Origin of the sequence: Phytopseudomonas seleniipraecipitans (assembly GCF_900102335.1) — a bacterium.
In the GTDB taxonomy this organism is placed as follows: domain Bacteria; phylum Pseudomonadota; class Gammaproteobacteria; order Pseudomonadales; family Pseudomonadaceae; genus Aquipseudomonas; species Aquipseudomonas seleniipraecipitans.
Genome location: NZ_FNBM01000008.1, coordinates 1 through 113,413 on the forward strand (window position 1 = coordinate 1; position 113,413 = coordinate 113,413).

Consider the following 113,413-nt stretch of genomic DNA (forward strand, 5'->3'; position numbering starts at 1 on the left):
GCCCGTAAACTGGCGCGCATCGCCTTTGCACTCATGCAGAAACAAGTCGATTACAACCCCAGGCAAGGAGGGTCGTTGACATAGAATCTCCTACACGTCTGCGGGGTGATGCGTTTATGTAGGAGCCGCGACCCCGCGGCGAATGGGGTGAGCACTATCGATGTGGCGGGCAGGGCTGCAGTTGTCTCGCGCGCAACGAATAGCTCCAATATTGCGGTGAACCTTTTATCGCTTCGCGCCGGGGGCGACGCTCCTACAAGTTAACTCTCATCTCCTGCCTATCGGGCTGCCGCACGCAGACCTGATTCGCCACATGCCGGGTCCTCCTTTACAATCCGCCCCTGATTTTTCCTAAGGGGCATACGCGCCGATGAAACCCTGGACGCTTGGCCTGACCGGCGGTATTGGCAGTGGCAAGAGTGCGGTTGCCGAGCAGTTCGTCTCGCTGGGCGTGGACCTGGTCGATTCTGACCAGGCCGCGCGCTGGGTCGTGGAGCCTGGTCGCCCTGCTCTTGCGGCCATCGCCCAGCACTTTGGCGAGCAGGTGTTAAACCCCGACGGCCACTTAAACCGCAGCGCCCTGCGCGAGCAGATTTTTACCAACCCTGCCGAGCGGCGCTGGCTGGAAAACCTGCTGCATCCGCTGATTGCTGCAGAGGTCGCGCAGTTTCTAGCCAACGCCAAATCGCCCTACGCCATCATGGTTTCGCCCCTGCTGATCGAATCCGGTCAGTACAAACTGGCGCAACGCGTGCTGGTGATCGACGTGCCGGAGCACGTGCAGATCGAGCGCACCATGCGTCGCGATCAATTGTCAGCTGAACAGGTGCAAGCGATTCTGGCCGCTCAGGCGACGCGCGAGGAGCGCTTGCGGCATGCCGATGACGTACTGACCAACGACCGTGACCTGACCTGGATGAAAAACGAAGTCGAGCGCCTGCACGCCTTTTACCTGACCTTGAATGGAGGCCAACCATGAGCACCCCTACCCTCGTCGCCTGCCCGACCTGCGCCGCACCCGTGGAGTGGGGCCCGCAAAGCCCGAGTCGCCCGTTCTGCTCCGAGCGCTGCAAGCTCATCGATCTCGGTGCCTGGGCCTCGGAGGAGCACGCCATCCCAGGCAATGAGCTTGAAGACGATCTGTTCTCCGAAGACATGCCGCCACGGCAGCATTGATTGGATCGCAGCCGTTGATGAGCGATGGGCTATTCCATCCACTGCAACGGCAACCCTGACGGAACCACCATGAGCCCTTTGCAAGCCCTTATTGCCGCGGTGCCGCAGCGCGGCCAGGTACGCTGGATCGGCGTACGCCCACAATCGCGCGGCGAGATGCTTGCACTCGATGCGGTCGAGGCACGTCGCGAAGCCGGGTTGACCGGGGATCACGCCCGACCCGGGCCACGCAACGCCCGGCAGGTCACGCTGATTCAATGGGAACACCTGGCGGTGATCAGCGCCCTGCTGGGCAGGGATGCCGAGCGAGCCATCCAGCCCGAAGACCTCAGGCGCAACATCGCCATCAGTGGCATCAACCTGTTCAGCCTCAAAGGCCGGCGCTTTCGGATCGGCAAGGCCATTCTCGAAACCACCGGCTGGTGCCAACCGTGCGCACGCCTCGAGGACCGTCTCGGCGCAGGAACCTTTCAGGCGGTGCGTGGGCATGGCGGCATTACCGCACGGGTGCTGCACGGGGGCATCATTCGCCTGAGCGACTCACTTGAGGTGGAGCCTCTAGAGCACTCTGAGTGATAAGCGCCGGCCAAATCCCGATCCCTCCGCCATCGGCAGCCTGATAGACTCAGTCGCATTCTGTAAGGCTGCACAGCCAGCCATTGAACCTTGACGAGCCCCGTCGAGTCGATGAATACCCTGGTGCGCTCATCAGCAAAACGATGCCAGCGACCGCGGTAAGCCAGCAGCAGCTTGAGCGCGCCAAGAAACACCGAGTCGCCCGGCGCTATGAGCCTTGCTCGCCCGGACTCATGCAGATTTTTTAGCCTTGTGAGATGTATCCATGACCCATCGAATCGTAATCGTCGGCGGTGGCGCCGGCGGCCTGGAACTAGCCACGCGCCTGGGCAGAACCCTGGGCAAGCGTGGTAAAGCCCATATCACGCTCGCTGATGCCAACTTGACGCATATCTGGAAGCCATTGCTGCACGAAGTTGCCGCCGGCTCACTGAACTCCACCGAGAACGAGCTGAATTACGTCGCCCAGGCGAAATGGAACCACTTCGAGTTTCAGCTGGGCCGCATGAGCGGTCTGGATCGGGCACGCAAAACCATTCAGCTGGCCGCCACGCTCGATGAAGACAACCGTGAGCTGGTGCCAGCCCGCGAGCTCGCCTACGACAGCCTGGTAATCGCGGTGGGCAGCACCACCAACGACTTCGGCACCGAAGGCGCAGCCAACCATTGCATCTTTCTCGACACGCGCGAGCAGGCCGAACGCTTCCACCGCAAGATGCTCAGCCATTACCTGCGCGCCCACGCCGGCAACGGCGATAACGACCAGATCAGCGTCGCCATCGTCGGTGCAGGCGCTACAGGTGTAGAGCTGGCGGCCGAACTCCACCATGCCGCTCGCGAACTGGCGGCCTATGGGCTGGATCGCATTCGACCCGAGAACATGCGCATCACGCTGATCGAAGCAGGCCCGCGTGTATTACCTGCCCTGCCCGAACGCATCAGCGCACCCGTGCATCGCACGCTGCAGAAACTCGGCGTGACCGTGATGACCAACGCAGCAGTCAAGGAAGTCACCGCTGACGGCCTACTGACCGCCAGCGGTGAGGAGATTCCGGCGAGCCTCAAGGTATGGGCAGCCGGCATCCGCGCGCCGGGTTTTCTGAAGGATCTGGATGGCCTGGAAAGCAACCGCATCAATCAGCTGGTCGTTACCTCAACCCTGCAGACGACGCGCGATGAAAACATCTTCGCCTTCGGTGACTGCGCCGCCTGCCCGATGGGCGATGGCAGTGAGCGCAATGTACCGCCGCGCGCACAAGCGGCTCACCAGCAAGCCTCGCTGCTGGTCAAGTCGCTGACATTGCGCCTGCAGAACCAGCCGCTACCGACCTATACCTACAAGGATTACGGCTCGCTGATCTCGCTCTCGAGCTTCAGCGCTGTTGGCAATCTGATGGGTAACCTGATGGGCAGCGTTAAGCTGGAGGGTTGGCTTGCGCGGATGTTCTACGTATCGCTGTATCGCATGCACCAGATGGCGCTGTACGGAGCCTTCCGTACCTTGCTGCTGATGCTCAGCGATCGCATCGGCCGCAGTACTGATCCACGCCTGAAACTGCACTGATCCCATGGGCAGCCTGCCGTAGGGTGGACGACGCTTCACCCGTCCACCGCCCTGCAAGCGCAATGGTGGATGACAAAAGCGTCATCCACCCTACGGGAGCACACCCTGTCTTCAGAAAGCAAAAAACCCGCTCTAGGCGGGTTTTCTACTCAAGCAGAGCTTGAAATGGTGGGTCGTGTAGGATTCGAACCTACGACCAATTGGTTAAAAGCCAACTGCTCTACCAACTGAGCTAACGACCCAAAAATGGTCGGGGTGAGGGGATTCGAACTCCTGACATCCTGCTCCCAAAGCAGGCGCGCTACCGGACTGCGCTACACCCCGAAGAAAGATTGGCTCCGCGACCTGGACTCGAACCAGGGACCCAATGATTAACAGTCATTTGCTCTACCAACTGAGCTATCGCGGAACTATGCTTCTTTCAGTCTCTGCTATTAGCGTTTGGCTTTCGCCAGTCGCCGTAGCTGAGGCGCGCCATTTTACGGTTCCGCGAGCAGCTGTCAACCCCCTAAATTGCTTTTATGACAATGCTTTGCGAAAGAATGGCTAATTGCTATACCTTCGCTGCATGCCTGCACTGTTTGTAGTAACGCAGCGAGGCTTTACTCAGGATCGCCGATGACCACTCAGGGCACGCCACCGACTCCCGCTAACGGTTCGCGAAACTTGGCTAGCCGAGGTATCCAGCCGCGCTTCAGTGAGCTGGGGCAGAGCTGCCGCAAACTGGTGCTCAATCATCTGGCTGATAACCTGCAGCGCACCTTCGCGCAGGTGGACGACACGCTGTTCCAGTGCGCGGAGAATGCCGAGAACAATCAAGTGCAGGCGCTGTTCTTCGACAACATGCGCAGCATCCGCAAGATGCGCCCGCAGATCGAACGTCATTACCACCTGAGCATTTCCCAGAGCATCGGCAATTTCCTCGACGGCAAACTCACTGCGCCCGCGTCGCCAAGAGCGGTGGATGCCGATGAACTGGCTCTGGTGCAAAACGACGACTACGAAGAGAGCCTGCAGATCACCAACATGGCCAGCCGCGTTCAGGCGCGCTGCGCACAGGCACTGTTCGCGCTGGAGCAGCGCCTCGCCCTGCTCAATAATGGGCAGCCGCTGCCGGAAGGCAGCAACCCGGTTGCGCCGAAGACTATCGCCCAGGCATTCCTGGCTGCACTCGCCCCCTGCGGGCTGCCGCTACGTATAAAGCTGGTGCTTTATAGCCTCTTCGACAAACACCTCATGCACGAGTTGGACAAGCTCTATGACTCACTCAACCAGCGCCTGGTCGATGCCGGCGTGCTGCCCAACCTCAAATACACCGCAACACGTACTCCTGCAGCAGTGCAGTCGCCCTCTTCTATCGAGATAACCGCCCAGCCGGCGCGCACTGCGCCACGGGATACCCGCGACGAGCGCCCGCTGCTCGATCTGGATGCCGCGCCGCCCTCGGATCTCAACCAACTGGTCGACGGCCTCAGCACCCTGCTCGCCGAGTACCGCAAGCACCAATCGGCAATTGGTATGCCCGGGGGGACACCGAGCATGGCCAGTTTCGCACCGGAAAACGCCAGGCGTAGTTATGATGCTGCCGACCTGCTGGCGGCCTTGGACCGCATGCAGCAAGCCTCTGCCGAAGAGCTGGCCCAGCGCCTGGAGCGGCCGCAGCAGGTTGCCGGGCTCAAAGCCGATCTGCAGCGCCAACTGGCCAGCCACAGCGTTGAGCCTCTGCAGCATCGCCTGGGTAATCGCGAGACCGATGTCATTGACTTGGTGGGCATGCTGTTCGACTTCATTCTCGATGACGACAACCTGCCGCAACCTTACAAAGTGGCTCTATCCCACCTGCATACGCCCTACCTGAAAGTGGCGCTGCTGGACAAAGCGCTGTTCACCCGACAACACCACCCTGCACGCCAACTGATCAATGCCATGGCCAAGGCTGGCGTGCTTTATGGCGCACAGGATGAAGTACACGGCCTGCTCGCCAAGGTGCACTGGGTCGTCAAGCAAGTCATCGAGCATTTCTCGGGCGACCTGCAGCTGTTTGACGAGTTGCTCAAGGAATTCAACGAATTCACCGGCACACTTAAACAGCGGGTCGATCTTCAAGAGCGGCGTGCCGTCGAAACCGCCAAAGGGCGCGACAAGCTGCTGGCTGCTCGGCATCAGTCGGCGCAGGTGATCGCTCAAAGCCTGGCCAAGCGATCGCCGCCGCCGCTTATTCGCCACTTCCTTGAGCGCACGTGGATCGACGTACTGGTGTTTATACAGCTGCGCCATGGCTCTTCCAGCGAGCAATGGCAGCGCGCTAGCGAGGTCGCTGAACAGCTTGCCTGGAGCGGAACGCAACTCGACGCCGCGCATCGCGACCGCCTGCAGCAGCTGCGCATCGAGATGCTCGAAGAGCTGCGCAAAGGTCTGATGCTGCTGGGTGGCTACCACCAGGACGATATCCGCCGCCTGTTGCAGGATCTGGTTGCCTGCCAGCATGCAGTTCAAGCGGGGCAACCCGGCCTTGCCTCGGGCCTGACGCTGCCACCGAATCCAAGCCAGCTCGGCGCTATGCTTGGCGATGATGCGGCGCTGCTCAATGTTGTAAAGGCCAGCACGACACTTTCGCAAAAAGGCCAGCGTCTGGTGAGCGAGTTAGAGAAGATCGAGTTCGGCACCTGGTTTGAATTCATCAACGGCGACAAACGCCAGACCCTTAAGCTGTCGTGGTACAGCCCAACAACTCATAACTACATGTTCGTGGATCCGAACGGCCAGCGAGCGGCGGTCAAATCAGTCAGTCAGCTGGCCGAGGAGATGGAGCAAGGTATCGCTCGGCTGAGCAAGCCGGATCGCGCCGCGCCAGTAGTCGATCGCGCACTGACTGCGGTTTATCGTGTTCTGCAACAGCTCACCGGCCGCACCCACTGAGGTTCACGCATGAATGACCGTCGCCAGCACAGCCGCTATCAGGCAACGTCGCTACTTGAAGTATTCGAGCAGCACAGCGGTCGTTACCTCGGTCGTGTGGCTGACATTTCCAGCGATGGGCTCATGCTGTGCGGCCCAGTGCCCCAGCCTGCCGATACCTTGGTGGAGTGTCGGCTGGTGTGCTCCACGCCACTCGATGGGGTGAGCGAGCTGCACTTTATCAGCGACTGCCTGTGGAGCCGCGGGGGTGAACAGGGGCAGCAGTGCTGGTCGGGCTACCACATCATTGATATCGATCAGCGCAACACAGAAGCGCTAAGCGCACTCCTGCGGCACTTTCAGGCTTCTAGCTGACCTACTTCGATAGCCTGCAAACCCTCATTGCAGAGCCGGAACAGCCCAACCGATAGACGCCCTCGATCAAGGCATCAGCAACAGCGATTAGACGCCACAAGGCCAAGCGCCTAGGCTTCTCTGTGTCAATCCGCCGCAGGGGAGCTTGCCGTGCCCCGGTCAGCCGAAATAGTCACCAGTCCCGAAACCAGCGAGCCTGCTGCCACGCAGCCGGAAGGCTACGCCTATGCGCAGCTCGGTAACCCAGACGTCACCGACAGCGCCATCCTGGCTCAGGAGAGCGCGCTGGCCATCAGCTACAACGGCATCAGCCACGCAGTGATGATGGTGTCGCCAAGCGCCGTCGAGGACTTTATTACCGGCTTCAGCCTTACCAGCGCGGTAGTCGACTCCATCGACGATATCTACGACATCCGCTTGCGCCATGTCGGTGCTGCGATCAATGCCGACGTTGAGATCAGCAGCCGTGCCTTTTGGGCCATGAAGCAGCAGCGCCGCCAATTGGCTGGCACCAGCGGCTGCGGGCTATGTGGCGTGGAAGCGCTGGAACAGGCGTTGCCGCAGCTGAACGTCCTGGCCAAGGCCGAGCTGCCTGCAGCCGCGCACTTGGACGGTCTGCGTGAGCGGATCAACGCCGTGCAGGATCTGGCCCGCCGTAGTGGTGCCCTTCATGCCGCTTTATATGTCGATGGCAGCGGCGAGATACGCACCTGCCGTGAAGACATTGGCCGGCACAACGCGCTAGACAAGCTGATCGGCGCCCTGGTCCGCGAGAGTCACGATGTTCGCCAGGGCTTTGCGGTGGTCACCAGCCGCTGCAGCCTGGAACTGATTCACAAGGCGGTCAGAGCCGGTATCGGCAATCTGGTCAGTCTGTCGGCCCCGACCGCCCTGACCGTGCAATGGGCGCGCCGGCACAACCTCAACCTGATTCATTTGCCCCACCACAGCGCGCCCCGGGTCTACAGCCCCGCGCCGTCTGCCAGAGAAGAATAACCATGAGCCTGCAACCCGTTAACCCGCGTTACAAACCCTACAAAGGCGCTGCCGCCGGTTGGGGCGCGCTGATCAGCGTTACGCAGTTCTGGCTGGACAGCAAACAGCCGTTCAAGAATCTGCGCGCATTGCTCAAGACCAACCAGAACGGCGGCTTCGACTGCCCCGGCTGCGCCTGGGGCGACTCCCCGGAAGATGGTCGCATCAAGTTCTGCGAGAACGGCGCCAAAGCAGTCAACTGGGAAGCCACCAAGCGCCGGGTCGACGCCAAGTTCTTCGCCAAGTACACCGTCAGTCAGCTGCGCGAGCAAAGCGACTACTGGCTCGAGTACCAAGGCCGTCTGACCGAGCCGATGCGTTACGACGCCGCCACTGACCGCTACGTACCGACCTCCTGGGACGACGCCTTCAGCCTGATCGCCAAGCACCTGCGAAATCTCGAAAGCCCCAACCAGGCCGAGTTCTACACCTCGGGCCGGGCCAGCAACGAAGCCGCGTATCTGTATCAGCTGTTCGTGCGCGCGTTCGGCACCAACAATTTCCCTGACTGCTCGAACATGTGCCACGAGGCCAGCGGTGTTGCGCTGACCCAGAGCGTGGGGATCGGTAAGGGCAGCGTGACGTTCGATGACTTCGAGCACGCCGATGCCATTTTCGTGCTGGGTCAGAACCCCGGCACCAACCACCCGCGCATGCTCGAGCCGCTGCGCGAGGCGGTGAAGCGTGGTGCCCAGGTGGTCGCGTTCAACCCGCTGAAAGAACGTGGCCTGGAGCGCTTCCAGCATCCGCAACATGCGCTGGAAATGCTCACCAACGGTTCCGAACCGCTGAACACCGCTTTCTTCCGCCCGGCATTGGGCGGCGACATGGCAGCCCTGCGCGGTATCGCCAAGTTCCTGCTGCAATGGGAACGCGAGGCAGTCGCCAAAGGTGACAAGCCGGTATTCGATCACGCGTTCATCGCCGAACACACCGATGGCGTCGACGCCTACCTGGCCGTGCTCGATGCCACCTCGTGGGAATCGCTGGTCGAGCAATCCGGCCTGACACTGGAAGAGATCGAACAGTCGGCACTGATGTACCGCCGCGCCGAGAAGGTGATCATGTGCTGGGCAATGGGTATCACCCAGCATCTGCACTCCGTGGCAACCATTCAGGAAATCGTCAACCTGCAACTGCTGCGCGGCAACCTCGGTCGCCCAGGCGCCGGCCTGTGCCCGGTACGCGGCCACAGCAACGTGCAGGGCGACCGCACCATGGGCATCAATGATCGCCCGCCGGTCTTACTGCTCGACAACCTCGAGAAGCGCTTCCAGTTCCAGGTGCCGCGTGACAACGGCCACAACACGGTGGAAGCGATCAACGCCATGGTCGACGGCCAGGCAAAGGTATTCATCGCCCTCGGTGGCAACTTCGCCCAGGCCACGCCGGATAGTCCGCGCACCCACCAGGCGCTGCAGAACTGCGACCTGACCGTGCAGATCAGTACCAAGCTCAACCGCAGTCACCTGACCACCGGCACCGATGCATTGATCCTGCCGTGCCTGGGCCGTACCGACATTGATCGTCAGGCCAACGGCCCGCAGGCGATCACCGTGGAAGACTCGTTCAGCATGATCCACGCCTCCAACGGCCAGCTGGAGCCGCTTTCCAAGGAAATGCGCTCCGAGCCCGCAATCGTTGCGGGTATCGCCAAGGCGACCTTGGGCAATCACCCTGTTGACTGGGATGCAATGATCGCCGACTACAGCCGTATCCGTGATCTGATCGCCGACACCATTCCTGGCTTCCAGGACTTCAACCAGCGCGTGCAGCATCCAGGTGGTTTCTACCTGGGCAACTCAGCGGGCGCCCGCCAGTGGAAAACCACCACCAACAAGGCCAACTTCAAGGCCAACGCGCTGCTCGCCGACCTGCTGCCACCGCAGGTGCGCAACAGCGGCCAGAAGCCCGATCTGATCCTGCAGACCATGCGTTCGCATGACCAGTACAACACCACGATTTACGGCCTGGATGACCGCTACCGCGGCGTTCGCGGTCAGCGTGACGTACTGTTCGTCAACGAAGCCGACCTGACCCGCCTGGGCTACAAGCATGGCCAGAAGGTCGACATCACCTCGCTGTGGGACGACGGTATCGAGCGCAAGGTCGTTGGTTTCACACTGCTGGCCTTCGACATTCCTGCCGGCCAGGCAGCGGCCTATTACCCCGAAGCCAACCCGCTGGTGCCGCTGGAAAGCGTTGGCCTGGGCAGCCATACACCGACCTCGAAGTTCGTCGCCATTCGCCTGCACGCTGCCGGGCAAACCGCTCGCATCCTGTAATCGATAGCGCTTCCCTGCTAGACCCAGGCACCTTTGCCCGGGTCTAGAGAGTGGAGTGACGCTAACCTGCCCCGCTTCGCGAGATAACCGTCAGCACTGCGCGACCATGTTGCAGTTCGTCGGAATCTGCCGCGTATATCTGCTAATTCGCTGTCTGATGTCCCTTTGCCGTCATGCACGTCCGTTAACGTGCCCCGCTAAGCGCTCACCTGAAGCGCGCTGCGTTTCTTGCCCAAGCCATGATGTGGCCCTTCGGGCTTCTGCCAGACGAGCGACACCGTAAGGATGATCTGTCGAGCTGCGCCTTGAGCGCGACTCTGCACTGCGGTCATTCGCCTGTATCGGGAGGAATGCCATGCGTTTCCCATCTGCTGCCCTTCTAGGGGTGGCTCTGCTGAGTATCCACGCCCAGGCGGCTATCCTGGAGCGGGAATTGGGCGACTACGCCCTTAACCTCGGCACCACACCTACTCGCAGCATGGCGCAAGGGCTGGTCAAGCCACAGAGTGGTGGCGCGTTTCACGGTGGGCTGGATCTGAGCCACCCGAGCGGCTGGTACATTGGCCAATGGTCGCCGAGCCTAGGCATTACCCCAGGCAGCAACATGGAGCTGAACAGCTACGTCGGCTTCCGCCAGCATTTCGCAGACACCTTGGGCTATGAGCTGGGCACCATTCGTTATAGCCACCCGGGCTTCACCCACCTCGACAGCCAGGACGTGTATGCGGGGCTGACCTATGACGCGCGCCGCTTCGGCCTTTCCCTCAGCAATGACCCGAGCCGTATCAACAGCACACTGCTAGCCGACTTCGGGCGGATCGACACCCTGGGTATGGCGGTCAGCGTACGTTATGGCAACCACCTGCTCGACACTCCAACGATGGCAGGCGGCCGGCAGATCAGCTCGTTCAATGACTGGTCGCTGAGCCTGTCGCGCCCGTGGAAAGGCATCGACTTCGATTTTTCCTACTCGGACTCCAGCCTCAGCGGCGATTCGTGCTCGGCTTATTCGGGGCACAACACCGAATGCGAAGGCTGGTTCTCTATCAAAGCGTCCCGCTCGCTGTTCTAAGCCAGCCACTCGGCTCACCGACTACACGCGCATATCTCGCACACATTCAGATACATACAACGATGTATCTTTAATCACCCGTTCGGGAATTTCCTTGCAGATCAGGCTCTAAGCTTGTGTCGTCAGCTGCACGGCGACCGCATAAACCCGTGGCAACGCCATGGCTTGGCCCGCAAGGGTAATTTTTCGAGGGTTGCACAATGCGTACATTCCTTACCGCATTGGCTTTCAGTGCACTGGTTTCTCCCCTGGCCTACGCCGACACGACCAAATCCGCCATCGGCAGCGGTGTCGGTGGTGCCCTGGGCAATGTCGTCGGTCAGCACCTGGGCGGCAGCACCGGCGCGGCAATTGGCGCTGGCCTGGGTGGTGCGGCGGGCGGTGCCATCAGTTCTCGCAACAAGACCGAAGCTGCGCTGGGCGGTGGCTTGGGCGCCTCTGCTGGCTCGGTTCTGGGTAACCAGTTCGGCGGCGGTACGGCATCGACCATCGGCGCGGGCCTGGGCGGCGCCGCCGGTGGTGCATTGGCCAACGAAATGGCCGACAGTAATCGCAATGACTCCCGCTATCGCGATAGTGGTCATCGTCATGGCAAGAAACACCACAAGCGCCATAAAAAGCATCGCAATCGCTGATTGATCAGCAAACAGGGGCGCTTTAAGCGCCCCTGTTTTTTCAAGGTAATTGCAACGTCTGCAATGCCGCACGTAGCGCCTGCGGAATCGCAGTCGGTCGGTTGCTGGCCCTGTCGACAAACACATGCACGAAGCGCCCGGCTGCGCAGGCCTGCCCCTCACCTTCCTTGAACACTGCAAGCTCGTACTGCACCGAACTGTTTCCCAGGTTGCCAACACGCAGGCCAACCTCGATGCGCTCGGGGAAGGCAATCGACGCGAAATAGTCACAGCTCGAACTCACCACGAAGCCAACGATCTCGCCGTGATGGATATTCAGGCCACCCGTTTCGATCAGGTAGCTGTTCACGGCTGTGTCGAAATAGCTGTAATAGGTGACGTTATTGACGTGGCCATACAGGTCGTTGTCATGCCAGCGCGTGGTAATCGATTGAAAGTGACGATAGTGCTCGCGCAGGTGCTGTGGCTGTTGCATGGGACAAAGCCTTGCAAGGGGAAAGCCGGCATGGTGCCGACCTCCCTCGACGCTGACAACCTACCACCACTTATCCTGATATCGGTCGATCAGTAGGCCACCTGGTAGATAGCCAGCGCGTGGGCTTGCGTCATCTCCCTCGGGTTATTGGCAAGCAGGCGTTCGTGCAGCATCGCGTCGCTGGCCAGGCGCGGCAAAAATGCCTCGTCTACGCCAACATCGCGCAGTCGCGTCGGCAGGCCGCTGCGCTCACTGAGGTCGGCCAATTCGATGATGAACTGTTCGGTGTGATCCGTCGCATCACCGCCGCGCAGGCGTTCGCCGAGCAGCAGCGGTGCCAGCTCCTGATAGAGCGGCGCGGCTATCGAGGCATTGAAACCCAGCACGTGCGGTAACAGCACCGCAGTACTGACTCCGTGGGGCACCTGAAAATGCCCGCCGAGGGGATAAGCCAGCGCATGCACAGCGGCCAACGGCGCGTTGGCATACGCCTGACCGGCCAGGCAAGCGCCCAGCAGCACGGCCTGGCGCGCTTCGCGATTACCGCCGTTGTGCACCGCCTCGTCGAGATTGGCCCCGAGCAAGCGCAGCGCTTCACGAGCGAGCATGTCGGAGAGCGGATTCTTGCGTCGCGCGCCGGTGTACGCCTCTACCGCGTGCCCCATGGCGAGGATGCCGCAGGCAGCGGTGATGGGCGCAGGCAAATGCAGCGTTAGCTCAACGTCGAGCAATGCCAGATCGGGCAGCAGACGAGCCGATAGGACGGCGACACGCGTCGCATGCTCGGTAGTGATTACCGCAATGGGTGTGACCTCCGAGCCGCTGCCGGCAGTGGTCGGCACTTGTATCAGCGGTAGGCGCTGCCCCGCCGCCTTGTCGACCCCATACACGTCCCCGAGCGACTGCTTGCAGTCAGGGTGTGCCAGCAGCGCGACCAGCTTGGCCACGTCCAGCGAACTGCCGCCACCGAAGCCGATGATGAGGTTTGCCTGTACATTACTGGCGAACTGCGCAGCGCGGGTGATCACGCTCTCCGGCGCTCCCGCGGTTACGTCAGCGAATACGTGCAACTTCACGTCGCTTTCGGCGAAGGCAGCACGCACCTCCTCGAAGAAATCGAGCCGGGCAACACCGGCGTCGGTAATCAGTACAACGGACCGTGCGTTCCAGGCCTTGCACAGCGGCACCAGCCGCTGAACGGCGCCTGGTTCGCAGATGAGATGGGCGGCTGTAGCGAAACTGAATGGCTGCATGACGCTTTCCTCTTGTCGTGATGGAGCGCAGTCCGGCGCGTGAGATATGTAGCAAGCGTCATCGCGCCGCTTCCAGCTCCCCTTTTATTCATAGTAGGACGGGAACTGTTATCTGCCGCAAAACCGCCTCAATCAGCGCCCGCTCGTCGGCTCGAACTCCCGTGCAGAATCATTCGGCGAATTGCCTGAACAGCCAGGCGCTTCGCAACAGCGGCAGGCGTTAATTCGATAGGCCCAGTACCCATGCGGCTTTCACGGTTTCAGGCCGCTAGCCAAGCTGCCGCTCGACATTTGTCGGCTGGAAAAGTGCTAGTCCATCCAGTTCTTGCCGTTATGACACATCCGCCTAAGGCTCTGATGCCAACCGCAATAAAATGAAGATATCGAAGCGAGCAATGAGGTGACTCATGCCCCTTTCCATCGACGGCATGAATATCGGCACGTATAGCAACCGCCCGGTTAACTTCGGCAGCGGCTATCAGACCAGCCAACTGCAACGGACGACGCCGGTCGCCCAGCGCCTCAATGAGGCACAGGAACGCCTGCAAGAGCGCCAGCGACTGGAGCAGGGGCGCCAAGAACGACTGCGCGAGGCACGCGAAGAACGGATCGAGCAGCAGGAGCTACGCGAAGAACAGGCGCTACAAACGCGCTTGGAGCGCGAAGAAGCTGCCCAGGCGCGTGATGAACAGCTACGCGAACAGCGCCTGGAAACGCTGCAGGAGCAACGCGACGCGTACTTCAACCCGCTGTCGACAGAGAACATGGCGCGCCAGCGCACCCAATTGGAGGTCGGCAATTCGGCAGCGACCAACAGTGCCCCGATAAGTCCCCGATTAGCAGCGCAGGCTATCGCCACCTATCGCCAGACCGAGTCGCCGGACTTTATCAGCCGCAGCCTGGTTGCCTGATAGAACGCATTGAGCCCTGCATGAGGTGACTATCAAAAAGATACTCACCTCATACAGGGCTCAGCGGTTTACCTTGATCAAGTGCCTGCCCAGAGGCAGGCGTTATTCGATCATTCCTTTTCCAGAGCTTCCTGACGCTCGAGGAATTCCTCTTGCAACAACGCGTCGGGGTTCTCCGGCTCGCTGGTGTCGAGTTCCTGCTCTAGATGGCCTGTGCCGACGGCTTTGCTTTCCAGCTTGCCGACCAGATGCTCCAGAGCGTGGCGCATCTTCTCTGCCGCGCCTTCAACCGCCAGGTCCAGCGACTCCGCCTTGTGGGTTACCGACAGCGGCTGATGCCCTTTAGGACGCGCTTCGATCTGGCAGCGCTTGTCATCCGCCCCACTCTTGCTACCGTTTTCATCGCTGATATGTACTTCTACCCGCGACAGAAATTCATCGTAACGCTCCAGACGATCCGCCACCGATGCGCTGACCCATTCCTGGAGACGCGCACTGCCTTCGATATGGTTGCTGTTCACTTGAACTTGCATGGTGTTCCTCGCTTTTGACGGGTCTGTTCATAGGAGGCAGCGAAGCGGTACTAGGTTCCTGCTGTTTGCCCTCGCCAGGCAACAAATAGCGTGGCCAAACATTGCTGGCCCCGCTTAGAAACGGTCGCGGATCACTACCTCATCGAACGGCAGCTTGCCAATGCGCGGTTTGGCGTCGACGGCTTTCCTGCCGACCGCAACCATCAAACCGATCAGGTGGTTGTCCGGCAGATTGATCAGCTTGCCCACAGCGTCGAAGTCGAACCCATCCATGGGGCACGAGTCCAGGCCCTTGCCGCGCGCGGCCAACATCAGGGTCTGCGCCATCAGGCCACAACTGCGCATGGTTTCGTCACGCTGTACCTGGGGTTTGTCACGGTAGTAGGTGTCGATCGCACCGGCCATGTACTGCTGCACTTCCACCGGCGCACCTTCCCACACGCGAGCGACATTCTTTTCCCAGCTATCGATCTGCGCGCAGACCACCACCAGCATTGAAGCATCGGTCATCTGCGCCTGGCCCCAGCCCGCCTCACGGATCTGCTGGCGCAACGCGGGGTCGCTGACTTCGACCAAGCGGACATGCTGCAGGTTGAAGGCCGATGGCGCGAGCAAGGCCAACTGCAACAGCTCGTCCTTCTCTTCGCGGCTAAGCGTGAACCCGGCGTCGTAGACTTTAATGGCGCGGCGACTGCGGATGGCTTCGTCGATATGCATGAGGTAACTCCGGAAACGGTGGCAGAGAGATTTCTGCAATCCTAGGCAAGCAACTCAGGTAAAACCACCTGGCTTTTGCGATGCGATTCATCGCCTGCAACGATTTATTCGAACCACGCTCAGCTTAGCCAGTCGATTACCGCATAACTGGCGGCAGCGCCCTTTCAAAGACGCTGCGCTCCAAAGAGCGATGCCGCGCAGATGCCAGATAATCCCTGCGGCTCTATTACGGCTATTCCACACGATCGTTCGAGCGTTAAGCTGTCGACCATGACCAATCCGCCCTACATTACCCTGCCCACTGCCGACACAGCCGCGCTCAAGGTGGGTGGAGACTGGACGCTCGCCCACTACGGCGCATTGCTCGGCCAGGTCGACGCCACCAGACGCAGCCTGGCGGATAGCCTGGCCGCCGACATCAGTGAACTCGGCAACCTGGATACCGCCGGCGCCAGCCTGCTGGTCGAGCTGCTCGGTGCGGATCGCCTGAACCGCTTGCTGCCTGATGCTGCCCTCAGCGAGGAGCGTCGTGCGCTGCTGCAGACCGTCGCCAGCGCCATGCAGCAAACCCAGCAAGCACCGGAGCAACCCACTCGCTCGACCTACCGCGAGTTCTTCGGGCATATCGGTGAAGTGGTCGAGGGCGTGTGGCACAAGGCCGTGGGGCTGCTGGGCTTCGTTGGCATGACGCTAAGCGCGATGCTGCTGATCCTGCTCAGCCCGCGCCGCTGGCGGCTGACATCGCTTGCCTCGCACCTGGAACAAATCGGCCTGAATGCCGTGCCCATCGTCGCCCTGCTGACCTTTCTGGTTGGCGCCGTGGTGGCGTTCCTTGGCGCAACGATCCTGACTGATTTCGGCGCGACCATTTACACAGTCGATCTGGTGGCGTTCTCGTTCCTGCGCGAGTTCGGTGTGCTGCTGACCGCCATTCTCATGGCCGGCCGCACTGCCAGTGCCTTCACCGCACAGATTGGCTCGATGAAAGCCAACGAGGAAATCGACGCGATCCGCACACTTGGCCTCAATCCGATGGAGCTGCTGGTGCTGCCGCGGGTGTTCGCCATGCTCATCGCCCTGCCCCTGCTGACGTTCGTCGCCATGGTCTGCGGCATGGTCGGTGGCGCCGTGGTGTGCATGCTCACACTGGATATCTCGCCCGCCATGTTCCTCTACCTGCTGCAGGAGAACATCCCGCTCAACCATTTTCTGGTCGGCATGCTCAAGGCACCCATCTTCGCCTTCCTGATCGCGGTGATCGGCTGCCTGGAAGGCTTCAAGGTTACCGGCAGCGCACAGTCGGTTGGGGAGCGCACCACGTCCAGCGTGGTGCAGTCGATCTTCGTGGTGATCGTGGTCGACGCACTGGCTGCGCTGTTCCTGATGGAGATGGGCTGGTGAACGACGAAGTGATCATCCAGGTACGCGACCTGACCAACCAGTTCGGCCCGCAGGTGGTGCATCAGCACCTCGATCTGGACCTGTACCGCGGCGAGGTGCTGGGCGTGGTCGGCGGCTCGGGCACGGGCAAGTCCGTGCTGTTGCGTACCATCGTCGGCCTGCGCGAACCCAACGCCGGTACGGTACGGGTGTTCGGCGAGGATCTGCTGACGCTGTCGACGCAGCGGCGCTCCGAGCTGGAGCGGCGCTTCGGCGTGCTCTATCAGCGCGGTGCGCTGTTCTCGTCGCTCACCGTGGCGGAGAACATCGCCCTGCCGCTGATCGAACACGCCGGGCTTAACCGCGCCAGCGCCGAGCGCCTGGCCAAGTCCAAAGTGGCCCTGGTCGGTCTGCCCAGCCTTGCTGGCGACAAATACCCGACCGAGCTGTCTGGCGGCATGGTCAAGCGTGCCGCCCTGGCCCGGGCTCTGGCCTTGGAGCCAGACATCCTGTTTCTCGATGAGCCCACCGCCGGTCTCGACCCGATTGGCGCGGCGGCTTTCGATCAGTTGATTCGCACCCTGCGCGACGCCCTGGGCCTTAGCGTATTTCTGGTCACCCATGACCTGGACACGCTTTACACATTATGTGACCGCGTCGCGGTGCTGTCGCAGAAGCGCGTACTGGTGGCCGACCGCCTCGAGGTTGTCGCGGCGACCGACGATGCGTGGATTCGCGATTATTTTCATGGACCGCGTGGCCGCGCGGCCGAACAGGCTTCAGCGAGGATTAGTTGAATGGAACCACGTGCTCATCACGTATTGATCGGCGTGTTCACGGTGGCGATCGTCAGCGCCATTTTGATATTCGCCCTGTGGCTGGGCAAATCCAGCGCGGACAAGCAGTTCAATTACTACGAGGTGATCTTCACTGAGGCGGTCAACGGCCTGTCCCAAGGCAGCGCGGTGCAGTACAGCGGTATCCGGGTCGGTGATGTCACCAGCCTGACCCTCGACCCGCAGGACCCACGCAAGGTACACGCGAACATCCGCATCACCAGCAGCACACCGATCAAGCAGGATACCCGCGCGCGCCTGACCATCACCAACATCACCGGCGGCGCGGTGATCCAGCTGCACGGTGGCTCGCCGGAAAGCGCGCCGCTGACGGCCAGCAACGGCGGCATACCGGTGATCATCGCCGACCGCTCGCCTTTGTCGCGGCTGATGGCCAACGGCGAAGACCTGCTGGTCAGCGTTACCCGGCTGCTCGATCGCGCCAATGCCATGTTCTCCCGAGAGAACACGCAGAACATCGCCAAGACCCTGCGCAACCTGGAACAGATCACCGCCAGCGTGTCCGAGCAACGCGACGAATTACGCGAAGCCCTGGCGCAAATGAGCGCTGCCGGGCGCGAGGCGACGGCGCTGATGAACAACGCCAACGAGCTGTTCACCGGCCCCGCCCACAACACGCTGGATAGTGCCGAGCGGCTGATGACCTCCCTGGAACGCACCAGCGGCAATATCGAGCAACTGCTGCAAGACAACCGCGCCGCGCTCGATGGCGGCATGCAGGGCATTGGCGAGCTGGGCCCGACAATCAATGAGTTGCGTGACACCCTCGGCTCGCTACGCTCGTTCTCGCGGCGCCTGGAAGAAGACCCTGCCGGCTACCTGCTGCGCAGTGACAGCATCAAGGAGTTCCAACCATGAAAGCACTCGCCGCCGCAGGCGCTCTGCTACTGACCGGGCTGCTCAGCGCCTGCTCGATACTGCCCGCCGGAGAGGCGCTGAACGTGTACCTGTTGCCGAGCAACTTGCCCGTACGTGCAGCCGATGTGCAATCTGTGGACTGGTCGCTGCGGGTCAACCGCCCGCAAAGCAGCCAGCTGCTGGACAGCCCGCGAATTGCTGTACTGCCCGAAGGCGACCTGATCAGCGCCTATCAGGGCGCGCGCTGGAGTGATCGAGCCCCGGCGCTGGTACGTGATCGGTTGATCGGCGCGCTTCTCGATGACCGCCGTATCAGCGCGGTGAGTAGTGACGACAGCCGCTTGCAGGCCGATCTGGAACTAAGCAGTGACCTGCGCGCCTTCCAGAGCGAATACCGCAACGGCCGGCCGGAAGTGCATATCCTCCTCGATGCCCGCCTGGTGCAGGCTGGCAACCAGCGCATTCTGGCCAGCCGCCGCTTCGAGGTTCGCCAGATCGCCGGTGATCCCGCCGTGGAGTCCGTGGTGAAAGCCTTCGGCGAGGCCAATGATCAGCTATCGCGGCAATTGATGGATTGGGTGGTCGACGAGGGCCAGCGCAACGCGCCGGATACCGACAAACCCTGAGCGCAGGCGATGCCAGCAAAACATCCGGTAGCCTGGCGTTGAGCGCAGCGATACCCAGGGATCGACGGCAGCAGCGCTTACCGTTTGGCCGGCAAAGATGTTCCCGGGTATCGCTTCGCTTAACCACGGGCTACGGATCGTAATAAACAAACGGCCGGTGTGATCGCTCACACCGGCCGTTTGTTTTGTTGCCCGCCAGGCATCAGCTGAAGACGATTTCCTCGCCTTCGACCTTGCCCACCACGGTGCTACCTGGATTGAACTTGCCGGCCAGAATCATCTGCGCCAGCGGGTTCTCGATCCAGCGCTGGATCGCCCGTTTCAATGGCCGCGCACCGTATACCGGGTCGTAGCCTACGGCGATCAGCTTGTCCATCGCCTCGTCGGACAGTTCCAGGCTCAGCTCGCGTTCGGCCAAGCGCTGCAGCAGACGTGACAGCTGAATGCGGGCAATGCCGGCGATCTGCTCACGGGCCAGCGGCTCGAACACCACCACCTCGTCGATACGGTTGACGAATTCCGGACGGAAGTGGTTGCCCACCGCGTCCATCACCGCCGCGCGCTGGGCTTCACGGTCGCCCACCAACTCCTGGATCTGCGCCGACCCGAGGTTCGAGGTCATCACGATCACGGTGTTCTTGAAATCCACGGTGCGACCATGGCTATCGGTCAGGCGACCGTCTTCGAGCACCTGCAACAGCACGTTGAAGACGTCCGGGTGAGCCTTCTCGACCTCGTCCATCAGCACCACCGAATACGGCTTACGGCGCACTGCCTCAGTCAGGTAACCGCCCTCCTCGTAGCCGACATAGCCCGGCGGCGCGCCGATCAGACGCGCCACGGAGTGTTTCTCCATGAACTCGGACATATCGATGCGCACCAGCGCATCCTCGGTATCGAACAGGAACTCGGCCAGCGCCTTGCACAACTCGGTCTTGCCGACACCGGTCGGGCCGAGGAACAGGAACGAGCCACTCGGCCGGTTCGGGTCGGCAAGGCCGGCACGCGAGCGGCGCACGGCGTTGGACACGGCGACCACCGCCTCGTCCTGGCCAATCACGCGCTGGTGCAGCAACCCTTCCATTTTCAGCAATTTGTCGCGCTCGCCCTCGAGCATCTTCGACACCGGGATACCGGTCCACTTGGACACGACTTCGGCAATTTCTTCCTCGGTCACCTTGCTGCGCAGCAACTGGTTTTCGGTCTTGCCGTGCTGGTCGACCATCTGCAGGCTGCGTTCCAGGTCCGGAATGATCCCGTACTGCAGCTCGGCCATGCGATTCAGGTCGCCCTTGCGGCGTGCGGCTTCCAGCTCGGTGCGCGACTGTTCGATCTTCTGCTGGATCTGCGCCGAACCCTGCACCTCGGCTTTTTCCGACTTCCAGATTTCATCGAGGTCGGAATATTCCTTCTCCAGTTTGGCGATGTCGTCCTGCAGTTTGGCAAAGCGTTTCTTGGCCGCCTCGTCCTCCTCCTTCTTAAGGGCCTGGGCTTCCACCTTGAGCTGGATCAGGCGGCGGTCCAGCCGGTCGAGCACCTCCGGCTTGGAGTCGATTTCCATGCGGATGCGACTGGCCGCTTCGTCGATCAGATCAATGGCCTTGTCCGGCAGCTGGCGGTCGGTGATGTAGCGGTGGCTTAGCTTGGCCGCGGCGATGATCGCGCCGTCGGTGATCGCCACCTTGTGGTGTACCTCGTAGCGTTCCTTGAGGCCGCGCAGGATGGCGATGGTGTCTTCTTCGCTCGGCTCGTCGACCAGGACTTTCTGGAAGCGACGTTCCAACGCCGCATCCTTCTCGATGTACTGGCGGTATTCGTTCAGGGTGGTCGCGCCCACGCAGTGCAGCTCGCCACGTGCTAGTGACGGCTTGAGCATGTTGCCGGCGTCCATCGCGCCCTCGGCCTTGCCTGCGCCGACCATAGTGTGCAGCTCGTCGATGAACAGAATGACGCGGCCTTCCTGCTTGGACAGTTCGTTGAGCACGGCCTTGAGCCGCTCTTCGAACTCGCCGCGGAACTTGGCACCTGCAATCAGCGAGCCCATGTCGAGGGACAGCAAGCGCTTGTCCTTGAGGCCGTCGGGCACTTCGCCGTTGACGATGCGCTGGGCCAGGCCCTCGGCGATAGCGGTCTTGCCCACACCGGGTTCACCGATCAATACCGGATTGTTCTTGGTGCGGCGCTGCAGTACCTGGATGGTGCGGCGGATTTCATCGTCACGACCGATCACCGGATCGAGCTTGCCCTCTTCGGCGCGCTTGGTCAGGTCGACGGTATATTTATCCAGCGCCTGGCGCGATTCTTCGATATTCGGGTCATTCACCGCGTCGCCGCCACGTAGGTTGTTCACTGCGTTTTCCAGCGCCTTGCGACTGACGCCCTGGCCGAGCAGCAGCTTGCCGAGCTTGGTGTTCTCGTCCATAGCGGCGAGCAGCACCAACTCACTGGAGATGAACTGATCACCCTTCTGCTGGGACAAGCGATCGGCCTGGTTGAGCAGGCGTGCCAGGTCCTGAGACAGGCTCACATCGCCGGTGGGGTTCTGGATCTTGGCCAGGTGGTCGAGCTCTTTGCTCAACTCCTGACGCAGGCTGTTCACATCGAAGCCGACCTGCATCAGCAGCGGACGAATGGAGCCGCCCTGCTGGTCGAGCAGCGCCTGCATCAGGTGCAGCGGCTCGATGGCGGAATGGTCGTGGCCAACGGCCAGAGACTGGGCGTCGGAAAGGGCAAGTTGCAACTTGCTGGTTAAACGGTCGATTCGCATGGCGTCATCCTTCCTCTATAGGGCAGGCCGGCGCGGTGCATGCGCCTAACTTAAAACCTGCCGAGATGAAGCATAGATGAGGCCGATTGTGTCGGTTTCAAGCGAGGGAGACTTGATAGGCGTCAGTGGAGAGCCGATTGGTCGAGCAGAATGTCCTGGGTATCGCTGCGCTCAACGCCAGGCTACGAGACAAGCCGCCAGAACGACCCTTCGCAGGAGCGTCGCCCTCGGCGCGAAGCGATTGAGGCCTTTTCGCTGATTGAGCGTCGCTCACGCTATTCGCTGCGGAGCAGCGGCCAAGCGGGGAGTTCGGTCAGCGGTCCGCCAGCCAGATCAGCGAGGCGAAACGGCCGGTCTGGGCGGCGCGGCGGTAGGAGTAGAAACGCTCGTCGTTGACGGTGCAGAAGCCACCGCCATACACGGCGTTGACACCGCGGGCTGCCAGCCTGATGCGCGCCAGCTGATAGATGTCGGCCATGAATCGTCCGGCATTCTGGCTCGGCATAAAGGCGCCTGCCGCCTGCGCGTGCAGACTGACGAATGCCTCACGTACTTCGGGACCGACTTCGAAGGCCTGCGGGCCGATAGCCGGGCCGAGCCAGACCAGAGTGTCTTCAGGCTCGATGGCCAGTGCATCCAGGGTGGCCTCCAGCACGCCGCCTGCCAAGCCACGCCAGCCGGCGTGCGCCGCCGCAACCCGGGTGCCGGCACTGTCGCAGAACAGTACAGGCAGGCAATCGGCAGTCATCACCGCACAGGCAACACCGGGTGTCGCCGTCCAGCTGGCGTCAGCCTGTTCGACCCCTTCCGGGTCAGCCTGCGCCACGTCAATGCCATGCACTTGCTGCAACCAGGCAGGGCGGCAACCGAGTTGGCTCAGCAGCCGTTGACGATTCTTGGCGACGGCAACCGGGTCGTCCTCGACATGCGCAGCGAGGTTGAAGCTGTCGTACGGCGCCGAGCTCACGCCACCGGCACGCGTGGTCACGCAGGCACGCACCCAGGCGGGTGCCGGCCAGTGGGGCGTCAACCAGTCATGGGCCTGGCCACTCATCCGATAAACGCCTCGCGGTCCTGACGCAGCAATGTCAGCAGCCAGACGAAATCGTCAGGCAACGGCGACTGCCACTTCATCCGCTCACCGGTAATCGGGTGGTCCAGCTCGAGGAACCGCGCGTGCAGCGCCTGGCGCGGAAACTCCTTGAGGCTTTGCACCATGGTCTGGCTGGCAGCCGGCGGAATGCGGAAGCGCCCGGCGTACACCGGATCACCGACCAGCGGATAGCCGATGTGGCTCATGTGCACGCGGATCTGGTGGGTGCGCCCGGTTTCCAACTTGACCCGCGAATGGGTGTGCGAGCGGAAGCGCTCGAGCACGCGGTAATGGCTGACCGCGGGCTTGCCGCCATCGGTCACCGCCATGCGCTGGCGCTGCGAGGAACTGCGGCCGATAGGCGCGCTGATCTTGCCACCGGAGGTAATCACCCCGATCACGATGCATTCGTAGATACGGCTGACCGTGCGCTTCTGCAGTTGATCGACCAGGCGGGTCTGCGCTTCGATGGTCTTGGCCACCACCATCAAACCGGTAGTGTCCTTGTCCAGGCGATGCACGATGCCGGCGCGCGGCACATTGATGATGTCCGGCACGTGATGCAGCAATGCATTGAGCAGGGTGCCGTCAGCGTGCCCGGCAGCCGGATGAACGACCAGACCGGCTGGTTTGTCGATCACCAGAATCTGCTCGTCCTCGTAGACGATATTGAGCTCGATATCCTGGGCGATCCATTCGCCCTGGGCTTCCTGCTCGGCGGAGAGGGCCAGCACCGCACCGCCGTGAACGATGTCACGGGGGCGCAGCACCTGACCATCGACGGTCAGATTGCCCTCTTTGATCCAGCCGGATAGGCGCGAACGCGAGTGCTCGCCGAACAGCTGGGCGGCGACTTGATCGAGGCGTTGACCGCCCAAATCGTAGGGCACCTCGGCGGTTAACTGAATGGCCTGCTTATTAATAGATGACATGCTCTGCAACGGCGGGGGCATAGCCTTTGGTTTCAGCTACACGCTTGTGGTTAAATACGGCGTCTTTGCCCCAGGGGTACCGGGGGCGCTCATCATAACAGGACGGCCCTGCCCAAGACAGCCGCCGTCCCAGGGACGCAAGCCGCCATGCAAGTGAAACACCTGCTGCTGATCGCCATCCTCGTACTTACCGCCGCCTGCTCATCCAAGGAAGTCCTGGATGAGAATCTCAGCGAGACGGAACTCTATCAGCAGGCTCAGGAAGATCTGGACAACGGCAGCTACACCAGCGCCGTGACCAAGCTCAAGGCCCTGGAGTCCCGCTACCCGTTCGGTCGCTATGCCGAGCAATCGCAGCTCGAGCTGATCTACGCCAACTACAAGAACGCCGAGCCGGAAGCTGCACGCGCCGCCGCCGAGCGTTTCATCCGCCTGCACCCGCAGCACCCGAACGTCGATTACGCCTACTACCTGAAGGGTCTGGCGTCGTTCGATCAAGATCGCGGTATCGTCGCGCGCTTCCTGCCGCTGGATATGACCAAGCGTGACCCGGGCGCCGCACGCGACTCTTACAACGAGTTCGCTCAGCTCACCAGCCGCTACCCGAACAGCCGCTACGCTCCGGATGCCAAGCAGCGCATGATCTACCTGCGCAACCTGCTGGCCGCCTACGAGATTCACGTCGCCCACTATTACCTGAGCCGTGATGCTTACGTGGCTGCGGCCAACCGCGGTCGCTACGTGGTAGAAAACTTCCAGGAAACGCCGTCTGTCGGTGATGGCCTGGCTGTGATGGTCGAGGCCTACCAGCGTCTGACCCTGGACGACCTGGCAGCTACTAGCCTGGAAACCCTGAAGCTCAACTACCCGGATCACCCGAGCCTCGCCAACGGTGAGTTCGAGCCCCGCGAAGAAGCTGCCGACAACCGTTCGTGGCTGGCCAAAGCCACCCTGGGCCTGATCGAAAGCGATGTACCGCCACCGCCGAGCCAGACCCAGGCAAGCCAGGACGTGATTCGCCAGTACGAAGAAGCCGCTGACCAGCTGCCCCGAGAACTGAAGACCGAGCCAAGCGAAGAGCCGCAAGGCAGCAAGCGCTCCTGGTTCAGCTACATGACGTTCGGCCTGTTCGACTGATTCGGGAACAACTCCCACTTCAGTCAGACCGTACCGGTCACCTACGATGCCAGTCACCCGACTGGCATCGTGCGTTTCAGGCCTGCAAAAACGCTGACCAGGCAACTGTCCGCCCACCCCTTCCTTAGCTAAACTGCCACATCACTCACATGAAGAGAGCGTCATGGGCCTGTTCCGCCTGCTGTTCTGGATTGCCATCATCTTTGCCGCCATCTGGGTCTGGCGCCGCTTCTTCGGTGTAGCTCGCAAGCGCGCGGCACCACCGCCCGCGCAGGCCTCGACGCCCATGGTGCGCTGCGCTCACTGCGGCGTACACACGCCGCAACAGCACGCCCTGCAGCTGGCCGGGAGCTGGTACTGCAGCCAGGCCCACCTCGAACAAGGCCGTAAGCCCGGTGCCGACTGAAGCGCTCGCGTTAAGCGGCCTGCAAGGGCGGCGCGTTTTCCGGCTGTACCATTTCTACAGATTGCTTATCGGCGTTCTGCTGGTCCTGCTGATCTCGGCAGAACTGGATGCGGAACTGCTACAGCTGGCCCACGCGCCGTTGTTTCGAGGCGCCAGCTGGCTGTACCTGATCCTCAATATTTTCATCGCCCTGATCATCCACAACCCACGCAGCCTGATACAGGTGTTCGGCGTGGCGCTGGTCGATGTGATTCTTCTCTCGGCTTTGTTCTACGCGGGCGGCGGCACTCCTAGCGGTATCGGTAACCTGCTGATCGTAGCGGTGGCGATTGCCAACATCCTGCTGCGCGGTCGCATCGGCGTACTGATCGCCGCCAGTGCGGCCATTGGCCTGATCTATCTGACCTTCTACCTCAGCCTCAACAATCCTCAAGCCAGCAGCCAGTATGTTCAAGCCGGCGCTCTGGGTGCGCTGTGCTTCGCCGCCGCGCTGTTTGTACAGGGCGTAACACGGCGCCTGCAAGCCAGTGAAATTCTCGCCGAACAGCGCGCTGCCGACGTAGCCGACCTTGAAGCGCTGAACAACCTGATTCTGCAGCGCATGCGCACCGGTATCCTAGTCGTCGACGAACAGCATCGCGTGCTGCTCGCCAACCAGGCGGCCCTAAGCCTGCTTGGCCGCGAACACCTGGCCGGCAAAATTCTCGACCCGCATTGCACCGAACTGGTAGAGCGGCTGCAGCACTGGCAGGAAAACTCCAGCCTGCGCCCGGCGAGCCTCCAGGCGCGGGTAGATGGCCCGACCCTGCAACCCAGCTTTATCGCCTTGCAGCGAGGCGGCCAGCGCCACACGCTGATCCTGCTCGACGACATTTCGCAGATCGCCCAGCAAGCCCAGCAACTCAAGCTGGTCGCCCTCGGCCGCCTGACTGCAGGCATAGCCCATGAGATTCGCAACCCGCTGGGCGCCATCAGTCATGCTGCCCAGTTGCTGCAGGAGTCCGAAGACCTGCAGGGGCCGGACCTGCGTCTGACTCAGATCATCCAGGATCAATCCAGGCGCATGAACCTGATCATCGAGAACGTCCTGCAGCTGTCACGCCGTCGCCAGGCGGAGCCGCAATTGCTCGATCTCAAATACTGGCTGCATCGCTTCGCGGCAGAATTTCGCACCACTGCGCCGGCCTCGCGAATGCTCCACCTGGCTATCGAAGGCAGCAGCATCCAAACCCGCATGGACCCCAACCAGCTGACCCAGGTAATCACCAACTTGGTACAGAACGGCCTGCGTTACAGCGCCCAACTCAACCCTCAGGGCCAGGTGTGGCTGAAACTGTTCCGTGATCCGCGCAGCGATCTGCCGGTACTCGAGGTGCTCGATGACGGCCCGGGCGTGCCGGCAGACCAACTGCATCACATCTTCGAGCCTTTCTACACCACGGAAAACAAAGGCACCGGCCTGGGCCTGTATATTTCCCGCGAGCTTTGCGAAAGCAATCAGGCTCATCTTCACTACCTACCACGCGAAGGCGGCGGTGCCTGCTTCCGTATCACCTTCGCGCATCCGCGAAAAATGAGCTGAACCGATGAATCGCCAGAGAGCCCTGATCGTCGACGACGAACCCGATATCCGCGAACTGCTGGAGATCACCCTCGGGCGCATGAAGCTCGACACACGCAGCGCGCGCAACGTCAAGGAAGCACGCGAATGGCTGGCCAAGGAGCCGTTCGACCTGTGCCTTACCGACATGCGCCTGCCGGACGGCACCGGCCTGGAGATCGTGCAGCATATCCAGCAGCGCTACCCGCAGACGCCGGTAGCAATGATCACCGCTTTCGGCAGCGTTGACACGGCGATCAACGCGCTCAAGGCCGGCGCCTTCGACTTTCTCACCAAACCAGTCGATCTCGGCCGCCTGCGCGAGCTGGTGGCTACCGCTCTGCGCCTGGGCGTGAGCGACGAGGAAAGCTCGCCAGGCGCCAGTCGCCTGCTGGGTGAGTCACCACCGATGCGCGCCCTGCGTGGGCAGATTCAGAAGTTGGCGCGCAGTCAGGCGCCGGTCTATATCAGCGGCGAATCCGGCAGCGGCAAGGAGCTGGTCGCCCGGCTGATCCACGAGCAGGGTCCGCGCCGCGAGCGCGCCTTCGTGCCGGTCAACTGCGGCGCCATTCCATCGGAACTGATGGAAAGCGAGTTCTTCGGCCACAAGAAAGGCAGCTTCACTGGTGCCATCGAAGACAAGCAGGGCTTGTTCCAGGCAGCCAACGGCGGCAGCCTGTTCCTCGACGAAGTGGCCGACCTGCCGCTGACCATGCAGGTCAAACTGCTACGCGCGATTCAGGAAAAAGCCATCCGCACCGTCGGGGGCCAACAGGAAGTGGTAGTCGATACGCGCATTCTCTGCGCCACCCACAAGGATCTCGCCGCCGAGGTAGCCGCCGGGCGCTTCCGTCAGGATCTGTATTACCGCCTCAACGTCATCGAACTGCGCGTGCCACCGCTGCGCGAACGCCGCGAGGATATCCCGCTACTCGCCGACGTGATGCTCAAGCGCCTCAACGAAGGCATCGGCCTGCCGCCGGTCAAGCTCGACGGCCCGGCCATGGATAAGCTCAAGAGCTACCGTTTTCCCGGCAACGTGCGTGAATTGGAGAATATGCTGGAGCGCGCCTACACCCTGTGCGAGGGGGATGTTATTTGCGCTCACGATCTGCGCTTGGCCGATGCCGCGCCCGCTGGCGAAAATGGCGATGCCAGCCTGGCGCAGATCGACAACATCGAGGACTACCTCGAAGACGTCGAGCGCAAACTGATCATGCAGGCCCTCGAAGAAACCCGCTGGAACCGCACCGCCGCGGCGCAGCGCCTGGGCCTGAGCTTCCGCTCGATGCGCTATCGACTGAAGAAGTTGGGAATCGACTAAGGACCAAACGTAGCCTGTGGTTGAGCGAAGCGATACCCAGGGAAGTTTTATCTATCCGGGGCCAAGCGCAGCGCTTACTGGCGCCCCGCTACCCCAACCGTCCCAATGGCGCATAAGGCGCAGGATCGATGATTGGCTCGCGACCCAGCATCAGGTCCGCCAACAACTGACAGGACGCTGGTGCCAGCACCAGCCCGTTGCGGTAATGCCCACAATTCAGCCAGAGCCCGTCATGACCGTGCACCTCGCCAATGAACGGAATGCCCTCTGGTGACCCCGGCCGCAATCCCGCCCAATGCCCTACCACCTCGGCACTCTTCAACCCCGGCAATAACGTTTCGGCCGAGGCACGCAGGCTGGCCAGAGCGTCTTCGGTAGGCGTCTTGTCGAACCCCGCATGCTCCAGGGTGCTGCCCACCAGAATATGGCCGTCCCGACGAGGAATCGCATAGCGCCCGCCGGCCAGCACCATGCTTGGCAAAAAGTCTTCGGCGCACTTGAAGAGAATCATCTGCCCTTTCACCGGCGCCACCGGTAGGGACAACCTTAAACTTTGCAGCAGCTCGCCACTCCAGGCGCCGGCCGTCACCACCACGTGATCAGCCAACAGCTCGCCATCACCGGTGCGCACACCACAGATTCGCGCCCCGTCTTGCACGAACCCTGCGACCGAGGTGTGCTCGCGCAGCGTGACCAGTGGCATACCCTGCAGCGCCGCTCGCAGCGCCTTGACCAGCCGCGGGTTGCGCACATTGGCAACACCCGACATATAGATCGCCCGCAGAAAGCCAGCGCCTAGCGAAGGCACGGCGGCATAAGCCGATTCCACGGGCACCTCATGCAGCGGGCGCCCTTCACGCTGCGCCCACGCCAACGCGTCGGCCTGATCGTCCAGATCCAGCCAATACAGCCCAGTGACATGCACCTCTGGATCCACCCCGGTCAGCGCCAGCAATTGTTGGCCAAGTCCGGGGTAATAGTCCTGAGACCAGTGCGCCAGCGCCGTGACCGCCTGGCTGTAGCGCCACGGATACAACGGCGAAACAATCCCACCACCTGCCCAGGATGCCTCGCTGCCCGCGGCGCTGCGATCCAGCAGCGTCACTCGCTTACCGGCATTTGCCAGCAAATACGCCGACAACAAACCCATGACCCCACCGCCGATAACGATCACATCCGCACGCACAACTCACCCCATCGCATGAATGGCAAACCTTGACAGCGACACCTCAGAGTCTAAACAGAAAAGGCAGGCCAGGAAGGCCAACAATCATACGCGCATAGGGATTTGCATCATGAATAGAGATCAACAGAAAGCCCTCGGGCTAGTGGAACTGCTTGTCACCCTCACGGTATTGGCCGTTCTGATGATGATCGCGGTGCCCAGCTTCAGCTACCACATCGACCGTACGCAAAAAATTACCCACGTACACGAGATGCTCGCCGCGTTGCATTATTCCCGTGGCGAGGCGGTGGCGCGGCGCACCACGATAAGCCTGTGTGACGGCATGGAAGAGTGCGGCACGAGACGCTGGAAAAACCAGCTGGTGGTATTTCTCGACGGTAACGAAAGCGGCCAAATAGACGAAGGCGCCAACATTCTCCGCACCCTGCAAATTGCGCCCAGCTATAGCTGGCACTGGTCCAATTTTCGCCGTCGGAACCACATCAGTTTTAAATCCAACGGGATGACGCACAGCCTAAACGGGACGTTTACGCTATGTCGAAAAAGCACCGCAGTAGGCAGCATCGTCGTAAATGTCGCGGGCCGAGCACGGCTTGATACGCCCTCCGACAACAGCAGATGTGAGTGATCGACCGCTCGGAGGCAGGAAGCAACCGAACATCCCTCTTCCCTGTCTAGCCAAACGGTAAATTGCGAGTATTCGCTGGCCAATACCAGCGAGACATGCCATGCGCTTTACCCGAGGCTTCACCCTTATTGAATTGATGGTAACGATTGCCGTGCTGGCCATTGTTATCAGCATCGCAGTGCCCTCCTTCAGCGGCATGCTTAGAGAAAACCGCTCCCTGGCACTGACAAGTGAGCTGCAGGGAGCGATTCAGCTTGCGCGCTCCGAAGCAGTGAAGCGGCGAGGCAACGTCGTTCTTTGTCGGCGGAATGCAGCCGGCGATGCATGCCAAAACGGAACTGACTGGGCAAATGGTTGGCTGATTCTCGCGGGCACCACGGTGATAAAGGTCTGGGACAGCGCTGGAAGCCTTGTAGTGACTGGGCCGAATACCGGGCTGACCTTCAAATCTAACGGCGCAGTCGTGGCAACGGCAAACTTTGCAGTAAATGCGTCAGGCTGCAGTGGCCTGCAAAAACGAACGCTAACTGTATCGACGATTGGTTCGACCACACTAACTAAGGTCGATTGCTCATGAAGAATTCAGGTAACAACTCACAAAAAGGCGCCACGCTGATTGAAGTGCTGGTAGCCATGGTTATCCTCTCGGTCGGCCTGCTTGGCTTGGCGGGCCTGCAGGCAACTAGTATCCAGAGTAACTACGGTGCCTTCTATCGCTCCCAAGCGACCATTCTCGCAGCTGACATCACCGACCGTATGCGCGCCAACCGCAAAGCGGCTCAGGCCGGCGGCTACAACCTGAGCGCTCTTTCTAATACACACGCAGCGACAACATCGCGTACAGATAAAGATCTGAACGAGTGGCTCTCGCAGGTCGCGAAGCTTCCAGCCGGAAAAGCACGCATAGAACGAGACAACGCTACGGCTCTGGTAACCATCACCATCAACTGGGATGACAGCCGAGGCAGCATCAAGAAGGCTGATGGATCATCCATCACTGCCGACGGCACCGCCAACTTCGTTTACCGAACTGAGATATGACTATGAGACCTGTTCGTTTTCAGGCAGGCCTTTCGCTCATCGAATTGATGATCGCCATGGCACTGAGTCTGCTGCTGATGCTGGGCGTTCTGCAGATATTTTTATCCAGCAAACAAACTTATACCGCCAACAGTGCCTTGACACACGTGCAGGAAAGCGGCCGCTTCGCAATGGACTTCATAACTTACGACTTGCGTAATGCGGGGTATAAAGGGGAGTGCTTCTCAGACGTCAACCCTCTCATCGCCAATGCTACCGATGATCGGTTTAACCTCAACATTGGGATGAGCGGCTGGGATGCAGAAAATGACCTGCCTACATGGCCGACCGGTCTTAGTACGGTTAAAACACAACATACCGATAGCATCATAATCAAACATGCTGCAACCAGTGCTGGCACCCTCAACGCCGACGTGACCCCTGCCTCGAGCAGTATTACCATGACCAGCCCAAACAGCGAGGCATTAGGAACCAACGTAGTTATAAGCAGTGCCTTGGGCTGCGATATTTTCAAGAGTAACGATCCCCTTCCTCCTTCTTCTCCTCCTTCTCCTAACATTGCTAAAGCTGGCTCAGATAGTTTCAGTCGCTCCTACACCCCTGAAATTACTAAAATACTGCTTTTTCAAAGCAACCAGTATTATATTAAAAACGGCACCAATGGTTCTCCGTCGCTTTGGAGGGCGAGCTGGCGAAACGGTTCTACAACACCCCTACAGAACTTAGAACTGGTGGAAGGCATCCGCGACCTTCAATTTGAGTACGGTATTGGCAGTGGTACCGGTGAAAATCGCGCTGTGAGCGATACAGCTTTTATCAAAGCCAATGCAGTCACCAACTGGAACGACGTCGTAGCCGTGAAGGTTCGCCTATTGGCCTTGGGTAATGAGGTAAACGTGGCTTCGGAAGACCAGATATACGACCGCGAAAAAGGGCTTATCTGCAAGAAAGGCGATAGTGCTTGTGATGCTGTGAATATCATCGAGATTCCAAATCGGCGACTCGCGCAAGTATTTACCTCGACTGTCAGCGTACGTAATCAGTTGCCGTGAACATGAGAACCAACTTGATGAACAGAAAATCCCAACAGGGCGCGATCCTGATCGTTGCGCTGATCATGCTGCTACTAGTGACCGTTATCGGCTTAGCCAGCATACGCGGCACCTCGATGCAGGAGCGTATGGCAGGCAACCTACGTGATCAGGAACTGGCGCTACAAGCTGCCGAGGCCGCACTGCGTAAAGGCGAAACCAAGGTTGCTGCCTTATTTGAGGCCAACACATTAGGTACCTTGTCTCAGGTCACGGCAGGCAACGAGGAGGTGGTTGCTTATGGCTCATTCCCAGGTACCGCCAAAGATCCTACCTATACACTGCGATATCTCGCAACACTGAAGATGGGCGGCGAAGTAGGTGTTCCAACCGACGATGAAGGATCCATCGTGCGCATCCAGGCAACGGGTTATGGCTTAGCTCAAGACGCAGCTAATACACCGAGTTCCACCAGCGAGCTGTCTTCTGTCTTTCTGGTAGAGCAATGAATCGCTCTCCTTTCTTCCGAACTTTACGTGGAGCGCCTGCGATGAATCGCCTTGCGATCACTCTAAAAGCAGCCAAAACAGCTGCTGCCTTCTTTTTCACATGCGGGATGGTCGTCTCGACGCCTGCTTATTCAGCAGAAGTGTCGCAAGTACCTTTATTGCTTGGAGGCGGCGGTGTGCCGGGCAACCTTGCACTAGTTCCTTCAGTTGAGTGGCCCACGCTGGTCAGCGTGGCCAATTTGGGAAACTATAGTTCGGCAACTACATACGTGGGTTATTTTGACTCGTTCAAATGCTACACCTACGACAAAGCGGGAGAATGGTTTGAGCCCCAAAGCATCAACACGACGAGAATATGTGGCGGCTCTATGCAATGGAGTGGCAACTTCCTGAACTGGGCTGCAACTCCAACTATTGACCCATTCCGTAGCGCCCTCACGGGGGGCTATCGGGTTCGTGACGAAAAGAATCTTACTGTTCTAAGCAAAGCCAGAAACCCTGGATACGACGCAGGAAACCGTCTTAGCAGCGGACAAGGAATGATACCCAAAGCAGAGATCCCAGGCGCTACTCCTGCAGGCACCGACTGGGATAATTTTTACGTCTATCAACAGGGGCTGGGAACCTACATTAATATTTCGAACTGGGCCGACAAACTGGGCACCGCCGCCAACCAGGTTGCCGAGCAAGTAGACTACGACCCAAACAATACCCGCCAATGGAACAACGGCAAACTCAGAAGAGAATATCAACAACCCGTCCTTCTAAACGTGCTATTCAATCAATTAAAAACCGTTTACCGAGTAAATATGCGTGTCCGGGTATGTGTTCCCGAGATGCTAGAAAGTAACTGCAAGCAATACCCCAACGGAAATCACAAGCCCGAGGGCTTGATTCAACAATACTCGAACACACTACGCTATAGTGCTTTCGGCTATTTAAACGACTCATCCGCCACTCGAGATGGTGGAGCATTGCGAGCCAATCAGAAATTTGTAGGTGATAGAAAAATCACTCCAAACGTCGGAGAGCAAACGAATGGTAACCGAGAGTGGGACCCACAGACCGGCGTACAATTTTCGAACCCGGACAACATTACTAGCGCCATGGGCATTAATATTACGGACAGCGGCGTAATAAATTACATTAACAAATTTGGACAACTTAACAACAACATGTACAAAAGCAACGACCCTGCCAGTGAACTGTATTACGCAGCAATGCGTTATTTCAGAAACCTGGGAAATGTTGCAGCGTACACAAGCAACAACAATGGTAGCGTCAGTGCACGCACACAGTGGGCTGATAACTTCCCTGTCATCACCGACTGGCAAGACCCAATACAATACGCATGTCAGAAAAACGTTATTCTTGGAATTGGTGACGTGAACACCTGGAATGATAAAAATCTACCAGGCAACACAAACAGCAGTAACGAACCCAGCAAGCCTGCAGAAGTTATTGCTGACACTGACATCAACGCAGTGCGCGCCACACAAACTATATTTAACCTAGAGGGAATCGGCACAAGCGCTGCTGCCGAAAATTTTACTGGCCGTAGCAACTCCGCCTATATAGCGGGTCTCGCGTACTTGGCAAACACGCAGGATATGCGTCCCAATATTGCTGGCAAGCAGACTATCTCCACATTCTGGGTTGATGTTCGAGAAAATCAGGCACTTGAGGGTAAAAACAGAAACCAGTATTGGCTTGCTGCCAAATACGGCGGTTTCAAGGTTCCCAACGATTTTGACGCTGACCCCTACGCTCGCACTCAAGCTCTCCCCGAGGCTTGGTGGCGTACCACGCCCGATATGCTGGGCACCAATTACCCTCGCCCGGATAACTTCTTCGTTGCCAGCGATGCTACCCGCATGGTGGAAAGCCTAAAAATTGCCTTTGCCAAGATTGCTCAGGAAGTGAACAGCACGACAACGGCACTGGCGACCAACTCGACACGCTTGGCAACAGACACGGCGGTGTTTCAATCCTCGCTAGACAGCAAATATTGGAGCGGGGATTTGCTAGCGAAGAAGGTCAATACCAACGGCACTATCGATGAAGCGGCAACGTGGAGTGCCGCTACCAAACTCGACGCGATGACGGTCAGCACACGCAAGATTTTCACGCCAACTCCATTGGCCGCAGCTAACCCCACAACCAATGGATCCATAAGCAACAGCGCCACAGCGTTCACGTGGAGCAGCGGTATAGGCTCGAACCTGAAAGACTTGCTCTGGACGGCAAACGAGAAAGCCGCCAACAACACAACCATCGCGCAAAACAGGCTGAACTACCTTCGGGGAGATCGTAGCCTGGAAAGGACTAACACCAATATTAGCCAACCTTTCCGTCAGCGCTCCGGAAGACTGGGCGACATCATCAACTCTGATCCCCAGTTCGTTGCCAATCAGGATTACGGTTATACACGACTGACCGGTAGCGGCTGGTCTGCCGCGCGCGGAGCATATGCCCAATTCCGGAGCACCACCGCCAGCCGTACGCCAATGGTGGTAGTGGGCGCTAACGATGGCATGTTGCATGGATTCAATGCGAGCATGGCGGAAAATGGCAATGGTGGGCAGGAGCTCTTCGCTTTTGTACCCAATGGTATTTTTGCCAACCTTATCAACCTGACTGATCCTAGCTACTCGCACCGATACTACGTCGATGGCACGCCTCGCGTATCGGACGCGTGGCTCGGTAGCGGGTGGAAAACTATCGTTGCCGGTACCACAGGAGCGGGTGGAAAAAGTGTTTTCGTTTTGGATATCACTGATCCCGCCAATATGTCGGCGAGCAAGTTTCTTTGGGAATTCAGTCATCCCGATATGGGGGCTCCGATAGGCCAACCGGCAATCGTTGCGCTGCCCAACGGAAAATTCTCGGTTGTCGTAACTAGTGGATATCGGAACGCCGAACAAAACTCTGCCAAGATATGGTTTCTCGATGCCGCCAACGGTAGCGTGCTGCGGACCATTAGCCTCCCTACAACAGGCGATCTAGGATCACCGCTTATGGTGGATCTGGACGGCGATCAGGTTGCTGAGCGTCTCTACGTAGGCGACACCAAAGGCAACTTGTGGCGCGTGAACCTGAGTGGTGCTACTGCAAGTAATTGGGCCGCGCCCACCGCGCCTTTTTTCGTTGCAAAGGATGCAGGCAATAACCTGCAACCGATCACTGCACCTCTCTCATCGGCTTTCAATGAGAAAGGCCAGCATATGGTGCTGTTCGGCACCGGCTCGTTCATGAATGTAGGCGATAACGAAATACCGACGTCGCCTCCTATGCAAAGCTTCTACGCCATCGTTGACGATGGCACTACCTTGACTAGAAGTAACTTGCTTGCTCAAGAGATTCTGTCTGAAGTCCGGACGAACAGCTTCCAGGGAAGAACGGTTACGAACAACGAGCTGACCGACCAAAAAGGCTGGTATCTCGACCTTGCATGGAAAAGCAACCGCGGCGGCACCGGCGCACAAGGGGAGCGTGTTATTTCCAAAGCCGTATTGCGTACGGATCGCGTTACCTTCACTACCATGACTCCGTCTAAAGATCCGTGCGCGTCAGGTGGCACCAGTTGGATAATGGCGCTGAGTCTGTCTAGCGGATCACGGCTCAACTACACCTATTTTGACAGCAATAAAGACGGCAAATTGGACAGTAGTGACGACACAACTGTTGATGATGACAACATACCGATATCAGGTATATCTGACCCTGATATCGGTGTGGTCAAGGGCGCCACGCCTCTTTACCGCTGGTTATGCTACTCCGGCTCTGCAGGTGCAGCGCCACAGTGCATCAAAGTTGCTGGCTCGCAGCGTTACGGCCGTAACGCATGGCAAGAGGCACGATAAATCCGGAAAGCCGCGCAATTCGCTGAGAGACAGATATGAAAAAACAACGAGGCTTCACCCTGATAGAGATGATGATCGTGGTGGCGATCATCGGCATCCTCGCCGCCATTGCGTACCCTTCCTATCAGGAACATGTGCGCAAGAGTAAAAGGGCTGATGCCCAGGCGGCGCTGATGGAGCTGTCCCACTTCATGGAGCGCTACTACACGGCCAACGGTAAATACGCTGGTGCTACGCTTCCTTTCAACAAGGCACCCAAGGATGGTGGCTCGGAAAACTATAGTCTGGCATTTGAAACAGGTACTAATGCCGCTCCGGTTCCAGCTGCAGTTGCAGTTGGTGATTTCAGCTATACCTTGAAAGCCACAGCCACAAATTCGATGGCTGGTGACAAATGTGGCGACTTGACTCTTACTGATAAAGGCGTGAAAGGTTCATCCGCCGGAACTGCCGCGGAGTGCTGGAGGCGATAAACGGTTAGGGTGAACAGCGCGTGAGCTTATTCAGAGCGCCTGTTCACCCTTACTCCGCTATCGTGTTGTTTTAATTCGCGCAAGAATGCCTGCAGGCTTCGCAGGCCTCATGATTAAACGTCTCGACTGCCTGTAAAAACACACTACTGCAATCGCAACAGTACCCACCACACCTCCCCCGCTACTGCTACTATCTCCCTCTATCATTCGATGCGACCAAATTGCCAGCATTGCGGTCGTATGCCGATAACGAGACAACAACGGATCGATGATGCAGGACAACCCGATTTGGACGCTTCCACCGCGCAAGCAGCGTAGCCGTCTGGCTGAAGACCTGGTGGCAAAGATCTCCCAGCATATGCGTGACGGTACGCTCAAGCGTGGCGAGAAGCTGCCGGCCGAGCTGGATATCATGCGGGCCGAGGGGGTGAGCCGTACGGTGGTGCGTGACGCGCTGTCACGCCTGCAGGTGGCAGGCCTGGTTGAAACGCGGCGGGGAGTCGGTACCTTTGTGTGCGACATGCCGGCAGCGCCGGAACTGCAGCTTGGGCCGGCGACCATCAGCACGGCGCAGGATGTCTTGGAGCTGCTGGAGCTGCGCATGAGCCTGGAAGTAGCGGCCGTAGGCCTGGCCGCGCTGCGACGAACGCCCGAGTCGCTACTGGAGATCCGGGTCGCGCTGGATGCCCTGCAGCAGGGCACTGTGCAGCTGCCGGCCGGCTTGCCGATCAGTGCGGACTTTCAGTTTCATATCAAGATCGCCAAGGCGGCTGACAACCCTCACCTGCTCGACATCATGAAGCACCTGGGCTCCAAGCAGATTCCGCGCAACAAGTTCAACTCGGCCTACAAGGCTCACGAGGGCGGCGAAGCGTATAAGGATAACTTGAGCATCGAGCACGAAATGATTTACGAGTCCATTGCCCGTGGCGATGTCGACTGCGCCCGTGCCGCCATGCAACTCCACCTGATCAACAGCCGTGAGCGCCTGCTCAAGGCCCAACGTCGCGACTGATACGCCATGGGTGCAGGTAATCGCCGGCTGCAGATACGACGATTAGCCTCAAGCCACTAGGCGCCGCGCACCCGCAGCGGATAGATCAGGCAACGCCATGTCGCGACACGGCCGCCATCGCATCGCGCCGGGAACGCTCCTCAGGTGGCGGCTACAGCTACTTTCCTCTCGCCTGAACTTCGCGCACGTCTCGCAACACGCAAAGCACAACGGACGCCGGCGACCTGCGCACCTTGCGATGCCAAGCCCTCGGGCGTCCGTTGTTCCAGCTAGGCGTTTTGCCGGTTACATGAAGTTGTATTGCACCCCAACTCGGAAACGCAGCTGGCGGTCATCATCGGTGGCACTCACCTTGATATCACCAATTTCGACAAAGGGCGCCCAGGACTTGTCCAGCTTGTACTTAACATTCAAGTTCTGCTCGTAATCGCTCTTCTTGTTGTCGTAGCGGATGTAGTCGGTATTGAAGTGGATGTACTGGTATTCGTAGGACAATTTGCCGGCCGGGGTATAGCCGATCCAGCCCTCGTAACGCTGGGTGTTGCGGTTGTCGGAGCCACGATCCGGCACATCTTCGTCGATGCGGTCGCGGTTCAGCTTCAAGGCATCGAAGCGGTAGCGGGCGGCGACATAGAACTGATCGCTCAGTTTACGGGTGTACTTGAGACCGAACTTGTAGGTTGTGCCGTTCTCGTTACTGTCCAGCTGGATCGCAGGCTGCCAGGTCGACACCGCACTGTATTTGTACTGATAGCTGGTGGTCAGCTCGTGGCCGCTCGACACCGTGTTATCGAAGGCAACGTCCTTGCGATCACCGGCAGTGCGGTACTTCAGTTCACCCTCGAAGCCCAGGCCGTTGTCCATGCGATAGGCCAACTTGACCCGATCAGAGTGCATGCGGTCCTCGTCGAGAAACTGGTGGCGATAGTTGATCGAGGCACTGTCGGCCAATGCACTGCCAGCAGCGGCAGTGGAAAGCAGGCAAGCGAGCAGACGCAGTGTGAGTGTTTTCTTATTCATGATGGCCTTCTTATTGTTTTCGATTGATTAAGGTGTTGTTGCCCGGTTTTCAGGCAAAGCGCCGCCCTGCAGCGCTTTGTCCGCATGTTCGAATTTCAGGTTTGCCACCGCGCAGGCGAGTCCGTGCCACGAGCCTGGAAGCCCGTTTCAGAAGATCGGCAGGGAGCTGCTGCTAACGCGCGGTTGCGAGCGTCAGGTTTTCACCTGAACGCTCGGGCGCTACGGCATCAGGGTGGTGCGACGGCGCCGATGTCGCGGCTGGCATCGACCAGCAGTTGGGTGTAGGCGTGCTCGGCACGGTTCTGCGCCAGCAGGCCGGTGTCGAGGGTCTCCACGATGCGCCCGTGCTGCATCACCGCCACACGGTCGCAAAGGTGGGCGACGACCCCGAGATCATGCGTCACCAGCAAGTAGGTCAGCCCTTCCTGCTCGCGCAGGTCGGAAAGCAGGTTGAGAATTTCCGCCTGCACCGACACATCCAACGCCGAGGTCGGTTCGTCGAGCAGCAGCACGCGCGGTTCGAGGATCAGCGCCCGGGCGATGGCTACGCGCTGACGCTGGCCACCAGACAACTGGTGGGGATAGCGGTAGCGGAAGCTGTCGTTGAGGCCGACCTTGTTGAGGATCGAGGTGACCCGATCCCCGCGATCGCCAATGCCGTGCACACTGAGCGGTTCGCTCAGCGCCGAGTCGATGGTGTGACGTGGGTGCAGCGAGCCGTAGGGGTCCTGGAAGACCATCTGTACCTGGCGAAAATGTGCCAGATCCAGCTTGTGCCGCAGGCCCCGGCCCGCAACGCTCAGGTGCCCTTCCCAATGCCGGTACTGACCGGCCAGGCAGCGCAGCACGGTGGTCTTGCCCGAGCCTGACTCGCCGACCAGGCCGAACGATTCGCCCTCTTCGACGCGCAAGGCGACGTCGTAGAGCACCTGATTGCGCGCCGCACTGACGCCGAAACTGAGATTAAGTGAATCCACTTCGATCATGGCCATGGGTGCGTACTCAATGGGTCAGCCAGAGGGGATCGCGCTGCAGGTTGGGCAGGCGCGGACGGGGTTTGTCGATGTTCGGCAAAGCAGCCAGCAGGCCTTGCGTGTAGGGGTGCTTGGCGTTATCCAGGTCGGAGGCGTCGAGCGCCTCGACCACGCGGCCGGCGTACATCACCAGCACCCGGTCGCAGAAACTACGCACCATGTTGAGGTCGTGACTGATCAGGATCAGCCCCAGATCACGCTGGCCGACCAGTTCGTCGAGCACGCTGAGCACCTGGCGACGCACCGAGACGTCGAGGGCCGAGGTGGGCTCGTCGGCGACGATGATTTCCGGATCAGTGATCACCATCATGGCGATCATGATGCGCTGCGCCATGCCGCCCGACACCTCGTGCGGGTAGAGCCCGTAGACCCGTTTCGGGTCGCGGATATGCACCTTGTCGAGCATGTCCAGCACCCGCTCGCGGGCATCGCTGCGGCTGGCGCGGTGGTGAGCCAGGTAGGCCTCGGCGATCTGCTCGCCGACGCGCACCACCGGGTTCAGCGAATACTTGGGGTCCTGCATGATCATCGAGATGCGCTTGCCGCGGATCGCTTGAATCTGCTTTTCGCTGGCGTTCAGCAGATCAACGTCGCCGAGCGTCATGGTCTTCGCGGTTATCTGCGCGCTGGCCGGATGCAGGCGCAGCAAACTGCGCCCCACGGTGGACTTGCCGGAGCCGGATTCGCCGACGATCGCCAGCTTTTCACGGGCGAGGCTGAAGGACACGTTGCGTACCGCGTCGACTTCCTTGCGGCCGCTGGTGAAGCGCACGCAGAGGTCGTTTACTTCGAGTTTGATAGCGGACATGAGGCCTCCTTATTCGCTACGCGGATCGAGAACGTCGCGCAGACCGTCACCCAACAGGTTGAATGCCAGGCTGACCAGCATGATGGTCGCCCCCGGAACGGCTACCAGCCACCAGCACTCAAGCATGTAGCGGCGCCCGGTGGAAATCATCGCGCCCCACTCCGGCAGCGGTGCCTGGGCACCCAGACCGAGGAAGCCCAGCGCGGCGGCGGTAAGGATGATGCTGGCCATGTTCATGGTCAGGCGGATGATCACCGACGACATGCACATGGGCATGATGTGGCGAAAGATGATGCGCGACGACGAGGCGCCCTGCAGCTGTACCGCGACCACGAAATCGGCGTTGCGCAGCGACAGGGTTTCCGCCCGTGCCAAGCGCGCAATGGGTGGCCAGGAGGTCAGCGCGATGGCGATGACCGCATGCTCCAGGCCAGGGCCGAGCGCAGCGATGAAGGCCAGTGCCAGAACCAGGCTGGGGAACGAGATGAAGATGTCGGTGATGCGCATGAACAGCGCGTCGACGAAACCGCCGAAATAGCCGGAAATGGTGCCCACCAAGAGACCGATGGGGCCGACGATGATGGTCACCAGACCGATGATGTACAAGGTGATGCGCGAGCCGTAGACCAGCCGGCTGAACACGTCACGGCCATACTCGTCGGTACCGAACCAGTGCGCCGCACTCGGTGCCTGCAGGGCGTTGCTGAGGTTCTGCACGATGGGGTCGTGGGTAGCGATCCAGGGCGCGAAGGCCGCGACCAGAATCAGTAGCATGACCACAGTGGAACCCATCAACGTCATCGGGTTGCGCAGCAGGTGTTGCATCACGCGCACACTGCTGTGGCAAAACGCCTGGAACGCGGAGACCGGCATTTGCTCGCCCGTCCGCTTGATGGATGAAGATGAAGAGATGTTGGCAATCATCGTATGCCTCCGTGACTCGGTTCGGTCGGTGCAGGGCGCGTTGCCGCGCCCACTCACTCAACGCTGCTTGTACACACCCAGGTAACGCGTCGCCTCGGCGTCGGCACCTTGGAATCCTTTGACGTCGGCGGCGCTGACCACCGGATCGGTCATCTGCGAAATCATCATGATCGGCCCGACCAGTTCGTCGTAACGCTGCTGCGCGCGGTGATACATGCTCAGCTTGGCGGCTTCGTCACGCTCCACGCCGAGCTTGTCGATCAGCGAGTTGAGTTCGTCGTCCTGGAAGGCTGCACGCCAGCCCTGGAAGTTGGCGATACCGGCGTCATCACGGTTGTCCGGGTTGTAGACGAAGGTACGCAGGCTGAAGTACGGGTGCGGATAGCGCTCGGCTCCGCGCGCCACGATGATCTCGAAGTTGCGCGCACGCATGGCGCCGTACACCTGGTTGCCCGTGCCGGTGACGATATTCGCCTGGATGCCGGCCTGGGCGAGTGTCGATTGCAGGCTCGAAGCGATATTCACGAATGGCGGCTCAGCCAGGGTGCGAATGGTGGTCTTGAAGCCCTGCGGATGACCGGCCTCGGCTAGCAGCGCCTTGGCAGCTTCGACGTCCAGCTTGTAGCCCGGATCTGGCAGGCGCGCCTCCAGCCCCAGTTGCATGGGCTGCTGGTTGAGCTTGCCGTAATACGGCATCACCACCTTGTCCAGGCCCTGGTAGTCGATCAGCGAACGCACCGCCTTGCGCACACGAATGTCCTCGAACGGCGCCGACTTCATGCTCATCGCCACGTAATACATGGTGCCGCGCGGCAGGGTCTGAATCTGCATCTCGCCTTTGGCCGCCAGTGCCTGCACGTCCGACGCCGCCATGCCATAGCCCATGTCCAGATCACCCCGCTCCAGCATCAGGCGTAGCGACTGCGACTCGGTGATGTGACGGATCAACACGCGCTTGAGCTTGGTGGCGCCGCCCCAGTAATCGGCGAATGCGGTCATCACGAGGGTGTCGTTGGCGCGCCAGGTGCTGAGGGTGAACGGGCCGCTGCCGGCTTCGTTGGTCACCAGCCAGGCGGCGCCAAGGTCACCGTTCTTGTCGTGCTCGAGCACGGTCTTGCGGTCCAGCACCACGGCGCTGGGCGAGGTGGCCAGGGTGTCGATAACCAGCAATGGATCGGTTGGCTGCGGCAGCTCGACGATCAATGTGGAGTCGTCTTCGGCGCGGATCAGCTGCTGAATGTTGTCCAGCGTGTAGCCGTAGGCTTTCCAGGTGGTGGCCAGGCCGAAGTTGAGTTTCATCACGCGATACAGCGACCAGGCGACGTCTTCGGCGGTCAGCGTGTTGCCAGAGTGGAAGCGCACGCCATCGCGCAGGTGAAAGGTCAGCTGGCGGCCGTCTTCGCTGACCTCCCAACGCTCGGCCAGTTGCGGCACGTGCTCGTCGGGGCTGCCGTCCTTGCGCAGCACCAGGGTGTCGTAGAGGTTGGCGTTGATGCCCGAGGCATCGAGCCCCGGCGCGTTGGCCGGGTCGATGGAGAACAGGTTGGCCATGCTCATGCCGACGATCAGTTGATCGTCCGGGGTCTTGGCCTGGGCAGTCAGCAGCGGAGCGGTGCACAGCAGCGCACCGAGGACTGTACTGAGCAGCGTGGAGCGAAACGATTTCATGCGGATATCCCTATTTTGTAATTATTGAAGGGCTGCAATCGGTAAATCCGGGTCAGCGGGTGCGCGGGTCGAACACCTTGTACAGCGCATCGCTGAGCAGATTGAGGCCGACGAATATGAAGCCGATCACCAGCACGCAGCCCATCACCGCATTCATGTCACCGAGCAACAGGCTGCTGGTCAGGTACTGGCCGAAGCCGGGCCAGGCGAACACCGTCTCGATCAGCACCGCGCCTTCGAGCAGCGAGCCATAGGCCAGCGCCACCACGGTGAGCAACTGCACGAGGATGTTGCGGAAGGCATGCCCCCAGATCACCCTGCGCCGCGACAGGCCCTTGACCCGGGCGGTGAGGATGTACTCCTGAGAAAGCTGCTCGAGCATGAAACTGCGGGTCATGCGGCTGATGTAGGCCACCGAGTTGAGCCCCAGGATCAGCGCCGGCAGGAGGATGTGCTTGAGCGCGCTGGAGAAGGCATCCCAGTCGCCAGCGATGGCGCTGTCGATCAGCAACATGCCGGTCACCGAGGGCACCATGCCGTCGTAAGCCAGGTCGATACGCCCTGCCCCGCCGGCCCAGCCGAGCCAGGCGTAGAACACCAGCAGGCCCATCATGCCCAGCCAGAAGATCGGCGTGGAGTAACCAAACAGGGTCACCACACGGGCCAGGTGATCTCCGACGCGGCCCTGGTTGGCGGCCGCAAAGACGCCCAGCGGCAGGCCGAGCACCACACCGAAGATGATCGCCAGGGTGGCCAGCTCGATGGTCGCCGGGAAGACCCGGGCGATGTCTTCGATGACCGGATGGCCGGTGAGCAGCGCATTGCCGAAATCGCCCTGCGCCAGGTCGCGCAGGTAGTAGCCGAACTGCACCAGCAGCGGCCGATCCAGGCCCATGGCCTGATAGACCTGGTCGTAGGTGGAACTGTCGGCATCCGGGCCGACTACCGCCAGCACCGGGTCGAGGGGCATCACCCGACCGATGAAGAAGGTCATGGCCAAGAGGCCCAGCAGAGTCATCAGCACCGCACCGAAGCGGCGTGAGGTACCGCCCATCCGCGTGCCGAAGAAAGACGCAGTCGAAGCAAACATAACAGGCTCCCAGTTGATCGCAGCTCGTTCATCTCACCGTGGGCGGACTAGACCGCCCGGCGGCTCAACGATCCTTGTGCACATCCTTGTAGCGCGTGGTCGCAGCGCTGTGACCGACGTAGCCAACCACGTCGTGGTAGATCACCACCGTGTCGGTCATTTGCGAGATGGGCATGATGGCGCCGACCTGCTCGTCGTAGAGGTTCTGGAACTGGTGGTACAGCTCCAGCTGGGTCTGCTTGTCCGGCTCCACCTCGGCCTTCTCGATCAACGCGTTCAGCTCGGGGCTGTAGAACGAGGTGCGCCAGCCTTGGAAGTTGCTCAGCTTGGCTTCATCCCGGTTGTCCGGGTTGTACACCAAGGTACGCAGACTGGAATGCGGATGGCGCTCAGCGCCGCCACCACCACGACCGACGATGATATCGAAGGTGCGCTCGCGCATGGAGCCGTACACCTGAGTGCCGGTGCCGGTAACGATGCGCGCCTTGATGCCGGCCTGAGCCAGGGTCGACTGCACGCTGGAGGCGATGTTGATGAACGGCGGCTCAGCGAGCACGCGGATGGTGGTCTGGAAGCCGTCCGGGTAGCCGGCTTCGGCCAGCAGCTTCTTGGCTTCCTCGACGTTCAGGCGATAGCCCGGATCGTCCAGACGCGCCGGCAGGCCGAGCGGCATCGGGCGCTGGTTGAGGGTGCCGTAGTGCGGCATCACCACATCGTTGATGCCCTGGTAGTCGATCAGCGAACGAACCGCCTTGCGCACACGGGCGTCGGCGAACATCGGCTGCTTGGTGCTCAGCGCCACGTAATAGAGGGTGCCGCGCTGCACGGTCTGGGTCTTGACCTTGTCCGAGCTGCTCAGGGCAGTGATATCCGGTGCGGACATGCCGCGGGCGATATCCAGGTCACCGCGCTCGACCATCAGGCGCAGCGACTGCGACTCGGTCATGTTGCGCATCACCACGCGCTTGAGTTTGGCCGGGCCGCCCCAGTAATCCTCGAAGCGGGTCATCAGGATCACGTCGTTGGCGCGCCAGGCATTGAGCACGAACGGCCCGCTGCCGGCGGCGTTGGTGGTCAGCCAGGCGCCACCCATGTCGCCATTCTTGTCGTGCTTGAGCACCTCTTTCCTGTCGAGGATGAACGCACTCGGCGAGGTCGCCAGGGTATTGAGCACCAGCATCGGATCGGTCGGGCGAGCCAGCTCGACTATCACGGTGTGGTCGTCAGGGGCGCGGATCTGCTGCTCGACGTTATCGGCGGTGAAGCCGTACGCCTTCCAGGTCGATGCCAGTGCCAGGTTGAGCTTGAGCACACGCTGCAGCGACCAGATCACGTCCTGGGCGGTCAGCTCATTACCGGAGTGGAACTTGACGCCGCTGCGCAGGTGGAAGGTCAGCGTCTTGTGGTCATCGCTGATTTCCCAGCGCTCGGCCAACGCCGGCACGAGGTTGTCCGGAGCAGAGGCATCCTGCACCAGCAGCATGTCGTACAGGTTGGCGTTCACCTCGGACACGTCCAGGCCGGTCGCGGCTGCAGGGTCGAGGGACAGCAGGTTGATCATGCTCATGCCAACGATGAGCTGATCGGCAGGGGTCTTGGCCTGCACCGTGGAAACGGTGCCCAGTGCCAGAGTGGCGGCCAGCAGGCCCGCCACCAGATGCGGAATGGGTTTGATCATGAGATAGCCTTCTTATAGTTATTCGACTCTCAGAAACTGCGCAGCCGCATGCGGCTGCGCGCCGGTGCATCAGTACCGGTTGACGGTGTTCGTCTCGATGTAGGCGAAGTTGATGTCTTCGCCCAGACCCGGGCGATCCGGCAGGTGCACGTAACCGTCACTGTCCATCGGATCGACGATGCTGTTCAGGTAGGCAGGCACATCGTCGTAGTTGAGGAACGGGTGCAGCAGGCCGCGCTCGTACCAGTCGCAGTTCTTGATGGCGCCGACCACCGCCAGGTTGGCCGCGCCGTTACCATGGATCTCGCAGTGCATGCCGTAGGACTCGGCGAGGTGCGCGACCTTGAGGCACGGTGCGATACCACCGACCCCGGCCACACCGGCGCGCAGGATGTCACAGGCGCCCTGCCCGACCCAGCTGGCGCGGCTCATGTATTTACCGCCAAGCGATTCCGGGCCTAACACCGGGATGTCGAGGTTGGCTGCCAGCCAGGCATAGGATTCGGCAGACTCCTCCATCATCGGCTCTTCGAACCAGGCGAAGTTGAGCTTCTCCAGTTCACGGCCGATGTACAGCGCGTCGGTGCGGCTGTACCAGTGGTAGCCATCGAGCATCAGGGCGATGTCCGGGCCGACCGCTTCACGCACTGCGGCGCAGGCACGCACGTCCATCTTCGGATCCGGCGCGAAGGAGATCGGCGGCATCCAGGTGTGCAGCTTGATCGCCTTGTAGCCGCGGGCGACCAGTTGCTCGGCGAAACGGCCATATTCTTCCGGCGTCGACAGGCCGCCTGGCAGGTCATCACCACACATGGTCGACCCGTAGGCCAGCACCTTGTCGCGGTAGCCACCGATCAGCTTGTGCACCGGCTGCTTGAATTTGCGCCCGGCCCAATCCCACAACGCCTGCTCGACGAGCGCCAGTGCGCGGTCGGTCAACTGACTGGCGCTGCCGCGCTGCCAATGGGCGAGGTCTTGCCAGATCTTCTCGCGGTCCATGACGTTCTGCCCAATCAGCACCTTGCGTACAAAGCTGTCGATGATGTGCGGACGAATCAGTTCGGGAGCGCCGAAGGCATAGCCTTCCACGCCATCTTCAGTGGCGATGCGCAGCATAGCCATCTTGGCCAGGGATTCTTCACCTGGGTGGGCATGGCCAGCAGCATCGACGCTGCGGCGGGTGGGATAGGTGAAAACCTCGACATTGACCTGAGTGATCTTCATGAGCGCGCCTTGGATCTTGTGATTATTTGAGTGGCCCGATGTATGTTGTCATACAGCGAATGAGTGAATAGTTGCGCCGATCCGAAGCGCTGTCAAGAAGCTGTAAAGAAGTAAATCGAACCTGCTCAGCCTGCGCCAATGCAGCATTTCGAGCGCCATCCTTTTGCCACATAAAGACATAAAATCTTTTATATCAATAAGTTAATAACATTAATCTTGCTTCGACCAGCGGACTGCATCGAAACGAACTACACGATTTAAGATAAGAAGACCTATTGATAAGCGTTTTTTGGTATAAAAAATACCTACCCTACGTAAGCCTTAAAAAGTACCTCCTGCCTATGTTGTCATACAGCAGGAAGGTCACCACTAAGAATTGCGGGCAAAAAAAACCGCGCCAGAGCGCGGTCGATTGAGCAGCTGATTTCAGCGCTTGGCGATGATATACACCGCGTGAATGATGCCTGGAATGTAGCCCAGCAACGTGAGCAGGATGTTCAACCAGAAGGCGCCAGCGAAGCCCACCTGCAAAAAGACACCGAGCGGTGGGAGGAGAATGGCGATCAGAATACGGATCAGATCCATGAGGCAGGTCCTATCGAAGTGAGCCCGGTTGGGCGATACCTGACAATCGACTGGCGCCACTGGCCAGCGGTTCAGGGAAAATCGCGCCGCAGCCTGCCTCTATCGGGCACAGCAGGGCTCACCACCGCACTCTTTAGCCGGCTATAGTGTCTGTCGCCTCGACCCCATCCGTTCGTTCTAAGGGAGAACCTTCATGAGCAAAACTTACAACGTCGCCGTCCTGGTCGGCAGCCTCCGCAAGGCGTCGATCAACCGCAAGCTCGCGTTGGCTTTGGCCGATCTGGCACCAGCGAACCTGAAGCTGAGCATCGTCGAAATCGGTGACCTGCCGTTGTACAACGAAGACATCGATGTCGAGCCCGCACCGGCGACCTATAGTCGCTTCCGCGCCGAGGTGAAGGCAGCAGATGCCGTGCTGTTCGTTACCCCGGAATACAACCGCTCGATTCCCGCACCACTGAAGAACGCCGTGGACGTGGGCTCGCGCCCTTATGGGCAGAGCGCCTTTAGCGGCAAACCTGCCGGCGTGGTCACGGCTTCGCCGGGTGCTGTTGGCGGTTTCGGCGCCAATCACCAGCTGCGCCAGGCGTTGGTCTTCCTTGATATGCCGCTGCTGCAGCAGCCCGAAGCCTATCTTGGCGGCGCCGGTAACTTCTTCGATGAAAGCGGCACGCTGAGCGACAGCATCAAGCCGTTCCTGCAGAAGTTCATCGACGCCTATGCAGCCTGGGTCGAGAAAACGGCAAAAAGCTGATAACGCAACAGGGAGCCCGCCCAGCAGGCTCCCTGGGTCGACGACGCCGTTCGGCGCCAGCGCTGCTGACTTAATCGACCACAAAAAGAAAACCCCGCCGAAGCGGGGTTTACAGACTCTATTCTGACATCCTTGATCATCGCGCCATCCTGGCTGCGTCCCACCTATCCCTGTCTGTTCAGTGCGCTTCCTGCGCTAAGTCCTTGAAGTGAAGATTACGCTTCGCCTCTCTCTGGCCATAGTGGCTAAAGGCAGAACCGCGCGTAAGCCATAACCTACACGCGCTGCGCCAACAGCTGCAGCCTGCGGCCGATCAGAACTGCTCGGCATCAAGCAGATACAGGCTGTCACTGCCGGCACTGACCGAGGCGCTCAGGGAATGGATACGCGGCAGCAGGCGGGCGAAATAGAAACGCGCCGTACCAAGCTTGCTGGTGTAGAAATCTTCCTGAGCGTCCTTGCCTAACGCCGCTTTAGCCATCAGCGCCCACATGTAGGCATAGGCGGTGTAACCGAACAGGTGCAGGTATTCCACCGACGCTGCACCGATCTCGCGGGGGTTGTCACGAGCACGCTCGAGCAATGCAGTGGTCTGTGTTTCAAGGATGGCGACCGCTGCCAGCAACGGCTCGCTAAACTCCGCTGGCGCATCTGCGGCGCTGGCGAAGGCACGAATCTCGTCAGTGAAATGCCGGGAGAACGCACCGCCGCTACCCACCACCTTGCGACCGACCAGGTCCAGCGCCTGGATACCGTTCGTCCCTTCGTAGATCTGCGTGATGCGGCAGTCACGCACCAGTTGCTCCTGACCCCACTCACGCACATAACCGTGGCCACCGAAAACCTGCTGCCCGTGGATGGTGGTTTCCAGCCCCAGGTCAGTCAGAAACGCTTTGGCAACCGGCGTCAGCAGCGCCACCAACTCTTCGGCGCGCTTGCGGGTGGTCGGATCTTCGCTGTACTTCGCAGTGTCGAGCTGCACGGCGACGTAACTGGAAAATGCGCGACCTCCTTCGTTGAAGGCTTTCATGGTCAGCAACATGCGGCGCACGTCCGGGTGCACGATGATCGGGTCGGCCACTTTGTCCTTGGCCACGGCGCCACCCGGGGCGCGGCTCTGGATGCGCTCGCGGGCGTAGTCGATGGCGCTCTGATAGGAACGCTCGCCGGTCGCCAGCCCCTGGATGCCAACACCCAGACGCTCGTAATTCATCATGGTGAACATGGCAGCCAGGCCGCGGTTTGGCGCATCGATGATGTAACCGGTGGCGCCGTCGAAGTTCATCACGCAGGTGCTCGACGCCTTGATGCCCATCTTGTGCTCGATCGAACCGCAAGACAGCGCGTTGCGCTCACCCAGCGAGCCATCGGCATTGACCATGACCTTGGGCACCAGAAACAGCGAAATCCCCTTCGGCCCAGCGGGCGCATCCGGCAGTTTGGCCAGCACCAGGTGGATGATGTTCTCGGTCAGGTCATGCTCACCGCCAGTGATGAATATCTTGGTGCCGGTGAGCTTGTAACTGCCATCGGCCTGAGGCTCGGCCTTGGTGCGGATGATGCCCAGGTCGGTGCCGGCGTGCGGTTCCGTCAGGCACATTGAGCCCGACCAGACACCGGCATACATGTTCGGCAGATAAGCCTGCTTCAGCTCTTCGCTGGCGTGCGCGTTGATCGACAGACAGGCGCCGGCCGTGAGCATCGGATACAGGCCGAACGACAGGCTGGACGAGTTGACCATTTCCTCGACCTGGGCGGAGATCACCTTGGGCATGCCCATGCCGCCGAACTGCGCATTACCACCCACGCCGACCCAACCACCGTCGGCGAACGCCTGGTAGGCCTCGACAAAGCCCGCCGGCGTAGTCACCACGCCGTCAGCCCAGACGCAACCTTCTTCATCGCTCGCCCGATTCAGGGGCGCGATGACACCTGCAGTAATCTTGCCGGCTTCCTCGAGGATCGCATTGGCGGTTTCCTCATCCACGACTTCGGCCAGGGCAGGCAGCTGCGCCCACAGCTTGGAGACCTGTAAAACTTCGTGGAGCACGAAGCGCATGTCACGCAGGGGAGCTTGATAATCGGCCATGGGAATTCCTCGGGAGCACGTTCAGAACCCGAGTCTAGCGCAACAACTTTTCAGAGACATAGGGTCGTGTCGTGACCGCCCAGCCATGCAGCGGTCACTGCGTATATCAGCTCTCGCTGGACTTCAGCTTGACGGCGCCGCGACGCTTCACCTGGCTGCTCACACAGTTGCGTCCGGCGCTCTTGGCGCCGTACAGCGCCTTATCGGCGGCCTTGAGCACTTCATCCACGCTGCGCTGTGCATCACCCCGTTGCGCCACGCCAATGCTGACCGTTACCGAAACCCGGCCGCTGCCGGCACCGCCGCGACGCTGGCGGCCAAGCTGATCATCACCAGGCCGCTGCTGGCGATCACGCAACTGAATAGGATATTGCTCGACGGCCTGGCGTATCGCCTCCAGATGCGGCAGACACTCCTCGACGGTTTTGCCCGCAAACACCAGGGTGAATTCTTCACCGCCGTAGCGATATACCTTGCCGCCACCGCCGACTTTGCGCAGCTGGCCGGCAACCAGGCGCAACACCTGATCACCGACATCGTGGCCGTGGGTGTCATTGAATTTCTTGAAATGATCGACATCGGCCATGGCCAGCACGTAGTTGCGCCCCAGCCTTTGCAGCCGCTCATTCAAGGCGCGCCGACCCGGCAGCCCGGTGAGCTCGTCACGGAACGCCATCTGATAGGCCTCATGGGCCACGCCAACCACGATCATCAGCATCACCACGCTGGTCATCACCTGCAACGCATGGGGCTGGATGAAGGTATTGGGCAGCATCCACAACAGCGCGATTACGCCGACACATTGCACGGCATGTACCGGCCGTGGCGTACGCAGGTACTGCACCACCAGCGCCACGCCGATCAGCAAGAATAACGGGTACGCCAGCTGTGCCAGGCTCATCCACTCGGCGTGCAGCGCAGGCCAGCGGATCGCTGACAACCACTGCTCCAGCGCCAGCGGATAACGCCGCGCCAGCGCTGTGGCAACTCCGCAGACGGCCAGCAGCACGGCAAAACGCGCGATGAGGTCCTGAATCAGGTGGGTGCGTTCGCGCCACAGCGCGAACAAGCCATAGAGCATCGGCAGCAACAGGCTGCAGACCAGCGCGGCATCGTCGCGCACCCGGCCGACATCGCGAAAGTGATCGACCTGATCGTCGAGCACGAAATAGCCCATATAGAGCACCAGCAATATGAACAGCTCACGCTGCCGGCCGTAAACCATGCAAAACGTGCCGCCCAGCAACAGTAACAAGGTAGGCAACACATTGAAGAGGGAAGTGAAGAAATCCGTGAGGCTCGGCAAGGTAGCGGCCAGCAGCCCGCTACCCAGCAGCAACAATGCAGGCAGAAAGTGTCCCAAGCGCAGAGCGGCTAGGCGCGACAAGAGGGACTCCGCTATCGACCGTGAAGGTCTGGCATTTTGCCTTTATTCAACGGCCAGCGCACGGGATCTGCTCACATCATTCATTAACGTCTACTCAAAGCTGGCTACGGCCATCCAAGGCAGAAGGAAAACGTCTGCCATAAAAAAACCGCGCCCCTTAGGGCGCGGTTTTGTGTACGCCGAGAGCTATCAGTAGCCCAGAGCGAAGTCTTCCTCGTTCATGTCCATCAGGCTGCTTGCGCCGGACAGCATGGTTGCTACGTGCGTACGGGTACGCGGTAGGATGCGTGCGTAATAGAACTGCGCGGTCTGCAGCTTGGCCTTGTAGAACGCCTGATCACCGTCACCGGCGGCAAGCTTCTCGGCCGCGACGCGCGCCATATCGGCCCAGAAGTAGGCCAGGCAGGCATAACCCGAATACATCAGGTAATCCACCGAGGCGGCACCGACTTCCTCGCGGTCCTTCATGGCGGCCATGCCGATTTTCAGGGTCAGCTCGCCCCACTCCTTGTTCAGCTTGGCCAGCGGCTCGACGAACGCCTTGATCGACTCGTTGCCTTCGTTGGCCTGGCAGAACTTGTGGACGATCTTGGTGAAGCCCTTGAGCGCTTCGCCCTGGGTCATCAACACCTTGCGACCCAACAGGTCGAGGGCCTGAACGCCGGTGGTGCCCTCGTACATCATCGAGATGCGGCAATCACGGAGGTTCTGCTCCATGCCCCACTCGCTGATGAAGCCGTGGCCACCGTAGATCTGCATACCATGGGAAGCCGACTCGAAACCGACCTCGGTCATGAACGCCTTGGCAATCGGAGTAAGGAAGGCCATCAGGCCATCGGCGGCCTTCTTCTCTTCCTCGTCCTGGCTGTGCGTGAGGATGTCCACCTGCTTGGCGGTGAAGTACACCATCGCGCGGTTGCCCTCGGCGAAGGCCTTCATGGTCAGTAGCATGCGGCGAACATCAGGGTGCACGATGATCGGGTCGGCGGCTTTTTCCGGTGCTTTAGGGCCGGTCAGCGAGCGCATCTGCAGGCGATCGCGGGCGTACTTGATGCCGCCCTGGAAGCCCAACTCGGCATGCGCCAAGCCTTGCAGCGCAGTGCCCAGACGCGCGGTGTTCATGAAGGTGAACATGCAGTTCAGGCCCTTGTTCGGCGGGCCGATCAGGAAGCCGGTCGCAGCATCGAAGTTCATCACGCAGGTGGCGTTACCGTGGATGCCCATCTTGTGCTCGAGCGAACCGCAGTTCACCCCGTTACGCTCGCCGACGCCGCCCTCGGCGTTGGGCAGGAACTTGGGCACGATGAACAGCGAAATACCCTTGGTGCCAGCCGGCGCATCCGGCAGGCGCGCCAGCACGATGTGCACGATGTTATCGGCCATGTCGTGTTCGCCGGCCGAGATGAATATCTTGGTGCCAGAGATTTTGTACGAACCGTCGGCCTGAGGCTCGGCACGGGTGCGCAGCATGCCCAGGTCGGTGCCGCAATGGGCTTCGGTCAGGCACATGGTGCCGGTCCACTCACCGGACACCAGCTTGGTCAGGTAGATGTGCTGTTGTTCCGGCGTGCCGTGGGCAGAGATGGTGTTCATCGCGCCATGGGACAGGCCCGGGTACATGCCCCACGACCAGTTGGCGGTGCCAACCATTTCGCTGACTGCCAGGCCCAGCGACTCGGGCAAGCCCTGACCACCATGCTCGACGTCATGGGCCAGGCTCGGCCAGCCGCCTTCGACGAACTGCTTGTAGGCTTCCTTGAAGCCGGTCGGCGTCTTCACGCCGGACTCGCTCCAGGTGCAGCCTTCGGTATCACCCACGCGGTTGAGCGGAGAGAGCACCTGCTCGCAGAACTTGGCACCTTCCTCGAGGATGGCATCGACCATGTCTGGCGTAGCGTCCTGGCAGCCGGGCAGGCTCTGGTAGTGCGCTTCATAGCCGAGCAGTTCGTCACGAACGAAACGGATATCGCGCAAGGGGGCCTTGTAATCAGGCATAGCGGGTACCTCTGCGGGTGGTCTCTTGTATAGGGAATGACCGAAGGAAGCGGTCGTCTGCAGGCTGGTGATACAGGGAGCCGGCTGCCAGGCAGCGACTCAAACACATGTTTGAAACATACGTTTACGCCCATCCACTGTCAAGGGCTGCCCAAGGGGCTCAGGCGCGCAGATCGAGCAGTGCGGAGGGGGGCTGATCGACCGCAGAGGCAGCGTAGAGACTGATGCCAGGGGAAGGTAGCTGACTCTTCGCGTCGGTGGGCGTGACTGACGGGTCGTCGCTTTCCTTGGCGTCTTCGTCGGCGGGCGCCTTCGAAGCTTCCACTTCACTGCGCTGCATCGTGGCAAGCTCGGCGCGGGCCACCGCCATCTGCGCCTGCGCCTGGCTGGCCACGCTGCGATCCTGGGCCGACGGCTCTGCCGGCGCCAACGCCGCGCGGATCACGACCTGCATCTTGCTCAGCGTTGCCTGCGGGTCGTTGGCGACGGCGCCGACATCGATGCTCACCTCGCCACCCGAGGCATAGCGCTTGCCATCCGGTCCGCGGGTATAGGTGTAGGTAGGTGCCCCGGCATGCACGCCACCCACCGCGGCGTGGGCCTGTTCGTGGGTGCGCACTTCACGATCGCGGTTGGCCAGTTCGGAGATAACCAGCTGCAGCTCCTGCTCTTCCTCAGGCGTGCGCGGCTCGCCTGGCTTGGCGGTAGTCGAAGATTCTTCTGGTTTGTCCTGTTCTTCCTGCGCCGTTGCGGCTTTGGAGGAATCAGACGCGGAGCCCGGTGCCACCGGCGCGAAAGCGGCGCGGGCAAGATCGGGGGAGCTGGCGGATTCGACAGATCGAGGGGCAGGAGCCGATAACGGCGAGGCGGGATAGTAAGAGGAAGAAAAACCAGCAACTTGCATGTCGCTCTCCCCCTGGAGCCGAGCGCCTGAAAAAGGCGCTGCGATTTAGGCGGTGACGTCGATCAGGGTGCCCAGCACCTTGTCCGCGGTCTGCACGACACGAGCACCAGCCTGAGCTTCATATTGGCCAACGCGCATCTCGACCATGTTGTCGGCGATGTCGGAGCGCGCAGCGGAAGGCTCATTGGCCTGGGCACGCTCGGCGGTCACGGGAGCACTGGCGATCTCGCCGGCAGCTTGCTCGACGCGACGTTGACCGGACTGGATAGTGTTGATGCCAGCGGTAAAGGCGCTGGTGGATGAAATCTGCATGGGACGTCTCCTGCTGCAGTAACTGCATGGCGTGTATTTAAGCAGAAGCCGCTTAAAAAACGTACAACCAAAATATGCGGACGCTTCGCTTCTATAGTATTAATCGCGATAAATCGAGGTAGGCCGCCACCCGATCGGGCGAGGCCGAGGGCAAATACGGCACCTGACCAATGCAGGGGGCCGCCAGGCGTTCATTCAAGGTGCCTAGATTGTCCTGCAAGCGTGCCGTGCGTGGATCGACTACATTGGCGACCCAGCCCGCCAGTGGCAGGCCGTCAGCGACGATCGCATCGGCCGTCAGCACAGCATGGTTGATACAACCGAGGCGCACGCCTACTACCAGAATCACCGGCAGCTGCAGCGCGCACGCCAGATCGGACAGGGTGGCGTTACCGGTCAGCGGCACACGCCAGCCGCCCGCGCCTTCGACCAGGGTAAAGTCCGCCCCCTTATCGACAATCGCCCGCACTGCGGCACCCAGCTCTGCCACGTCCAGCCGAACGCCCTCGTCACGGGCCGCCAGGTGCGGCGCGATGGCCGGCGCGAAGGCCTTCGGATTTACCTCCTCGTAACGCAGCGGCACGCTGCACTGGGCGAGCAGCGCCAGGGCGTCGTCATTGCGCAGTCCCTCGGCGGTCAGTTGGCATCCGGAAGCAACCGGCTTGGCGGCTGCGGTCGACAAGCCGGCGAGCCGCGCGGCGTACAGCAGGCCGGCGGCGATGGTGGTTTTGCCGACTTCGGTGTCGGTGCCCGTGACGAAATAGGCTGCGCTCATACGCATTACTCCTTCTGCAGCACGCCGTAGATGACCTGATAAGTGCAGGGCAGCCCCTCGGGATGGCGGTGCTGCTCGTAAGCCTCGGCGAGCGCGCGCAATCGCGCCCGCCCAGTCAAACCGGCCGGGCGCCCCTCATTGAGGTTATGTGCACCCAAGGCCTTGAGGCCGTGGGTGAGGCTGCGCAGATCCGCGTAGTGAAGGCGGTGAGCGCGCACCTGCAGCGTGCCCAGGTGCAGGCCACTGTCCGTACACAGCTCTTGATAGTCCTCGAGGGCACGAAAGCGGTTGACGTGCACGAAGCCATCCACGGCCTGCCAACTGTCGCGCAACTCCTGCAACGTGCCGACGCACAGGCTGCTGAAGGCCAGCACCCCGCCGGGACGCAGCACCCTGCTCGCCTCGCCGAGTACCGCCTGGAAATCGCCACACCATTGCAAGGCCAGGCTGGAGAAGATCAGGTCACAGCTCTGCTCGCGCAACGGCAACTGTTCGGCGTCGCCAGCGACGAAACACTGCGCACCGCCAGCCTTCCGGGCGTGCTGCAACATGCCTTCGGCGATATCCACCGCTACACCTTGAGCATTCGGGTACCAGTCGGCCAGGGCGCGGCTGAAATGACCAGTGCCGCAACCCAGGTCCAGCCAGCGCTCGGGCCGCAGCGATAACGGCAGATACCACAGCAGTTGCCGACCCACATCGCGCTGCAACTGCGCGACGCTGTCATAGCTGCCAGCGGCCTTGGAAAACGACGCGGCCACCCGGCGCTTGTCGGGTCTTACATTCATGCTCGGGCCTCCATGAAACGGCTGAGCAGCGCAGCCACATCGGCTACCTGTTCGAGCACGAAGGCATGGCTCGCACCGCTCATACAGTGAACCGTGGCGTCAGGTTGCAGCGCCTGAACGGCCACCGCAGCGCTGACCGGCACCAGCGCATCGGCATCAGCGAAAACATGCAGCTGCGGCCCGCTGAACCGTTGCAGTATCTCTCGAGTATCGAGTGTTGCCAGCAGATCAAGCCCAGCCAGCGAATCGACGCCGCCTGCCGTGGCCGTTAGCGAGCGGGACAGTGACCGAGCATCCACGGCGCCCTGGCTGCACAACATGGCGAAGCGCTTGAGCGTCGCCGACGGGCTCTGCTGATAGCTGTCACGAAAGATCCGGAAGGTCGACGCGGCCATGGCGGTGGGCCAGGTCTCGCGGGCGACAAAACATGGATTGCTCGCCAACGTCAGCAAGCCGGGACAAGCCGAACCGCGACTTGCTGCCAACAGGCTGGCGAGCATGCCGCCCAGCGACCAACCGCCCAGCCAGGCGTTGTCGGGCAGACGCTCGTCCAGCTGGTCAAGCCAAAGGGCGACCGACGCATGATCGAGTTCGGGCAGCGGCTCAACCTGCACCTGCAGGCGCACGCCGAGCGCATCGGCCAGTGGCTGAAGCGGCGCGCTACCCAACCCCCAGCCGGCCAACAAAACCAGTCTTTGATCCGTCAAGCCGGCTCTCCCGATAGCGGCATCCAGCACTGGGAGAGCGCTTCCAGCAGGCGATCCACCTGCGCAACGTCGTGCGCGGCGGACAGGGTGACGCGCAGGCGAGCGCTGCCTGCGGGTACGGTCGGCGGGCGAATCGCCGTGACCAGAATGCCGCGCTCGCGCAGCGCCTGGGACAAGGCCATGGCGCGGCCACTGTCGCCAATCAGAATCGGCTGTATCGGTGTGTCGCTGTCCATCAGCTGCAGGCCGATGCTCGCCGCGCCTTCGCGGAAGCGCCGGATCAGCACCGCAAGGTGCTCGCGGCGCCAGTGCTCACTGCGCAACAGCTCGAGGCTCTTCAGGGTCGCGCAGGCCAGCGCCGGCGGCTGGCTGGTGGTGTAGATGTAGGGCCGAGCGAACTGCACCAAGGTGTCGATCAGCTCATCACTACCGGCGACGAACGCGCCAGCGGTGCCGAATGCCTTGCCCAGCGTGCCGACCAACACCGGCACGTCATCCAGGCCGAGGCCAAAGTGCTCGACCACACCGCCGCCAGTCGCGCCCAGGGTGCCGAAACCATGGGCGTCATCGACCATCAGCCAGGCGTCCTTGCGCCGCGTTTCGGCGCACAACGCCGGCAGGTCGGCCAAGTCGCCGTCCATGCTGAACACGCCATCGCACACCACCAGGGTATTGCCTTCGGCCTTGTCCAGGCGCGTCGCCAGGCTGGCGCTGTCGTTGTGCAGGTAACGAGAGAAACGTGCGCCACTGAGCAAGCCGGCATCGAGCAATGACGCATGGTTGAGGCGATCTTCGAGCACCGTGTCGCCTTTGCCGACCAGCGCCGTGACGGCGCCCAAGTTGGCCATGTAGCCGGTGGAGAACAGCAATGCCCGCGGCCGGCCGGTGAATTCGGCCAGGGCCTCCTCCAGTTCGTGGTGCGGCGTGCTATGGCCGATCACCAGGTGCGAGGCTCCGCCACCAACGCCCCAACGGGCGGCCCCGGCGCGCCAGGCTTCGATCAGCTGTGGGTGATTGGCCAGGCCAAGGTAGTCGTTGGAACAGAAGGCCAGCAGCTCGCGCCCGTCCACCGTGACCAAAGGCCCCTGCGGGCTGTCCAGCAGCGGGCGCTGGCGATAGAGATCGGCAGCACGACGCTCGGCCAGGCGGCCGGCCAGATCGAATGACATAGAACACTCCAGGCGTCAGGCAGCAGGCGCTGGGCACCCAGCGCGCTGCCTGCAGATACCATCAGACGGCGGCGTCGTAGAACATCCGCGAATCACGCTGTTCGACCAGCGCCTGCTCGATGGCGGCCTGGTGCACCTCGTCGGCGTGCTCTTCGCGCGCTTCCGGCTGGATGCCGAGACGGGCGAACAGCTGCATGTCCTTGCCGGCTTGGGGGTTGGCGGTGGTCAGCAACTTCTCGCCGTAGAAGATCGAGTTGGCACCGGCGAAGAACGCCAGCGCCTGCATCTGCTCGTTCATCGCCTCGCGCCCGGCCGACAGCCGCACATGGGACTTCGGCATCATGATGCGCGCCACCGCCAGCATGCGGATGAAGTCGAACGGGTCGACGTCCTCCTCGTTGGCCAGCGGCGTACCCTCGACCTTCACCAGCATGTTGATCGGCACCGATTCGGGGTGCTCCGGCAGGTTGGCCAGCTGGATCAGCAGACCAGCACGGTCGTCCAGCGACTCGCCCATGCCGAGGATGCCGCCGGAGCAGATCTTCATGCCCGACTCACGCACGTAGGCCAGCGTCTGCAGGCGCTCGGAATAGGTACGGGTGGTAATGATGCTGCCGTAGAACTCCGGCGAGGTGTCGAGGTTGTGGTTGTAGTAGTCCAAGCCGGCGTCAGCCAGCGCGCGGGTCTGCTCCTGATCGAGACGCCCCAGGGTCATGCAGGTTTCCAGGCCTAGCGCCTTGACGCCCTCGACCATCTGCAGGACGTAGGGCATGTCCTTGGCGGACGGATGCTTCCAGGCCGCTCCCATGCAGAAGCGGGTCGAGCCGATGGCCTTGGCTTCGGCGGCCGCCTCCAGCACCTTCTGCACTTCCATCAGCTTCTGCTTGTCGAGGCCGGTGTTGTAGTGCCCGGACTGCGGGCAGTACTTGCAGTCTTCGGGGCAGGCACCGGTCTTGATCGACAACAGCGTCGACACCTGCACGCGGTTGGCATCGAAATGCGCGCGGTGCACGGTCTGCGCCTGGAACAGCAGGTCATTGAACGGTTGCTCGAACAGCGCCCGGACTTCAGCCAGGCTCCAATCGTGACGCACGGTGGCAGCGGTGCTAGCGCTCATGGGGCAAGTCCTTCTCTACAGGCGGCCTGCTACAGTCACAGCAGACCCAACACGGATGTGCGGCATAGTTAAGGAAGCCTAATGCTCTGTCAACCATCGATACATACCACGGTTTACAACTGGTTAAAAATAAAACAAACCTGTTTGCTCTGTGACGAATCGGTTGATACCCCATTGCCGCTGTGTGCGGAGTGCGAGGCCGATCTGCCCTGGCTGGGCTCACATTGCGGCGTTTGTGCCCTGCCGCTTGCGGTCGACGGCCTCGTCTGCGGCCACTGCCTGAAACGCCCGCCGGCATTCAGTCGCGTAGAAGCGCCATGGCGCTATGGATTCCCGGTGGATGCGCTGATCAATCGCTTCAAGCACCAGGCTCGCTGGCCGATCGGCCGGCTGCTCGGCGATTTGCTCGCCCGCCACCTGGCGCATGCGTTCGCTGACGGCCTGCCCAAGCCAGACCTGCTAGTGCCAGTACCGCTGTCGCCGAAACGGCAGCGCCAGCGTGGTTTCAACCAGGCGCAGATGCTCGCCCAGGTGATCAGCCAGGCCCTGGACATTCCCCAGCACAGCGACTGGCTGCAGCGCACCGGCGATGCGCCGGCCCAGCAGAAACTCGATGCCGCAGCACGCCGACGCAACTTGCGCGGCGCCTTCACCGTGCGGCCCAAGGCGCAGCTAAAGGCGCGGCATGTGGCGCTTATCGACGACGTGCTGACCACCGGCGCCACGGCGCAGCAGTTGGCCCGCCACCTGCTCAACGCTGGCGCCGAGCGGGTGGATGTTTACTGCCTGGCCCGCACCCCGGCGCCGGGCGATCATTGACGGCCATCGGAGCGTCACGCACAGTGACCGGCCGTCGTGATTACCGCTGCTCTGTCGATATGACCACCCTTTCCCTGCTCGCCCAACACGTGAACCGCCGCCCACAACGCATCGCACTGCTCGAGCAGATTGCCGTGCAGGGCTCGATCACCCGCGCCGCCAAAGCCGCTGGCATGAGCTACAAGGCGGCCTGGGACGCCATCGACGAGCTGAACAATCTGGCTGATCAGCCGCTGGTGGCGCGCAGCGTGGGCGGCAAGGGCGGCGGTGGTGCGCGCCTGACCCCGGCCGGTGAACGGCTACTGCAGTTGCACCATCGCTTGCAGGCCATTCAGGCCGAAGTGCTGCAGGCGGTCGACGACGACGCCGACCTACAGGTACTCGGCCGCCTGATGCTGCGTACCAGCGCGCGCAACCAGTTAAGCGGTCGGGTGCGAGCGATCAAGCCGCAGGCCGGCAACGACCTGATCGACATCGAACTGCCCGGCGGCACATCGATCCAGGCGCAGATAACCCGAAGCAGCACGCAGCACCTGCAGCTCCAGGCCGGCGCGCCACTGATGGTGCTGATCAAGGCCGGCTGGCTGAAGCTCAGCGCTGCTGGTGAGACGGCAGATACCAGTCTCAACGAGCTGCTCGGCCACATCGAGCAGATTCAGCCCGAAGCAGACGGCCCCAGCGAAGTGCGCATCGCCCTGCACAATGGGCAAACCCTCTGCGCCCAGGCGACCGCCGAACACCTCGCCCACCATGGCCTGGTGGTGGGCAGCCCGGTGCGGGCGCAATTCGCGGCCAGCCATGTGCTGCTGGGTACGCAGGTCTGAGCTGAACACCTGCCGCCGCTGACCGAATTCCACAACGCGTTCTCCACCGAGCCAGCAAGACCTCGTGCTTTGGGCGCCACCGCCTGGCGACAAATGCGCTCAGGCACAGGTTCTGTTGAACGGCCACCATCCCCTTCGCGCCGGGGGCGACGCTCCCACGTGGGCGCCACGGACCGCGTGTGAATCCACATAGCGTAGGAGCCGCGACCTCGCGGCTAATGGCGGTCACGCCGCTGGTTCTGCTGGACGGCCGCCATGAGAGCTCGACGCAGTGGCAGGGCTGAAATTCCCAGTTGTGCTGCGCCCTCTGCCGTCCGATAGCGATAGTGCCGTGCCGACGGCCCTCGCGCGGTACACTCTGCGGCCCACCGACGGAGTAGCCCATGTCTCATCCTTTCGCCGCACTCACCCCCGATCTGGTTCTGGATGCCGTCGAAAGCCTGGGCTACCTCAGCGACGCCCGCGTGCTGGCACTCAACAGCTATGAGAACCGCGTCTACCAGGTGGGCATCGAGGGCGAAACCCCGCTGATCGCCAAGTTCTATCGCCCGCAGCGCTGGACCGATGAAGCGATTCGCGAGGAACACACCTTCAGCGCCGAGCTGGCTGAGTGCGATGTGCCGGTAGTGGCGCCGCTGCAGCGCGACGGCGAAACGCTGTTCGAGCACGCTGGCTTTCGCTTCTCGCTGTTTCCGCGCCGCGGCGGCCGGGCACCGGAGCCAGGCAATCTCGACCAGCTCTACCGCCTCGGCCAGCTGCTCGGCCGTCTGCATGCGGTGGGCTCTTTGCGCCCATTCGCTCACCGTGAAACGCTGCAGGTCAGCAACTTCGGCCATGCCTCCCTGGCGACCCTGCTGGAAGGCAACTTCGTGCCGCGTAGTCTGCTGCCTGCCTATGAGTCGGTCGCGCGCGATCTGCTCAAGCGCCTGGATCAGTTGTTCGCGGAGAACCCGGCCAAGGCGATCCGCCTGCACGGTGACTGCCACCCAGGCAACCTGCTGTGCCGCGACGAGACCTATCACATGGTCGACCTCGATGATTGCCGCATGGGCCCGGCGATTCAGGATCTGTGGATGATGCTCGCCGGCGAGCGTCACGAACGGCTGGGGCAAATTGCCGAGCTGGTCGATGGCTATCAGGAATTCCACGATTTCAATCCGCGCGAGCTGCCGCTGATCGAGGGGTTTCGCTCGCTGCGCCTGATGCATTACAGCGCCTGGCTGGCACGTCGCTGGGACGACCCGGCGTTTCCGCAGAGCTTCCCGTGGTTCGGCAGTGAGCGCTACTGGGGCGAGCAGATTCTCATGCTGCGCGAACAGATCGCCGCGCTGAACGAAGAACCGCTGAAGCTGTTTTGAACACGCGCCGGCTGCGATAAAAAAGCTGAACGGGCGGACAACTGCGCACTAGAATGATGCGTCTTTCCCTGCCTCGCTAAGGACTTACATGGCCACCGCAGACCTGCGCCGCGGGTACATCCTGGGTATTTGCGCCTATGTCATCTGGGGCCTGTTTCCGCTCTATTTCAAGGCGATCCAGGCCGTTCCGCCTGTCGAGATCATCGTCCACCGAGCGCTCTGGTCCGCGGTGTTCGGTGCCTTGCTGTTGCTCGTGTGGAAGCACCCAGGCTGGCTGCGCGAGCTGCTCGACCATCCCAAACGCTTCGCGGTGCTGGCCCTCAGTGGTTCGCTGATCGCCGGCAACTGGCTGGTCTATGTGTGGGCGGTGAACAACGGGCGCATGCTTGAAGCCAGCCTGGGCTACTACATCAACCCGTTGGTCAACGTGCTGCTCGGCATGCTGATTCTTGGCGAGCGCTTGCGGCGCCTGCAATGGGTGGCCGTCGGGCTGGCCGCAGCAGGCGTCGCCCAACAGCTCTGGCAGGTCGGCAGTCTGCCCTGGGTATCCCTGGTGTTGGCACTGACCTTCGCGGCCTATGGCCTGATCCGCAAAAAGGCTCCCGTCGCCGCACTGCCGGGGCTGGTCGTGGAAACCTGCCTGTTGCTGCCGCTGGCCATTGGCTGGATTCTTCTGCACCCGGCCGCCATGAGCAGTCAGCCGGCATTCTGGACCACTAGCGAAGCGTTGTGGCTGATGGCTGCAGGGCCAGTGACACTGATCCCGCTGGTGTGCTTCAACGCTGCCGCCCGCCACCTGCCCTACGCCACGCTGGGCTTTCTGCAATATGTGGCACCGACCCTGGTACTGCTGTTGGCGGTGTTCGTGTTCGACGAGCATTTCGACCCAACCAAGCTGGCCGCTTTCCTGTTCATCTGGGCGGGCCTGGCGGTATACAGCGTCGATGCCTGGCTGACCCTGCGTAAACGCTAGCCTGCACATGGCTGTGCTTCGCCAAGCCGCAACGCACGAGGCCGCCTAATGGGCGGCCTCGTCGTTTATGGGCGGGTTTCGTCTCGGCGGCGTGCCGTTGAGGCTTCCTCCCCTACTCTTCCATCCGCAACTTCAACTCCACCATCAGATCGTCGGCCAGGGTCTCCAGCGATGTCTGCAACGTAGTCAGGAGCAGGCTTTCAGGAACCGCCAGGGTCGCCTGGGCGTGGAACAGTGGCTCGCCGCTCATGGGAGCGGGCGTCACGTCGGTGATCAGGCTTTCCAGATTGACGCCGTTCTCGGCCAGCAGCCGGGTGATGTCGCGCACGATACCAGGGCGGTCATTACCCAGCAGATCGAGGTGGATCGATTTCCAGGTGCAATCCGGCTCGGCGCCGGCAGAGGCGAGTTGCACGCGAATGCCCTGGGCGCTCAGTTCGCCCAACGCTTCCATCAGCGCGCCATGGGACGCGGCGGGAACGTCCACCCGCAGAATGCCGGCGAATTGCCCGGCCATGCGCGACATGCGGCTTTCCAGCCAGTTGCCGTTGTGCCTGGCCACGCATTGGGCGACGCGTTCGACCAGGCCGGGTTGATCCTGGGCGATAACGGTCAGTATCAGATGATCCATGCTCACGTCCTCGTCGTTGATAGTTACGTCAGGTCGAGCCAGTAAGTCAGATAAACCGCGTCACGAACATAGCCGAGGCGTTCGTAAAGGGATTGCGCGGCCAGGTTGGTCTTTGCCGTTTCCAGCTGCAGGCCGCAGGCGCCAACGTCCAGCGCATGCTGCCGGGCCGCTTCCAGAAGTTGTTCGCCAACGCCCTGACGACGCGCGCACTCCGCTACATAGATGTCACTCAACAGCAGGCTCGGGCGTAACGCCAGTGAGGCGAACAGCGGGTACAACTGCACGAACCCCAGGGCACCGCCCCGCTCGTCGTGGGCGATGAACAGCGCGGAATCACCGCGCTCAAGGCGCGCGGCGAGAAACGCGCGCACTTCGGCGATGTTCTTGTCGACGTCATAAAACGCCAGGTAAGCCGCGAACAGCGGTGCCAGATCATCAAGGTCAGCGGTGGCGGCGGCACTTATCGGCATAATCACTCCTTGCGGGTGGACTGCAGTATAGGCACTCATATCGGTTAAACCGTCGACGGCATAGGTACGACCAAGGTAGCGGGCGACCATTTCTGGACTGTTTTTCCCGATTCGTTCATGTAGTATCGGAAAAAACTCACTACATAACCAAACCCAGTCCTGCTGGTTGTGGAAAACCCCGCTCACGAAGCACCTCCAGACACGCCGCAGCGATGCGGGCCGCCGTCAACAACGGCCCCGCCAGCGGCCTGCCTGCGCAGCATCGAGGGTTCCCCGCCGTTACAGTGGCTAAGCGAAGCAGAGAGGCGAGAGATGACTGAGCGTGTTCGAGTCGGTGGCCTGCAGGTCGCCAAGGTGCTGTTCGATTTCATCAATGACGAAGCCATTCCCGGCAGCGGCGTCACTGCCGATGCCTTCTGGGCCGGCGCCGATGCGGTATTCCGTGACCTGGCAGCGAAGAACCGCGCACTGCTCGACACGCGCGATCAGTTGCAGGCGCAGATAGACGCCTGGCACCGCAGCCAGGCCGGCAAGCCGCACGACGCAGCGGCCTACAAGGCCTTTCTGGAGCAGATCGGCTATTTGCAGTCGCAGCCGCAGCAGGTCCAGGCCAGCACCGAAAACGTCGATGACGAGATCGCCCGCATGGCCGGCCCGCAGTTGGTCGTGCCGGTGATGAATGCGCGCTTCGCCCTGAACGCCTCCAACGCCCGCTGGGGTTCGCTGTACGACGCGCTGTACGGCACCGACGCAATCAGCGAGGAAGGCGGCGCAGAGAGGGGCAAGGGCTACAACAAGGTCCGCGGCGACAAGGTGATCGCCTTCGCACGCGCCTTTCTCGATGACAGCGCGCCGCTGGCTGCCGGCTCCCACGCCGATGTCAGCGGTTATCGCATCGAGGGCAACAAGCTGCTGGTCACACTCCTCAACGGTGAGATCAGTGGGCTACGCGAGGCCGGCCAACTGGTCGGCTTCCAGGGCGAAGCCGGCGCGCCCATCGCCATCCTGCTCAAGCACAACGGCCTGCATTTCGAAATCCAGATCGACGCTAGCAGCCCGATTGGCAGTACCGATGCCGCCGGGGTGAAGGATGTGCTGATGGAGTCAGCGCTGACCACCATCATGGACTGCGAAGACTCAGTGGCCGCCGTCGACGCCGACGACAAGACCCTGGTCTACCGCAACTGGCTGGGCCTGATGAAAGGCGACCTGAGCGAGCAGGTGAGCAAGGGCGGTAGCATCTTTACCCGTACCATGAACCCGGATCGCGTTTACACCCGCCCGGATGGCGGCGAGTTGACCCTGCACGGGCGCAGCCTGCTGTTCGTGCGCAACGTCGGCCACCTGATGACCAACCCGGCGGTACTCGACGCCGCCGGCAACGAGCTGCCAGAAGGTATTCTCGATGCGCTGTGCACCAGCCTCGCCGCGCTGCACAACCTCAACGGCAATAGCAGCCGCGCCAACACCCGCAGCGGCTCGGTGTACATCGTCAAACCGAAGATGCACGGCCCGGAAGAAGTGGCGTTCACCAGCGAGTTGTTCAGCCGTGTCGAAGAGGTGTTGAGCCTGCCGCGCAATACCCTGAAGGTCGGCATCATGGACGAGGAGCGGCGTACCACCGTCAACCTCAAGGCCTGCATCGCCGCCGCCAGCGAGCGCGTGGTGTTCATCAACACCGGCTTCCTCGACCGCACTGGCGATGAAATCCACACGTCGATGGAGGCCGGCGCCGTGGTGCGCAAGGCAGCGATGAAAAGCGAGAAGTGGATCAGCGCCTACGAGAACAACAACGTCGATGTCGGCCTGGCTACCGGACTGCCCGGCCGCGCGCAGATCGGCAAGGGCATGTGGGCGATGCCCGACCTGATGGCCGCCATGCTCGAACAAAAGGTCGGCCACCCGCTGGCCGGCGCCAACACGGCGTGGGTGCCCTCGCCGACCGCCGCTACCTTGCACGCCCTGCACTACCACAAGGTCGACGTGTTCGCCCGCCAGGCCGAACTGGCCACACGCACGCCGGCCTCGCTGGACGATATCCTCAGCATTCCCCTAGCGCCGAGCACCGACTGGTCTGCCTCCGAAATCTGCAACGAGCTGGACAACAATGCCCAGGGCATTCTCGGCTACGTGGTGCGCTGGATCGACCATGGCGTCGGCTGTTCCAAGGTACCGGACATCAACGACGTCGGCCTGATGGAAGACCGCGCCACGCTGCGCATCTCCAGCCAGTTACTGGCCAACTGGCTGCGCCATGGCGTGGTCAGCGAGCAGCAGGTGCTGGAAAGCCTGCAGCGCATGGCCCCGGTGGTCGACCGGCAGAACGCCGGTGATCCGCTGTACCGGCCGATGGCGCCCGACTTCGACGGCAACATTGCCTTCCAGGCAGCGCTGGAACTGGTGCTCGAAGGCGCCAAACAACCGAACGGCTACACCGAGCCGGTGCTGCACCGCCGTCGCCGGGAACTGAAAGCCAGCCTGGCGCGTTAAACGCCCAGCCAAAAGAAAACCGCCGAAAGGCGGTTTTCTTTTGGCGTCCAGCAAGGCTCGCATCGTCACTATCCCAGGTGTCGCTTCGCTCGACGCCGGGCTACAAAATCGCTCCGTAGCCTGTGGTTGAGCGCAGCGATACCCAGGTTCCTACGCCGCCGGCTGGGCCGCTAGCCGACGCTGCTGCCAACGGTAGACGGAGAAACGCTTGGGCATTTCATACAACCAGTTGATGTTCAGCGCCTCGAGGATCTTCGCCGCGATGATCGGCAGCAGCACGCCCGCCAGGCACCCAGCGATGATGTGCACGGTGTCGTCGTTGACGCCCAGGAACTTGCTGAGGATCACCCGCATGCCGCTGCCGGCGAGAATGTGCATAAGGAAGATCGGCATCGACAGCGCGCCCAGGGTAAGCATCCACCCCATCGGCCGGCGTGCCAGCACCATGCACAGGCTGACCGTGAACAGGATGCCGATAAACGCCACCACCAGCGACGCCGCGCCGCGGTCTGCGTAAGTCAGGCCGAGCAGCCCATGGAACACATACTGCGCGATGACGAAGGCAATACCGCTGCCCAGTGCCACCGCAGCGGCGCGCGATTCGATGCTGCCGCGGATCTGCATGAACCAGACGCCAAAGGCGAAAAACACGAAGTTCTGCGCCAGGAATACCAGCGCAGCGACCCGCGGCGTCCACTGCTGCAGCAAATAAAACAACGCACTGAGCGCCAGCAGCGGCAGGAAGGCCCGCGTGGAAAAGCTGCGGTAGAGCAGAATTGCCAGGCAGAACGCGGCGAACAGCGCATACAGAAACCAAAATTGCGCACGCGGTGACCACAGCAGCGCCAGCACTTCACCCATACCTACGCCGCCGTTGGTGTAGCGCGCCAGCACCACTTCGATACTGCCCTGCAGCAGCGACCACAGCACGAAGGGATAGAAGATGGTATCAATCTTGTTGCAGAACAGCCCGCCACTGCCGCGGTTGTTCAGCGAGTGCCAGAAGAACAGCCCCGACAGAAAGAAGAACAGCGGCATGTGAAACGTGTAAATGATGCTGTCCACCAGCTCGTGGAAGGCCACGTTCTCGGTGATGATTCCACCGTTGAGCAGGCCGCGTACAACATGGCCATAGACCACCAGGAGGATGCCAATGGCCTTGGCGTAATCCACCCACAGATTGCGGTTCGTCATGCGTACGTCCTTGAGATGAAATGCAGCATGGAGTGCGGTAGCGGCGCCCCAGGGCGCCGCATCGCTGATCAGATCACCAACCTGACACTCAGGTTCCCGGCCCGATGCTGGTGCAATTACCACCGCCCAGGTACTTCTGTAACACCGCCCACTGCGGGCGGTCCACGCCCTTCACCGGCTCGATCGACAGCTTGTGCTTGCCCCACGATGGCCCCGCCGCCCAGTAGGTGAACGGAATGCAGTGCTTCTGCAGGTAGGCAAGCGTGTGATCCAGGGCTTTCAGGCCGCTTTCGTCGTCGGCGGGTACCCCGAACTCACCGATGTGGCCCTTCTTGTTGTGCTTGATCAGCCAATTGACGAAGGGCGCGATGCGCTTGACGCCGATCTCTGGGTCCAGGTTCGGGGCCAGCGCCTGCTTGTAACTGCCGCTGCTGTCGGGGTCGATGTACATGTGTGCGGAATAGACAATGTTGTTCGCCGGGTCTTTCAGGTCCAGCAAGGCATCGTTGAGCTTGGGCCATTGGGTCGCCGAGGAGTATTGCGCGCCCTCGACGTAAACAGCGTTGCGTGAATCGTGCTTACGCACCCCGTCGATGCCCGCCTGAGCCACCTCGGGCCAGAACTTGTTGGCCGCGCCGTAGGGCTCGTTCATCAGGTCATAGGAGTACACGGCCGGGTTGTTGCCCCAGCGCTTGGCGATGCGCTCCATCAGATTACGGTAGGCCGAGATCGGCACATCGTCCGTGCCGATCACTTTGCCGTAATAGCGGCCATAGTTATGCACATCGAGCATCACCTCGATACCGCTCTGGTGCGCCTCGGTCAGGGTCTTGTCGATGAGTTTGGCGTAGCTCTCGTCGAACTCAGCGTTGGCCTTGGGCTGCAGGCGTTCCCACTGAATGGAGAAGCGCACCCAGCTGATGCCCTTCTGCTGCCACTTGGTGTAGTAGCCCTTGGGCGGGAAAAAGAAATTGGTGCCGTGCTTGCCAGGAATATGCGAGCTGGCAAACGCCGCGCCGGCCACGTTGATGCCGATCAGTTCGACGGGCTTCTGCTGCGCAATAGCGCTGCAACTTAGGATGACGCCCAGCCCGAGGGCCAGGGCTCGGCCAGAAAGATTGCCGCTCATGCTGTTTCTCCTCTGTCTCCGGAACAACGGTCAGCCATCCGGTGCTAAAAATGCGTGTAGACAAAACAGGACGCCAAACATCCGCAGAGGTTCACGAACGACCGCTGCAATCTGATGACAATTAAGAACGCATGGGCACTGAACGCCGAGCATGCCGGGAGCATCTAGACTTACGTCCTATGTCGATTCTCGGCCCAGCCCCCCACCATGTCGCCACAAGAACAATCAGGACGCGCGTGATGAAACCAGCGGACGACTTCGCCCAGGCCGGCAAGACCGCGGTGATGCAGAACATCCACGGCACCATGGAGTTTCTGCAGAAATTCCCGCCGTTCAATCAGATGGACAGCGCTCATCTCGCCTTCCTGGTGGAGCACTGCCAACTGCGCTTCTATGGCGAGGAGGACACCATCATCCACCCGGACGATGGCCCGGTGCAGCACCTCTATATCGTCAAACAGGGCCGCGTGCACGGTCAGCGTCCGCACTCGGCACGGCGTGGCACGGAAACCACCTTCGAGATCACCAGCGGCGAATGCTTTCCCATGGCCGCGCTGATTGGCGAGCGGGCGACGCGCACCGCCCATCTGGCGGCAGAAGATACCTTCTGCCTGCTGCTCGACAAGGCCGCCTTCGCCCGCCTGTTCGCGCAGTCCACGCCCTTGCGCGATTTCGCCCTGCGCGGGGTCAGCAGCCTGCTCGACCAGGTCAACCAGCAGGTGCAAATGCGTGCGGTGGAAACCCTCGGCTCGCAGTACTCGCTCGACACCCGCCTCGGCGAGTTGGCGATGCGTCAGCCGATCTCCTGCGCGCCGAACATGCCGCTGCGTGATGCCGTGCGGCACATGCACGAGGGGCAGGTTGGCAGCATCGTCATCGTCGACCCGGGCCTGCGCCCACAAGGCATCTTCACACTGCGCGATCTGCGCCGCGCCGTAGCGGACGGCAGCTCACTGGAACAGCCGATCAGCAGCCTGATGACGCAGTCGCCCTTCCACCTGCCGCCGAGCGCCAGCGCGTTCGACGCTGCCATCGCCATGACCGAGCGGCACATCGCTCACGTCTGCCTGGTCGAACAGGGCAAGCTGTGCGGCGTGGTCTCCGAGCGTGATCTGTTCTCTCTGCAACGTGTCGACCTGGTGCACCTGGCGCGCACCATTCGCCACGCCGGCCGGGTGGAAAACCTCGTGGCGCTGCGCGAAGAGATACGCCAGCTGGTCGACCGTATGCTCGCCCACGGCGCCAGCGCCAGCCAGATCACGCACATCGTCACCCTGCTCAACGACCATACCGTGAGCCGGGTAATCGAGCTGACTCTTGAAGAGCTGGGCGACCCGGGCGTGCCGTTCACCTGGCTGTGCTTCGGCAGCGAAGGCCGCCGCGAGCAGACCCTGCACACCGACCAGGACAATGGCATTCTCTTCGAGGCAGGGGATGGCGCAGAAGCCGCAGCGATCCGTGGCCGGCTGCTGCCGCTGGCCATGGAAATCAATCAGCGCCTGGCACAGTGCGGCTTCACCTTGTGCAAGGGCAACATCATGGCCAGCAACCCGCAGCTGTGCCTGTCGCGCCAGGAATGGTCGAGGCGCTTCGCCGGCTTCGTGCGTGAGGCATCGCCGGAAAACCTGCTGGCCTCAACCATCTATTTCGACCTGCGCACCGTATGGGGCGACGCCAACGGCTGCGAAACACTACGTGATGAACTGCTCGGACAGATTGCCGGCAACAGTCTTTTTCAACGCATGATGGCCGAAAATGCCCTGCGCCAGCGGCCACCCGTTGGCCGCTTCCGGGATTTCGTGGTGGCCCGCCGCGGCGCCGAGAAAGACACCCTGGACTTGAAGGTGCAAGGCCTTACCCCCTTCGTAGACGGTGCCAGGCTGCTCGCACTGGCCCATGGTATAAAGGCCAGCAACACCCAGCAGCGCCTGCGCGAACTGACCGAACGCGGGGTGATCGATCCCCTCGACGGTGCCGCCTATGAAGAGGCCTACCACTTTATCCAGCAGACCCGCCTGCAACAGCATCAACTGCAGGCGCGTCAATCTCAGCCCTATTCAAACCGCCTCGACCCGGACAGCCTCAATCATCTGGATCGGCGCATCCTCCGCGAATCCTTTCGCCAGGCCCAGCGCCTGCAAAGCAGCCTGACGCTCCGCTACCAGTTATGAATGCACTGACCTGGCTGACCCGCCGCCACACCACCCTGCCGGCCGAACAGCAACGCCGTCGCGATGCGCTTCCTGCGCCTGCCGCCCCTGATGAAACGCCACTGGCTCAGCAGCGTCTGGTGGTGCTTGACCTGGAAACCAGTGGCCTGGACATGCGCCGCGATCAGGTGCTGTCGATCGGCGCCGTGGTCATCGACAACGGCGCTATCCAACTCGGCCAGCAATTTGAGTGCACCCTGCACCGCGACGATCACCGGGTCAGCGCCAGCGTGCTGATCCACGGCCTGGCACCAAGCGCCATCGCCGCGGGCATCGAGCCGGGCGAAGCACTGCTGGCATTCATGGAGTTTCTCGGTGACAGCCCGCTGCTAGCCTTCCACGCCGGTTTCGACCAGCGCATGCTCGCCCGCGCCTTGAAAGACACCCTCAACCTGCGCCTGCGCCATCCATTCTTCGACGTCGCCGAACTGGCGCCCCTGCTCTGCCCACAGGCGGACATCCGTAACGGCGGCCTGGACGACTGGACCCGCCACTTTGGCCTGCAGGTGCAGCAACGCCATCACGCCAGCGCCGACGCCCTGGTCACTGCGGAGCTCGCGCTGATCCTGTTCAGCCGCGCCCGCAAGCAGCAAATCGACAGCCTCAAAGAACTGGAACAACGCCTTGCCGGCTGGCGCAGACGACAGCAGACGCCATCGCTTTAGGCGGTACAGAGGTCTCATTCAATCTCTAATTGGGCACGTCGTAGCCTGCGGTTGAGCGCAGCGATACCCAGGAAGCTGGAAGCCCTTGCTACATATCCCCTTTCAACAACGCGAACTGCAGATCCACCTAGGCAGGCAGCGGCTGCTACACGACAGGGCCGTCGTCCAACGCGAGGTTGATGGTTTCGCCAGTTACACTTTCCAGATGTTCAGGGCAAAGCGCAGGTTGCGGTTCGGTGTCATCGACTCCGCGGCATCGTCGACGGCGAAGCGGTTCGTCACACGCACTTTTTACCAGCGATCTCGGCGCTTGCCGGTCCGCTCGCTGTCGGTCACCGAACGAACTGCAGCAAAGGGGCGATCATCAACAGGCAATGGTGCCCCGTTCACGCTCCAGCTTCGGTTGATGCAACCGCGCTCCGTACAGCTGCGAAGCGCGCACTCTGGCGATGCCTGTAGAAGCGACGTGGGGCGAAAATGGAGAGTAGGTGGCGATTGCAGGAGCGGCCACCACGCCAGGCTCACTCGCATGCAGGCGGTCCCCTACCCGGCGCTCACTGGCCGCTCACCACACAGAGGACTATTCGCCGCGGATGTACTGTTCCAGGTGCTGGATCAGGTTTTCCTGGGCGCTGATGATGTCCTTGACCAAGTCACCGATGGACAGCAGGCCGACCAGCTGTCCGTCATCCACGACCGGCAGGTGGCGCAGGCGATTACTGGTCATCAGCTCCATGCAATGCCGGCTGTCCTCTGTCGAGGTGACGGTGATTACCGTGCTGGTCATGATGTCGCTGACTTTCATGTTGGCCGGCGACCGCTCCTGCACGGCCACTTTGCGCACATAATCGCGCTCACTGACGATGCCTGCCAGGCGCTCGCCATCGATCACGACCAGCGAACCGATGCCTTTCTCGGCCATCAGCTTCACCGCGGCGAACACGCTGCTTTCCGGAGCGACGCTGTACACGTTGGAAATAGGCTTGCTTTTCAATACTTCGGCGACGGTTTTTTTCATGCGCGTTCTTCTTGTATCGGAAGATTGACGGGGCCATGAGCATAGCTAAACAACGCGCGTTTGTGCACGCAGCGAGTCGCATCTGCCTAGAAACGTCAGGCACAGCCAGGCGGCGCGTTCGATCTTCCCACGCCCAGCTCCCAGCCCTGTGGATTGGCCACTTCGCGCGTGAGATTAGATCCCCAGGCCCGTGATCGCGACCCGTCGCATCAGGATATGCCTCAAGGGTGAGAGCTGAGCAACGCGGGCGCTCGCCTGCGACGGGCATCAGAGATAGAAAGCGTCATCTTCGCAACAGAGGGCCGTCATGGTGGCTTACGTTCAGCCTCGGTACCAGCCAAGCGGCGATCGGAAGGAAGCCGAGCGGCGCAGTGTAAGACTATGCACAGAAGGCGGGGATGATTCTGTGGATAAGCTCGGAATGAAGCGCTGCAGCGCAGTAAAGGCAAGCCATACAGCCGTACGGTTACTATTTAACCAGCGACTTACACACAGACAGTTATCACAGCAAGCGCCGTAAGCGACAAATTTTAGTCAAGCTATAAATTCATCATCCACGCGATGTAGCCATGCACATATTCAGTGGGTGAAGCTGTGGATAAATACTGTATGTAGCCAGGTAAACCAGTAAAAACGGGGCCTTCACGCATTTGTACATTTTACGATCAGCGTTTTGGCACGCGTTAAGTAGCGCTATAAGTAACAGCACGCTGCGGATCTAGCTGACCATCCTTCATCGTCTGCCGGGAGCTATGCACAATTGCGGTGGATCACCTTGTGGATAAACACTGGATGATGGTCGATAACGTACAGCTGGCGAGGCCTACAAACACTTGTTCGTTTTTCGATCAAATTATAATTGATCTTCAAATAGCTGTATTTAAACGCTTTTAATACGTGGAACAGGGGCAGAGCCAGGGTTATCTCTCGAGCACGATCATGCACAGCAGGCGTGGATACGCTTGTGGACAACCTTGGGAAGGATGGGTGCAAGCCACGGATCGCGCGGCCTGCACAGGATTGATCATTTATTAACCGGACCGAAACGGAGGCGCTCAATCGATCCGGAAACGACCGGTATTTAGCGCCAGCGCCTCGCTGCCCTGCCTCAGCTGTTCGCCTGCGTTACTGACCATGCGCGCGCCATCTAGCAGCGCACTGGCGGCCTGATCGACCTGCTGGATATTGTGGCTTACCTCATCGGCGGTGGCAGCCTGCTGCTCGGCAGCGGTGGCAATCTGTGCCAGGCGGTCACTGACGCGCTGCACAGAATCGACAATGCCATCGAGGTCCGCGCTCATCGCCAGCACGTTATCCACATCCCCCTCGGCCTGCCGGACAGCCTGCTCCATTTCAGCCACCGACTGACCAACAACCTTGTGCAGGTCGCCTACCGTCTGGGCGATTTCTGCCGTCGAGTTTTGCGTACGCTGCGACAGCGAGCGCACCTCATCGGCGACGACCGCGAAGCCACGGCCCTGCTCGCCAGCACGCGCCGCCTCGATAGCAGCGTTGAGTGCCAGGAGGTTGGTCTGCTCGGCAATCCCCTTGATCACATCGACCACACGGGTAATTTGCTCAGTCTGCATGCGCAACTGCTGCAGCGTACTGGCGCTGCCCGCCAGTCGGCCGCTGAGTTCACGCATGCTGGCACTGGTGCGGGCGCCTCGCTGGTTACTCTGGGTAGCGATCTCGCGCGTCTGCCCGGCCTCCTGAGCAGCCTGCTCGCAGCTTTGTGCCACGCTTTGCGCGGTGGCCGCCATCTGCGTGGCTGCAGTGGCGATCTGGCTCATTTGTGCCTGCTGCTGCTCAACGGCAGCCAGCGAGTGGCTGGCCTGGCTGCTGAGACTGCGGACGGTATCATCAAGGTGCCGCCCTTCCCGACCAACACCCTGCATCGAGTCACGCAACTGGGCGACTGCGCTGTTCAGGGCGGTAGAGATGGCCGCCAGATCGTCGCCACCGTGCACCTTCATGCGCACTCGCAGATCACCGTCACGCAGGCCTTCGGCGGCCTGAATGATGCCGGTGGTGCTGCGCCGAATCGACGCGTTGAGGCAAAGCAGCAGATACAGCGCCAGCAGCGTGAGTGCGGCGAAGACCAACGCCGTATTCCACATGACGCGCTGCACTTGGCCTTTGTAGCGGCCAAGGTCGGTATTGAACTGCTCGAACACCGCCTGCCGCAGCGCCAGCTGTTGCGCCTGAAGTGTCTGCACCTGCTCCACGAACCGCGCCGGTTGAAGCACCATGGGGCTGGCTTCGATCATGTCGCGGTCGATTTCGGTCAGGAAATTCTGCAGCCCTTGCTCGGCCTCATTGAATGGCTGTTGCAAGTGCAGCATGGCGGGCGCAGACATGCGCTCCAATGCGGTGCGTGCCTTGGCAATCTGTGCACCAGATTGCTCCAGCGAGGCACGCAGGTCACGCACCAGTACGCGGTTTTGCAGCGTGAAATGTTGCGCCACCAGCGAGCCATAACCTTGGCTGGCGAACCTGCCAAGATCGCCTGCCAGTCGCGGCAGAGTGACCGTCAGCTGCTCCATCATCAGATAGGTATCTAGATAGGGGTCGAGTATCAAGCCACTGTCGGTAACCATCAGCTCGCGTAGCAACGCCAGGCGCGAGAGGGTGCTCTGGTAACGCCCCAACGCATCGAGTAGTGCCATTTTACCCAACACCGCCAGATCCAACTCACTCACCGAGGTTCGCAAAGCGTCCAACTGATGCTTGGTTTCTTCGCTCATCGGGGTGAGTTTCAGCTGCTCCGAAGTAGCGGCCAGCGCTTCATCCAGCTTGCCGCTACGCTCGCGCAGCAGCCCTTCCGCAGCCTTGTCATTGCCTTTCCAGCGGGCCAGCAGAAAGCGTTGTTCGAGCAGCTCCTGCTCGACGGCGCCGAGTGCCTTTACGCCCTGCATCCCGTCTAGCTCGCGGTTCAGTACCTCGATGCGCTCAAGGTTGGCATTCATCATCACCCACAAGGCGTAAGCCAGTGGAATGAGGAACAACACAAACAGTATCTGAAACTTGCGGGCGAAGCTGACACGCTCCAATACCCGCACACCCGGCTTGAGCAATCCCCACATACCCACCTCGAAACAGGTGCCACGGACACACGACGCCGTGGCAATGTGCCATTTCGAGGCAAGAATCACGCCTGAGTATCAGAGGTGAGGGCGCAGCCTATCGGCTCAGCACTGCGGCTGCTCAGCGGTATACCGATTGGAGGGGTCGATGGCAGCGTCCAGCTTGCGGATGGCACTGGAACCGATCAGCAGCGGATAATCAAAATGGCTGCGATCGGTGAGGTTGACCTCGATAGTGCGCTTCTCTTCGCCCAGGCAGATGTCCATATTGACCACCGGCCGCGCGGAGTAGGATGGCGCGTCATCGCTGCCTTCTTCCGCACGGTTCTTGATTTCGCTGACCCGTGCCAACGGCTTCTCGAATACCTGATCGTCCGCCTCGTCGATGGCCAGGCGGAAACGCACCCAGTCCTCGCCGTCACGCTGGAATTGCTCGATGTCGCGGGCTGACAGCGATGCGGTCATCGCTCCGGTGTCCATCTTGGCCTTGAGGGTGTGGCCGATTTGCGGCAATTGAATGTATTCGTAGCGACCGTAAAGAGTCGGTTGGTTGGCCATTGCAGGCAGTGCGATTGCAGCTGCCAGCAGGGCTAGAACGGTTTTCACGCCTGAAAGTCCTTATGCTGAATAGACGACATTGGGACTTGATCAGGAGCAGATGGTTCTAAAAAACTACTGGGACATTGCTCAAAGCGGTGCCTGAGCCCCTTGCAGGGTGGACGACGCTTGCCTGCGCGGCCCGATCCGTCCACCGCGCTACCATCGTAATGGTGGACAAAAAGAGCGTTGTCCACCCTACGGGGAAGTGTCTGCTTCCGCCTTTGAAGCGACCTTGGCCGTCGCGCTACAGCACCTGGCGCAGGAACGCCTGGGCGCGCGGGTCTTTCGGTTGCGCGAAGAACTCGGCGGGCGGTGCGTCTTCGAGCAGCTTGCCGTGGTCGAAGAACAGCACGCGATCGGCCACTTCACGGGCGAAGCCCATTTCGTGGGTAACGCAGACCATGGTCATGCCTTCGACAGCGAGCTGCTTCATCACATCGAGCACTTCGCCGACCATTTCCGGGTCAAGGGCCGAGGTCGGTTCGTCGAACAGCATCACCTTGGGGTCCATGCACAGCGCGCGAGCGATGGCCACCCGTTGCTGCTGGCCGCCGGATAGGCGCGACGGAAACTCGCCAGCCTTCTGGCCGATGCCGACCTTGTCCAGCAACGCACGGGCCTTGGCCTCGCGCTCGGCCTTGCCACGCTTGCGCACCACTTTCTGTGCCAGACACAGGTTCTCCAGCACGGTCATGTGCGGGAACAGGTTGAAGTGCTGGAACACCATGCCGACTTCACGGCGGTAGGCGTTGATGTCGGTTTTCGGGTTGGCGAGGTCGAGGCCATCGATGCTCACCGAGCCCTCGTCCAGCTCTTCCAGGCCGTTGAGGCAGCGCAGAAAGGTCGACTTGCCGGAACCGGACGGGCCGATCACCACCAGCACCTCACCACGCGCTACCTGGGTGGTAACGCCATCGACCGCGCGAACCTGCTGGCCCCGGGCGTCGAATACCTTGATCAGATCACGAACTTCAATCACTTTGCGCGAGCCTCCGTTCCAGGCGGTTGGCGATCTGCGACAACGGCAGGTTGATCACCAGATAAAGCGCGGCTACGCAGAACCAGATCTCGAACGTCGAGAACGAGGTGGTAATGGCTTCGCGGCCGCTCTTGGTCAGCTCTGTGATGGCTATCACGGAGACCAACGAGGTGTCCTTGACCAGGCTGATGAACTGCCCGGCCAGCGGCGGCAACACCCGCTTGAACGCCTGCGGCAGGATCACATGGCGCATCGACTGCGCGGCACTGAGCCCCAGCGAACGCGCTGCCTCGTCCTGACCACGGACAATGGACTGCACGCCGGCACGTACGATCTCGCCCACGTAGGCACCGGTGAACAGCGCCAGCGCTGCCACCCCGGCGAATTCGCGGGACAGATCGAGCACCGTTCCGATGAAAAAATAGAAAATGAATATCTGTACCAGCAGCGGCGTGCCCCGCACCAGCTCGACGTAAACCGTCGAGAGATGCCGCAGCGTCGGGTTGGCGGAAAGCCGGCACAGGCCGGTGACCAGCCCGATCAGCAAGCCGAACACGCCGGCTGCCACGGATATCCACAAGGTCGTCCAAAGGCCCCAGAGTAACGGTCCGGCGGCCCAGTGACGGTTGACGCCGATCACATCGCCTTCGGCGACATCGTCACCCTCGTTGAACTGCAGGCTGTCGCTGGCCACAGTCAGTTGCTGTTGCTCACCGCTTTCACCAAGCAGCGTGACCAGCGCGTCGTCACCTTGCCGGCTGACGCTCTCGACACGGCTGTAGTCAGCTGCCCGCTGCGCGTCCTCGGCGTCGTAGGCGAAGTACTGAGGAACGCGATTCCAGCGCCACTCGTAGGAAATCAGCGAGGTGGAATACCAGATCAGCAAGGCGCCCACGACCAGGATCAGACCGGTCAGCAGGTGCCAGGGCCACTGGGCTTTCTTCTGTTTAGCCACGGCGAGTGTCTACCCATTGAGTTGCAAACATGACAGCGCGCGGACAAGCCGCGCGCCGGGTGTAGCTAGATGAAGCCGGGAACCTGTTTCACGAGCTCGCGAGCTAGAGTCATGCAAGGCGAAAACAGGCGAGGAAGCGGAGTGTACTGGTGTACATGAGCATTCCGAGCCTGTTTTCAACGCAGCAGGACCGACGCGCAGCAGATCGTGGGCAGGTTCCGCTTACTCCATGTCTTTCAGCCAGTTAGTGCTCTTGAACCACTTGGCATGGATGCGATCGTAGGTGCCGTCTTCACGGATCTGGTGCAGCCAGTTGTTGATCCAGTTGAGGCTGTCGTAGTCGCCCTTCTTCAGGCCGAACGCCAGGGGCTCGAAGGTGAACGGCTCGTCGAGGAACACCAGCTTGCCGGCGCCGGCCTTGTTCACCGCAACGACGTTGTACGGCGCGTCGTAGATGAAGGCATCGGCCTTGCCGTTGACCACGTCCATCACCGCTTCCTGCTCGTTGTCGAAGCCGCTGTACTTGGCTTGGGCGATCAGCTTCTTGGCGACCATCTCACCGGTGGTACCGATCTTCGAGGTGATGCGGTAATCGGCGCTGTTCAGGTCCTTGTAGCTCTTGACCTTGTCTGCCAGCTCCTTGCGGATCAGCAGGGTCTGGCCGACCACGATGAAGGGCTCGGAGAAGTTGATGCGCAGGTTGCGCTCCTGGGTCAGGGTCATGCCCGAACCGATCATGTCGAACTTGTCGGTCAGCAGTGCCGGGATGATGCCGTCATAGGAGGTGGAAACCAGCTCCAGCTTGACGCCCATGGCCTTGGTCATGGCTTTGAGCAGGTCGACTTCAAAGCCGATGATCTCGCCACGCTTGTTGGTCATTTCGAAGGGCATGTAGGTCGGGTCCATGCCGACGCGCAGGGTGCCGCGCTTGGCAGCGTCATCGATGACGCCAGCCTGGGCCAGGCCGGTGAATGCACAGACGGATAACAGCAGTGAGGCGACAAGCTTCTTCATTCTTGCTCCTGAAGGGCAAACGGTTGTGAGCGCTCGGAGTGATCCTGCACCGCGGCGGTGCAGGCCCGACCAAGGGCGATAAGGCGGCGCGGCATGCTAACCGTGATCGGCGCAGATAGCGAGATATCAGCACATGAGCGCGAACGATCACCGACGAACAATGCCTATCGGCGCCGCTACAGAAGGCAAGAAGCAGGCCAGCGATCAGGCTTCCAGCAGGAAGGTCACCGGGCCGTCATTGATCAGGTGGACCTGCATGTCTGCGCCAAAACGCCCACTAGCCACCTTTGGATGTTGCGCCCGGGCCTGCTCGAGCAAGTGATCGAACAGCGCTTCGCCGAGCGCCGGTGGTGCGGCGGTGGAGAAGCCGGGCCGCAGGCCGCTGCGCGTGTCAGCGGCGAGGGTGAACTGCGACACCAGCAGCAGGCCACCGCCGACATCCTTGAGCGACAGGTTCATCTTGCCCGCCTCGTCACTGAACACCCGGTAATTGAGCAGCTTGTGCAGCAGCTTGGCACAACTGGCCTCGCCGTCCTGCGGCTCGACGCCGACCAGCACCAGCAGGCCCTGATCGATGGCACCGATGGTTTCCCCAGCAACATCGACCCGCGCGTTTGAAACGCGTTGCAGCAGCGCCTTCATGCTTCGTCCGGCGCCAGGTCGAGCAAGCGATGGGCAATCTCGTCGGCGGCGCGTACCAGCGCATCGGCGATGCCCGGTTCGGCAGACGAGTGGCCGGCCTCGCGGATGATCTGCAGCTCACTGTTGGGCCACGCCTGGTGAAGCGCCCAGGCGTTGTCCAGCGGGCAGATCACGTCGTAACGGCCATGCACGATGATGCCTGGCAGATGGGCGATCTTTGGCATGTCGCGCAGCAGCTGATCAGGTTCGAGGAAGGCATTGTTGACGAAATAGTGACACTCGATGCGCGCGATCGACAGCGCACGCAGGCTTTCGGCGAAACGGTCGACCACCTGCGGATTGGGGCGCAGCGTGGCGGTGCGCCCTTCCCAGCATGACCAGGCCTTGGCGGCGTGCATCTGGGCAATCTGGTCAGCACCGGTCAGGCGCTTGTAGAACGCCTGCATCAGGTCGCCCTGCTCTTCGGCGGGAATCGGCGCCAGGTAATCCTGCCAGTAATCAGGGAACAACCGGCTCGCGCCCTCCTGGTAGAACCATTTGAACTCTTGCGGGCGGCACAGGAAGATGCCGCGCAGGATCAGTGCATGCACCCGATCGGGGTGAGCCTGGGCATAGGCCAGCGACAGGGTCGAGCCCCAGGAGCCGCCGAACAGCACCCATTTTTCGATGCCCAAATGCTCACGGATGCGCTCCATGTCGGCCACCAGATCCCAGGTGGTGTTCTTCTCCAGGCTGGCGTGAGGCGTGGAGCGGCCGCAACCGCGCTGATCGAAGGTAACGATGCGGTACAGGTTCGGGTCGAAGTAGCGGCGGCTCGCCGCGTCGCAACCTGCACCAGGGCCACCATGCACGAACAGCACCGGCAGACCATCCGCCGAGCCGCTCTCATCGACGTAGAGAACGTGCGGGGCGTCTACCGCCAGCTCATGGCGGGCGTACGGTTTGATCTCCGGATACAGCGTCTGCATGGTGCGCTCCTGCGGAAGAGTTGAGGTAGGCTCGGGCCGCCCGCTCGTCGAACGGGCGTTTGCGCTCGTTCGGGCATCATAACCATGAAAAAGGAATTCAGCATGCCGATGCGGAAATTTGCCCTACCCCTGCTGTTCGTCCTGCTCCTGGGGTGCCGCACAGACGATGACCCACAGGCTTCGCTCGAAGCAGCCGTACAGCAGTTGCAGGACAACCTGCAGGCGAAGAAGACCGCAGCCGTGCTCGATCAACTGCACAGTGAGTTTCTCGCCCAGCAGGCCAATGACCGGGACTGGGCGAAACGCACCATGACCTTACTGTTCCTGCGTCACAACAACGTCAAGGTACTCGCCTTGAGCAAGGCCAGCGTGATTGACGTCACCTACCGCGACAAAGGCTATACCGACGCCCAGGTAGCGCTGACCGGCGCCGAGGGACTAATTCCCGACAGCGCAGGGCATTTCAGCGTGAAGCTCGAGTGGTGGCAGGACGAGGGAGAGTGGAAACTGGCACGGGTGGAGTGGGAGTAAGGTAGAAAGCGGCCCCGTTGGGTAGGTCCGGCCGCGCAGGTTAGAAGCCGTTGTGTGCTTGGGACCTGTGATGATTTCCGTGGCGCCGTAACCCACCGTTGTTGCAATGCCGACGATCGCTTGGTGGGTTACGCAGCCTCTGCGATTAACGCCCAATGGCACTGCTAGCCCACCCTGCGAAAACCTACCGCAGCCTGGGTCGAGCGAAGCGACACCCGGGAAGCCTTTGCTCGCCATCGCTGCGCTCAACCCGCAAGACCGGCTGTATCACTTCGCCGGTTTGGCACCTTCACGCCAGATCAGCTCGTCGGTGTCATAGCCTTGGGCGCGAGCCACCGAGAGCAACTCGTCGCGCACCTCGTTGGAGATTTTCGGCGTGCGCGAGAGCAGCCACAGGTACTTGCGGTTCGGGTGGCCGACCAGAGCGGTCTGGTAGTCCTCGTCGAGGTCAAGCACCCAGTACTCGCCTTTGGTGACGCCTGGCAGGAGGCGGCTGAACCAATTGTCGAAGGTCACCCAGAGCTTGTCTGTCTTGCCCTCGACCTGCGGTACGGCGCGGCCTTCAACCTGCTGCCATTCGCCATCGGCGCTGCGGCAGCGGTTGACCACCGACACGCTGCCATCATCCTGCAGACCGTAGCGCGCCTCGGACTCCACGCAGTTGCGCTGGAAGAACATCGGCAGGCGCGCCACCTCGTACCAGGTGCCTTGATAGCGTTCGAGATCAACGGCGTCGACCGTTTTCGGTGGTGCCTCGCCAGTTCCGGAGTTGGCACAACCAGCCAGCACCACGGCGCCCAGCGCCAGAGCTGCCACTGCATATTTGTTCATTACTTCAATCCTTTTGCGGAAAACATCAACACCTGGTCACCGGCGTACTGAACGCTGATGAAGCTGACCTGATCGCCCCAGGTGCAACTGGACATGCCTAGCGCACCGGAGCACTCGGTCGCAGTGCCGAGCAGGTCCTCGACCTCAGCTTTGCTCATGCCCGAATGGAGTTTGCTGTAGTTGTCCTGATTGACCTTGCTACAGGCGGCCAGAACGACACAGCCCACCAGCAGCACGAGAGAGCGCAAGCGCATTAGGGTCACTCCAGTAGTCCAAATTGCCATGCCGGTTCGACTTAGAAGCGCGAGCCCGGTTCCAGCAGAAAGCGCAATTCCGCATCGGTACTGACGCGCCCGAGCGTTTCGTTGCGATGGGGGAAGCGCGCGAAGCGTTCGATGATGCGCAGGTGTCTTTCAGCGTAGTCGAGAAAACCCGCGAACAGCTTCAGCTCGCCATCTGCGGCAGAGGCGTGCAAATCGCCGAACAGTTGCATGGAGCGGCGCTGCTGTGGGAGGTTCTCGGCGTGTTCGAATACCAGGTAGATAAACACCCGCTGCAACGGCGACAGCTGCCGATCCCAGCCAAGAGTGACGCCTTCTTCAGCGAGCGGCTGAGCCAGCGCATCACCCGCGAAAGCCAAGGGCGTATCGCGGTAGATCATGCGTGGCAGCTGATCCAGCAGCAGGATATTGGCCAGCCAGCCACGAGAATCCGCCGACCACTCTTGCAACCCGCCGGCCAGCGCTTGTTCGACCAGGTCACCAAAGCGCTCACGCGCCTCGGCATCCTGCTCGTCACGCTTGCCGAACCACAGGGTGTTGCGTGCAGCAGCAACGTCCACAGCCGAGGTCGATGGGCCGAACCACCAGTCCAGCAAAGGTTCCCACGGCTGTATTTGCATGACTCAGCCCTGGTGGTAGCCGGTTACGCGCTCGACTTCTTCCTTGGAACCCAGGAATACCGGCACACGCTGGTGCAGGGAAGTCGGCTGGATATCGAGGATACGCTGCACGCCATCGGTAGATGCGCCGCCAGCCTGCTCGATGATGAAGGACATCGGGTTGGCTTCGTACATCAGACGCAGCTTGCCGGCTTTGCCAGGCTCGCGGTCGTCACGCGGGTACATGAACAGGCCGCCACGGGTCAGGATGCGGTGCACATCGGCGACCATCGAAGCGATCCAGCGCATGTTGTAGTTCTTGTTCAACGGGCCTTCCTTACCGGCCAGCAGCTCGCCCACATAACGCTGTACAGGGGCTTCCCAGTGGCGCTGGTTAGACATGTTGATGGCGAACTCGGCAGTGGTTTCCGGCACGCTGATGTTGTCGTGGGTCAGCACGAAGCTGCCCAGTTCGCGGTCCAGCGTGAAACCCATCACGCCGTTGCCCAGCGTGAGGATCAGCATGGTCTGCGGGCCGTAGATGGCATAACCGGCTGCGACCTGCTGAGTGCCTGGCTGGTGGAAAGCCTTCTCGTCGAGGTTTTCGTTCTGGCTCAGGTATTCGTTCGGGCAACGCAGCACCGAGAAGATGGTACCGACCGAGACGTTGACGTCGATGTTCGACGAGCCATCCAGCGGATCGAATACCAGCAGGTAGGCGCCTTTCGGGTACTTGCCAGGAATCTGGTAGGCGTTGTCCATTTCTTCGGAGGCCATGCCGGCCAGGTGACCGCCCCACTCGTTGGCTTCGAGCAGAATGTCGTTGGAGATCACGTCGAGCTTCTTCTGCACTTCACCCTGCACGTTCTCGGTGCCCATGCTGCCAAGCACACCGCCAAGGGCGCCCTTGGAAACGGCATGGCTGATTTCCTTGCATGCGCGCGCCACTACTTCGATCAGGAAGCGCAGATCGGCCGGGGTGTTTTGACTACGGGTCTGCTCGATGAGGTAACGGCTCAGGGTAACGCGGGACATGAAGGACTCCGGAAGGAAGGTAATCGGAAGGAGTTTAACCCTTTCCAGTAATGGGCGCCTCAGCAGCTGGTGACGCGGCACGCGGCAACAGGCTGCATACACGGTTACGCCCGCCACGCTTGGCTTCGTACAACGCGGCATCGGCCGCCCGCATCAATTCGTCCAGCACCTGACCCTGATCGGGCCACAGCGCAAGACCGGCCGAGAGGGTTACATGGCGCACGCCGCTGCGGGTTTCTATCGGCTTTTGCGCCAATCCCAGGCAGATCACTTCGAGACGTCTAGCGGCTTCGAGCGAATCGGCACCAGGCAGGATCAGCAGGAACTCTTCGCCGCCGATACGAAAGACCGTATCTGAACTGCGCAAGTTCACCAGCAGATGCTGGGCCACGCTCTTGAGCACATCGTCACCATCCAGATGGCCGTGTTCGTCGTTGAGCTGCTTGAAGTGATCGAGATCGATCAGCGCCAGCGACAACGGCGTGTTTTCGCGCCTGGCGCGGGCCAGCTCACGACCGAACAGTTCGTCCAGATAGCGGCGGTTATAAAGTCCGGTGAGTGGGTCGCACAGCGCCTGCTCGCGCAGCTGCTCATGCAGGCTGGTGATGGTGCGCAGGCGCTCCTCGCTGAGGGCCAGGGCCTCGGCCAGCTTGAGTTTGGCGAGCTGGCGCTGGGTGACGTCACGCAGGTAAAGCATCTGCCCGAGCACGACTGAACCATGGCGGGTCAACCGCTCGATGTTGCGCATGCGCACCTCGAAGTAGCCCTCGGAAGTGGTCAAGGTCAGCAATTGGTCCTGTTGCGCGTCCTGCTTCTGCAGCAGCGCCTGCAGGTCGCTGCCGAACACCGGCCAGTCCTGCAGCTTGCGGCCCTGCCACCCAGCGCCCAGCCCGCCCAATTTGAGAGCGGCCTGGTTGGCCTCGATCACCCGCCCCTGGGTATCGACCACCAGCACCGGGTCGAGCAACGCCTCGAGCAACAAGTGGCGAGCGACCGGCAGCAGGTCGAACAGGCGCACGCCGAGAATCAGCCAGGTGAATGCAACCAGGGTGAACACGAAACTGAACGGCGTGGGATCAACCCCGAACACCACCACGCCGAAGCCTACGTAGGCGATGTTGGCTGACCAGGGCACCGCCGTAACCAGCACGAACGCCAGGTAGTGGCGCCGATGCACGCCGTGACTGGTCAGTGCGGCGCGCAGTACCACGCCGAGGCTGAAGCTCATGAACAGATAGACGTACACCGCCGCGGCGTAGAACAGCGGCCCATGCTGGTAACGGATCGGCGCGCCCGGCTCGCTGGACACCGGCCCGGTTTCGGGGCCATAGAACAGGCCATGCCATGGATTGCTCAGCACCATCAACCAGATCAGCACCGGCCCCACCACAAGGCTCAGCATCGAGCGGCGCGGCAGCGGCGTGCGCACGCTGCTGACGTACTGCCAGAGGAACACCGCCCAGAAGGTCGGCACCGAGACAATGCCGGGCCACGACATGGCAGCCCAGAACTGCTTGCAATCGGGAGCGACTGATGCGACCTCGAGGCCCGCCATGGCGATCCACCACATGCTCGCCAGGTGCATCAGGATGAAGGTGTCGCGGCCCGGGAAATCACGCTGGTTGATCACCCAGCGCGCCAGCAGCACACCACCGATGCAGACCACTGCGGTGAACAGCACCGCGGCGTCGAAGTGCCACGCCGAACGAAGGCAGGCGTTCATTGCACGCCACCCGCTGCCAGGCGGCAGGGCTTATTGCATCGGCATGGCAGGCGACGCGGAAGATAACGCACGACGAGGGCAAGCGAAGAGGTTGTATTCATTCCAAACAGCTCGGGATGAAGGCCTGGGGCGGCCTCGACAGAACGGGCGCTAAGATACTGCAAAACACCTGCTTTTCAGGAGGTTTTTTATTGCTGGAGCGCCTTTAAAACCATATGAGAGGCAACCAACCGGCGGATGCTGATTCACAAATTCGCCAACCCCGCTATTATCGCGCGCCGCCCACCACGCGAACCCTGCAGAATGAAAACCAACCTGATCGCCGCTGCTGAAATAGACCGCCTCGACACCTGGGCGAGATATAACAGCGACATGTGCCACAGCTGCATTTCCAGCTGCTGCCAGCTACCGGTCGAGGTGCGCGTCGCCGACCTGATCCGTATCGGCGTGGTCGATGAGTTCGAGCGTGGCGACCCGCCGAAGAACATCGCCAAGCGCCTGCAAAAGGATGGCCTGGTGGAACGCTTCAACCAGAAGTCGGGGATTTTCACCCTGACGCGCATGAGCAACAACGACTGCTATTATCTGGATCGCAAGACGCGGCTGTGCACCATCTACGAGCGCCGCCCGGACACCTGCCGCAATCACCCGAAGATCGGCCCGCGCCCTGGCTACTGCGCCTGGCGCCCCAAGTGACAGACGCAGCCGTAATTTCCGGTTACCGGCTGCCCCGAAACAGATTGAACACCCCTTCGCACCCGCGCCTCGAATCCTCCACACCCGGCACGCAACGCCACCCGGAGGATCCGCATGTTTCACCGCTCACTCGTACGCCCGCTAATCATCGCCCTTGCCCTGCTCAGCGCCGCCGCCCAGGCAGACGCCACGCGGCCAGGCTGGCAGGAGCCGCTGCTCGCACGGCTGCAGAACATCGCCGCCAAACAGGACGGCGAACTGGGCGTATACGTGAAGGACTTGCACAGCAATCTGGCAGTCACCCTGCATGCCGAGGAGCTCTGGTACATGGCCTCGGGCATCAAGGTGCCGGTGGCCATTACCGTGTTGCGCGGCGTTGAGCGTGGCGACTGGAACCTCGACACCCGCCTGACCCTGGCCGCCGACGACTTTGTCGACGGTGCGGGCAGTACCAACCAGTACGGGCCGGGGGCGCAGGTGAGCGTACGCGCACTGCTCGAGCAGATGATCATTTATAGCGACAACACCGCCACCGACCGACTCATTCGTCTGGTCGGCATCGACGCGGTCAACGAGCTGGTGGGCGAACTGGTGCCGGAAGGCTTCGAGCCGATTACCTCATTGGCCGATGTACGTCGGCATATCTATCGGCACCTGCACCCGGCCGCCGAGCAGCTCGGCGGGCGTGACCTGATCCGCCTGCGCCAGGCCCGCCAGGACAACGAGCGCCTCGACAAGCTGGCCTCGCTGCTCCACGTGCCGCGCGCGCAACTCGCCCCGATCAGCCTGAATACCGCCTATACGCGCTACTACAGCAGCAACCTGAACGCAGCACGGCTGACCGCATTCGGCAAATTACTGGAACGCCTGGCGTACGGCGAAGCCCTCGGCGCCGAGCAGACGGATTACCTGCTCGGTGTAATGAGCCGCGTGAAGACTGGCAGCAAACGCATCATTGCCGGCCTGCCCAAGGATGCACGCTACGCCCACAAGACCGGCACCCAGCGCGCGCGCATCTGCGACTCAGGGCTGATCGAAACGTCGCTTCGCGGCACGGCTGAACCGGTACTGGTGGTCGCCTGCGTACGCGGCGAACTGTCGCTGGCCAAGGCCGAGCGCACCCTGCGCCAGGTCGGCGAGGCACTGAACGAGTCCGGTGTACTGCAGCGCGAAGCGCTTAACTGAGGAGTTGCCCATGAAGCTGATGCTGGCTGGTACCGTCCTACTTGGCTGCGTTGCGCTCTCCCTGTGGCTGTGGGCCTCGCCCCAACGCGACGCGCGTTTCGATGCCCTGAAGGAGCGCCTGCACGAGCTCGACGAAGCCTCGCCAGGCCAGCTGGGGGTCTACCTGCTGCGCCCAGCCGATGGCAGCGAAATGAACTACAACGCGGATCGTACCTGGTACCTGGCCTCAGCAACCAAAGCAGCGATCGCCATCGCCGTGTTGCAGGAAGTCGACGATGGAAAGCTGCAGATCGATCAGCAGGTCGCCCTCGAAGAAACCGACCGTGTGGACGGCTCCGGTGGCCTGGTGTGGGAAGAAACCGGCGCCCGTTACAGCATCGCCGAGCTGATCCGGGAAATGCTTCAGGAGAGCGACAACACCGCTGCCGACATGCTCATTCGTGTGGCCGGTGAAGAGCAGATCAACGCACGCATCACCGCGGCCGCCGGCAGCGATTTCGGCCAGGTGACGACCTTGCTGAAGGTACGCCACGAACTCTATCGCCAACTGCACCCGGATGCCGACCAGCTGGAGAACCGCCAGATCGTTGAGATCGCCGCAGCGCCGCTTGGTCCGCAGCGCGTCGAAGCGGTGGCCAATTCGCTCGAGCTGAAAACCGATCAGCTTGAGATCAGCGACCTCGACGAGGCCTACAGACGCTATTACCAGACCGGCCTGAACAGCGCGACGCTGGTCGCCTACGGGCAGCTGCTGGGCAAACTGGCGAGCGGCGAGCTGCTGTCACCTGAGAGCACCGAATTGCTCTACGGCATCATGGGCCTCGACAAATATGAGGCCTATCGCCTGGAAGCCGGCCTGGACAAGGCGCTGCCCTTCATTCAGAAAACCGGTACCCAACAGTACCGTGCCTGTCATGTAGGCGTGGCCAATCCGCAGGATGACAACGCCTTGGTAATCGTCGCCTGCGCGGCCGAACTCGACGAGAACGACGAAGCCGGCAAGCTGTTCGAACAGGTTGGCGAAGCGGTTCAGGAGTTGGTGCTGAACACAGGCAGGGCCGAAGCTGCGTAACACGCACCCAATAAAAAGCCCCCGCAGGCTCACGCCTGCGGGGGCTTTTCTAGTCAGCTAGAACTGGATCAGTTCTTGGCTTTCTTGGCAGCGCGGGTACGCTCGCCTTCGTCGAGGATCTTCTTGCGAAGACGGATCGACTTCGGGGTCACTTCGCACAGCTCGTCGTCCTGGATGAATTCCAGCGCCTGCTCCAGAGTGAAGCGAACTGGCGGAACCAGGGCGATGGTTTCGTCTTTACCCGAAGCACGCATGTTATCGAGCTTCTTGCCTTTGGTTGGGTTGACGCCCAGGTCGTTGTCGCGGCTGTTCAGACCGATAACCTGACCGTTGTAGATTTCCTGGCCGTGCTCGACAAACAGCTTGCCGCGCGCCTGCAGGGTTTCCAGGGAGTAGGTCAGTGCCTTGCCGGTATCGATCGATACCAGTACGCCATTCTGACGGCCGGACATGTGGCCGGACTTCATGGTGTCGTAACGGTCGAAGATGGAGGTCAGGATGCCTGCACCGTTGGTCAGGGTCAGGAACTGGTTACGGAAACCGATCAGACCACGAGCCGGGATGTTGTATTCCAGGCGTACACGGCCCTTGCCATCCGGGACCATGTTGCTCAGGTCGCCCTTACGCAGACCCATCTCTTCCATGACCTTGCCCTGCGCTTCTTCAGGGATGTCGATGGTGACGTTCTCGTACGGTTCCTGCTTGACGCCGCCCACTTCACGAATGATCACTTCCGGACGGCCAACGCCCATTTCGAAGCCTTCGCGACGCATGTTTTCGATCAGTACCGACAGGTGCAGTTCACCACGGCCGGAGACCTTGAACTTGTCAGCCGAGTCGCCTTCTTCAACGCGCAGGGCCACGTTGTACAGCAGCTCCTTGTCCAGACGCTCCTTGATGTTACGGCTGGTGACGAACTTGCCTTCTTTACCGCAGAACGGCGAATCGTTGACCTGGAAGGTCATGGATACGGTCGGCTCGTCGACGGTCAGCGGCTTCATCGCTTCGACATTGTTGATGTCGCACAGGGTGTCGGAGATGAACAGCTGGTCCATACCGCTGACACACACGATGTCGCCGGCGAACGCTTCTTCAACGTCGATGCGGTGCAGGCCATGGTGACCCATCAGCTTGAGGATACGACCGTTACGCTTCTTGCCGTCGGCACCGATAGCCACAACCGGGGTGTTCGGCTTGACGCTACCACGGGCAATACGGCCGACGCCGATAATGCCGAGGAAGCTGTTGTAGTCCAGTGCCGAGATTTGCATCTGGAACGGACCGTCACGGTCAACAGCCGGAGCCGGGACGTTGTCGACGATCGACTGGTACAGCGGGGTCATGTCTTCGGCCATTTCAGTGTGGTCGAGACCGGCGATGCCGTTCAGGGCCGAGGCGTAGACGACTTTGAAGTCCAGCTGTTCTTCGGTGGCACCGAGGTTGTCGAACAGGTCGAAGATCTGGTCCAGAACCCAGTCAGGACGCGCGCCCGGACGGTCGACCTTGTTGATCACCACGATCGGACGCAGGCCGGCTTCGAAGGCCTTCTTGGTCACGAAGCGGGTTTGCGGCATCGGGCCGTCCTGAGCGTCGACCAGCAGCAGCACAGAGTCGACCATCGACATCACGCGTTCTACTTCACCGCCGAAGTCGGCGTGGCCGGGGGTATCGACGATGTTGATGTGGTAGCCGTTCCAGTTGATCGCGGTGTTCTTCGCGAGAATGGTAATGCCACGCTCTTTTTCCTGGTCGTTGCTGTCCATCACGCGCTCGTCGTTGAGCTCGCCGCGCTCCAGGGTGCCGGACTGGCGCAGGAGCTTGTCGACCAGGGTGGTTTTGCCATGGTCAACGTGGGCAATGATGGCGATGTTGCGTAGATTCTCGATCACAGTAGTGGTCTCGTAGGTTGGGTCGGGCTACCCAGCAGTTGCATTCAGCGGCCCAACGCGAAAAATCGGGATAAGGATAAAGGCAGTACGTTAACGATGTGTGGCGACAATGCCGCCGCGAATCGGGTCGGGAGGTCGGTGGCGGATACTGCCGCCATTCAGCCCAGGCGTTTTATGCCGGACGATAAACGCGCACATTGGCATGTCCCTCGCTCAGCAGGTGATGAGCATGCAAGCGGCTCATCACGCCCTTGTCGCAGTAAAGAAGGTACTGGCGGGTCGCATCCAGCTCTTTGAAACGATTGTTCAGTGCGTAAAACGGCATGGCCTGCACCTCGATGCCATCGAGTTGCAGCGGCTCGTCGTCGACCAGATCCGGGTGACGGATATCGATCACCACGTGGCTGGGCAATGCCTCTCTGAGCTCCTCGACCTGCACATCCTGGCCCAACTCCTCGATCACCCGATCGATGGGCAACAGCCGCGCCCGCTCCAGCGCTCGCTCGAGCACCGCCATGTCGAATTGCTTCTCTTCATAGACGACGCGATCAGGCTTGGCCTTGGTGGTCGGGTTTACCGAAATCACACCACAGTATTCCGGCATATGCCGGGCGAATGCCGCGGTACCGATGGCCTCGGCGGTATCAATGATGTCCTGCTTGTGGCTGGCGATCAGCGGGCGCAGCACCAGTTTGTCGGTAACTGAATCGATGACCGACAGGTTCGGCAGAGTCTGGCTCGACACCTGGCTGATCGCTTCACCGGTCACCAGCGCATCGATCTGCAAGCGCTCGGCCAACTGACTGGCAACGCGCAGCATCATACGCTTCAGGGTCACGCCCATGTAGCTGTTGTCGACCTTGCCGAGAATCTCGCCGAGTACTTCCTCGAACGGCACGCTGATGAACAGCACGCGCTGCGAGCGCCCGTACTTCTGCCACAGGTAGTGGGCGACTTCCATCACGCCCAGCTCGTGGGCACGACCACCGAGATTGAAGAAGCAGAAATGGGTCATCAGGCCGCGGCGCATGATCTGGTAGGCGGCGACGGTGGAATCGAAGCCGCCGCTCATCAATACCAGGGTCTGCTCCAGCGAACCCAGTGGATAGCCGCCCAGGCCCGGATGCTGGTGATGAATGACGAACAGCCGATCATGGCGGATTTCGATGCGCACTTCGATTTCCGGCTTCTTCAGATCGATGCCCGCGGCGCCGCACTGCTGGCGCAACTGGCTACCCACATAACGTTCGACATCTATAGAAGAGAACGTGTGCCGGCCGCCACGCTTGCAGCGCACCGAAAACACTTTGCCTGGCAGCAGATCAGCATAATGACGCTTGCACTTTTCGACGATGTCGTCGAAATCACCCAGCGGGTATTCGTCGATCTGCAGGAAATGCACGATGCCCGGCACACAGCTCAGGCGCTCGACGATTTCCTGCAGAACCTTGGCCTCGGTGACCTCGGTTTTCACTTCCAGATTGTCCCACACACCAGTCACCTGCAGCTGCGGATCGAGATCACGCGTGACTGCACGGATGTTCTTGGCCAACTGCCGGATGAAGTTCTTACGAACCGGCGGGCTCTTGATGGTGATTTCTGGAAAGACTTTGACGATCAGTTTCATGGGAGCAAATATCGGGCACCAGGGCCTGAAAAACAGGGGCGCGGATTATAGCGGAAATTGCTCAAGCTTTGATCAAAAATCCGCAAACAATCCGTCATCGCACCAAAACAGCGCACCATCTCGCCATATCGCACCATTAGGGAGCCCAATCGCCCCGTATCGATGCGAAGATACCCACGCCAGCGCTGGTTTTCAGGGCATAAGTCCATCTCGGGGCACTGGCATGCAAATTGCTCCCTTGTGAGGCAGGGTGTCCTGGCAGACCATCATGCCCGGCGTCACGAACTCAAGAAGGGTTAATAGAAGACCCTATCCACCTGGAGGACAACATGTCTAAGGCTGTTCAACTGATCAAAGAACACGACGTGAAGTGGGTTGACCTGCGCTTCACCGACACCAAGGGCAAGCAGCACCACGTGACCATGCCGGCCCGTGATGCCCTGGACGACGAATTCTTCGAAGTCGGCAAGATGTTCGACGGCTCCTCCATCCATGGCTGGAAGGGCATCGAAGCCTCCGACATGATCCTCCTGCCGGACGACAGCACCGCTGTTCTCGACCCGTTCACCGAAGAGCCGACGCTGATCTTGGTGTGCGACATCATCGAGCCGAGCACCATGCAGGGCTACGATCGTGACCCGCGCTCCATCGCTCGTCGCGCCGAGGAATACCTGAAGACCACCGGTATCGGTGACACCGTCTTCGTTGGCCCGGAGCCTGAGTTCTTCATCTTCGACGAAGTGAAATTCAAGTCCGACATCTCCGGTTCCATGTTCAAGATCTACTCCGAACAAGGTTCCTGGATGACCGACCAGGACGTTGAAGGCGGCAACAAGGGCCACCGCCCTGCCGTCAAAGGCGGCTACTTCCCGGTTCCGCCGTGCGACCATGACCACGAAATCCGTACTGCCATGTGTAATGCCATGGAAGAAATGGGCCTGGTCATTGAAGTTCACCACCACGAAGTGGCGACTGCCGGCCAGAACGAAATCGGCGTGAAGTTCAACACCCTGGTAGCCAAGGCTGACGAAACTCAGACCCTGAAGTACTGCGTGCACAACGTGGCCGATGCCTACGGCAAAACCGCCACCTTCATGCCGAAGCCGCTGTATGGCGACAACGGTTCGGGCATGCACGTGCACATCTCGGTGTCCAAAGACGGCAAGAACACCTTCGCTGGTGAAGGCTATGCCGGCCTGTCGGAAACCGCTCTGTACTTCATCGGCGGCATCATCAAGCACGGTAAGGCCCTGAACGGCTTCACCAACCCGTCGACCAACTCCTACAAGCGTCTGGTTCCAGGCTTCGAAGCGCCGGTCATGCTGGCCTACTCGGCTCGCAACCGTTCCGCGTCGATCCGTATCCCGTACGTGTCCAGCCCGAAAGCGCGCCGCATCGAAGCTCGCTTCCCGGATCCGGCTGCCAACCCATACCTGGCTTTCGCAGCACTGCTAATGGCCGGCCTGGACGGTATCCAGAACAAGATCCACCCTGGCGATGCAGCGGACAAGAACCTGTACGACCTGCCGCCGGAAGAAGGCAAGCTGATCCCGCAGGTATGCGGCAGCCTGAAAGAAGCCCTGGAAGAGCTGGACAAGGGCCGCGCGTTCCTGACCAAGGGCGGCGTGTTCTCCGACGACTTCATCGATGCCTACATCGAGCTGAAATCGGAAGAAGAAATCAAAGTGCGCACCTTTGTGCACCCGCTGGAATACGACCTGTACTACAGCGTCTAAGCCAGCCTCGCTGCGCCTAGCAGTGCGACAAAACCTCCCCGGTTCGCCGGGGAGGTTTTTTTATGCGCCATGATTTTTCGGAGCGAGTGCAAATCCTCGACGCAGCATGCTTGCCAGCGCGTCGCGGCAGTGCAAGGCTATCGCCATCACCTGGACAGGAGGCCGGCCCAATGCGCCGTACGCTCGCGTGCTTGCTGCTGATACTGGCTCTGCCGGTCAGCGCACAGATCTACAAGTACACCGACGCCAATGGCAACACGGTGTTCACCAATCAGCCCCCGGAAGGTACCAAGGCCGAGAGTGTCGAGCTGAAGCCGATCAACACCACGACGCCAGCGGCAACACCGGCGCCCTCCGCAGAACCGCGATTAAGCGAGATGCCCCAGAACCCCTATCAGGTGCTCGAACTGCGCGACCTCCCCAGCGAAGAAGCGCTACGCGCCAACAATGGCACCTTCTCGGTGGGCGTCAGCATCGAACCACGCCTGGGGCCGGGCCATAACCTGCAGCTGATACTGGATGGCAAACTCTACGGTTCGGCCAGCAACGTGCCGCGCCTGCAACTCAACGAAGTCGACCGTGGCGAGCACAGCCTGGCGGTCGCTGTCGTGCAGGGTGAGCAGATTATCCAGCAAAGCGACACACGCACCTTTACAGTGCAACGGGTGAGCACCAACAGCCCGGCCCGAGGTAACTGAACACGATGCGTACCCTGTTTCTTGGCCTGCTGCTGATTACCCTCCCCTGTGTAGCCCAGGTTTATACCTACGTGGATGCCGAGGGTAACCGGGTGTTCACCGACAGCCCGCCAGACGGCAGCAATGCCAGGCAGCTGCAGATGGCGCCTTCCAACCGCATCGAGCCACCTGCGGCACGCACTGTCGCACCGGCGCCAGTGACAGCGCCCAGCGGGCCAATCCTCAATTACGAACTGCTGCGAATCACCATTCCGCAACCAGACGCGACCATCAACGACAGCGCCGGCAAGCTGATCGTCACCGTCAGCAGTGATCCCACCCTGCATCCTGGCCACAGCTACCGCCTGCTGCTGGACGGCCAGCCGGTCGGCACGCCAGGGCGCAGCCCGGTGTTCCCACTGGAGAATGTCGACCGCGGCACCCATCAGATCGCCGTGGAAATCATCACCGAGGGTGGCATTATCGTCGAGCGCACGCCCAGCCAGCCCTTCCACATGAAGCGCGTCTCGCTGGCCCAGAAGCGCAAGGTTCGTCCTTGCGAAAAAGGCGATTACGGCGTGCGTCCCGAGTGCCCACTCAAGGACAAACCGAAAGAGGAAGACAAGGGCATCATCAGTATCCTGCCCTTCTTCTAAACCCTGCCGAGCCGTGCTGGTCAGCCGCGCATCACAGTGAGCCAGCAGCACGCGACTGGTTACAAACCAGATCGCACCAATAAGGTGCACATAGGCGCACCCATTTCTATACTCGTCCCAAATTGGCACACGGCGTCTGCCGTGAGTGCGCCTAAAAGTTGCCAAAACAGGCCCATCGCGCGTTTGCGCGCGTCTTTTGAGGGCTTTGGTTTGCTTCTTGCATTTTCTCCTGCACTGCCGGGCCGCCCAAGGTACGCCGCACCGACCTTGAGCACCCGGCCCTTTTGCTGCTGTACACCGCACGAGGAACGAATTTTGGCTGGTTCCCCCACGCAACGAGGCGTATCACGCTGCGCCTCGTTGCCAGATAACGATCATCGCCCTGCTGCTGCGCGCCCTTATCAGGCACACACCAGGGCCTGGCTGGCAGACGCTGCACGATGATCATTAACGACTCCCTGCACCGCTTGCTACTCGACAACCTGACCACGGCCACGCTGCTGCTCAACGCTGACTTGCGCCTGGAATACATGAACCCCGCTGCCGAGATGCTCCTGGCGGTCAGCGGGCAACGCAGCCACGGCCAGTTCATCAGCGAACTGTTCACGGAAACCCGCGAAGCGCTGGGCGCCCTGCGCCAGGCAGTGGCTGAAGCGCACCCGTTCAACAAGCGCGAGGCGGTACTGACCACCCAGACCGGCCAGAGCCTGACCGTCGACTATGCCGTCACGCCGGTGCTCAGCCGCGGCGAAACCATGCTGCTGCTCGAAGTGCACCCACGTGATCGCCTGTTGCGCATCACCAAGGAAGAAGCCCAGTTGTCCAAGCAGGAAACCACCAAACTGCTGGTGCGCGGCCTGGCCCACGAAATCAAGAACCCCCTGGGCGGCATCCGCGGCGCCGCCCAGTTGCTGGCGCGTCAGTTGCCGGAAGAAAGCCTCAAGGACTACACCAACGTCATCATCGAAGAGTCGGATCGCCTGCGTAACCTGGTCGATCGCATGCTTGGTTCCAACAAGCTGCCATCGCTGGCGGTCACCAATGTGCACGAGGTGCTAGAGCGGGTCGCCAGCCTGGTGGAGGCCGAGAGCCAGGGCAGCATCGTACTGGTGCGTGATTACGACCCGAGCATTCCGGACCTGGTCATCGACCGCGAGCAGATGATCCAGGCAGTGCTCAATATCGTGCGCAACGCCATGCAGGCACTGGCAAGCAAGCCGGACGTGCACCCGGGGCGCATCACCCTGCGCACCCGCACCTTGCGGCAATTCACCATTGGCTACATTCGCCACCGCCTGGTGACCAAGATCGAGATCATCGACAACGGCCCGGGCATCTCGCCCGAGCTGCAGGAAACCATCTTCTATCCCATGGTCAGCGGGCGTGCCGACGGCACCGGCCTGGGCTTGGCGATTACCCAGAACATCATTAGTCAGCATCAAGGCCTGATCGAATGCGAGAGCCATCCTGGTCACACCGTGTTCTCGATCTTTCTGCCGCTGGAACAAGGAGTAACTCCGACATGAGCCGCAGTGAAACCGTATGGATCGTTGACGACGACCGCTCCATCCGCTGGGTGCTGGAAAAAGCCCTGCAACAGGAAGGCATGACCACCCAGAGTTTCGACAGCGCCGATGGCGTGCTCGGCCGGCTCGCTCGCCAACAGCCAGACGTGATCATTTCCGACATCCGCATGCCGGGCTCCAGCGGCCTGGAGTTGCTGGCGCGAATCCGCGAGATGCACCCGCGCTTGCCGGTGATCATCATGACCGCGCATTCCGACCTGGACAGCGCCGTAGCGTCCTACCAGGGCGGCGCGTTCGAATACCTGCCCAAGCCGTTCGATGTCGACGAAGCGGTTTCGCTGGTCAAGCGTGCCAATCAGCATGCGCAGGAGCAGCAAGGCCTGCACGTGCCGGCGGCAGAAGCGCCGACCCCGGAAATCATCGGTGAAGCGCCGGCGATGCAGGAGGTGTTCCGCGCCATTGGGCGGCTTTCACATTCCAACATCACCGTCTTGATCAACGGTGAGTCCGGCACCGGCAAAGAGCTGGTCGCCCACGCCCTGCATCGTCACAGCCCGCGTGCAGCGTCGCCGTTTATCGCGCTGAACATGGCAGCGATTCCCAAGGACCTGATGGAGTCCGAGCTGTTCGGCCACGAGAAAGGCGCGTTCACCGGCGCCGCCAATCAGCGCCGCGGGCGTTTCGAGCAGGCGGATGGCGGCACGCTGTTCCTCGACGAGATCGGCGACATGCCGGCGGATACCCAAACCCGCCTGCTGCGGGTACTGGCCGATGGCGAGTTCTACCGGGTCGGCGGGCACACACCGGTGAAGGTGGACGTGCGCATTATCGCGGCCACCCACCAGAACCTGGAAAGTCTGGTAACGGCGGGCAAGTTCCGTGAAGACCTGTTCCACCGTCTGAACGTCATCCGTATTCATATTCCGCGCCTATCGGATCGCCGTGAGGACATCCCGACCCTGGCCCGCCATTTTCTCAGCCGTGCGGCCACCGAACTGGCCGTCGAGCCAAAGCTGCTGAAGAGCGAAACCGAAGACTACCTGCAGCAATTGCCCTGGCCGGGTAACGTGCGCCAGTTGGAGAATACCTGCCGCTGGATCACGGTCATGGCCTCGGGTCGCGAAGTGCATGTCGATGACCTGCCACCTGAACTGCTTGTGCAGCCCCAGGACAATGCGCCGGTCAGCAACTGGGAACAGGCGCTGCGCCAGTGGGCCGATCAGGCGCTGGGCCGCGGCCAGTCGAACCTCCTCGATAGCGCAGTACCGGCCTTTGAGCGGATCATGATCGAGACGGCCCTCAAGCACACCGCCGGACGCCGCCGCGATGCCGCCATCCTGCTGGGCTGGGGCCGCAATACCCTGACCCGCAAGATCAAGGAGCTGGGCATGAACGTCGGCAGCTCCGAAGACGACGACAGCGACGACACCTGAGCTGTACCTGCTCCCGCAAAAACGCCGCGCCGCGATCAGGGCGCGGCGTTTTTTTATTGTTCGCGTGTGCGGCTGGTTCAGCCTCCAACGGACGCAGCGGCGTCCTTTCCTGGGTATCGCTGCGCTCAACCCAGGCTACCTGGATTGTCTACAACATTGGATTTGTTAAATCTGCCCGTGCGCGGATAAACCAGTGACATTGGTGAAACACTGAGGCGGTTTTTTAGGCCTCCCTGACATTGCACATCATCAGCGCCGTAGCCTGCGCCCTCGCCCCTGCAACGCTAAAGCGAACTCATCCCTATCTGCAGAGAATGCACGCCATCAGCGCACGCAAAGCGTGCCCATGCACCCGAGCGGAACATCCGCGCGCAGGCGCCGTATCGGACCAGATGCAGGCATGTACCGCACAAGCCAGTAAAACCGGGGCCTACCAGGGGTAAGCAAAGACTGGCACGCGACCTGCACTGGTATGAATAACCCAGTTTCGGGGACCTTGGTACAGGCAGGCCGGGGATTCCCCTCTTTCTTTGGGAGCCTCGGTACAGGCAGGCCGAGAACTCCCTTCTTTTTTCAGGGGCTCTGGTACAGGCAGATCAGAGATTCCCTTTTTTCTTCGGGAGCCCGGGTACAGGCAGGCCAGGTGCTCCCTCTTTTATCCGCTACAGCGGCGCCAGACGAATCGTCAGGCGCCAGTGTCCATCGACCTTCTCGGCATGCCATTCACCGCGCAATGGCCGCGCCGCCAGAACACGAAGCTCCAGCTCCCGCCCCTCACGCACCACTCGCCAATTGGCTGCACGCCCTGCAATCTGCAGTTGACCCTGCTGCTCACGCCCCAGCCCCTCGAAACGCAACAGGAAAGCGCCTTGAAAGTTGCCAACCTGCACGCGCGGCTCGACGTTGAACCACAGCACCAGCCGATCGTCTGCCGCGTCTACCTCTTTCAAATGCATTGCATCGGGGTGAAACAGGCGGCCGATCATCAACCCGACCAGAAAACCAAAAATCGCCAGCGAGCCGATTACGCGAATCCACGGACGCGGTCTTGGCGGCTTATCGGGCGTAGAATAGCCGCCGTCTTTTGGCTCGGAGCCGTGCATGTTTCATGTCATCCTTTTTCAACCGGAAATTCCGCCCAACACCGGTAACATTATCAGGCTATGCGCCAACAGCGGCTGTCACCTGCACCTGATCGAGCCAATCGGCTTCGAGCTGGACGATAAACGCCTGCGCCGTGCTGGGCTGGATTACCACGAGTACGCCCCGCTGCAGCGCCACGCCAGCCTCGAGGCCTGCCTTGAAAGCATCGGCCAGCCTCAGGTATTCGCCTTCACCACCAAGGGCTCGCAGCCATTCCATGAAGTGGCCTATCAGCCGGGCGATGCCTTTCTGTTCGGCCCGGAAAGCCGCGGCCTGCCGCAGGAAGTGCGTGACGCCCTGCCAGAACAGCAGCGCGTGCGCCTGCCCATGCGCGAGGGCTGCCGCAGCCTCAACCTGTCCAACACCGTGGCGGTCGCCGTCTACGAAGCCTGGCGTCAGCACGGTTTCAGCATGGGCGACGATTAAACCCAAAGGCGCACCGGGCTAGATGCGCAGCTTTTGTAGCCCGGCGTTGAGCGCAGTGAAACCGGAGAGCGCACCATCCCTGGGTATGCCAGGCTACGAATTCTCAGCCAATAAAAAACGCCCCGAAGGGCGTTTTATGCAGCAGCCGATAACTCAGTTGGCCGCTTGCTGGCGCTGCAGCTCCTGAGCATACAGGGCATCGAAGTTTACCGGCGCCAACATCAGGGCCGGGAACGAGCCACGGACTACCAGGTTGTCCAGCGCTTCACGCGCGTACGGGAACAGGATGTTCGGGCAGAACGCGCCGAGGGTGTGGCTCATCGAGCCGGCGTCCAGCCCCTTGATCAGGAAGATACCGGCTTGCTGCACTTCAGCGATGAATGCGGTTTCTTCGCCGTTCTTGACGGTAACCGAAAGGGTCAGCACCACTTCATGGAAGTCGCCTTCCAGGGCTTTCTGGCGGGTGTTGAGATCCATCGCGACGCTTGGCGTCCACTCCTGACGGAAGATCTCGGGGCTCTTCGGCGCTTCGAAGGACAGGTCACGCACGTAGATACGCTGCAGGGAGAACTGAGGATTCTGCTCGTCTTGTACGGCACCGGTAGCTTGTTCGGTCATGGGCAAAGCCTTCTGCTGTATGGGCTTAAGGAAAGGGGTGTAGCTGTATCAGGCACGGAGCAGCGCATCGAGTTTGCCTGCCCGTTCCAGGGCATACAGCTCATCGCAACCACCCACGTGGTTATTATCGATCCATATCTGCGGCACCGAGGTGCGGCCGGCCTTGCGGGTCATTTCCGCACGCAGGTCCGGCTTGCCATCGACGCGGATCTCGTCGAACGACACACCTTTATTGGTCAGCAGCTGCTTGGCGCGGATGCAGTACGGGCACCAATCGCTGGAGTAGATGACGACCTTGCTCATATCACTTCACCACTGGCAGGTTGTCGCTGCGCCAGGTGGCAATGCCGCCCCCAAGACGTGCAGCGGTAAAGCCGGCCTTCTTGAGGTCACGAGCGGCGGTGCCGGCCTGCTGGCCCAGGGCATCAACGAGAATCAGCGTCTTGGTCTTGTGCTTCTCGAGCTCGCTAACACGCGAGGTCAGCTTGTCGTGCGGGATATTCAGCGAACCAACGATATGGCCGCTGGCGAAATCTTTCTTGTTGCGAATGTCGATCACCACGCCCTCGTCACGATTGATCAGCGCGGTTACCTCGCGGCTGCTCAGGCTTTTTCCACCCTTGCTCAGCTCAGTGAAGATCAGCAGCGAAAGGATGATGACGAACAGCCCGCTGAGGATGAAGTGGGTAGTCGCAAATTCGATCAGGTTGGCAAGCATCACGCGGTTCCGGGACGGTAAAATGTCGGCCAGTATACACAGCCATGCGAGTCCCACCAAAGGCCGTGCGGCGGTGACGGGATCTTTCCGGGGTCGTAGAATGTCTGACCTTTTTTGCGTCCCTTTAGCAGAGCGAGCCCAGTATGAGCGCAACGCCCAAACCCTTGGTTCTGGTCATTCTCGATGGCTTCGGCCATAGCGACAACCCTGAGCACAACGCCATTTTCGCCGCCAACACGCCGGTTTACGACCGCCTGCGTGCCACCCAGCCCCATGGGCTGATTTCCGGCAGCGGCATGGATGTCGGCCTGCCGGACGGGCAGATGGGCAACTCCGAGGTTGGCCACATGAACCTGGGTGCCGGGCGCGTGGTGTACCAGGACTTTACCCGGGTGACCAAGGCGATTCGCGACGGCGAGTTCTTCGAGAACCCGGCTATCACCGGCGCGGTGGATAAAGCCGTAGGCGCTGGCAAGGCGGTGCACATTCTCGGCCTGCTGTCTGACGGTGGTGTGCACAGCCATCAGGATCATCTGGTGGCGATGGCCGAGCTGGCCGCTCGCCGTGGCGCCGAGAAGATCTACCTGCATGCATTCCTCGATGGTCGCGACACCGCACCGAAAAGCGCACAAAGCTCGCTCGAACTGCTCGACGCCACCTTCGCCCGGCTCGGCAAGGGCCGCATCGCCTCGCTGATTGGCCGTTACTTCGCCATGGATCGCGACAATCGCTGGGATCGCGTGGCCCAGGCCTACAACCTGATCGCGGCAGGCCACAGCCAGTTCAGCGCAGACACCGCCGTTGCAGGCTTGCAAGCCGCCTATGCGCGCGACGAAAGCGACGAATTCGTCAAAGCCACCAGCATCGGCGAAGCGGTAAGTGTCGAGGACGGCGACGCCGTAGTGTTCATGAACTTCCGCGCCGACCGCGCCCGCGAACTGACTCGCGCCTTCGTCGAGCCCGGCTTCGATGCCTTCGAGCGCGCTCGCGTACCGCAAACCGCCGGCTTCATCATGCTCACCCAATACGCGGCGAGCATCGACACGCCGAGCGCCTACAAGCCTGAGCCGCTGGTCAACGTGCTTGGCGAGTACCTGGCCAACAATGGCAAAACTCAGCTGCGCATCGCCGAGACCGAGAAGTATGCCCATGTGACCTTCTTCTTCTCCGGTGGCCGCGAAGAGCCGTTCCCCGGCGAAGAGCGGATTCTCATTCCCTCGCCGAATGTCGCCACCTACGACCTGCAGCCGCAGATGAACGCGCCAGAAGTCACCGACAAGATCGTCGATGCCATCGAAAACCAGCGCTACGACGTAATCGTGGTCAACTACGCCAACGGCGACATGGTCGGTCACACCGGCGTGTTCGAAGCCGCCGTGGCAGCCGTGGAATGCCTGGACACCTGCGTGGGGCGCATCGTCGAAGCGCTCGACAAGGTTGGCGGCGAAGCGCTGGTCACTGCCGACCACGGCAACGTCGAGCAGATGGAAGACGAGAGCACCGGCCAGGCGCACACCGCTCATACCTGCGAGCCCGTGCCGTTCATCTATGTCGGCAAGCGCAATGTCAGTATCCGTGAAGGCGGCGTGCTGGCCGACGTCGCGCCCACCATGCTGACGCTGATGGGCATGCCGGTTCCCAAGGAAATGACCGGTACCAGCATCGTGACATTGAACGCAGCCGATAACCGGTAACGGCGAGTCGCCGTCACCCGCAGCCCACGGTACCGATTTCGCCGACCGGGTGCCCATCGGTCGTTCACCAGACGCCTTGAGTCGGCATTAGCCATTCAAGGCGTTTTTTTTAACCCGCGCCACGGGCATACTAGGCCCGTTCCCCGCCAGGTACCGCCTGCCCCATGTTTCGTGCCCTCGCCCTTATCCTTCTGACCAGCCTGCTGGCGCCGGCCTTTGCCGATCAAAAAGCTGACACGCAAAAACAGCTGGAAGCGGCACGCGCCGACGTCGCCGAGCTGAAAAAGCTGCTGCAGCAGCTACAGCAAGAAAAATCTGGCGTGCAGAAGCAGCTCAAGTCCACGGAAACCGAAATGGGCGACCTGGAAAACCAGGTCAAGGGTCTGCGCGACGAGCTGCAAGACAGCGAAGAAGAGCTCAAACGCCTCGATCAGGAGAAAAAAAAACTCCACGACGCACGCCTTGAGCAACAACGGCTGATCGGTATTCAAGCGCGCGCTGCCTATCAGGGCGGCCGTCAGGAATACATCAAGCTGCTGCTCAACCAGCAGAATCCAGAAAAATTCTCACGCACCCTGACCTACTACGATTACCTTGCCGAAGCCCGCATGAAGCAGCTGACGGCCTTCAACGAGACCCTGCGCCAGCTGGCCAATGTCGAGAAGGACATCAGCCACCATCAGGCCCAGTTGCAAGAACAGAAAACCCAGCTGGACAGCCGCAGCGCCGAACTCGCCGCCGTGCGCAAGGAGCGTCAGAATGCCCTGGCCAAGCTGAACAAGGATTTCGCCGCGCGCGATCAGCGTCTCAAGGCGCGTGAGCAGGAACAGGCCGAGCTTGGTCGGGTACTCAAGACCATCGAGGAAACCCTCGCCCGCCAGGCCCGCGAAGCCGAACAGGAGCGCCAGCGTGCCCTGACCGCAGCCCGTGAGAAGCCCAGCGCGCCCGCTGCGAAGCGCCCGGCGAGTGGCCCGATGGTCAGCTCCGGCGCCACCTATGGCGGTCCTTTCGCCAATGCCAAGGGCAAGCTGCCGTGGCCCGTCGATGGCCGCCTGGTGGCAAGATATGGAACCCCGCGCGGCGAAGACGCTCGGACTAAGTGGGACGGTGTGCTGATCAGCGCTTCCGCTGGCAGCCAGGTCCGTGCCGTGCACGGCGGCCGCGTGGTATTCGCCGACTGGTTGCGCGGCTCGGGGCTTCTGGTCATTCTCGACCATGGTAATGGTTACCTGACCCTTTACGGGCACAACCAGAGCCTGCTCAAGGACGCCGGAGACATCGTCAAAGCTGGAGACCCCATCGCCACCGTTGGCGCCAGCGGCGGGCAGGAAACACCAGCCCTGTATTTCGCGATTCGCCAGCAGGGCCGCGCCAGCGATCCGGCCCAATGGTGTCGGGCGCAAGGATAAGCGCCATCTCATTGTCGTAGGAGTTAGTTCGAATGCCGCAACTGTCCCGCCTCACCTCTCTGGCCCTGGCGATTGCCCTGCTCGGTGGCGCACCCGTGCTGCATGCCGACCAGGCTCCAATCACGCCGCCGCCGGCAGCCGAGCAGAACGCCGCGCCGCTACCGCTGGACGAGCTGCGCACCTTTGCCGAGGTGATGGACCGCATCAAGGCGGCCTATGTAGAGCCAGTGACGGATAAGGAACTGCTGGAGAATGCCATCAAGGGCATGCTCAGCAATCTTGACCCGCATTCGGCATACCTTGACCCCAAAGCCTTCGCTGAACTGCAGGAAAGCACCAGTGGGGAGTTCGGTGGACTGGGCATTGAGGTCGGCACCGAAGACGGCTTCATCAAGGTGGTCTCGCCAATCGATGACACCCCGGCGTCCAAGGCAGGCATCCACCCCGGCGACCTGATCGTCAAGATCGACGGCAAGCCGACCAAGGGCCAGTCGATGATGGAAGCCGTGGAGAAGATGCGCGGCAAAGCCGGCAGCAAAATCGTCCTGACCCTCGTACGTGAGGGTGGCAAACCGTTCGACGTGGAGCTGACCCGCGCCGTCATCAAGGTCACCAGCGTCCGCAATCAACTGCTTGATCCGGGCTATGGCTACATTCGCGTCACCCAATTCCAGGTCAACACCGGCGAAGAAGTCGGCAAGGCACTGAACAAGCTGCGCAAGGAAAACGGCAAGAAGCTCAGTGGCCTGGTGCTCGACCTGCGCAACAACCCAGGCGGCGTGCTGCAGTCAGCCGTCGAAGTCGCCGATCACTTCCTCAAGAAGGGTTTGATCGTCTATACCAAGGGCCGTATTCCTAATTCGGAGCTGCGTTTCTCGGCAGACCCGCTCGACGCAAGCGAAGGCGTACCACTGGTGGTGCTGATCAACGGCGGCAGCGCCTCGGCCTCGGAAATCGTTGCGGGCGCTCTGCAAGATCACAAGCGCGGCGTGGTGATGGGTACCGACAGTTTCGGCAAGGGCTCGGTGCAGACCGTGCTGCCGCTGAACAACGACCGCGCGCTGAAGATCACCACCGCGCTGTACTTCACCCCCAATGGCCGCTCCATCCAGGCCCAAGGCATCGTCCCCGACGTGGAAGTGGCGCGCGCCAAGCTGACACGCGAAAGCGACGACCCGAGCCTCAAGGAAGCCGACCTGCTAGGCCATCTCGGCAATGGCAACGGTGGCGCGGACCGCCCCAGCGGCAGCGCTGCCAGCAAAGCCGCACGGCCGCAGGACGATGACTATCAGCTGAGCCAGGCCCTGAACCTGCTCAAAGGGCTGAACGTCACCCGCGCCGACTAAACGTCTGCGTCGATAAAAAGCCCCGTTGCAGCGTGCTGCAACGGGGCTTTTTGTTATATGAGCTCGCGGTGAATGGTGGGTGTGATGCCGATGATGCGGCAAGGCTGCAATCGTTCGCGCCGGGGCGACGCTTCTATGCAGGGCATGGTGCTGCCCTGAAAACCACGCCCATACCCCATCCTTGTAGGAGCCGCGCCCCCGCGGCGAATGGTGGGTGTGACGCCGGTACAGCGGCAAGGCTGCAATCGTTCGCGCCGGACACGGTGCGGCCGTGAAACCACTCACACACCCCATCCTTGTAGGAGCCGCGACCCCGCGGCGAATGGTGGGTGTGATGCCGATAATGCGGCAAGGCTGCAATCATTCGCGCCGGGGCGGCGCTCCTGCGCGGGGCACGGTGCGGCCGTGAAACCACGCACACACCCCATCCTTGTAGGAGCCGCGACCCCGCGGCGAATGGTGGGTGTGACGCCGATAAAGCGGCAAGCCTGCAATCGTTCGCGCCGGACACGGTGCGGCCGTGAACCACTCACACACCCCATCCTTGTAGGAGCCGCGACCCCGCGGCGAATGGTGGGTGTGACGCCGGTACAGCGGCAAGGCTGCCATCGTTCGCGCCGGAGCGGCGCCTCTACGCGGGGCGCAGTGCGGCCCGGGAGCCCCTACAGAAGCGGCGGTGCATGAATCATGCTTACAGGTAGCTGTTGGTCATCTCGTCGATGAAGCCTTCGTTGCGCAGCTCATCCAGCGCCTTCTGCAACCGTTGCACCACCTCGTCCGGCGTGTCCTTGTTGATCGCCAGATACAGCTCGGCCTCGTTGAAACGCAGCACCGTGTTCAGCCCGCTAACACCTTCCTGCTTGGCCAGGTAGCGGCCGACTGGATCGGTGGTCGCCCACAGGTCGATCTTGCCGCCGGTGAGTTTCTTGACGTTCTCCTGGTCGCGGAGCGCATTGACCGGCGCCAGGCCCTGGCTCTCCAAATGCTGGCTGACCGCATCGTTCTTGTAGGCGCCGATGGTGTACTGGCCGGCCTCCTTCAGGCTGTTGACGGTCAGGTTGTTACCAGGCGCCGCCAGCAATACCCAGCCGGTCTTGGCCAGCGGGCCAACCCACTTGAACAGCGCCTGACGCTCGGGAGTGAAGGTGGTCGAGAACAGCGCATAGTTGGGCTTGTCGAGGGTCAGCTTGTAAAGGCGATCCCAGGGAAAGCGCAGTGTCAGGCTGTAACTGATGTTGGCGCGTTTGAACATCTCGCGCACGATCTCGGCATTGATGCCGTCAATGCCGTCGTCACGCGCGAAGTTCTTGTCGTCCACCGCCATGTTGAAGGGTGGGAAGTTCTCGGTCAGCAGCACCATCTTGTAGTCGGCTGGCAACTCGGCCCTGGCGGCACATGCCGCAAGAGAAAGAACCAGTACGATCGCTTTCAGAGTGTTGTTCAACATCAGTCGTCCCCGCCGCGTAGTTATGATTATGCTTGGCGGCCTCCTGCCGAATTCCCGCGTCATTACCTTCCCTGGCGATGTACACCGTGCGCTCTGGGCACACTGCATGTGCGCATGAAGGGCGGATACAGACCAGGCGGGCGCTCCCTCAAGCGCCCACAACGCACTGTCAAACCGCCTTCAGGCTTAAAGATAACTGTTGAGGATGGTGTCGACCAATCCCTCAGCCCGCATCTTGTCCAGTTCGGACTGCAGCTTTTGTACCACCTCGTCAGGTACTTCGCGGTTCAAGGCGAGATAGAGCTGCGCGCTGTTGAAACGCAGTATGGTCTTCAAACCGCTGACACCCTCTTGACGCGCCAGGTAACGCCCGGCCGGATCGCCAGTGGCCCACAAATCGATCTGCTCGGCCATCAGCTTCTTGGCATTTTCCTGATCGCGCAACGAAGTGATTGGCTGCATGCCCTGCTTTTCCAGGTACTCGGCAATCGCGTCGCCCTTGTAGGCGCCGACGCGGTACTGCGCCGCCTGCTGCAGATTGTTGACCACCAGTGTGCTGTCGCCGCGCGCCAGCAGCACCCAGTCATCCGGGCCTATTGGCCCTACCCACTTGAATAGCTTCTCGCGCTCAGGCAGCCGGGCGGTTACGAACACGCCGTAGCCGGGCTTTTCCAATGCAAGGTTGTAGATACGGTCCCAGGGGAAGCGCAGGGTGAGACTGTAAGAAATACCGGCGCGCTTGAACATTTCACGCACCACATCGGCGGCGATGCCGTTGATACCGTCTTCCTGCGCGAAGTTCTTTCCGTTGCTGGCCATGTTGTACGGTGGGAAGTTTTCCGTCAGCAACACCACGTTGTAGTTCGGGTCGATTTCGGCGCGTGCCGCCGATGTCATCACGAGCAGCGCACCCGCCACTGCCAACCACAGACGTTTCCACATGTACTCGACTACCTGTCATTCAGAACGTTGACGGGCGGCCGGAAAGGTAACGCCCGGAGCAACCGGGCTAATTCATCAGAAACCTCGGGCTAGACGCCCGGGCTCGACAAATCCCTGTCACTCGGGTGCTAGCTTAGCGCCATTAGTGGGCGGCAAGAAGTGCAGATGCCCCAACTTGGACATACCGCACACTCACAGCCCTGCGCGACGTGCTCAGCGCACCACGATGCCGCGGCTGGCCATGTAGGCCTTGGCTTCCGGAACGGTGAATTCACCAAAGTGGAAGATGCTGGCAGCAAGCACCGCTGCCGCTTTGCCTTCGATGACGCCGTCAGCGAGGTGCTGCAGGTTGCCGACACCGCCGGAGGCGATCACCGGGATACCTACCGCTTCGCTGATGGCGCGGGTCACGCCCAGGTCATAACCGCTCTTCACGCCGTCCTGGTCCATGCTGGTGAGCAGAATCTCGCCGGCGCCCAGGCCTTCCATCTTCTGCGCCCAAAGCACCGCATCGAGACCGGTGGGCTTGCGTCCGCCGTGGGTGAAAATTTCCCAGCGCGGTGTTTCGCCCGGCGCGGAAACGCGCTTGGCATCGATGGCGACGACGATGCACTGGGAACCGAAACGTGAGGCCGCCTCACCGACGAACTCCGGGGTAAACACCGCGGCGGTATTGATCGATACCTTGTCGGCACCGGCATTGAGCAGGTTACGGATGTCCATCACGGTACGCACGCCACCGCCCACGGTCAGCGGGATGAACACCTGGCTGGCCATGCGCTCGACGGTATGCAGCGTGGTGTCGCGGCCGTCGACACTGGCAGTGATGTCGAGAAAGGTAATCTCGTCGGCGCCCTGCTCGTCGTAACGGCGAGCGATTTCCACCGGGTCACCGGCATCACGGATGTTCTCGAATTTGACGCCCTTGACCACGCGACCGTTGTCCACGTCGAGGCAGGGGATGATGCGTTTAGCCAGTGCCATAACGGTATTCCCGTAGGGTGGGTGCAACCCACCGATAAAGATTGCGTCAACTGCGGTGGGTTGCCACCCACCCTACCTCTGCTTATTTCTTGAAGTTGTCGCAGAAAGCCTGAGCCTCGGCGACATCAAGCGTGCCTTCGTAGATGGCCCGGCCGGTGATGGCACCGATGATGCCAGGCGAACGCGCCAGCAGCAGTTTCTCGATATCGCTCAGGTTGTGAATGCCGCCCGAAGCGATCACCGGAATGCGGCTGGCAGCGGCCAGCGCAGCGGTGGCCTCGACGTTGCAGCCCTGCATCATGCCGTCCTTGGCGATGTCGGTGTAAACGATCGCCGACACGCCATCGGCCTCGAAGCGCTTGGCCAGATCGGTAGCCTGTACGCTGCTCACTTCAGCCCAGCCGTCGGTGGCGACGAAGCCATCCTTGGCGTCCAGGCCGACGATCACCTTGCCCGGGAAGGCCTTGCAGGCCTCGGCAACGAACTCGGGTTCCTTGACCGCCTTGGTGCCGATGATCACGTAGCTGACGCCAGCCTTGACGTAATGCTCGATGGTTTCCAGCGAGCGGATGCCGCCACCGATCTGGATCGGCAGGTTCGGGTAGCGCTTGGCGATGGCGGTAACCACATCGCCGTTGACCGGCTTGCCCTCGAAAGCGCCGTTGAGATCGACCAGATGCAGACGACGGCACCCGCCCTCGACCCATTTGGCGGCCATGCTCACCGGATCGTCGGAGAACACCGTGGAGTCTTCCATGCGGCCCTGGCGCAGACGCACGCAGGCGCCGTCCTTGAGGTCGATAGCGGGAATAATCAGCATCTGCACACCTTGTCTAGTTCAGCCAGCGTTGGCTGGAATCAATCTTTCTCGAGCGCCCACAGGTCGACTTCGAGGCTTTCGAAGCGCTCACGCAGCAAGCTGTGCGCGTCGGTGACCGCTCGGTTGTAGTAATGCGGTGCCACTTCGCGGGCGAACAGTTCGAGTAGTTCGATCACCTCGAAAGAGCCCAACTCCAGCTCGTAACGATCGGCCAGAAAGCGCTGCAGCTTGTGCACTGCGTCGCTTTCCTGCTCGGGCGTGAGCGTGAGGATCGGGCTCTTGAGCCTGGCCACTACCAGCGGCCATCCCAGGCAGCGAAATTCTGCAGCAACTGCAGGCCGTGGGTGTGGCTCTTCTCGGGGTGAAACTGCACGGCGAAGCGCGAACCATCGGCCAACGCGGCGGCGAAATCCTTGCCGTAGTGGCCGCGACCGACGACCTGCTGCGCCTTGCCGGCTTCGATGTAATAACTGTGCACGAAGTAGAAACGCGCGTGATCCGGAATGCTGTGCCACAGCGGATGGTTGACCGCCTGGCTCACTTCGTTCCAGCCCATATGCGGCACTTTGAGCGGCTCGCCGTCTTCGACCATGTTCTTGCCGAAAAACCGCACCTGGCCGGGGAACAGCCCGATGCAGTCGACGCCTTCATTCTCTTCGCTGCGCTCGAGCAACGCCTGCATGCCCACGCAGATACCGAGGAACGGGCGGTCCTGGCTGACTTCACGCACCAGCTCATCGAAGCCCAGACGGCGAATCTCGGCCATGCAATCACGGATCGCACCGACGCCAGGAAACACCACGCGGTCGGCCTCACGGATCACCTGCGCGTCGCTGGTCACCAGCACCCGGCCGGCCCCGACATGCTCCAGGGCCTTGGCCACCGAATGCAGATTGCCCATGCCGTAGTCGATGACTGCAACCGTCTGCATCAGAGTACGCCCTTGGTCGACGGCATCTGCCCGGCCATGCGCGGATCAAGCTCCACGGCCATGCGCAGGGCGCGGCCGAACGCCTTGAATACCGTTTCGATCTGGTGGTGGGTGTTCACGCCACGCAGATTGTCGATATGCAGGCTGACCTGGGCGTGGTTGACGAAGCCCTGGAAGAATTCCTGAAACAGGTCGACATCGAAGCCACCGACCACCGCGCGCGTGAACGGCACGTGCATCTGCAGGCCAGGACGACCGGAGAAGTCGATGACTACGCGAGACAGCGCTTCGTCGAGCGGCACGTAGGAGTGGCCGTAACGGGTCATGCCCTTCTTGTCGCCGACGGCCTTGGCGAATGCCTGGCCGAGGGTGATGCCGACGTCCTCGACGGTGTGGTGATCGTCGATTTCCAGATCACCTTTGCACGCGATGTCCAGATCGATCAGACCATGGCGGGCGATCTGGTCGAGCATGTGCTCCATGAAAGGCACGCCGATATCGAAGCGCGCCTTGCCGGTGCCGTCCAGGTTGATAGAGACCTTGATCTGGGTCTCCAGGGTGTTGCGCTCGACGAATGCCGTACGTTCGGCCATCACCTGCTCCACAAAATCGTTGGGCGAAAGGGCGACCATTATAGGCTGATAAGCGCTAAACCGAGAAAGCCACACGGAAGAATTGGGCGAAACCCGCTTCAGTTATCACCAGGCATAAAAAATCCCGCTGGCGCACAAGGCGGCAGCGGGATTTTCAAGGCGACGATGCGTTACTGGAACAGCACCAGCGTCTTCTGCAGGGTCACCCACACACCCCACGCCAGCGGCAGACCAACGGCCAGCCAGGCAGCGATCACCAGCGGCTTGCTCGACGGATCGGCAGCCCACTCCAGCTCACTGGCAGTCGGCTTGGATTTCTCGCCATAAGCGCGCTCAGCGGCCAGTTCTTCTTCAGTCATGAAGTACTTCGCATCCACCGGACGTACCAGCAGGTTGCAGATGAAGCCCAGCACCAGCAGACCGGCGAGGATGTACAGCGTGATGTCGTAAGCAGCAGCGCGTTCGACGCCGATGCTCAGTTGATATTCACGCAGGTAGTTGACCAGCACCGGACCGAGGACACCGGCAGCAGCCCAGGCAGTCAGCAGACGACCGTGGATA

Annotated in this window: 106 protein-coding genes and 3 tRNA genes (1 of these 109 cut by a window edge); 48 read left to right on the plus strand and 61 right to left on the minus strand. The window is 61.2% G+C overall.

The window, feature by feature from the left end; translation table 11 throughout:
* Positions 1-370 precede the first annotated feature (370 nt).
* The 4 genes from coaE (at position 371) to BLS60_RS16075 (ending at position 3,316) form a co-directional block, all read left to right on the plus strand.
* On the plus strand, positions 371-979 hold the full coding sequence (gene coaE / locus BLS60_RS16060; RefSeq protein WP_092370001.1) for a dephospho-CoA kinase: 609 nt from the start codon (positions 371-373) through the stop codon (positions 977-979).
* The gene (gene yacG / locus BLS60_RS16065) at positions 976-1,176 is read left to right on the plus strand and encodes a DNA gyrase inhibitor YacG (RefSeq protein ID WP_070880637.1); all 201 of its coding nucleotides are present in this window, start codon (positions 976-978) and stop codon (positions 1,174-1,176) included. Before coaE ends, yacG begins: the two co-directional genes overlap by 4 nt.
* 69 nt (positions 1,177-1,245) lie before the next feature.
* Positions 1,246-1,752, plus strand: coding sequence for an MOSC domain-containing protein (locus BLS60_RS16070; RefSeq protein WP_070880636.1), 507 nt, complete (start codon positions 1,246-1,248; stop codon positions 1,750-1,752).
* 265 nt (positions 1,753-2,017) lie between these two features.
* Positions 2,018-3,316 carry an NAD(P)/FAD-dependent oxidoreductase gene (locus BLS60_RS16075; RefSeq protein ID WP_092370004.1) on the plus strand — a complete coding sequence of 433 codons (1,299 nt, stop codon included), beginning with the start codon at positions 2,018-2,020 and terminating at the stop codon, positions 3,314-3,316.
* A 166-nt stretch (positions 3,317-3,482) separates the two neighbouring features.
* On the opposite strand, the gene BLS60_RS16080 is transcribed toward BLS60_RS16075, so the two are convergent.
* The 3 genes from BLS60_RS16080 to BLS60_RS16090 all read right to left on the minus strand — a co-directional run bounded on the left by BLS60_RS16080 (position 3,483) and on the right by BLS60_RS16090 (position 3,725).
* Positions 3,483-3,558: transfer RNA gene (locus tag BLS60_RS16080), tRNA-Lys, on the minus strand.
* Between the two features lie 5 nt (positions 3,559-3,563).
* Positions 3,564-3,640, minus strand: a tRNA-Pro gene (locus BLS60_RS16085).
* Positions 3,641-3,649: 9 nt separating this feature from the next.
* A tRNA-Asn gene (locus tag BLS60_RS16090) sits at positions 3,650-3,725 on the minus strand.
* A 209-nt stretch (positions 3,726-3,934) separates the two neighbouring features.
* On the opposite strand from BLS60_RS16090, the gene BLS60_RS16095 reads away from it, so the two are divergent.
* The 6 genes from BLS60_RS16095 to BLS60_RS16120 all read left to right on the plus strand — a co-directional run bounded on the left by BLS60_RS16095 (position 3,935) and on the right by BLS60_RS16120 (position 11,616).
* Positions 3,935-6,235 (plus strand): DUF1631 domain-containing protein, encoded by a 2,301-nt coding sequence (locus BLS60_RS16095; RefSeq protein ID WP_092370008.1) that lies wholly within the window; start codon positions 3,935-3,937, stop codon positions 6,233-6,235.
* A 9-nt stretch (positions 6,236-6,244) separates the two neighbouring features.
* A complete protein-coding gene (locus tag BLS60_RS16100; protein WP_092370011.1) occupies positions 6,245-6,589 on the plus strand; it encodes a PilZ domain-containing protein in 345 nt (114 codons plus the stop codon).
* Positions 6,590-6,739: 150 nt separating this feature from the next.
* A complete protein-coding gene (gene fdhD / locus BLS60_RS16105) occupies positions 6,740-7,585 on the plus strand; it encodes a formate dehydrogenase accessory sulfurtransferase FdhD (RefSeq protein ID WP_092370014.1) in 846 nt (281 codons plus the stop codon).
* A 2-nt stretch (positions 7,586-7,587) separates the two neighbouring features.
* A complete protein-coding gene (locus BLS60_RS16110) occupies positions 7,588-9,909 on the plus strand; it encodes an FdhF/YdeP family oxidoreductase (protein WP_070880632.1) in 2,322 nt (773 codons plus the stop codon).
* Positions 9,910-10,264: 355 nt separating this feature from the next.
* The gene (locus tag BLS60_RS16115; RefSeq protein WP_092370017.1) at positions 10,265-10,981 is read left to right on the plus strand and encodes a TorF family putative porin; all 717 of its coding nucleotides are present in this window, start codon (positions 10,265-10,267) and stop codon (positions 10,979-10,981) included.
* A gap of 200 nt (positions 10,982-11,181) precedes the next feature.
* Positions 11,182-11,616, plus strand: coding sequence for a glycine zipper domain-containing protein (locus BLS60_RS16120; protein WP_092370020.1), 435 nt, complete (start codon positions 11,182-11,184; stop codon positions 11,614-11,616).
* Positions 11,617-11,656: 40 nt separating this feature from the next.
* On the opposite strand, the gene BLS60_RS16125 is transcribed toward BLS60_RS16120, so the two are convergent.
* Both BLS60_RS16125 and BLS60_RS16130 read right to left on the minus strand, forming a co-directional pair.
* Entirely contained in the window at positions 11,657-12,091 is a 435-nt protein-coding gene (locus BLS60_RS16125) for an acyl-CoA thioesterase (RefSeq protein ID WP_092370023.1), read from the minus strand.
* An 89-nt stretch (positions 12,092-12,180) separates the two neighbouring features.
* Entirely contained in the window at positions 12,181-13,344 is a 1,164-nt protein-coding gene (locus BLS60_RS16130; RefSeq protein WP_092370026.1) for an iron-containing alcohol dehydrogenase, read from the minus strand.
* Between the two features lie 407 nt (positions 13,345-13,751).
* On the opposite strand from BLS60_RS16130, the gene BLS60_RS16135 reads away from it, so the two are divergent.
* Positions 13,752-14,255 (plus strand): hypothetical protein, encoded by a 504-nt coding sequence (locus BLS60_RS16135; RefSeq protein WP_092370029.1) that lies wholly within the window; start codon positions 13,752-13,754, stop codon positions 14,253-14,255.
* A 110-nt stretch (positions 14,256-14,365) separates the two neighbouring features.
* Here BLS60_RS16135 and BLS60_RS16140 read toward each other — a convergent pair whose 3' ends face one another.
* Entirely contained in the window at positions 14,366-14,788 is a 423-nt protein-coding gene (locus BLS60_RS16140) for an HPF/RaiA family ribosome-associated protein (protein ID WP_092370032.1), read from the minus strand.
* Positions 14,789-14,902: 114 nt separating this feature from the next.
* Positions 14,903-15,505, minus strand: coding sequence for a nitroreductase family protein (locus tag BLS60_RS16145; protein WP_070880625.1), 603 nt, complete (start codon positions 15,503-15,505; stop codon positions 14,903-14,905).
* A 270-nt stretch (positions 15,506-15,775) separates the two neighbouring features.
* On the opposite strand from BLS60_RS16145, the gene BLS60_RS16150 reads away from it, so the two are divergent.
* The 4 genes from BLS60_RS16150 to BLS60_RS16165 are packed head-to-tail and all read left to right on the plus strand — an operon-like array spanning position 15,776 to position 19,226.
* Complete coding sequence (locus BLS60_RS16150; RefSeq protein ID WP_092370035.1) at positions 15,776-16,906, plus strand: MlaE family ABC transporter permease; 1,131 nt, start codon at positions 15,776-15,778, stop codon at positions 16,904-16,906.
* Positions 16,903-17,682: an ABC transporter ATP-binding protein gene (locus BLS60_RS16155; protein WP_092370038.1), complete on the plus strand. Its 780-nt coding sequence runs from the start codon at positions 16,903-16,905 to the stop codon at positions 17,680-17,682. The genes BLS60_RS16150 and BLS60_RS16155 overlap by 4 nt, the downstream gene beginning before the upstream one ends.
* Complete coding sequence (locus BLS60_RS16160; RefSeq protein WP_092370041.1) at positions 17,683-18,600, plus strand: MlaD family protein; 918 nt, start codon at positions 17,683-17,685, stop codon at positions 18,598-18,600.
* Positions 18,597-19,226 carry an ABC-type transport auxiliary lipoprotein family protein gene (locus BLS60_RS16165; RefSeq protein WP_092370044.1) on the plus strand — a complete coding sequence of 210 codons (630 nt, stop codon included), beginning with the start codon at positions 18,597-18,599 and terminating at the stop codon, positions 19,224-19,226. The genes BLS60_RS16160 and BLS60_RS16165 overlap by 4 nt, the downstream gene beginning before the upstream one ends.
* 202 nt (positions 19,227-19,428) lie before the next feature.
* On the opposite strand, the gene clpB is transcribed toward BLS60_RS16165, so the two are convergent.
* The 3 genes from clpB to rluD form a co-directional block, all read right to left on the minus strand.
* On the minus strand, positions 19,429-21,993 hold the full coding sequence (clpB, locus tag BLS60_RS16170) for an ATP-dependent chaperone ClpB (protein ID WP_070880620.1): 2,565 nt from the start codon (positions 21,991-21,993) through the stop codon (positions 19,429-19,431).
* 313 nt (positions 21,994-22,306) lie between these two features.
* Complete coding sequence (gene pgeF / locus BLS60_RS16175) at positions 22,307-23,047, minus strand: peptidoglycan editing factor PgeF (RefSeq protein ID WP_092370047.1); 741 nt, start codon at positions 23,045-23,047, stop codon at positions 22,307-22,309.
* On the minus strand, positions 23,044-24,018 hold the full coding sequence (rluD, locus tag BLS60_RS16180) for a 23S rRNA pseudouridine(1911/1915/1917) synthase RluD (protein ID WP_070880797.1): 975 nt from the start codon (positions 24,016-24,018) through the stop codon (positions 23,044-23,046). Before rluD ends, pgeF begins: the two co-directional genes overlap by 4 nt.
* Positions 24,019-24,165: 147 nt before the next feature.
* Here rluD and BLS60_RS16185 point away from each other — a divergent pair, with 147 nt between their 5' ends.
* The 4 genes from BLS60_RS16185 (at position 24,166) to BLS60_RS16200 (ending at position 28,485) form a co-directional block, all read left to right on the plus strand.
* Positions 24,166-25,155, plus strand: coding sequence for an outer membrane protein assembly factor BamD (locus tag BLS60_RS16185; protein WP_092370050.1), 990 nt, complete (start codon positions 24,166-24,168; stop codon positions 25,153-25,155).
* A 163-nt stretch (positions 25,156-25,318) separates the two neighbouring features.
* Entirely contained in the window at positions 25,319-25,561 is a 243-nt protein-coding gene (locus BLS60_RS16190; RefSeq protein ID WP_092370053.1) for a PP0621 family protein, read from the plus strand.
* Positions 25,551-27,143: a sensor histidine kinase gene (locus BLS60_RS16195; protein WP_092370056.1), complete on the plus strand. Its 1,593-nt coding sequence runs from the start codon at positions 25,551-25,553 to the stop codon at positions 27,141-27,143. Before BLS60_RS16190 ends, BLS60_RS16195 begins: the two co-directional genes overlap by 11 nt.
* A 4-nt stretch (positions 27,144-27,147) precedes the next feature.
* Entirely contained in the window at positions 27,148-28,485 is a 1,338-nt protein-coding gene (locus BLS60_RS16200; protein WP_092370060.1) for a sigma-54-dependent transcriptional regulator, read from the plus strand.
* Positions 28,486-28,573: 88 nt separating this feature from the next.
* Here BLS60_RS16200 and thiO read toward each other — a convergent pair whose 3' ends face one another.
* Complete coding sequence (gene thiO / locus BLS60_RS16205) at positions 28,574-29,671, minus strand: glycine oxidase ThiO (RefSeq protein WP_092370062.1); 1,098 nt, start codon at positions 29,669-29,671, stop codon at positions 28,574-28,576.
* 109 nt (positions 29,672-29,780) lie between these two features.
* Between thiO and BLS60_RS16210 the strand changes: the two genes are divergently transcribed.
* The 8 genes from BLS60_RS16210 (at position 29,781) to BLS60_RS16245 (ending at position 38,231) form a co-directional block, all read left to right on the plus strand.
* Positions 29,781-30,299, plus strand: a complete 519-nt coding sequence (locus BLS60_RS16210; protein WP_092370413.1) for a GspH/FimT family pseudopilin — start codon at positions 29,781-29,783, stop codon at positions 30,297-30,299.
* Between the two features lie 100 nt (positions 30,300-30,399).
* Positions 30,400-30,876 (plus strand): GspH/FimT family pseudopilin, encoded by a 477-nt coding sequence (locus BLS60_RS16215; protein WP_092370065.1) that lies wholly within the window; start codon positions 30,400-30,402, stop codon positions 30,874-30,876.
* Positions 30,873-31,340 carry a type IV pilus modification protein PilV gene (gene pilV / locus BLS60_RS16220; RefSeq protein WP_092370068.1) on the plus strand — a complete coding sequence of 156 codons (468 nt, stop codon included), beginning with the start codon at positions 30,873-30,875 and terminating at the stop codon, positions 31,338-31,340. The genes BLS60_RS16215 and pilV overlap by 4 nt, the downstream gene beginning before the upstream one ends.
* On the plus strand, positions 31,337-32,392 hold the full coding sequence (locus BLS60_RS16225) for a PilW family protein (RefSeq protein ID WP_244153424.1): 1,056 nt from the start codon (positions 31,337-31,339) through the stop codon (positions 32,390-32,392). Before pilV ends, BLS60_RS16225 begins: the two co-directional genes overlap by 4 nt.
* A gap of 17 nt (positions 32,393-32,409) precedes the next feature.
* Entirely contained in the window at positions 32,410-32,880 is a 471-nt protein-coding gene (locus BLS60_RS16230) for a pilus assembly PilX family protein (protein WP_092370074.1), read from the plus strand.
* Between the two features lie 41 nt (positions 32,881-32,921).
* Complete coding sequence (locus BLS60_RS16235; RefSeq protein ID WP_092370077.1) at positions 32,922-36,743, plus strand: pilus assembly protein; 3,822 nt, start codon at positions 32,922-32,924, stop codon at positions 36,741-36,743.
* Between the two features lie 35 nt (positions 36,744-36,778).
* Positions 36,779-37,216, plus strand: a complete 438-nt coding sequence (locus BLS60_RS16240) for a type IV pilin protein (RefSeq protein WP_092370080.1) — start codon at positions 36,779-36,781, stop codon at positions 37,214-37,216.
* A gap of 271 nt (positions 37,217-37,487) precedes the next feature.
* Positions 37,488-38,231: a FadR/GntR family transcriptional regulator gene (locus tag BLS60_RS16245; RefSeq protein ID WP_070880793.1), complete on the plus strand. Its 744-nt coding sequence runs from the start codon at positions 37,488-37,490 to the stop codon at positions 38,229-38,231.
* Between the two features lie 285 nt (positions 38,232-38,516).
* On the opposite strand, the gene BLS60_RS16250 is transcribed toward BLS60_RS16245, so the two are convergent.
* The 9 genes from BLS60_RS16250 to BLS60_RS16290 all read right to left on the minus strand — a co-directional run bounded on the left by BLS60_RS16250 (position 38,517) and on the right by BLS60_RS16290 (position 48,262).
* On the minus strand, positions 38,517-39,251 hold the full coding sequence (locus BLS60_RS16250) for an oligogalacturonate-specific porin KdgM family protein (RefSeq protein WP_092370083.1): 735 nt from the start codon (positions 39,249-39,251) through the stop codon (positions 38,517-38,519).
* Positions 39,252-39,478: 227 nt separating this feature from the next.
* Entirely contained in the window at positions 39,479-40,243 is a 765-nt protein-coding gene (locus BLS60_RS16255) for an ABC transporter ATP-binding protein (RefSeq protein ID WP_042553331.1), read from the minus strand.
* A 10-nt stretch (positions 40,244-40,253) separates the two neighbouring features.
* On the minus strand, positions 40,254-41,093 hold the full coding sequence (locus BLS60_RS16260; RefSeq protein WP_092370087.1) for an ABC transporter ATP-binding protein: 840 nt from the start codon (positions 41,091-41,093) through the stop codon (positions 40,254-40,256).
* A 9-nt stretch (positions 41,094-41,102) separates the two neighbouring features.
* Entirely contained in the window at positions 41,103-42,017 is a 915-nt protein-coding gene (locus tag BLS60_RS16265; protein ID WP_070880605.1) for an ABC transporter permease, read from the minus strand.
* 57 nt (positions 42,018-42,074) lie between these two features.
* Positions 42,075-43,685 carry an ABC transporter substrate-binding protein gene (locus BLS60_RS16270; RefSeq protein ID WP_092370090.1) on the minus strand — a complete coding sequence of 537 codons (1,611 nt, stop codon included), beginning with the start codon at positions 43,683-43,685 and terminating at the stop codon, positions 42,075-42,077.
* Positions 43,686-43,737: 52 nt separating this feature from the next.
* A complete protein-coding gene (locus BLS60_RS16275; protein WP_070880603.1) occupies positions 43,738-44,775 on the minus strand; it encodes an ABC transporter permease in 1,038 nt (345 codons plus the stop codon).
* A gap of 64 nt (positions 44,776-44,839) precedes the next feature.
* On the minus strand, positions 44,840-46,453 hold the full coding sequence (locus BLS60_RS16280; RefSeq protein ID WP_420848479.1) for an ABC transporter substrate-binding protein: 1,614 nt from the start codon (positions 46,451-46,453) through the stop codon (positions 44,840-44,842).
* A gap of 69 nt (positions 46,454-46,522) precedes the next feature.
* The gene (locus BLS60_RS16285; protein WP_070880601.1) at positions 46,523-47,677 is read right to left on the minus strand and encodes a mandelate racemase family protein; all 1,155 of its coding nucleotides are present in this window, start codon (positions 47,675-47,677) and stop codon (positions 46,523-46,525) included.
* Positions 47,678-48,103: 426 nt separating this feature from the next.
* Positions 48,104-48,262, minus strand: a complete 159-nt coding sequence (locus tag BLS60_RS16290) for a YqaE/Pmp3 family membrane protein (protein WP_069519279.1) — start codon at positions 48,260-48,262, stop codon at positions 48,104-48,106.
* A 193-nt stretch (positions 48,263-48,455) separates the two neighbouring features.
* Here BLS60_RS16290 and BLS60_RS16295 point away from each other — a divergent pair, with 193 nt between their 5' ends.
* The gene (locus BLS60_RS16295) at positions 48,456-49,016 is read left to right on the plus strand and encodes an NADPH-dependent FMN reductase (protein ID WP_070880600.1); all 561 of its coding nucleotides are present in this window, start codon (positions 48,456-48,458) and stop codon (positions 49,014-49,016) included.
* A 313-nt stretch (positions 49,017-49,329) separates the two neighbouring features.
* On the opposite strand, the gene BLS60_RS16300 is transcribed toward BLS60_RS16295, so the two are convergent.
* The 10 genes from BLS60_RS16300 to bioB all read right to left on the minus strand — a co-directional run bounded on the left by BLS60_RS16300 (position 49,330) and on the right by bioB (position 60,259).
* Positions 49,330-51,105, minus strand: a complete 1,776-nt coding sequence (locus tag BLS60_RS16300) for an acyl-CoA dehydrogenase C-terminal domain-containing protein (protein ID WP_092370093.1) — start codon at positions 51,103-51,105, stop codon at positions 49,330-49,332.
* A 106-nt stretch (positions 51,106-51,211) separates the two neighbouring features.
* Positions 51,212-52,492, minus strand: a complete 1,281-nt coding sequence (locus tag BLS60_RS16305) for a GGDEF domain-containing protein (protein ID WP_092370096.1) — start codon at positions 52,490-52,492, stop codon at positions 51,212-51,214.
* Positions 52,493-52,681: 189 nt separating this feature from the next.
* Positions 52,682-54,487 carry a phenylacyl-CoA dehydrogenase gene (locus tag BLS60_RS16310; protein WP_092370099.1) on the minus strand — a complete coding sequence of 602 codons (1,806 nt, stop codon included), beginning with the start codon at positions 54,485-54,487 and terminating at the stop codon, positions 52,682-52,684.
* Positions 54,488-54,647: 160 nt separating this feature from the next.
* The gene (locus BLS60_RS16315) at positions 54,648-55,391 is read right to left on the minus strand and encodes a putative metalloprotease CJM1_0395 family protein (protein WP_092370102.1); all 744 of its coding nucleotides are present in this window, start codon (positions 55,389-55,391) and stop codon (positions 54,648-54,650) included.
* Positions 55,392-55,436: 45 nt separating this feature from the next.
* Positions 55,437-55,703, minus strand: a complete 267-nt coding sequence (locus BLS60_RS16320; protein WP_070880595.1) for a hypothetical protein — start codon at positions 55,701-55,703, stop codon at positions 55,437-55,439.
* A 91-nt stretch (positions 55,704-55,794) separates the two neighbouring features.
* Positions 55,795-56,478 carry a dethiobiotin synthase gene (gene bioD / locus BLS60_RS16325; RefSeq protein ID WP_092370105.1) on the minus strand — a complete coding sequence of 228 codons (684 nt, stop codon included), beginning with the start codon at positions 56,476-56,478 and terminating at the stop codon, positions 55,795-55,797.
* A 5-nt stretch (positions 56,479-56,483) separates the two neighbouring features.
* The gene (bioC, locus tag BLS60_RS16330) at positions 56,484-57,266 is read right to left on the minus strand and encodes a malonyl-ACP O-methyltransferase BioC (protein WP_092370108.1); all 783 of its coding nucleotides are present in this window, start codon (positions 57,264-57,266) and stop codon (positions 56,484-56,486) included.
* Positions 57,263-57,973, minus strand: coding sequence for an alpha/beta fold hydrolase (locus tag BLS60_RS16335; RefSeq protein ID WP_092370111.1), 711 nt, complete (start codon positions 57,971-57,973; stop codon positions 57,263-57,265). The genes bioC and BLS60_RS16335 overlap by 4 nt, the downstream gene beginning before the upstream one ends.
* The gene (bioF, locus tag BLS60_RS16340) at positions 57,970-59,142 is read right to left on the minus strand and encodes an 8-amino-7-oxononanoate synthase (protein ID WP_092370114.1); all 1,173 of its coding nucleotides are present in this window, start codon (positions 59,140-59,142) and stop codon (positions 57,970-57,972) included. The genes BLS60_RS16335 and bioF overlap by 4 nt, the downstream gene beginning before the upstream one ends.
* A gap of 61 nt (positions 59,143-59,203) precedes the next feature.
* Complete coding sequence (gene bioB, locus BLS60_RS16345; protein WP_092370117.1) at positions 59,204-60,259, minus strand: biotin synthase BioB; 1,056 nt, start codon at positions 60,257-60,259, stop codon at positions 59,204-59,206.
* An 81-nt stretch (positions 60,260-60,340) separates the two neighbouring features.
* Between bioB and BLS60_RS16350 the strand changes: the two genes are divergently transcribed.
* From BLS60_RS16350 to rarD, 4 genes are all read left to right on the plus strand, one after another.
* Positions 60,341-61,078 carry a ComF family protein gene (locus BLS60_RS16350; RefSeq protein WP_092370120.1) on the plus strand — a complete coding sequence of 246 codons (738 nt, stop codon included), beginning with the start codon at positions 60,341-60,343 and terminating at the stop codon, positions 61,076-61,078.
* A 59-nt stretch (positions 61,079-61,137) separates the two neighbouring features.
* Positions 61,138-61,902, plus strand: coding sequence for a TOBE domain-containing protein (locus BLS60_RS16355; RefSeq protein ID WP_092370419.1), 765 nt, complete (start codon positions 61,138-61,140; stop codon positions 61,900-61,902).
* A gap of 383 nt (positions 61,903-62,285) precedes the next feature.
* On the plus strand, positions 62,286-63,260 hold the full coding sequence (locus BLS60_RS16360) for a serine/threonine protein kinase (RefSeq protein ID WP_070880588.1): 975 nt from the start codon (positions 62,286-62,288) through the stop codon (positions 63,258-63,260).
* A gap of 88 nt (positions 63,261-63,348) precedes the next feature.
* Complete coding sequence (rarD, locus tag BLS60_RS16365; RefSeq protein WP_070880587.1) at positions 63,349-64,233, plus strand: EamA family transporter RarD; 885 nt, start codon at positions 63,349-63,351, stop codon at positions 64,231-64,233.
* Between the two features lie 112 nt (positions 64,234-64,345).
* Here rarD and BLS60_RS16370 read toward each other — a convergent pair whose 3' ends face one another.
* Both BLS60_RS16370 and BLS60_RS16375 read right to left on the minus strand, forming a co-directional pair.
* Entirely contained in the window at positions 64,346-64,864 is a 519-nt protein-coding gene (locus tag BLS60_RS16370) for a glycine cleavage system transcriptional repressor (RefSeq protein WP_092370123.1), read from the minus strand.
* 23 nt (positions 64,865-64,887) lie between these two features.
* A complete protein-coding gene (locus BLS60_RS16375; RefSeq protein WP_092370126.1) occupies positions 64,888-65,334 on the minus strand; it encodes a GNAT family N-acetyltransferase in 447 nt (148 codons plus the stop codon).
* Positions 65,335-65,646: 312 nt separating this feature from the next.
* Here BLS60_RS16375 and BLS60_RS16380 point away from each other — a divergent pair, with 312 nt between their 5' ends.
* Positions 65,647-67,824, plus strand: a complete 2,178-nt coding sequence (locus tag BLS60_RS16380; RefSeq protein WP_092370129.1) for a malate synthase G — start codon at positions 65,647-65,649, stop codon at positions 67,822-67,824.
* A gap of 150 nt (positions 67,825-67,974) precedes the next feature.
* Here BLS60_RS16380 and BLS60_RS16385 read toward each other — a convergent pair whose 3' ends face one another.
* Together BLS60_RS16385 and BLS60_RS16390 are read right to left on the minus strand one after the other, a co-directional pair.
* The gene (locus tag BLS60_RS16385) at positions 67,975-69,018 is read right to left on the minus strand and encodes an acyltransferase family protein (protein ID WP_070880583.1); all 1,044 of its coding nucleotides are present in this window, start codon (positions 69,016-69,018) and stop codon (positions 67,975-67,977) included.
* 88 nt (positions 69,019-69,106) lie between these two features.
* Positions 69,107-70,147 carry a glycoside hydrolase family 5 protein gene (locus BLS60_RS16390; RefSeq protein WP_092370132.1) on the minus strand — a complete coding sequence of 347 codons (1,041 nt, stop codon included), beginning with the start codon at positions 70,145-70,147 and terminating at the stop codon, positions 69,107-69,109.
* Positions 70,148-70,386: 239 nt separating this feature from the next.
* Between BLS60_RS16390 and BLS60_RS16395 the strand changes: the two genes are divergently transcribed.
* Positions 70,387-72,318 carry a DUF294 nucleotidyltransferase-like domain-containing protein gene (locus tag BLS60_RS16395; protein WP_092370135.1) on the plus strand — a complete coding sequence of 644 codons (1,932 nt, stop codon included), beginning with the start codon at positions 70,387-70,389 and terminating at the stop codon, positions 72,316-72,318.
* Positions 72,315-73,022, plus strand: a complete 708-nt coding sequence (locus tag BLS60_RS16400) for a 3'-5' exonuclease (protein ID WP_092370138.1) — start codon at positions 72,315-72,317, stop codon at positions 73,020-73,022. Before BLS60_RS16395 ends, BLS60_RS16400 begins: the two co-directional genes overlap by 4 nt.
* A 580-nt stretch (positions 73,023-73,602) precedes the next feature.
* Here the strand turns inward: BLS60_RS16400 and BLS60_RS16405 are convergent.
* The 8 genes from BLS60_RS16405 to pip all read right to left on the minus strand — a co-directional run bounded on the left by BLS60_RS16405 (position 73,603) and on the right by pip (position 82,284).
* Positions 73,603-74,040 (minus strand): CBS domain-containing protein, encoded by a 438-nt coding sequence (locus BLS60_RS16405; RefSeq protein WP_070880578.1) that lies wholly within the window; start codon positions 74,038-74,040, stop codon positions 73,603-73,605.
* 1,055 nt (positions 74,041-75,095) lie between these two features.
* Positions 75,096-77,126, minus strand: a complete 2,031-nt coding sequence (locus BLS60_RS16410; RefSeq protein WP_092370142.1) for a methyl-accepting chemotaxis protein — start codon at positions 77,124-77,126, stop codon at positions 75,096-75,098.
* Between the two features lie 105 nt (positions 77,127-77,231).
* Positions 77,232-77,732, minus strand: a complete 501-nt coding sequence (rloA2, locus tag BLS60_RS16415) for a retropepsin-like aspartic peptidase RloA2 (protein ID WP_092370145.1) — start codon at positions 77,730-77,732, stop codon at positions 77,232-77,234.
* A 238-nt stretch (positions 77,733-77,970) separates the two neighbouring features.
* Positions 77,971-78,705: an amino acid ABC transporter ATP-binding protein gene (locus BLS60_RS16420; RefSeq protein WP_073263853.1), complete on the minus strand. Its 735-nt coding sequence runs from the start codon at positions 78,703-78,705 to the stop codon at positions 77,971-77,973.
* A complete protein-coding gene (locus BLS60_RS16425; RefSeq protein WP_092370148.1) occupies positions 78,698-79,660 on the minus strand; it encodes an amino acid ABC transporter permease in 963 nt (320 codons plus the stop codon). Before BLS60_RS16425 ends, BLS60_RS16420 begins: the two co-directional genes overlap by 8 nt.
* Before the next feature lie 222 nt (positions 79,661-79,882).
* Positions 79,883-80,674, minus strand: a complete 792-nt coding sequence (locus tag BLS60_RS16430; RefSeq protein WP_092370151.1) for a transporter substrate-binding domain-containing protein — start codon at positions 80,672-80,674, stop codon at positions 79,883-79,885.
* Between the two features lie 204 nt (positions 80,675-80,878).
* Positions 80,879-81,316: a D-aminoacyl-tRNA deacylase gene (gene dtd / locus BLS60_RS16435; RefSeq protein WP_092370154.1), complete on the minus strand. Its 438-nt coding sequence runs from the start codon at positions 81,314-81,316 to the stop codon at positions 80,879-80,881.
* Positions 81,313-82,284, minus strand: a complete 972-nt coding sequence (pip, locus tag BLS60_RS16440) for a prolyl aminopeptidase (protein ID WP_092370157.1) — start codon at positions 82,282-82,284, stop codon at positions 81,313-81,315. Before pip ends, dtd begins: the two co-directional genes overlap by 4 nt.
* Before the next feature lie 102 nt (positions 82,285-82,386).
* Between pip and BLS60_RS16445 the strand changes: the two genes are divergently transcribed.
* Entirely contained in the window at positions 82,387-82,815 is a 429-nt protein-coding gene (locus BLS60_RS16445) for a hypothetical protein (RefSeq protein ID WP_092370160.1), read from the plus strand.
* A 267-nt stretch (positions 82,816-83,082) separates the two neighbouring features.
* Here BLS60_RS16445 and BLS60_RS16450 read toward each other — a convergent pair whose 3' ends face one another.
* From BLS60_RS16450 to BLS60_RS16470, 5 genes are read right to left on the minus strand one after another with little or no spacing between them, the layout of a single operon-like run.
* On the minus strand, positions 83,083-83,646 hold the full coding sequence (locus BLS60_RS16450; RefSeq protein WP_092370163.1) for a lipocalin family protein: 564 nt from the start codon (positions 83,644-83,646) through the stop codon (positions 83,083-83,085).
* Complete coding sequence (locus BLS60_RS16455) at positions 83,646-83,900, minus strand: hypothetical protein (RefSeq protein ID WP_070880568.1); 255 nt, start codon at positions 83,898-83,900, stop codon at positions 83,646-83,648. Before BLS60_RS16455 ends, BLS60_RS16450 begins: the two co-directional genes overlap by 1 nt.
* 41 nt (positions 83,901-83,941) lie before the next feature.
* Complete coding sequence (locus tag BLS60_RS16460; RefSeq protein WP_070880567.1) at positions 83,942-84,547, minus strand: DUF924 family protein; 606 nt, start codon at positions 84,545-84,547, stop codon at positions 83,942-83,944.
* Between the two features lie 3 nt (positions 84,548-84,550).
* Positions 84,551-85,561: a class 1 fructose-bisphosphatase gene (locus tag BLS60_RS16465; RefSeq protein WP_070880566.1), complete on the minus strand. Its 1,011-nt coding sequence runs from the start codon at positions 85,559-85,561 to the stop codon at positions 84,551-84,553.
* Positions 85,562-85,595: 34 nt separating this feature from the next.
* Positions 85,596-87,284 (minus strand): histidine kinase N-terminal 7TM domain-containing diguanylate cyclase, encoded by a 1,689-nt coding sequence (locus tag BLS60_RS16470; RefSeq protein ID WP_092370166.1) that lies wholly within the window; start codon positions 87,282-87,284, stop codon positions 85,596-85,598.
* 303 nt (positions 87,285-87,587) lie between these two features.
* On the opposite strand from BLS60_RS16470, the gene BLS60_RS16475 reads away from it, so the two are divergent.
* From BLS60_RS16475 to BLS60_RS16485, 3 genes are all read left to right on the plus strand, one after another.
* Positions 87,588-87,980, plus strand: coding sequence for a YkgJ family cysteine cluster protein (locus BLS60_RS16475; RefSeq protein WP_070880791.1), 393 nt, complete (start codon positions 87,588-87,590; stop codon positions 87,978-87,980).
* Between the two features lie 114 nt (positions 87,981-88,094).
* On the plus strand, positions 88,095-89,165 hold the full coding sequence (locus tag BLS60_RS16480) for a serine hydrolase (RefSeq protein WP_092370168.1): 1,071 nt from the start codon (positions 88,095-88,097) through the stop codon (positions 89,163-89,165).
* A 10-nt stretch (positions 89,166-89,175) separates the two neighbouring features.
* Positions 89,176-90,237, plus strand: coding sequence for a serine hydrolase (locus BLS60_RS16485; protein ID WP_338061640.1), 1,062 nt, complete (start codon positions 89,176-89,178; stop codon positions 90,235-90,237).
* A gap of 68 nt (positions 90,238-90,305) precedes the next feature.
* On the opposite strand, the gene typA is transcribed toward BLS60_RS16485, so the two are convergent.
* Together typA and thiI are read right to left on the minus strand one after the other, a co-directional pair.
* Positions 90,306-92,126 (minus strand): translational GTPase TypA, encoded by a 1,821-nt coding sequence (gene typA / locus BLS60_RS16490; protein ID WP_070880563.1) that lies wholly within the window; start codon positions 92,124-92,126, stop codon positions 90,306-90,308.
* A gap of 172 nt (positions 92,127-92,298) precedes the next feature.
* Positions 92,299-93,753: a tRNA uracil 4-sulfurtransferase ThiI gene (gene thiI, locus BLS60_RS16495; protein ID WP_092370172.1), complete on the minus strand. Its 1,455-nt coding sequence runs from the start codon at positions 93,751-93,753 to the stop codon at positions 92,299-92,301.
* Positions 93,754-94,082: 329 nt separating this feature from the next.
* Here thiI and glnA point away from each other — a divergent pair, with 329 nt between their 5' ends.
* The 5 genes from glnA to ntrC all read left to right on the plus strand — a co-directional run bounded on the left by glnA (position 94,083) and on the right by ntrC (position 99,781).
* Positions 94,083-95,489, plus strand: coding sequence for a glutamate--ammonia ligase (gene glnA / locus BLS60_RS16500; RefSeq protein WP_070880561.1), 1,407 nt, complete (start codon positions 94,083-94,085; stop codon positions 95,487-95,489).
* Positions 95,490-95,659: 170 nt separating this feature from the next.
* Positions 95,660-96,187: a DUF4124 domain-containing protein gene (locus BLS60_RS16505; RefSeq protein ID WP_070880560.1), complete on the plus strand. Its 528-nt coding sequence runs from the start codon at positions 95,660-95,662 to the stop codon at positions 96,185-96,187.
* Positions 96,188-96,192: 5 nt separating this feature from the next.
* Positions 96,193-96,822 carry a DUF4124 domain-containing protein gene (locus BLS60_RS16510; RefSeq protein WP_070880559.1) on the plus strand — a complete coding sequence of 210 codons (630 nt, stop codon included), beginning with the start codon at positions 96,193-96,195 and terminating at the stop codon, positions 96,820-96,822.
* 440 nt (positions 96,823-97,262) lie between these two features.
* Positions 97,263-98,348 carry a nitrogen regulation protein NR(II) gene (gene glnL / locus BLS60_RS16515; protein ID WP_092370175.1) on the plus strand — a complete coding sequence of 362 codons (1,086 nt, stop codon included), beginning with the start codon at positions 97,263-97,265 and terminating at the stop codon, positions 98,346-98,348.
* Complete coding sequence (ntrC, locus tag BLS60_RS16520) at positions 98,345-99,781, plus strand: nitrogen regulation protein NR(I) (RefSeq protein WP_070880557.1); 1,437 nt, start codon at positions 98,345-98,347, stop codon at positions 99,779-99,781. The genes glnL and ntrC overlap by 4 nt, the downstream gene beginning before the upstream one ends.
* Positions 99,782-100,443: 662 nt before the next feature.
* On the opposite strand, the gene BLS60_RS16525 is transcribed toward ntrC, so the two are convergent.
* Positions 100,444-100,884 (minus strand): hypothetical protein, encoded by a 441-nt coding sequence (locus tag BLS60_RS16525; protein ID WP_092370178.1) that lies wholly within the window; start codon positions 100,882-100,884, stop codon positions 100,444-100,446.
* Between BLS60_RS16525 and trmL the strand changes: the two genes are divergently transcribed.
* Positions 100,883-101,350, plus strand: coding sequence for a tRNA (uridine(34)/cytosine(34)/5-carboxymethylaminomethyluridine(34)-2'-O)-methyltransferase TrmL (trmL, locus tag BLS60_RS16530; protein ID WP_092370181.1), 468 nt, complete (start codon positions 100,883-100,885; stop codon positions 101,348-101,350). The two genes, BLS60_RS16525 and trmL, sit on opposite strands and share 2 nt — an antisense overlap.
* A 153-nt stretch (positions 101,351-101,503) precedes the next feature.
* On the opposite strand, the gene secB is transcribed toward trmL, so the two are convergent.
* The 3 genes from secB to BLS60_RS16545 are packed head-to-tail and all read right to left on the minus strand — an operon-like array spanning position 101,504 to position 102,686.
* The gene (secB, locus tag BLS60_RS16535) at positions 101,504-101,968 is read right to left on the minus strand and encodes a protein-export chaperone SecB (protein WP_070880554.1); all 465 of its coding nucleotides are present in this window, start codon (positions 101,966-101,968) and stop codon (positions 101,504-101,506) included.
* Positions 101,969-102,016: 48 nt separating this feature from the next.
* A complete protein-coding gene (grxC, locus tag BLS60_RS16540) occupies positions 102,017-102,271 on the minus strand; it encodes a glutaredoxin 3 (RefSeq protein WP_070880553.1) in 255 nt (84 codons plus the stop codon).
* Position 102,272: 1 nt separating this feature from the next.
* A complete protein-coding gene (locus BLS60_RS16545) occupies positions 102,273-102,686 on the minus strand; it encodes a rhodanese-like domain-containing protein (RefSeq protein ID WP_092370184.1) in 414 nt (137 codons plus the stop codon).
* 143 nt (positions 102,687-102,829) lie between these two features.
* Here BLS60_RS16545 and gpmI point away from each other — a divergent pair, with 143 nt between their 5' ends.
* The 3 genes from gpmI to BLS60_RS16560 all read left to right on the plus strand — a co-directional run bounded on the left by gpmI (position 102,830) and on the right by BLS60_RS16560 (position 107,135).
* Entirely contained in the window at positions 102,830-104,380 is a 1,551-nt protein-coding gene (gpmI, locus tag BLS60_RS16550; RefSeq protein ID WP_092370187.1) for a 2,3-bisphosphoglycerate-independent phosphoglycerate mutase, read from the plus strand.
* A 164-nt stretch (positions 104,381-104,544) separates the two neighbouring features.
* Entirely contained in the window at positions 104,545-105,789 is a 1,245-nt protein-coding gene (locus BLS60_RS16555; protein ID WP_070880550.1) for a murein hydrolase activator EnvC family protein, read from the plus strand.
* Between the two features lie 32 nt (positions 105,790-105,821).
* Positions 105,822-107,135 carry a S41 family peptidase gene (locus tag BLS60_RS16560; RefSeq protein WP_070880549.1) on the plus strand — a complete coding sequence of 438 codons (1,314 nt, stop codon included), beginning with the start codon at positions 105,822-105,824 and terminating at the stop codon, positions 107,133-107,135.
* Between the two features lie 691 nt (positions 107,136-107,826).
* Here the strand turns inward: BLS60_RS16560 and BLS60_RS16565 are convergent.
* The 8 genes from BLS60_RS16565 to BLS60_RS16600 form a co-directional block, all read right to left on the minus strand.
* Positions 107,827-108,582, minus strand: a complete 756-nt coding sequence (locus tag BLS60_RS16565) for a substrate-binding periplasmic protein (protein ID WP_092370190.1) — start codon at positions 108,580-108,582, stop codon at positions 107,827-107,829.
* 186 nt (positions 108,583-108,768) lie between these two features.
* A complete protein-coding gene (locus tag BLS60_RS16570) occupies positions 108,769-109,524 on the minus strand; it encodes a substrate-binding periplasmic protein (RefSeq protein ID WP_092370193.1) in 756 nt (251 codons plus the stop codon).
* Positions 109,525-109,737: 213 nt separating this feature from the next.
* A complete protein-coding gene (gene hisF / locus BLS60_RS16575; RefSeq protein ID WP_070880546.1) occupies positions 109,738-110,508 on the minus strand; it encodes an imidazole glycerol phosphate synthase subunit HisF in 771 nt (256 codons plus the stop codon).
* Positions 110,509-110,590: 82 nt separating this feature from the next.
* Positions 110,591-111,328, minus strand: a complete 738-nt coding sequence (gene hisA, locus BLS60_RS16580; protein ID WP_070880545.1) for a 1-(5-phosphoribosyl)-5-[(5-phosphoribosylamino)methylideneamino]imidazole-4-carboxamide isomerase — start codon at positions 111,326-111,328, stop codon at positions 110,591-110,593.
* Between the two features lie 38 nt (positions 111,329-111,366).
* Complete coding sequence (locus BLS60_RS16585) at positions 111,367-111,621, minus strand: DUF2164 domain-containing protein (RefSeq protein ID WP_420831589.1); 255 nt, start codon at positions 111,619-111,621, stop codon at positions 111,367-111,369.
* Positions 111,621-112,259 (minus strand): imidazole glycerol phosphate synthase subunit HisH, encoded by a 639-nt coding sequence (gene hisH, locus BLS60_RS16590; protein WP_092370196.1) that lies wholly within the window; start codon positions 112,257-112,259, stop codon positions 111,621-111,623. The genes BLS60_RS16585 and hisH overlap by 1 nt, the downstream gene beginning before the upstream one ends.
* Entirely contained in the window at positions 112,259-112,852 is a 594-nt protein-coding gene (hisB, locus tag BLS60_RS16595; protein WP_070880788.1) for an imidazoleglycerol-phosphate dehydratase HisB, read from the minus strand. Before hisB ends, hisH begins: the two co-directional genes overlap by 1 nt.
* Before the next feature lie 170 nt (positions 112,853-113,022).
* Positions 113,023-113,413, minus strand: the 3' portion of a protein-coding gene (locus BLS60_RS16600) for an OFA family MFS transporter (protein ID WP_070880543.1). The gene runs 1,268 nt beyond the window's last position; the window shows 391 of its 1,659 coding nt (coding positions 1,269-1,659); its start codon lies off the right edge, out of view; its stop codon occupies positions 113,023-113,025.

What these genes read in the sequence shown, in the direction of transcription:
- coaE (WP_092370001.1), top strand. Translation starts at nt 371, where the DNA reads ATGAAACCCTGGACGCTTGGCCTGACCGGCGGTATTGGCAGTGGCAAG.
- yacG (WP_070880637.1), top strand. Translation starts at nt 976, where the DNA reads ATGAGCACCCCTACCCTCGTCGCCTGCCCGACCTGCGCCGCACCCGTG.
- BLS60_RS16070 (WP_070880636.1), top strand. Translation starts at nt 1,246, where the DNA reads ATGAGCCCTTTGCAAGCCCTTATTGCCGCGGTGCCGCAGCGCGGCCAG.
- BLS60_RS16075 (WP_092370004.1), top strand. Translation starts at nt 2,018, where the DNA reads ATGACCCATCGAATCGTAATCGTCGGCGGTGGCGCCGGCGGCCTGGAA.
- BLS60_RS16095 (WP_092370008.1), top strand. Translation starts at nt 3,935, where the DNA reads ATGACCACTCAGGGCACGCCACCGACTCCCGCTAACGGTTCGCGAAAC.
- BLS60_RS16100 (WP_092370011.1), top strand. Translation starts at nt 6,245, where the DNA reads ATGAATGACCGTCGCCAGCACAGCCGCTATCAGGCAACGTCGCTACTT.
- BLS60_RS16110 (WP_070880632.1), top strand. Translation starts at nt 7,588, where the DNA reads ATGAGCCTGCAACCCGTTAACCCGCGTTACAAACCCTACAAAGGCGCT.
- BLS60_RS16115 (WP_092370017.1), top strand. Translation starts at nt 10,265, where the DNA reads ATGCGTTTCCCATCTGCTGCCCTTCTAGGGGTGGCTCTGCTGAGTATC.
- BLS60_RS16120 (WP_092370020.1), top strand. Translation starts at nt 11,182, where the DNA reads ATGCGTACATTCCTTACCGCATTGGCTTTCAGTGCACTGGTTTCTCCC.
- BLS60_RS16125 (WP_092370023.1), bottom strand. Translation starts at nt 12,091, where the DNA reads ATGCAACAGCCACAGCACCTGCGCGAGCACTATCGTCACTTTCAATCG.
- BLS60_RS16130 (WP_092370026.1), bottom strand. Translation starts at nt 13,344, where the DNA reads ATGCAGCCATTCAGTTTCGCTACAGCCGCCCATCTCATCTGCGAACCA.
- BLS60_RS16135 (WP_092370029.1), top strand. Translation starts at nt 13,752, where the DNA reads ATGCCCCTTTCCATCGACGGCATGAATATCGGCACGTATAGCAACCGC.
- BLS60_RS16140 (WP_092370032.1), bottom strand. Translation starts at nt 14,788, where the DNA reads ATGCAAGTTCAAGTGAACAGCAACCATATCGAAGGCAGTGCGCGTCTC.
- BLS60_RS16145 (WP_070880625.1), bottom strand. Translation starts at nt 15,505, where the DNA reads ATGCATATCGACGAAGCCATCCGCAGTCGCCGCGCCATTAAAGTCTAC.
- BLS60_RS16150 (WP_092370035.1), top strand. Translation starts at nt 15,776, where the DNA reads ATGACCAATCCGCCCTACATTACCCTGCCCACTGCCGACACAGCCGCG.
- BLS60_RS16160 (WP_092370041.1), top strand. Translation starts at nt 17,683, where the DNA reads ATGGAACCACGTGCTCATCACGTATTGATCGGCGTGTTCACGGTGGCG.
- BLS60_RS16165 (WP_092370044.1), top strand. Translation starts at nt 18,597, where the DNA reads ATGAAAGCACTCGCCGCCGCAGGCGCTCTGCTACTGACCGGGCTGCTC.
- clpB (WP_070880620.1), bottom strand. Translation starts at nt 21,993, where the DNA reads ATGCGAATCGACCGTTTAACCAGCAAGTTGCAACTTGCCCTTTCCGAC.
- pgeF (WP_092370047.1), bottom strand. Translation starts at nt 23,047, where the DNA reads ATGAGTGGCCAGGCCCATGACTGGTTGACGCCCCACTGGCCGGCACCC.
- rluD (WP_070880797.1), bottom strand. Translation starts at nt 24,018, where the DNA reads ATGTCATCTATTAATAAGCAGGCCATTCAGTTAACCGCCGAGGTGCCC.
- BLS60_RS16185 (WP_092370050.1), top strand. Translation starts at nt 24,166, where the DNA reads ATGCAAGTGAAACACCTGCTGCTGATCGCCATCCTCGTACTTACCGCC.
- BLS60_RS16190 (WP_092370053.1), top strand. Translation starts at nt 25,319, where the DNA reads ATGGGCCTGTTCCGCCTGCTGTTCTGGATTGCCATCATCTTTGCCGCC.
- BLS60_RS16200 (WP_092370060.1), top strand. Translation starts at nt 27,148, where the DNA reads ATGAATCGCCAGAGAGCCCTGATCGTCGACGACGAACCCGATATCCGC.
- BLS60_RS16210 (WP_092370413.1), top strand. Translation starts at nt 29,781, where the DNA reads ATGAATAGAGATCAACAGAAAGCCCTCGGGCTAGTGGAACTGCTTGTC.
- BLS60_RS16215 (WP_092370065.1), top strand. Translation starts at nt 30,400, where the DNA reads ATGCGCTTTACCCGAGGCTTCACCCTTATTGAATTGATGGTAACGATT.
- pilV (WP_092370068.1), top strand. Translation starts at nt 30,873, where the DNA reads ATGAAGAATTCAGGTAACAACTCACAAAAAGGCGCCACGCTGATTGAA.
- BLS60_RS16225 (WP_244153424.1), top strand. Translation starts at nt 31,337, where the DNA reads ATGACTATGAGACCTGTTCGTTTTCAGGCAGGCCTTTCGCTCATCGAA.
- BLS60_RS16230 (WP_092370074.1), top strand. Translation starts at nt 32,410, where the DNA reads ATGAACAGAAAATCCCAACAGGGCGCGATCCTGATCGTTGCGCTGATC.
- BLS60_RS16235 (WP_092370077.1), top strand. Translation starts at nt 32,922, where the DNA reads ATGAATCGCCTTGCGATCACTCTAAAAGCAGCCAAAACAGCTGCTGCC.
- BLS60_RS16240 (WP_092370080.1), top strand. Translation starts at nt 36,779, where the DNA reads ATGAAAAAACAACGAGGCTTCACCCTGATAGAGATGATGATCGTGGTG.
- BLS60_RS16245 (WP_070880793.1), top strand. Translation starts at nt 37,488, where the DNA reads ATGCAGGACAACCCGATTTGGACGCTTCCACCGCGCAAGCAGCGTAGC.
- BLS60_RS16250 (WP_092370083.1), bottom strand. Translation starts at nt 39,251, where the DNA reads ATGAATAAGAAAACACTCACACTGCGTCTGCTCGCTTGCCTGCTTTCC.
- BLS60_RS16255 (WP_042553331.1), bottom strand. Translation starts at nt 40,243, where the DNA reads ATGGCCATGATCGAAGTGGATTCACTTAATCTCAGTTTCGGCGTCAGT.
- BLS60_RS16260 (WP_092370087.1), bottom strand. Translation starts at nt 41,093, where the DNA reads ATGTCCGCTATCAAACTCGAAGTAAACGACCTCTGCGTGCGCTTCACC.
- BLS60_RS16265 (WP_070880605.1), bottom strand. Translation starts at nt 42,017, where the DNA reads ATGATTGCCAACATCTCTTCATCTTCATCCATCAAGCGGACGGGCGAG.
- BLS60_RS16270 (WP_092370090.1), bottom strand. Translation starts at nt 43,685, where the DNA reads ATGAAATCGTTTCGCTCCACGCTGCTCAGTACAGTCCTCGGTGCGCTG.
- BLS60_RS16275 (WP_070880603.1), bottom strand. Translation starts at nt 44,775, where the DNA reads ATGTTTGCTTCGACTGCGTCTTTCTTCGGCACGCGGATGGGCGGTACC.
- BLS60_RS16280 (WP_420848479.1), bottom strand. Translation starts at nt 46,453, where the DNA reads ATGATCAAACCCATTCCGCATCTGGTGGCGGGCCTGCTGGCCGCCACT.
- BLS60_RS16285 (WP_070880601.1), bottom strand. Translation starts at nt 47,677, where the DNA reads ATGAAGATCACTCAGGTCAATGTCGAGGTTTTCACCTATCCCACCCGC.
- BLS60_RS16290 (WP_069519279.1), bottom strand. Translation starts at nt 48,262, where the DNA reads ATGGATCTGATCCGTATTCTGATCGCCATTCTCCTCCCACCGCTCGGT.
- BLS60_RS16295 (WP_070880600.1), top strand. Translation starts at nt 48,456, where the DNA reads ATGAGCAAAACTTACAACGTCGCCGTCCTGGTCGGCAGCCTCCGCAAG.
- BLS60_RS16300 (WP_092370093.1), bottom strand. Translation starts at nt 51,105, where the DNA reads ATGGCCGATTATCAAGCTCCCCTGCGTGACATGCGCTTCGTGCTCCAC.
- BLS60_RS16310 (WP_092370099.1), bottom strand. Translation starts at nt 54,487, where the DNA reads ATGCCTGATTACAAGGCCCCCTTGCGCGATATCCGTTTCGTTCGTGAC.
- BLS60_RS16315 (WP_092370102.1), bottom strand. Translation starts at nt 55,391, where the DNA reads ATGCAAGTTGCTGGTTTTTCTTCCTCTTACTATCCCGCCTCGCCGTTA.
- BLS60_RS16320 (WP_070880595.1), bottom strand. Translation starts at nt 55,703, where the DNA reads ATGCAGATTTCATCCACCAGCGCCTTTACCGCTGGCATCAACACTATC.
- bioD (WP_092370105.1), bottom strand. Translation starts at nt 56,478, where the DNA reads ATGAGCGCAGCCTATTTCGTCACGGGCACCGACACCGAAGTCGGCAAA.
- bioC (WP_092370108.1), bottom strand. Translation starts at nt 57,266, where the DNA reads ATGAATGTAAGACCCGACAAGCGCCGGGTGGCCGCGTCGTTTTCCAAG.
- bioF (WP_092370114.1), bottom strand. Translation starts at nt 59,142, where the DNA reads ATGTCATTCGATCTGGCCGGCCGCCTGGCCGAGCGTCGTGCTGCCGAT.
- bioB (WP_092370117.1), bottom strand. Translation starts at nt 60,259, where the DNA reads ATGAGCGCTAGCACCGCTGCCACCGTGCGTCACGATTGGAGCCTGGCT.
- BLS60_RS16350 (WP_092370120.1), top strand. Translation starts at nt 60,341, where the DNA reads ATGCTCTGTCAACCATCGATACATACCACGGTTTACAACTGGTTAAAA.
- BLS60_RS16355 (WP_092370419.1), top strand. Translation starts at nt 61,138, where the DNA reads ATGACCACCCTTTCCCTGCTCGCCCAACACGTGAACCGCCGCCCACAA.
- BLS60_RS16360 (WP_070880588.1), top strand. Translation starts at nt 62,286, where the DNA reads ATGTCTCATCCTTTCGCCGCACTCACCCCCGATCTGGTTCTGGATGCC.
- rarD (WP_070880587.1), top strand. Translation starts at nt 63,349, where the DNA reads ATGGCCACCGCAGACCTGCGCCGCGGGTACATCCTGGGTATTTGCGCC.
- BLS60_RS16370 (WP_092370123.1), bottom strand. Translation starts at nt 64,864, where the DNA reads ATGGATCATCTGATACTGACCGTTATCGCCCAGGATCAACCCGGCCTG.
- BLS60_RS16375 (WP_092370126.1), bottom strand. Translation starts at nt 65,334, where the DNA reads ATGCCGATAAGTGCCGCCGCCACCGCTGACCTTGATGATCTGGCACCG.
- BLS60_RS16380 (WP_092370129.1), top strand. Translation starts at nt 65,647, where the DNA reads ATGACTGAGCGTGTTCGAGTCGGTGGCCTGCAGGTCGCCAAGGTGCTG.
- BLS60_RS16385 (WP_070880583.1), bottom strand. Translation starts at nt 69,018, where the DNA reads ATGACGAACCGCAATCTGTGGGTGGATTACGCCAAGGCCATTGGCATC.
- BLS60_RS16390 (WP_092370132.1), bottom strand. Translation starts at nt 70,147, where the DNA reads ATGAGCGGCAATCTTTCTGGCCGAGCCCTGGCCCTCGGGCTGGGCGTC.
- BLS60_RS16395 (WP_092370135.1), top strand. Translation starts at nt 70,387, where the DNA reads ATGAAACCAGCGGACGACTTCGCCCAGGCCGGCAAGACCGCGGTGATG.
- BLS60_RS16400 (WP_092370138.1), top strand. Translation starts at nt 72,315, where the DNA reads ATGAATGCACTGACCTGGCTGACCCGCCGCCACACCACCCTGCCGGCC.
- BLS60_RS16405 (WP_070880578.1), bottom strand. Translation starts at nt 74,040, where the DNA reads ATGAAAAAAACCGTCGCCGAAGTATTGAAAAGCAAGCCTATTTCCAAC.
- BLS60_RS16410 (WP_092370142.1), bottom strand. Translation starts at nt 77,126, where the DNA reads ATGTGGGGATTGCTCAAGCCGGGTGTGCGGGTATTGGAGCGTGTCAGC.
- BLS60_RS16430 (WP_092370151.1), bottom strand. Translation starts at nt 80,674, where the DNA reads ATGAAGAAGCTTGTCGCCTCACTGCTGTTATCCGTCTGTGCATTCACC.
- dtd (WP_092370154.1), bottom strand. Translation starts at nt 81,316, where the DNA reads ATGAAGGCGCTGCTGCAACGCGTTTCAAACGCGCGGGTCGATGTTGCT.
- pip (WP_092370157.1), bottom strand. Translation starts at nt 82,284, where the DNA reads ATGCAGACGCTGTATCCGGAGATCAAACCGTACGCCCGCCATGAGCTG.
- BLS60_RS16445 (WP_092370160.1), top strand. Translation starts at nt 82,387, where the DNA reads ATGCCGATGCGGAAATTTGCCCTACCCCTGCTGTTCGTCCTGCTCCTG.
- BLS60_RS16450 (WP_092370163.1), bottom strand. Translation starts at nt 83,646, where the DNA reads ATGAACAAATATGCAGTGGCAGCTCTGGCGCTGGGCGCCGTGGTGCTG.
- BLS60_RS16455 (WP_070880568.1), bottom strand. Translation starts at nt 83,900, where the DNA reads ATGCGCTTGCGCTCTCTCGTGCTGCTGGTGGGCTGTGTCGTTCTGGCC.
- BLS60_RS16460 (WP_070880567.1), bottom strand. Translation starts at nt 84,547, where the DNA reads ATGCAAATACAGCCGTGGGAACCTTTGCTGGACTGGTGGTTCGGCCCA.
- BLS60_RS16465 (WP_070880566.1), bottom strand. Translation starts at nt 85,561, where the DNA reads ATGTCCCGCGTTACCCTGAGCCGTTACCTCATCGAGCAGACCCGTAGT.
- BLS60_RS16470 (WP_092370166.1), bottom strand. Translation starts at nt 87,284, where the DNA reads ATGAACGCCTGCCTTCGTTCGGCGTGGCACTTCGACGCCGCGGTGCTG.
- BLS60_RS16475 (WP_070880791.1), top strand. Translation starts at nt 87,588, where the DNA reads ATGAAAACCAACCTGATCGCCGCTGCTGAAATAGACCGCCTCGACACC.
- BLS60_RS16480 (WP_092370168.1), top strand. Translation starts at nt 88,095, where the DNA reads ATGTTTCACCGCTCACTCGTACGCCCGCTAATCATCGCCCTTGCCCTG.
- BLS60_RS16485 (WP_338061640.1), top strand. Translation starts at nt 89,176, where the DNA reads ATGAAGCTGATGCTGGCTGGTACCGTCCTACTTGGCTGCGTTGCGCTC.
- thiI (WP_092370172.1), bottom strand. Translation starts at nt 93,753, where the DNA reads ATGAAACTGATCGTCAAAGTCTTTCCAGAAATCACCATCAAGAGCCCG.
- glnA (WP_070880561.1), top strand. Translation starts at nt 94,083, where the DNA reads ATGTCTAAGGCTGTTCAACTGATCAAAGAACACGACGTGAAGTGGGTT.
- BLS60_RS16505 (WP_070880560.1), top strand. Translation starts at nt 95,660, where the DNA reads ATGCGCCGTACGCTCGCGTGCTTGCTGCTGATACTGGCTCTGCCGGTC.
- BLS60_RS16510 (WP_070880559.1), top strand. Translation starts at nt 96,193, where the DNA reads ATGCGTACCCTGTTTCTTGGCCTGCTGCTGATTACCCTCCCCTGTGTA.
- glnL (WP_092370175.1), top strand. Translation starts at nt 97,263, where the DNA reads ATGATCATTAACGACTCCCTGCACCGCTTGCTACTCGACAACCTGACC.
- ntrC (WP_070880557.1), top strand. Translation starts at nt 98,345, where the DNA reads ATGAGCCGCAGTGAAACCGTATGGATCGTTGACGACGACCGCTCCATC.
- trmL (WP_092370181.1), top strand. Translation starts at nt 100,883, where the DNA reads ATGTTTCATGTCATCCTTTTTCAACCGGAAATTCCGCCCAACACCGGT.
- BLS60_RS16525 (WP_092370178.1), bottom strand. Translation starts at nt 100,884, where the DNA reads ATGCACGGCTCCGAGCCAAAAGACGGCGGCTATTCTACGCCCGATAAG.
- secB (WP_070880554.1), bottom strand. Translation starts at nt 101,968, where the DNA reads ATGACCGAACAAGCTACCGGTGCCGTACAAGACGAGCAGAATCCTCAG.
- grxC (WP_070880553.1), bottom strand. Translation starts at nt 102,271, where the DNA reads ATGAGCAAGGTCGTCATCTACTCCAGCGATTGGTGCCCGTACTGCATC.
- BLS60_RS16545 (WP_092370184.1), bottom strand. Translation starts at nt 102,686, where the DNA reads ATGCTTGCCAACCTGATCGAATTTGCGACTACCCACTTCATCCTCAGC.
- gpmI (WP_092370187.1), top strand. Translation starts at nt 102,830, where the DNA reads ATGAGCGCAACGCCCAAACCCTTGGTTCTGGTCATTCTCGATGGCTTC.
- BLS60_RS16555 (WP_070880550.1), top strand. Translation starts at nt 104,545, where the DNA reads ATGTTTCGTGCCCTCGCCCTTATCCTTCTGACCAGCCTGCTGGCGCCG.
- BLS60_RS16560 (WP_070880549.1), top strand. Translation starts at nt 105,822, where the DNA reads ATGCCGCAACTGTCCCGCCTCACCTCTCTGGCCCTGGCGATTGCCCTG.
- BLS60_RS16565 (WP_092370190.1), bottom strand. Translation starts at nt 108,582, where the DNA reads ATGTTGAACAACACTCTGAAAGCGATCGTACTGGTTCTTTCTCTTGCG.
- BLS60_RS16570 (WP_092370193.1), bottom strand. Translation starts at nt 109,524, where the DNA reads ATGTGGAAACGTCTGTGGTTGGCAGTGGCGGGTGCGCTGCTCGTGATG.
- hisF (WP_070880546.1), bottom strand. Translation starts at nt 110,508, where the DNA reads ATGGCACTGGCTAAACGCATCATCCCCTGCCTCGACGTGGACAACGGT.
- hisA (WP_070880545.1), bottom strand. Translation starts at nt 111,328, where the DNA reads ATGCTGATTATTCCCGCTATCGACCTCAAGGACGGCGCCTGCGTGCGT.
- hisH (WP_092370196.1), bottom strand. Translation starts at nt 112,259, where the DNA reads ATGCAGACGGTTGCAGTCATCGACTACGGCATGGGCAATCTGCATTCG.
- hisB (WP_070880788.1), bottom strand. Translation starts at nt 112,852, where the DNA reads ATGGCCGAACGTACGGCATTCGTCGAGCGCAACACCCTGGAGACCCAG.